Annotated in this window: 87 protein-coding genes, 2 tRNA genes and 5 pseudogenes (1 of these 94 running past the window's edge); 68 read left to right on the top strand and 26 right to left on the bottom strand. The window is 38.4% G+C overall.

The window, feature by feature from the left end; translation table 11 throughout:
• Window positions 1-148: 148 nt before the first annotated feature.
• Window positions 149-238, bottom strand: a tRNA-Ser gene (locus tag ACFIKX_RS04025).
• A 285-nt stretch (window positions 239-523) separates the two neighbouring features.
• Between ACFIKX_RS04025 and rplU the strand changes: the two genes are divergently transcribed.
• The 4 genes from rplU to ACFIKX_RS04045 all read left to right on the top strand — a co-directional run bounded on the left by rplU (window position 524) and on the right by ACFIKX_RS04045 (window position 6,435).
• Window positions 524-1,003, top strand: coding sequence for a 50S ribosomal protein L21 (gene rplU / locus ACFIKX_RS04030; RefSeq protein ID WP_375629522.1), 480 nt, complete (start codon window positions 524-526; stop codon window positions 1,001-1,003).
• Between the two features lie 12 nt (window positions 1,004-1,015).
• On the top strand, window positions 1,016-1,285 hold the full coding sequence (gene rpmA, locus ACFIKX_RS04035) for a 50S ribosomal protein L27 (RefSeq protein ID WP_100130483.1): 270 nt from the start codon (window positions 1,016-1,018) through the stop codon (window positions 1,283-1,285).
• Window positions 1,286-2,696: 1,411 nt separating this feature from the next.
• Entirely contained in the window at window positions 2,697-5,228 is a 2,532-nt protein-coding gene (ptsP, locus tag ACFIKX_RS04040) for a phosphoenolpyruvate--protein phosphotransferase (RefSeq protein ID WP_375629525.1), read from the top strand.
• 1,117 nt (window positions 5,229-6,345) lie between these two features.
• A tRNA-Ser gene (locus tag ACFIKX_RS04045) sits at window positions 6,346-6,435 on the top strand.
• A 249-nt stretch (window positions 6,436-6,684) separates the two neighbouring features.
• Here ACFIKX_RS04045 and ACFIKX_RS04050 read toward each other — a convergent pair.
• From ACFIKX_RS04050 to lexA, 3 genes are read right to left on the bottom strand one after another with little or no spacing between them, the layout of a single operon-like run.
• Entirely contained in the window at window positions 6,685-7,743 is a 1,059-nt protein-coding gene (locus ACFIKX_RS04050) for a hypothetical protein (protein ID WP_375629527.1), read from the bottom strand.
• On the bottom strand, window positions 7,712-8,938 hold the full coding sequence (locus tag ACFIKX_RS04055; RefSeq protein ID WP_375629530.1) for a hypothetical protein: 1,227 nt from the start codon (window positions 8,936-8,938) through the stop codon (window positions 7,712-7,714). The genes ACFIKX_RS04050 and ACFIKX_RS04055 overlap by 32 nt, the downstream gene beginning before the upstream one ends.
• Before the next feature lie 4 nt (window positions 8,939-8,942).
• The gene (gene lexA / locus ACFIKX_RS04060) at window positions 8,943-10,406 is read right to left on the bottom strand and encodes a transcriptional repressor LexA (RefSeq protein WP_375629533.1); all 1,464 of its coding nucleotides are present in this window, start codon (window positions 10,404-10,406) and stop codon (window positions 8,943-8,945) included.
• A gap of 166 nt (window positions 10,407-10,572) precedes the next feature.
• On the opposite strand from lexA, the gene ACFIKX_RS04065 reads away from it, so the two are divergent.
• The 12 genes and pseudogenes from ACFIKX_RS04065 (at window position 10,573) to ACFIKX_RS04120 (ending at window position 15,495) form a co-directional block, all read left to right on the top strand.
• Window positions 10,573-10,785 (top strand): hypothetical protein, encoded by a 213-nt coding sequence (locus tag ACFIKX_RS04065; protein WP_375654156.1) that lies wholly within the window; start codon window positions 10,573-10,575, stop codon window positions 10,783-10,785.
• Window positions 10,775-10,945 carry a hypothetical protein gene (locus tag ACFIKX_RS04070; protein ID WP_375629536.1) on the top strand — a complete coding sequence of 57 codons (171 nt, stop codon included), beginning with the start codon at window positions 10,775-10,777 and terminating at the stop codon, window positions 10,943-10,945. Before ACFIKX_RS04065 ends, ACFIKX_RS04070 begins: the two co-directional genes overlap by 11 nt.
• 52 nt (window positions 10,946-10,997) lie before the next feature.
• Window positions 10,998-11,404 (top strand): annotated as a pseudogene (locus tag ACFIKX_RS04075) (DUF2924 domain-containing protein).
• Entirely contained in the window at window positions 11,401-11,613 is a 213-nt protein-coding gene (locus tag ACFIKX_RS04080; RefSeq protein ID WP_375629539.1) for a hypothetical protein, read from the top strand. The pseudogene ACFIKX_RS04075 and the gene ACFIKX_RS04080 overlap by 4 nt, the downstream one beginning before the upstream one ends.
• A complete protein-coding gene (locus tag ACFIKX_RS04085; protein WP_375629542.1) occupies window positions 11,595-11,942 on the top strand; it encodes a recombinase family protein in 348 nt (115 codons plus the stop codon). The genes ACFIKX_RS04080 and ACFIKX_RS04085 overlap by 19 nt, the downstream gene beginning before the upstream one ends.
• A gap of 81 nt (window positions 11,943-12,023) precedes the next feature.
• Window positions 12,024-12,632 (top strand): recombinase zinc beta ribbon domain-containing protein, encoded by a 609-nt coding sequence (locus ACFIKX_RS04090; RefSeq protein ID WP_375629545.1) that lies wholly within the window; start codon window positions 12,024-12,026, stop codon window positions 12,630-12,632.
• A complete protein-coding gene (locus ACFIKX_RS04095; RefSeq protein ID WP_375612851.1) occupies window positions 12,632-12,787 on the top strand; it encodes a hypothetical protein in 156 nt (51 codons plus the stop codon). The genes ACFIKX_RS04090 and ACFIKX_RS04095 overlap by 1 nt, the downstream gene beginning before the upstream one ends.
• Window positions 12,772-13,182 (top strand): hypothetical protein, encoded by a 411-nt coding sequence (locus ACFIKX_RS04100; protein WP_375629547.1) that lies wholly within the window; start codon window positions 12,772-12,774, stop codon window positions 13,180-13,182. The genes ACFIKX_RS04095 and ACFIKX_RS04100 overlap by 16 nt, the downstream gene beginning before the upstream one ends.
• A 197-nt stretch (window positions 13,183-13,379) precedes the next feature.
• The gene (locus tag ACFIKX_RS04105) at window positions 13,380-13,928 is read left to right on the top strand and encodes an RNA polymerase sigma factor (protein ID WP_375629550.1); all 549 of its coding nucleotides are present in this window, start codon (window positions 13,380-13,382) and stop codon (window positions 13,926-13,928) included.
• A gap of 194 nt (window positions 13,929-14,122) precedes the next feature.
• Complete coding sequence (locus tag ACFIKX_RS04110; protein ID WP_375612854.1) at window positions 14,123-14,680, top strand: hypothetical protein; 558 nt, start codon at window positions 14,123-14,125, stop codon at window positions 14,678-14,680.
• Window positions 14,681-14,767: 87 nt separating this feature from the next.
• Window positions 14,768-14,905 carry a hypothetical protein gene (locus ACFIKX_RS04115; protein WP_375612855.1) on the top strand — a complete coding sequence of 46 codons (138 nt, stop codon included), beginning with the start codon at window positions 14,768-14,770 and terminating at the stop codon, window positions 14,903-14,905.
• 152 nt (window positions 14,906-15,057) lie between these two features.
• Window positions 15,058-15,495 carry a lysozyme gene (locus ACFIKX_RS04120; RefSeq protein WP_375629552.1) on the top strand — a complete coding sequence of 146 codons (438 nt, stop codon included), beginning with the start codon at window positions 15,058-15,060 and terminating at the stop codon, window positions 15,493-15,495.
• Here ACFIKX_RS04120 and ACFIKX_RS04125 read toward each other — a convergent pair.
• Genes ACFIKX_RS04125 through ACFIKX_RS04140 form a run of 4 tightly spaced genes read right to left on the bottom strand, consistent with a single transcriptional unit; the run spans window position 15,492 to window position 21,732 of the window.
• Window positions 15,492-16,865, bottom strand: a complete 1,374-nt coding sequence (locus ACFIKX_RS04125) for a DNA methyltransferase (RefSeq protein WP_375612857.1) — start codon at window positions 16,863-16,865, stop codon at window positions 15,492-15,494. The genes ACFIKX_RS04120 and ACFIKX_RS04125 overlap by 4 nt on opposite strands.
• Window positions 16,849-18,756 carry a DNA methyltransferase gene (locus ACFIKX_RS04130; protein WP_375612858.1) on the bottom strand — a complete coding sequence of 636 codons (1,908 nt, stop codon included), beginning with the start codon at window positions 18,754-18,756 and terminating at the stop codon, window positions 16,849-16,851. The genes ACFIKX_RS04125 and ACFIKX_RS04130 overlap by 17 nt, the downstream gene beginning before the upstream one ends.
• The gene (locus ACFIKX_RS04135; RefSeq protein WP_375629556.1) at window positions 18,744-21,527 is read right to left on the bottom strand and encodes a DEAD/DEAH box helicase family protein; all 2,784 of its coding nucleotides are present in this window, start codon (window positions 21,525-21,527) and stop codon (window positions 18,744-18,746) included. The genes ACFIKX_RS04130 and ACFIKX_RS04135 overlap by 13 nt, the downstream gene beginning before the upstream one ends.
• Entirely contained in the window at window positions 21,520-21,732 is a 213-nt protein-coding gene (locus ACFIKX_RS04140) for a helix-turn-helix domain-containing protein (RefSeq protein ID WP_375612860.1), read from the bottom strand. The genes ACFIKX_RS04135 and ACFIKX_RS04140 overlap by 8 nt, the downstream gene beginning before the upstream one ends.
• 92 nt (window positions 21,733-21,824) lie before the next feature.
• Here ACFIKX_RS04140 and ACFIKX_RS04145 point away from each other — a divergent pair, with 92 nt between their 5' ends.
• From ACFIKX_RS04145 to ACFIKX_RS04165, 5 genes are read left to right on the top strand one after another with little or no spacing between them, the layout of a single operon-like run.
• Window positions 21,825-23,192 carry a TM0106 family RecB-like putative nuclease gene (locus ACFIKX_RS04145; protein ID WP_375629559.1) on the top strand — a complete coding sequence of 456 codons (1,368 nt, stop codon included), beginning with the start codon at window positions 21,825-21,827 and terminating at the stop codon, window positions 23,190-23,192.
• Window positions 23,167-24,336 (top strand): ribonuclease H-like domain-containing protein, encoded by a 1,170-nt coding sequence (locus tag ACFIKX_RS04150; protein ID WP_375629562.1) that lies wholly within the window; start codon window positions 23,167-23,169, stop codon window positions 24,334-24,336. Before ACFIKX_RS04145 ends, ACFIKX_RS04150 begins: the two co-directional genes overlap by 26 nt.
• A gap of 57 nt (window positions 24,337-24,393) precedes the next feature.
• The gene (locus ACFIKX_RS04155) at window positions 24,394-24,849 is read left to right on the top strand and encodes a hypothetical protein (protein WP_375629564.1); all 456 of its coding nucleotides are present in this window, start codon (window positions 24,394-24,396) and stop codon (window positions 24,847-24,849) included.
• Entirely contained in the window at window positions 24,833-25,192 is a 360-nt protein-coding gene (locus ACFIKX_RS04160; RefSeq protein ID WP_375612864.1) for an AAA domain-containing protein, read from the top strand. Before ACFIKX_RS04155 ends, ACFIKX_RS04160 begins: the two co-directional genes overlap by 17 nt.
• A complete protein-coding gene (locus tag ACFIKX_RS04165) occupies window positions 25,185-25,508 on the top strand; it encodes an HNH endonuclease (protein WP_375612865.1) in 324 nt (107 codons plus the stop codon). The genes ACFIKX_RS04160 and ACFIKX_RS04165 overlap by 8 nt, the downstream gene beginning before the upstream one ends.
• 714 nt (window positions 25,509-26,222) lie before the next feature.
• Here ACFIKX_RS04165 and ACFIKX_RS04170 read toward each other — a convergent pair.
• From ACFIKX_RS04170 to ACFIKX_RS04195, 6 genes and pseudogenes are all read right to left on the bottom strand, one after another.
• Entirely contained in the window at window positions 26,223-27,446 is a 1,224-nt protein-coding gene (locus ACFIKX_RS04170; RefSeq protein ID WP_375629568.1) for an MFS transporter, read from the bottom strand.
• A gap of 362 nt (window positions 27,447-27,808) precedes the next feature.
• Window positions 27,809-27,979, bottom strand: a complete 171-nt coding sequence (locus tag ACFIKX_RS04175; RefSeq protein WP_375612867.1) for a hypothetical protein — start codon at window positions 27,977-27,979, stop codon at window positions 27,809-27,811.
• Between the two features lie 919 nt (window positions 27,980-28,898).
• A complete protein-coding gene (locus ACFIKX_RS04180) occupies window positions 28,899-28,988 on the bottom strand; it encodes a YqcI/YcgG family protein (protein ID WP_375612870.1) in 90 nt (29 codons plus the stop codon).
• Window positions 28,989-29,139: 151 nt separating this feature from the next.
• A pseudogene (locus ACFIKX_RS04185) lies at window positions 29,140-29,214 on the bottom strand (YqcI/YcgG family protein); the annotation flags it as partial.
• A gap of 164 nt (window positions 29,215-29,378) precedes the next feature.
• Window positions 29,379-30,584 (bottom strand): ATP-grasp domain-containing protein, encoded by a 1,206-nt coding sequence (locus tag ACFIKX_RS04190; RefSeq protein WP_375629573.1) that lies wholly within the window; start codon window positions 30,582-30,584, stop codon window positions 29,379-29,381.
• A complete protein-coding gene (locus tag ACFIKX_RS04195) occupies window positions 30,581-31,771 on the bottom strand; it encodes a hypothetical protein (RefSeq protein WP_375612887.1) in 1,191 nt (396 codons plus the stop codon). Before ACFIKX_RS04195 ends, ACFIKX_RS04190 begins: the two co-directional genes overlap by 4 nt.
• A 1,097-nt stretch (window positions 31,772-32,868) precedes the next feature.
• On the opposite strand from ACFIKX_RS04195, the gene ACFIKX_RS04200 reads away from it, so the two are divergent.
• The 3 genes from ACFIKX_RS04200 to ACFIKX_RS04210 all read left to right on the top strand — a co-directional run bounded on the left by ACFIKX_RS04200 (window position 32,869) and on the right by ACFIKX_RS04210 (window position 35,319).
• Window positions 32,869-33,168 (top strand): hypothetical protein, encoded by a 300-nt coding sequence (locus ACFIKX_RS04200; protein WP_375629575.1) that lies wholly within the window; start codon window positions 32,869-32,871, stop codon window positions 33,166-33,168.
• Window positions 33,153-33,515, top strand: a complete 363-nt coding sequence (locus tag ACFIKX_RS04205; RefSeq protein ID WP_375629598.1) for a dTMP kinase — start codon at window positions 33,153-33,155, stop codon at window positions 33,513-33,515. Before ACFIKX_RS04200 ends, ACFIKX_RS04205 begins: the two co-directional genes overlap by 16 nt.
• Window positions 33,516-34,107: 592 nt before the next feature.
• Window positions 34,108-35,319: an MFS transporter gene (locus tag ACFIKX_RS04210; RefSeq protein WP_375629578.1), complete on the top strand. Its 1,212-nt coding sequence runs from the start codon at window positions 34,108-34,110 to the stop codon at window positions 35,317-35,319.
• Between the two features lie 324 nt (window positions 35,320-35,643).
• Here ACFIKX_RS04210 and ACFIKX_RS04215 read toward each other — a convergent pair whose 3' ends face one another.
• Window positions 35,644-35,907, bottom strand: coding sequence for a hypothetical protein (locus tag ACFIKX_RS04215; RefSeq protein WP_375629580.1), 264 nt, complete (start codon window positions 35,905-35,907; stop codon window positions 35,644-35,646).
• Window positions 35,908-35,909: 2 nt separating this feature from the next.
• The gene (locus tag ACFIKX_RS04220) at window positions 35,910-36,356 is read right to left on the bottom strand and encodes a hypothetical protein (protein WP_375608751.1); all 447 of its coding nucleotides are present in this window, start codon (window positions 36,354-36,356) and stop codon (window positions 35,910-35,912) included.
• Between the two features lie 494 nt (window positions 36,357-36,850).
• Here ACFIKX_RS04220 and ACFIKX_RS04225 point away from each other — a divergent pair, with 494 nt between their 5' ends.
• The 28 genes and pseudogenes from ACFIKX_RS04225 to ACFIKX_RS04355 all read left to right on the top strand — a co-directional run bounded on the left by ACFIKX_RS04225 (window position 36,851) and on the right by ACFIKX_RS04355 (window position 80,848).
• Complete coding sequence (locus ACFIKX_RS04225; RefSeq protein ID WP_375615750.1) at window positions 36,851-37,357, top strand: helix-turn-helix domain-containing protein; 507 nt, start codon at window positions 36,851-36,853, stop codon at window positions 37,355-37,357.
• A 1,063-nt stretch (window positions 37,358-38,420) separates the two neighbouring features.
• Window positions 38,421-44,738, top strand: coding sequence for a Vomp family autotransporter (locus ACFIKX_RS04230; RefSeq protein WP_375629583.1), 6,318 nt, complete (start codon window positions 38,421-38,423; stop codon window positions 44,736-44,738).
• Window positions 44,739-45,329: 591 nt separating this feature from the next.
• A complete protein-coding gene (locus tag ACFIKX_RS04235) occupies window positions 45,330-50,417 on the top strand; it encodes a YadA-like family protein (protein ID WP_375629586.1) in 5,088 nt (1,695 codons plus the stop codon).
• Between the two features lie 487 nt (window positions 50,418-50,904).
• Window positions 50,905-51,099 carry a hypothetical protein gene (locus tag ACFIKX_RS04240; RefSeq protein ID WP_375629589.1) on the top strand — a complete coding sequence of 65 codons (195 nt, stop codon included), beginning with the start codon at window positions 50,905-50,907 and terminating at the stop codon, window positions 51,097-51,099.
• Window positions 51,054-51,359, top strand: a complete 306-nt coding sequence (locus tag ACFIKX_RS04245; RefSeq protein ID WP_375629592.1) for a hypothetical protein — start codon at window positions 51,054-51,056, stop codon at window positions 51,357-51,359. The genes ACFIKX_RS04240 and ACFIKX_RS04245 overlap by 46 nt, the downstream gene beginning before the upstream one ends.
• Window positions 51,319-51,636 (top strand): hypothetical protein, encoded by a 318-nt coding sequence (locus ACFIKX_RS04250; protein ID WP_375629595.1) that lies wholly within the window; start codon window positions 51,319-51,321, stop codon window positions 51,634-51,636. The genes ACFIKX_RS04245 and ACFIKX_RS04250 overlap by 41 nt, the downstream gene beginning before the upstream one ends.
• 436 nt (window positions 51,637-52,072) lie before the next feature.
• Window positions 52,073-56,935: a Vomp family autotransporter gene (locus ACFIKX_RS04255; protein ID WP_375661212.1), complete on the top strand. Its 4,863-nt coding sequence runs from the start codon at window positions 52,073-52,075 to the stop codon at window positions 56,933-56,935.
• Window positions 56,936-57,761: 826 nt separating this feature from the next.
• A complete protein-coding gene (locus ACFIKX_RS04260; protein ID WP_375661213.1) occupies window positions 57,762-60,887 on the top strand; it encodes a hypothetical protein in 3,126 nt (1,041 codons plus the stop codon).
• A gap of 1 nt (window position 60,888) precedes the next feature.
• Window positions 60,889-60,999 (top strand): annotated as a pseudogene (locus ACFIKX_RS04265) (hypothetical protein); the annotation flags it as partial.
• Window positions 61,000-61,014: 15 nt separating this feature from the next.
• Window positions 61,015-62,979, top strand: coding sequence for a hypothetical protein (locus tag ACFIKX_RS04270; RefSeq protein ID WP_375661214.1), 1,965 nt, complete (start codon window positions 61,015-61,017; stop codon window positions 62,977-62,979).
• Window positions 62,979-63,038, top strand: a pseudogene (locus ACFIKX_RS10455) (hypothetical protein); the annotation flags it as partial. The gene ACFIKX_RS04270 and the pseudogene ACFIKX_RS10455, both read left to right, overlap by 1 nt.
• 6 nt (window positions 63,039-63,044) lie before the next feature.
• Window positions 63,045-63,296: a hypothetical protein gene (locus ACFIKX_RS04275; protein WP_404977330.1), complete on the top strand. Its 252-nt coding sequence runs from the start codon at window positions 63,045-63,047 to the stop codon at window positions 63,294-63,296.
• Window positions 63,280-67,170: a Vomp family autotransporter gene (locus ACFIKX_RS04280; protein WP_375661215.1), complete on the top strand. Its 3,891-nt coding sequence runs from the start codon at window positions 63,280-63,282 to the stop codon at window positions 67,168-67,170. The genes ACFIKX_RS04275 and ACFIKX_RS04280 overlap by 17 nt, the downstream gene beginning before the upstream one ends.
• Window positions 67,167-67,772, top strand: a complete 606-nt coding sequence (locus tag ACFIKX_RS04285; RefSeq protein ID WP_375611868.1) for an invasion associated locus B family protein — start codon at window positions 67,167-67,169, stop codon at window positions 67,770-67,772. The genes ACFIKX_RS04280 and ACFIKX_RS04285 overlap by 4 nt, the downstream gene beginning before the upstream one ends.
• A gap of 904 nt (window positions 67,773-68,676) precedes the next feature.
• Window positions 68,677-69,987 carry a Ppx/GppA phosphatase family protein gene (locus ACFIKX_RS04290; protein ID WP_375627678.1) on the top strand — a complete coding sequence of 437 codons (1,311 nt, stop codon included), beginning with the start codon at window positions 68,677-68,679 and terminating at the stop codon, window positions 69,985-69,987.
• Between the two features lie 29 nt (window positions 69,988-70,016).
• Entirely contained in the window at window positions 70,017-70,745 is a 729-nt protein-coding gene (locus ACFIKX_RS04295) for an RlmE family RNA methyltransferase (RefSeq protein ID WP_375627677.1), read from the top strand.
• A 173-nt stretch (window positions 70,746-70,918) separates the two neighbouring features.
• On the top strand, window positions 70,919-71,944 hold the full coding sequence (obgE, locus tag ACFIKX_RS04300) for a GTPase ObgE (RefSeq protein WP_375627676.1): 1,026 nt from the start codon (window positions 70,919-70,921) through the stop codon (window positions 71,942-71,944).
• A 1-nt stretch (window position 71,945) separates the two neighbouring features.
• On the top strand, window positions 71,946-73,085 hold the full coding sequence (proB, locus tag ACFIKX_RS04305) for a glutamate 5-kinase (protein ID WP_375627675.1): 1,140 nt from the start codon (window positions 71,946-71,948) through the stop codon (window positions 73,083-73,085).
• Window positions 73,086-73,130: 45 nt separating this feature from the next.
• Window positions 73,131-74,387 carry a glutamate-5-semialdehyde dehydrogenase gene (locus tag ACFIKX_RS04310; RefSeq protein ID WP_375627674.1) on the top strand — a complete coding sequence of 419 codons (1,257 nt, stop codon included), beginning with the start codon at window positions 73,131-73,133 and terminating at the stop codon, window positions 74,385-74,387.
• 29 nt (window positions 74,388-74,416) lie between these two features.
• Window positions 74,417-75,010, top strand: a complete 594-nt coding sequence (locus ACFIKX_RS04315) for a nicotinate-nucleotide adenylyltransferase (RefSeq protein ID WP_375611862.1) — start codon at window positions 74,417-74,419, stop codon at window positions 75,008-75,010.
• Between the two features lie 111 nt (window positions 75,011-75,121).
• Window positions 75,122-75,508 (top strand): ribosome silencing factor, encoded by a 387-nt coding sequence (gene rsfS, locus ACFIKX_RS04320; protein ID WP_375610572.1) that lies wholly within the window; start codon window positions 75,122-75,124, stop codon window positions 75,506-75,508.
• A gap of 1 nt (window position 75,509) precedes the next feature.
• Window positions 75,510-75,992 carry a 23S rRNA (pseudouridine(1915)-N(3))-methyltransferase RlmH gene (rlmH, locus tag ACFIKX_RS04325; protein WP_375627673.1) on the top strand — a complete coding sequence of 161 codons (483 nt, stop codon included), beginning with the start codon at window positions 75,510-75,512 and terminating at the stop codon, window positions 75,990-75,992.
• Between the two features lie 133 nt (window positions 75,993-76,125).
• Window positions 76,126-77,370: a murein hydrolase activator EnvC family protein gene (locus tag ACFIKX_RS04330; RefSeq protein WP_375627682.1), complete on the top strand. Its 1,245-nt coding sequence runs from the start codon at window positions 76,126-76,128 to the stop codon at window positions 77,368-77,370.
• The gene (locus tag ACFIKX_RS04335; RefSeq protein ID WP_375627672.1) at window positions 77,360-78,670 is read left to right on the top strand and encodes a S41 family peptidase; all 1,311 of its coding nucleotides are present in this window, start codon (window positions 77,360-77,362) and stop codon (window positions 78,668-78,670) included. Before ACFIKX_RS04330 ends, ACFIKX_RS04335 begins: the two co-directional genes overlap by 11 nt.
• A 39-nt stretch (window positions 78,671-78,709) precedes the next feature.
• Window positions 78,710-79,231 (top strand): RNA pyrophosphohydrolase, encoded by a 522-nt coding sequence (locus tag ACFIKX_RS04340; RefSeq protein ID WP_375627671.1) that lies wholly within the window; start codon window positions 78,710-78,712, stop codon window positions 79,229-79,231.
• 99 nt (window positions 79,232-79,330) lie between these two features.
• Complete coding sequence (locus ACFIKX_RS04345; protein WP_375627670.1) at window positions 79,331-79,891, top strand: invasion associated locus B family protein; 561 nt, start codon at window positions 79,331-79,333, stop codon at window positions 79,889-79,891.
• Between the two features lie 326 nt (window positions 79,892-80,217).
• Entirely contained in the window at window positions 80,218-80,511 is a 294-nt protein-coding gene (locus ACFIKX_RS04350; protein WP_375611859.1) for a YggT family protein, read from the top strand.
• Between the two features lie 22 nt (window positions 80,512-80,533).
• Window positions 80,534-80,848 carry a DUF167 domain-containing protein gene (locus tag ACFIKX_RS04355; RefSeq protein ID WP_375611858.1) on the top strand — a complete coding sequence of 105 codons (315 nt, stop codon included), beginning with the start codon at window positions 80,534-80,536 and terminating at the stop codon, window positions 80,846-80,848.
• A 51-nt stretch (window positions 80,849-80,899) separates the two neighbouring features.
• Here the strand turns inward: ACFIKX_RS04355 and ppa are convergent, their stop codons facing one another.
• From ppa to mgtE, 3 genes are all read right to left on the bottom strand, one after another.
• The gene (ppa, locus tag ACFIKX_RS04360) at window positions 80,900-81,430 is read right to left on the bottom strand and encodes an inorganic diphosphatase (RefSeq protein WP_375613276.1); all 531 of its coding nucleotides are present in this window, start codon (window positions 81,428-81,430) and stop codon (window positions 80,900-80,902) included.
• A 68-nt stretch (window positions 81,431-81,498) separates the two neighbouring features.
• Window positions 81,499-83,325: a translational GTPase TypA gene (gene typA / locus ACFIKX_RS04365; protein WP_375627669.1), complete on the bottom strand. Its 1,827-nt coding sequence runs from the start codon at window positions 83,323-83,325 to the stop codon at window positions 81,499-81,501.
• Window positions 83,326-84,586: 1,261 nt separating this feature from the next.
• Entirely contained in the window at window positions 84,587-85,963 is a 1,377-nt protein-coding gene (gene mgtE / locus ACFIKX_RS04370; RefSeq protein ID WP_375627668.1) for a magnesium transporter, read from the bottom strand.
• A 549-nt stretch (window positions 85,964-86,512) separates the two neighbouring features.
• On the opposite strand from mgtE, the gene ACFIKX_RS04375 reads away from it, so the two are divergent.
• Window positions 86,513-88,537, top strand: coding sequence for a M3 family metallopeptidase (locus ACFIKX_RS04375; protein WP_375627667.1), 2,025 nt, complete (start codon window positions 86,513-86,515; stop codon window positions 88,535-88,537).
• A 162-nt stretch (window positions 88,538-88,699) separates the two neighbouring features.
• On the opposite strand, the gene ACFIKX_RS04380 is transcribed toward ACFIKX_RS04375, so the two are convergent.
• Together ACFIKX_RS04380 and ACFIKX_RS04385 are read right to left on the bottom strand one after the other, a co-directional pair.
• On the bottom strand, window positions 88,700-89,776 hold the full coding sequence (locus ACFIKX_RS04380) for an SGNH family hydrolase (protein ID WP_375627666.1): 1,077 nt from the start codon (window positions 89,774-89,776) through the stop codon (window positions 88,700-88,702).
• 14 nt (window positions 89,777-89,790) lie between these two features.
• Window positions 89,791-91,047 (bottom strand): lytic murein transglycosylase, encoded by a 1,257-nt coding sequence (locus ACFIKX_RS04385; RefSeq protein ID WP_375627665.1) that lies wholly within the window; start codon window positions 91,045-91,047, stop codon window positions 89,791-89,793.
• A 265-nt stretch (window positions 91,048-91,312) separates the two neighbouring features.
• Between ACFIKX_RS04385 and ACFIKX_RS04390 the strand changes: the two genes are divergently transcribed.
• Together ACFIKX_RS04390 and ACFIKX_RS04395 are read left to right on the top strand one after the other, a co-directional pair.
• Window positions 91,313-92,203 carry a UTP--glucose-1-phosphate uridylyltransferase gene (locus tag ACFIKX_RS04390; RefSeq protein ID WP_375613281.1) on the top strand — a complete coding sequence of 297 codons (891 nt, stop codon included), beginning with the start codon at window positions 91,313-91,315 and terminating at the stop codon, window positions 92,201-92,203.
• A 39-nt stretch (window positions 92,204-92,242) separates the two neighbouring features.
• Complete coding sequence (locus ACFIKX_RS04395; protein ID WP_375613282.1) at window positions 92,243-93,235, top strand: SIS domain-containing protein; 993 nt, start codon at window positions 92,243-92,245, stop codon at window positions 93,233-93,235.
• Window positions 93,236-93,512: 277 nt separating this feature from the next.
• On the opposite strand, the gene ACFIKX_RS04400 is transcribed toward ACFIKX_RS04395, so the two are convergent.
• Window positions 93,513-93,872: a hypothetical protein gene (locus ACFIKX_RS04400; RefSeq protein ID WP_375611849.1), complete on the bottom strand. Its 360-nt coding sequence runs from the start codon at window positions 93,870-93,872 to the stop codon at window positions 93,513-93,515.
• A 253-nt stretch (window positions 93,873-94,125) separates the two neighbouring features.
• Here ACFIKX_RS04400 and ACFIKX_RS04405 point away from each other — a divergent pair, with 253 nt between their 5' ends.
• The 3 genes and pseudogenes from ACFIKX_RS04405 to guaB all read left to right on the top strand — a co-directional run bounded on the left by ACFIKX_RS04405 (window position 94,126) and on the right by guaB (window position 99,134).
• The gene (locus tag ACFIKX_RS04405) at window positions 94,126-95,511 is read left to right on the top strand and encodes a sigma-54-dependent transcriptional regulator (RefSeq protein ID WP_375611848.1); all 1,386 of its coding nucleotides are present in this window, start codon (window positions 94,126-94,128) and stop codon (window positions 95,509-95,511) included.
• A 402-nt stretch (window positions 95,512-95,913) separates the two neighbouring features.
• Window positions 95,914-97,484: pseudogene (locus ACFIKX_RS04410) on the top strand (phospholipase D family protein).
• A 150-nt stretch (window positions 97,485-97,634) separates the two neighbouring features.
• Window positions 97,635-99,134 (top strand): IMP dehydrogenase, encoded by a 1,500-nt coding sequence (guaB, locus tag ACFIKX_RS04415; protein ID WP_375613284.1) that lies wholly within the window; start codon window positions 97,635-97,637, stop codon window positions 99,132-99,134.
• Between the two features lie 178 nt (window positions 99,135-99,312).
• On the opposite strand, the gene ACFIKX_RS04420 is transcribed toward guaB, so the two are convergent.
• Complete coding sequence (locus ACFIKX_RS04420) at window positions 99,313-99,459, bottom strand: hypothetical protein (RefSeq protein ID WP_273722522.1); 147 nt, start codon at window positions 99,457-99,459, stop codon at window positions 99,313-99,315.
• Window positions 99,460-99,925: 466 nt separating this feature from the next.
• On the opposite strand from ACFIKX_RS04420, the gene ACFIKX_RS04425 reads away from it, so the two are divergent.
• From ACFIKX_RS04425 to ACFIKX_RS04455, 7 genes are all read left to right on the top strand, one after another.
• Window positions 99,926-101,212, top strand: coding sequence for an RsmB/NOP family class I SAM-dependent RNA methyltransferase (locus ACFIKX_RS04425; protein WP_375627664.1), 1,287 nt, complete (start codon window positions 99,926-99,928; stop codon window positions 101,210-101,212).
• A gap of 132 nt (window positions 101,213-101,344) precedes the next feature.
• On the top strand, window positions 101,345-102,901 hold the full coding sequence (gene guaA, locus ACFIKX_RS04430; protein WP_375627663.1) for a glutamine-hydrolyzing GMP synthase: 1,557 nt from the start codon (window positions 101,345-101,347) through the stop codon (window positions 102,899-102,901).
• 169 nt (window positions 102,902-103,070) lie between these two features.
• Window positions 103,071-103,793 carry a glycerophosphodiester phosphodiesterase gene (locus ACFIKX_RS04435; protein WP_375611843.1) on the top strand — a complete coding sequence of 241 codons (723 nt, stop codon included), beginning with the start codon at window positions 103,071-103,073 and terminating at the stop codon, window positions 103,791-103,793.
• A gap of 965 nt (window positions 103,794-104,758) precedes the next feature.
• Window positions 104,759-106,093 (top strand): sn-glycerol-3-phosphate ABC transporter substrate-binding protein UgpB, encoded by a 1,335-nt coding sequence (ugpB, locus tag ACFIKX_RS04440; protein ID WP_375618067.1) that lies wholly within the window; start codon window positions 104,759-104,761, stop codon window positions 106,091-106,093.
• A 95-nt stretch (window positions 106,094-106,188) separates the two neighbouring features.
• Window positions 106,189-107,073, top strand: coding sequence for a sn-glycerol-3-phosphate ABC transporter permease UgpA (gene ugpA / locus ACFIKX_RS04445; RefSeq protein ID WP_375627662.1), 885 nt, complete (start codon window positions 106,189-106,191; stop codon window positions 107,071-107,073).
• Between the two features lie 10 nt (window positions 107,074-107,083).
• Entirely contained in the window at window positions 107,084-107,935 is an 852-nt protein-coding gene (gene ugpE / locus ACFIKX_RS04450; RefSeq protein WP_375613289.1) for a sn-glycerol-3-phosphate ABC transporter permease UgpE, read from the top strand.
• Between the two features lie 2 nt (window positions 107,936-107,937).
• Window positions 107,938-108,984: a sn-glycerol-3-phosphate import ATP-binding protein UgpC gene (locus ACFIKX_RS04455; protein ID WP_375627661.1), complete on the top strand. Its 1,047-nt coding sequence runs from the start codon at window positions 107,938-107,940 to the stop codon at window positions 108,982-108,984.
• 1,930 nt (window positions 108,985-110,914) lie between these two features.
• On the opposite strand, the gene ACFIKX_RS04460 is transcribed toward ACFIKX_RS04455, so the two are convergent.
• From ACFIKX_RS04460 to ACFIKX_RS04470, 3 genes are read right to left on the bottom strand one after another with little or no spacing between them, the layout of a single operon-like run.
• Window positions 110,915-111,829 (bottom strand): metal ABC transporter solute-binding protein, Zn/Mn family, encoded by a 915-nt coding sequence (locus ACFIKX_RS04460; protein ID WP_375627660.1) that lies wholly within the window; start codon window positions 111,827-111,829, stop codon window positions 110,915-110,917.
• Between the two features lie 10 nt (window positions 111,830-111,839).
• Window positions 111,840-112,709 carry a metal ABC transporter permease gene (locus tag ACFIKX_RS04465; protein WP_375627659.1) on the bottom strand — a complete coding sequence of 290 codons (870 nt, stop codon included), beginning with the start codon at window positions 112,707-112,709 and terminating at the stop codon, window positions 111,840-111,842.
• 3 nt (window positions 112,710-112,712) lie between these two features.
• A complete protein-coding gene (locus tag ACFIKX_RS04470; protein WP_375627658.1) occupies window positions 112,713-113,465 on the bottom strand; it encodes an ABC transporter ATP-binding protein in 753 nt (250 codons plus the stop codon).
• Between the two features lie 680 nt (window positions 113,466-114,145).
• Between ACFIKX_RS04470 and nrdH the strand changes: the two genes are divergently transcribed.
• The 3 genes in view from nrdH to nrdE are tightly spaced (each overlapping or abutting the next) and all read left to right on the top strand, a layout consistent with a single transcriptional unit that may run on beyond the window.
• A complete protein-coding gene (nrdH, locus tag ACFIKX_RS04475; RefSeq protein WP_005774163.1) occupies window positions 114,146-114,370 on the top strand; it encodes a glutaredoxin-like protein NrdH in 225 nt (74 codons plus the stop codon).
• The gene (nrdI, locus tag ACFIKX_RS04480; RefSeq protein WP_375613294.1) at window positions 114,370-114,768 is read left to right on the top strand and encodes a class Ib ribonucleoside-diphosphate reductase assembly flavoprotein NrdI; all 399 of its coding nucleotides are present in this window, start codon (window positions 114,370-114,372) and stop codon (window positions 114,766-114,768) included. The genes nrdH and nrdI overlap by 1 nt, the downstream gene beginning before the upstream one ends.
• Window positions 114,750-115,343 carry the 5' portion of a class 1b ribonucleoside-diphosphate reductase subunit alpha gene (gene nrdE, locus ACFIKX_RS04485; protein ID WP_375627657.1) on the top strand. It continues 1,557 nt past the right edge of the window, so only the first 594 of its 2,151 coding nucleotides appear in the window; the start codon lies at window positions 114,750-114,752; its stop codon lies beyond the right edge, outside the window. The genes nrdI and nrdE overlap by 19 nt, the downstream gene beginning before the upstream one ends.

The raw sequence follows: 115,343 nt of genomic DNA on the forward strand, positions 1-115,343 counted from the left end.
ATCTTTAAAACTCTTTGAGAAAAAATAAATTGGTACAAAACCTAGTGGCAAAATATACAAAACCTGCTGGCAAGCTACAACCTGCTGACAAGCTACAACCGGAAAGCTACGATTAAAGACAGTTTTAATAATATCGCTTTATAAACTGTGGCGGAGAGAGAGGGATTTGAACCCCCGATAGAGTTGCCCCTATGCCGCATTTCGAGTGCGGTGCTTTCAACCACTCAGCCATCTCTCCATAATAAAGTGAAACAAAAATCGGCACTATTTGAGTGTATAAGGGGTAGATAACCTTCAATTGTTTTTGGTACAACCTTTTTTTCTTTTTTATGGGACTTTATTGACAGAGAATAGAAATTCCTTCATATATACAAAATATAAGCGTGGGGAAATCTGCGCATATTTGTGTTGAAGAAGGTTTTATCCTTCTTTGGGATCTATTACGACTGATAAAAAGCAGCCTATTTTCCCTTATTTCAAGGCAGAAATTAAATAAGAGCTGGAGTGAACGGAAGGATAAAAAATGTTCGCAGTCATTAAAACTGGTGGTAAGCAATACCGCATTGTTGCTAATCAAGTGGTAAAAGTTGAAAAAGTTAGTGGAAATGCGGGTGATGTTGTTGAATTCAATGACATATTAATGGTTGGGCAAGAAGGTAATGCGGTTATTGGTACCCCTGTCGTTGCTGATGCATTGGTGACAGCTGAGATTTTAGAACAGGCACGTGGGCGCAAGGTTATCGCATTTAAGAAGCGCCGTCGTCAAAATTCTAAACGCACGCGTGGCCATCGTCAAGAATTTACGAGGCTTCGTGTTTTAGAAATTTTAATGGGTGGTTCAAAACCTAAAAAAGTTGCTGCGAAACCGATAAAAGAAGAAGAAACTACACCACAAGAAACAAAAGCTGCTGCTTCTGTTGAGAAGACGGCTAAAAAAACGGTTGAAAAAAAGACTGCGCCGCAGAAGAAAGCGTCTGTAGCATCAAAGAGTAAGAAAGATTAAAGGAGAGCGTCTATGGCACATAAAAAAGCTGGTGGTTCCTCGCGTAATGGTCGTGATTCAGAATCGAAACGTCTAGGCGTTAAAAAATTTGGTGGTGAAACCGTTATTGCCGGAAATATTATTATTCGCCAGCGTGGTACACGTTGGCATCCTGGTAACAATGTTGGTATTGGAAAAGATCATACGCTTTTTGCATTATCAAATGGAAAGGTTTCTTTTCAACGCAAAGCGGGTAATCGTTCCTATGTTTCAGTCATTCCTATGCTGGAGGCAGCAGAGTAATCTGTAACACTCTCTAGCAATCAACAGGATTTCATTGAATTATAGTTGTGGTTTTATAAGTATTAAAAGGGAAAGATAGAGTCTTATCTTTCCCTTTTTGCGTTGGTACTATAATAAATGTAGAAGATATACGAAAAAGGTACAATTGAGGAAATGGCTTTTCTCAATGAGGGAAAGAGTTTGTGCGATGTTATGTTAGTATTTAGTCCTGAACATATTGATATTATGATAGAATTTGTTGATAAATTTCTGTATAATAATAGTGAGAGAGACTTTCTTTTTATGCATGAAGAAGTGTCTAGTGATTTCTTATAAGAGAAGCAGTTTGTTTTCAGAAAATTATGAGAAATTTAATGAGAGCATTCTTTATGTAATCATTTTGATAAAGATGGGTCTTTTTATCGGCATTGTGGTATTGATGAGTTGTCATACTGTTTTTAGGTGGTAGTGTGGATAGGTGTGGCTATTCATTTAAAAAGACATAGGGATAAAAAATCCATAAGAAGGCAGCCAAAACGACTTTGAAAGTGACGTGCATTAAGGAATTTTCGGTAAATCAAGAGTGAAATTATATTTTTAAGGAGGACGGTGTTTAAAGATATAAAAATAACCAACGTGCAATCAGCGCCCTTCAAGAATATTTTTTCTGATTTCACTATTATTGTGTATTGTTGAAAGTAAATAAGCATAAGAGCTAGGGTTAAGGCAATCATTGCGTTTCATTTTTTACTTTATTTATCTTATTTGTAGAGTTTTTCTTTATTTTAGTAATTGATGATGGTGCTTGGGGGGGGGGGATGTTCGTACTTTGCAAATGTGCGACAGAGGGTATTGTGTATTTGCGATATTGATTGAAGTAAAGGTGTAGCTTAAAATATATAAATATTATATATCGAGGGTTTGATATCATAAGATGGGCAGCACGGAATTTTAAAGATGATAAGTTGCATGGAGCAATTTGTAATTATGTAATGAATTTATAAAGAGGGATAATAGGTTAAATAAACTTTGAGGAATCAATCAAAATATTAGCTGAAGTTACGGATGATTGGGAAGGATGCTTTCTTGTAGGAAAAATAATGAAAAGTTATGTTGAATAACTTAGGATAATGAGAGCGTTTCGAAAACATAGTTTTTCAGGTGATTGGTTCTGTAGAAAATGGGGTTTTGTCTTTGTAAAGTAAAAGAGTAAGAGGTAGATTTGCTTATAATGGTTTTAAGCACTTCGCTAGATAATAATATCCAATTGTTTTATCGGTTATATTGAGGTATTTAAGCACCTCACTTAGCTATATTCCGTAAAATATAAATAAAGCTGTGGTGGTATTTATAGCTTGTATTTTGGGAAATGCAGCTTTGAAAAGGAATGTGTCAGAGATATTGGTGTTCAAATGTGAGGCAATTTGAATTCATGATGAGATATGAGAAAGCAGAAGCAATGAATGTAGATTTTGCTGATGGTGAAATCTTGTCTATAAGATCTGTACAACTTGCAGCTGCTTTTGATCATAAAAATGATGCAATTTATGCTGCTGCTGAATTGCTTGTGCAGGTTGGTGCAGTTGATAAGTGTTATCTGGCAAGCATGCTTGCACGTGAAGAAACAACCAATACTTGGCTTGGAAATGGTATAGCCATTCCTCATGGTATGGCTGAAAATCGTGATTTAATTATCAAGGATGCTGTTGCTGTTATACAGGTTCCTGCTGGTGTTGAGTGGCAGGATGGCAAGAAAGCATATTTGGTTATTGCCATTGCAGCGTGTCCAGATCGCTATAGAGAAATTTGTAAAAAATTGACGTCTCTTTTATTTGATAAAAAACAGCTTGAAGTACTTGCAACAACTATGGACAAACAACAAATTGTTACAACTTTGTTTGACCAAAATATGAAGATAGAAAAAACTTTTATTGGTGACCTTTCTGTGTGTCAGGAATGGACTTTAGATTATCCAAGTGGTCTTCATGCACGACCAGCTTCTCTTTGGGTTGATTTTGCGAAAAAGGCTCAAAGTTCCATCAGAGTTCGCCATGGTCAATATACCGTTGAAATGAAAAATTTGGTTGGTTTATTGCAATTAGGAGCAAAAAACGGTGATGTTCTGATTTTTTCTACAGATGCTGCAGAAGGAGCACAACTTCTCAATGATGCCATTGCTATTGCAAAAAAAGTGAGTATTAGTGAAAAATGTCTGATGAGAGCAATGGAATCTCAAACAAAGGCTTTTCATGGTTGGTATCCACGCTCTATGCAAAAAGGCATTTCTGGTGTTGGAGCGAGTTCAGGATTAGCATTTGGTAAGATTTTTGTTTTAAGGCAAAATGATATTTCCATAATAGATCAGCCAATTGATTTTGCAGCTGGTGCAGCATGTCTTGAAAATGCTCTTACAAAAACAAAACATAAAATGGCATCTGTGATTTCTGATATTACAGTGCGTATGGGAGCAGATTCTGCTGCGATTTTTTCTGCGCAAATGGTTTTGCTTGAAGATGAAAATTTAATAGCTCAAGCTTGTCGTTTTATAGCGGAAGGTCATGGTGTCGCTTGGTCTTGGGATAGAGCGGTTCGTCAATTTTCAGATATGTTTTTTAAGGTAGATAATCCTTTGTTAGCAGCACGTGCTGTTAATTTAGTTGATGTTGGTCGACGTGTTTTAGGTGAAATCAATCCATCCTATAGATCGTTCTTTTTAAATGATATTCCACATGGTGTAATTCTGGTTACAAATGACCTTTCTCCTTCTGATGTAGCACAACTTGATTGTACAAGGGTAAAAGGATTAGCAACAGCATGGGGAGGTCCATTATCTCATACAGCTATTTTGGCGCGTACTCTTGGTATTCCAATGGTTGTTGCTGCAGGTGATGATATTTTAGCAATTCAGTCTGATATTCAGGCTATTATTGATGGCGATAACGGGTTTATTTACCTTAATCCTACGCTTGAAGACGTTGAAGATGCTCAAAGGCATATTGATACTGTTGCGCAAAAACGTGTCAGTGAAATAAGTGCGTGTAGATTACCAGCGCAAACGATAGATGGTCAAAGAATTCGTATTATGGCTAATGTCAACTACGCAAATCAGGTTCCTGTTGCGCTTGATTTAGGGGCTGAAGGTGTTGGACTCATGCGCACGGAATTTTTGTTTTTAGAGAATCCATATATTCCGGATGAAGAGCTACAATTTAATATATATCGGGCGATGATTACAGCTGTAGGAGATAAGCCATTAATTATTCGTGCACTTGATATTGGTGGAGATAAACAGATTACGCATTTACATTTATCTAAAGAGGACAATCCTTTTTTAGGTGTTCGAGGAACGCGGCTTTTGTTACGTCGACGTGATCTTTTGGTGCCTCAATTACGTGCTTTATATCGAGCGGCAAAAGAGGGTGGAGATCTATGGATTGTGTTTCCGATGGTCATGTCTGTTTCAGAGATTGTCGCTATAAAAAAGATTGCAGAGGAAATCCGCAACGATGTTGATGCACCAAAATTAAAACTTGGTATTATGATCGAAGTTCCAGCAGCGGCCATTATGGCAGATGTATTAAGCGCCCATGTTGATTTTTTTTCAATTGGAACCAATGACCTAACACAGTATACAATGGCTGTTGATCGGCAAAATCCGTACCTTGTGTCTGAAGCTGATAGCCTTGATCCAGCAGTTTTGCGTATGATTTATCAGACTATTCAGGGAGCTGCACAACATAAGTGTTGGGTTAGTGTATGTGGTGGTATGGCTGGAGATCCTTTTGGTGCAATGATTTTGACTGGATTGGGAATTAATGAGCTTTCTATGATATCTTGCGATATTTCTCCAGTAAAGGCGTGTTTACAGACTCATAGTTTTGAAGATATGAAAATTTTAGCACAAAAAGCATTACAATGTGAAACTGCACGAGCTGTACGTGCTCTAAGCAAGGATATAAGGTAATAAAGAACATTAAGGGGAAAGAACGAGCTCATTTTGCAGAGTAATCAGATCTTTAGTGCTGTAAAACATTAATACAGTATATGAATTTATAATGGTAATTTATCGTTTTACATAATGAGAACCCTGAATATTGTAGGGTTTTTTCGTTTTAAATTTCTCTATATTTAATTAATAAAAATTACCCTTTTATACATTACAAGGAGGAGTAATGTATGGATAAAAACACTCTAAGAAAGAATAAATTCCTTTTATGCATTCTCTCAAATAGCAATAGATATTGTAACATTAGGCGACAAAAAGAAAATAGTATTTTTAGAGTATTCTGTTTTGTTATGAGACCATATCCCACTTAAAGAATGCGATAATCAAAAGTATGAAGTAATACGTAATTTTTTTTAAATAATGGAGACTACTTTAGATATTTTGAAAACTGTAACGCTGAATTTAAAAATATATGGTAAAAATGAAAACAGGTTTGCATTTTTATGATTTTGTATTTGATCAAAATGAGACTATTTTTTCATTTTAGAAAATAAAATATATTCATACATATTAAATTAAAAATGCAAAGTTTTTTTCTGAATTTTATTTTCTTTAGTATCAACTAAATATAGAAGTGTGAAATTGAATAGAGGATTTAGAATAGGGCTTATTATGTAATCCTATGAAAGAGAAAACTGATACCATCACACTATTTTACAGCTCTCAATGTTGCAAAAATTCGTGCTATTTAAGAAAATGCATAAGAGCCGCTTATCCTCTCTTAAAATGTTCTTCCCCCACATACCATCCCTTCCTATGACGTATAAGTAAGTGATTTTAATTATTTGATTGTGTAAAACTATGGGCTGTATGCTAATTTTAAGAGAAGTATTTTTTTGTGAAGCAGAAAGTGCGTAAATGAGCATGAAAGTTTATAACTGGTGACAATCTTTTTATTCTCATTATTGTATTCTACAAACCTATCCACGAAAAAAGTTTTTTCTTAAAAAGAAGGGATGTGCTTGTTATTCAACAGATAAAAGCTCTTACTTTAATAAATGAATTTGTTTTTTGGGTTTTGAATGTATAGTTTAGACTTGCACGTTATTTCTTTCTGGGTATAGTGCGAACTTCTGGAGAGGTGGCCGAGTGGTTGAAGGCGCACGCCTGGAACGCGTGTATATGGGAAACCATATCGAGGGTTCGAATCCCTCTCTCTCCGCCATTAACCTAAAACGAACTTTCATATGCCTTATATGGCATAGCCTCAAAAGCCCAGCATTTGCGGGCTTTTTCGCTATTTGCAATTGACTTCCTCTCTATAAAAACACCCCGTTTTTCTCTAATTTTTCTCCTATATATGCCCCTTTCCTGAAAAACACCGTACTTGGAAAAACGAAGTACGGAGCTTTTAGTCATGGGAAATCAAGGGTTTGGCAATTGACCAGTTCGCAGCAGTCTATGCCTAGCATTGTCAACCAGTGAGCTGACGCAGGACATTATCATCTGCGCGAATGATGAAGCGGGCTTTATAGCACTTCTCTTTACGCGACCATCGAAGCGGGTTTTCAGAAAGGCCGAAGGTCTGTTTGAGTTTGTTTGCTAATTCCTGCTTCTGCTTTTTTAGCTTATCATCTGCATCGCTATCCTGCCACGAGAGGCTTCCCCCGGTTTTTGCAAGAACCAATAGGAGTGTCCACTGGTTCGTTCTTTTTCCAGATCTCTGATCTTTCATCTTCAGATGCTCAGGTTCCAGACGTTTCTGAGTTTGTCCGCATGTCACTGACAACATCTCTGTTGCGGTAAATTCGAACACAAACTGCTCCCATGTTGCGCCTGCTGGTGTCGGGAATTGGTACTCAGATCCCGGTTTAGCTGATTTCGGCAACACCGTTTCCAACCAATTGGAGATGATGGTTTGAGCGCTGTCTCTCGCCGTGACCTTGCCTGCAGCATCAACGACGAGCACATCATTTATGCCGATGAGCTTGGATTTATGCCTGATGCTTGCGTCAGAGCTGGCAGTGCTGATAAGACTGCTGGTGGAGGCAATTAACAGAAACGTCTGATCAGCCATGCAAAGCTGATTGACAATTTTATCCAACTGCGAGGATGTCTGGCCCAAAAAGCAATAGACAGGAAAGCTATGCTCGGCTTGTGGATTGAGCACACCAAATTTCCAAAGAGCCGTTTGGCCCGTGATCTTTTCATTTTCCTCAGTAAAACCAATGGCCTCAGCAATTTTGGTCGCCAGCTTTTTATGATCTATGCGATACAGCGCCAGTTCTGATTTTTTGAGCGTGCGTCGGTCGCACTGCTTGGTATCTGATGTGCAGATGCCAACAATATCGCTAGACCCATGTTGCACGACATTCATGTAGCACCCAGCTCGGCCATTACAGGGAATGGCAGATGCCTGCTCATTGGTGATGGCAAGCAATTCTTCTGGAAAGTCTAGCCATTCAGCTTTTACACCCTTGCCACCAGAAAGCTCTGTGAGTTTACGCCATGGCGGCGATTGATACGGCGTCATGACTCTCCTGATGTGCTACGGGTTGTTTGCTGTCTTCTTCCTCTTTCTGCTCATTTACAAAGCCACGTTTCCGCAGCCATGTTTCAATCAGGTGAGAATCTTCCTTGCGATCAAAGTTGGCCATATTCGGTGTTCGCACCTTGACCATGCGTGGACGTTTGGCATTTTCAAATTTCACCGAAAAACTGGCTGAGACTAGTCTGCCAAAGTTCGGGAATTCACGATCTCTTGAGGCTAAGGACGCAAACACATCATTTGAGCGTAGCGTCTGCTTGTCATTATACGGTCCAAGAAACTGGTGCTGGATTTCTACCAGCTTTATATCTTCCAGTCCATCAATATCGGCACAAGCCAAAGCATCAACGCCGTTATCGATCAGTGGCTGCAATGTATATTTTTCTGCGCCGGGGAAATATTCAGCCTGACCGAAGAGATGTTGGCTGAACAAATCTAAATACATGGTGCGCTCTTTCTTGGCACCGGACTTATTAAAGACGGCTAGTTCATTATTGGCACGATCATAGACAATCACGTCATGAAACTCTGGGCGGTAAAAAATGGTCTTGGATTGTCCAGATTCAATCTTGCCCTCACGCTTAAACGGCATGCCATGACGGATCAGGAAGTATGTCTTGTCTTCGTCCTCTGCGCTGACAGGCAAAATTCGACAGTCAGTGCCGCGTTTATTTTTCAAAAACCAAGCGTCCATATCAGCTTCCAGCGTTCGCATGGTTTCTGATTTTGGAAGAGTAAACGTATCAGGGGACTTTTGATCAGACTGGAAATACATGAATGATTTTGGCTTGAGGATCATCGCCTCTGCGTGAGGACGCTTTAAAAGCTCGGGATCGTGCAGCCATAATGCTAAGGCCAAATCAGCTGCTGTTGAATCTTCATGCGTGTCAATATTATTGGCTTCAGCCTGTTCACTCAACTCTTCAAAATGTTCACCATCGGACATTTCTTGAATGAAAAACAAGGCTTCAACGAATTCAATGTCCATATCCTCTGATGGATTCATCAGAACTTGGCAGAGCGTTTCAAAATCCAGCTCATTATCTTCATTCAGTTCAAAGCTGAACCCGCGTCCGGTCAGGTAGCTTTCATACCTTTTAAGAAAAGTAATCAGATTATCTTGTTCGATGTGTTTCAAAACATCAGGTTGGGCAAAACGTCGTAAATTATAGGTGCTCATGTAGTTATCCTCCTTGGGGTTCGTCTAGGAGGGCCTCGGTGTCAACACCCGAGCAGACGTGTAAGACCTTCCCAATTATTTTAAGTTCATCCTGTTGTCCTATGATGATGGGTTTTCGTTTCTGATTTTCAGGGCGCAGCTCAATATGCTCCCCTTCAATACTCAGCCGCTTTACAGTGGCCTCTTCGCCAACCATGGCCACCACAATATCGCTGTTTTCAGCAATAGATTGCTGGCGCACAACAACGTAATCTCCCTCGAAAATATCAGCATCGATCATGCTGTCGCCGTGCACTTTGAGCGCAAAGCACTTCCCGCGTAGAACATTATTCGGCACCATGACCTGACCAATCTTGTTTTCAAGAGCAAGAATCGGTTGGCCAGCCGCAATCATCCCCAAAACAGGAACAGCCGTCAAGTTGGTCTTATCCGGTGTTTGTGCATGGAGGATTTCGATGGACCGCGCTTTTCGCGCCTGTCTGCGAATATAGCCTTTATCTTCCAGTCGCTTGAGCCCTTCAAACACACTGGGTGCTTTCACCCCCAATTCCACAGCAAGCTCTTGTACCGTGGGCGACATCTCCATGGCACGTTTCAGGCGCTCAATGGCCTGTAATAAACTCTGTTGTGCTTGTGTTAATCTATCCATCTTACACTCAGTTATGGTTAAGCCCTTGCTCGCCTCTTGTGAGCAAAATGCGTTTCCAGAAGACTTCTCTTTCCAGTATTTTTTCATCGGGGGGGGGGTGCTAAGCCGCTGCTCAAGCAACGCAAAACGGAAATGAGAACGGCAGTAATCAATTCCCGCTTTGTTTATCATATCATGAATGCCTTTGTTTCCCCCATGACCCGTTTCAATGTAACACTTCCATCGTGACCATATGCCTTGATCACCATAAGCAGAGCCGATGTAGCGTTTTCCCGTATGCGTATCGGTAATCGGGTAAATACCCTTAACGCATTCTAGTGCTGTTTTCCAATCTGGCCTGTCATTCTTGATCAAGACTTCGAGCTCTTCAAATGATAAGTCTATTTTATCGTATCCGCAGAATGCTCTACCGGAATATGGCTCACGCAAAATCTCTTGCACTTCAAACTTATGGTAATGTGGCTCCATATTGGTCCTAGTCGTGCGGTTGCGATAAGATGATCGGATTTTCAGACGCCCAATAAACTCTTTGCCCAAATCAGTAAGCTCAACCTCATAGCGGTCTGCATGTTTCTCCAATACTCTGAACACACCACCGAACAGCCAGATGTCGGTTTCGTAGTGAAATTGCATGAGTGAGAAAATAAGCGGCCTGTTAAAATCATTGCGGCCCGGCCAGTATTCCTGCCAGCCTTGCCATTCTTCTTTGCTTCTTCCCCATACTTCTAGCGGCTGCGAGTGCTGGTTGTATCTCGCAAAGTGAATTTTATAGTCGGCCAAATTTTCAATCGGCCATATATCTTTGAGCAAAATTGACATTTTCAAACTTCAACTATATCTTAATTAACAACCTAATATAAATTAGGCTTATGATTTTCACAAGCCTAATTTGATTCAATGCATAGCATTGACTGAACCGACAGTTTTCAAGTCATTTCAGTAAGTAACTCCTTGAACGACGCAATAATTCTCAAGGAGGTTCGCCATGTCTTCACTTTCTCCAAACCTAATAAATGAACGAGATTGCCGCAATGAGGTAGTGCATTTGCTGACACTTGGCATCCTGCGTCGCAAGATACGCCTGAACCGTCAGTTCGAGCCAACACATCCCTCTAATTCATTGGACTTCAGGTTTTTTCCAAGCATTCATGTCCATGACGAAGAACCAAAAAACCAAGGAGTTCCTGATGAGTCATGAAAACAAAGAGCTCACCGAACGGGAGCGATTACAAATCAAGCTGGGCCAACTTCCTGCCGGACTTGTGTCCGATGCAGATCGGCAAAAGGAAGTCGCCCATATTGTCGGCTTGGGCTGGCAACGCCTCCGCTTGAAGCAAAAGAAAAAAGCAGAATCGTAGGAAGTGAAGAATGGATAAAACACTTCTGGCGCGTGTGGCGGCGCTCCCAAATATGCCGTTATCCGACTTAAAGGCTTTATGGCGGGATGTGTATCAGGACGAACCACCCGGTGGCCATAAAAGCCACATTGTCCGCAGACTGGCTTATCGCCTGCAGGAGCTTGCTTACGGCGTTGATCCACAGATTGAGAACCGGATCGAACAGCAGGCCAATGATTTATTCGGCTCTGGCAAAAAAGCCAAGCCGAAACGCAAGACACAATATCAGCGGCCCATCCCCGGTATCAAACTGGTGCGGGAATATAAGGGCATCAGGTCACCATTTTAGAGGAAGGTTATGAATATGCAGGCTGCCTATACAAAAGCCTGTCCAAGGTTGCACTGGCCATTACAGGCAGCAGCTGGTCTGGACCTGCCTTCTTCGGATTAAACAACAAAGCACAAAGAGACAAACATTGAGCACAACCACACCGAAAAAACGCTGCGCGATTTATACGCGCAAATCCACCGAGGAAGGCTTAGACATGGGGTTCAACAGCCTTGATGCTCAGCGAGAAGCTTGTGAATCCTACATCGCCTCACAAAAGCATGAAGGCTCTGGTTCCAGCTTCCCGATAATTACGATGATGGCCGCTTTACAGGCGGCAATATGGATCGCCCAGCTTTAAAACGCCTTATGGACGACATCAAAAGCAGCCTGATTGATACAGTTGTCGTGTACAAGGTTGACCGCTTGTCACGCTCCTTGGCTAATTTTGCCAAACTGATTGATCTGTTTGACGAGCACAAAGTGTCCTTCGTTTCCGTTACTCAGCAATTCAACACCACCACATCAATGGGCCGATTGACGCTGAACATCCTGTTCAGCTTTGCCCAATTTGAACGTGAAGTGATCGGCGAACGTATCCGCGATAAATTGGCAGCCTCCAAACGCAAAGGCATGTGGATGGGGGTGTCACACCTATGGGCTATGTGGTCAAAAACCGTGAGCTTGTGATTGAGCCCGATGAGGCTGAGGGTATCCGCAAAATATTCGATCTATTTTTGATGACCAGAGTCGCCCACGGAAATGGCAAAGATGTTGCCGCGCATGGGGGTATTAAGCAAAAAGCGCACAACCAAAAACGGACGTGTTATCGGTGGTAAAGCACTGGATAAAGACGGCCTTTATAAGATTCTGCAAAACCCCATCTATATCGGAAAAATCAAACATAAAGATAAAATCTACGAAGGCCGCCATCCAGCCATCATCGATATAGACACGTGGAATAAAGTCCGCGCCACCATGAAAGAAAATACCATCAACCGAGGCGCAATCACGCGGAAGAAAACCAAGGCCATTTTGATGGGGCTTTTGAAGTGCGGTGAATGCGAATGTGGATTGGTGGCAAGTCATACCCGTAAAAAAGGTGGCAGGCTTTATCGCTATTACACCTGTGAACATTACCGCAAAGGTATCAACCCGGATTGCAAGGTTCGCAATGTCAGCGCCAATGAAACGGAGGCATTGATATTGAATCAGCTTCAAGCTGTTTTTGCCTCGCCGGAGATGATCATGGAAACGTGGCGCGAAGCACAAAAAGAGGATGAGACCATCACGGAGCATGAGGTTTACAGCAACCTGAATGACATCGTCCCGATCTGGCAAGAACTTTATCCTGCTGAAAACAACGCATCCTTGAGTTGATGATTGAAAAAGTCATCGTCAATTATGAATTTGTCGATATCCGGATCAGGGCTGCAGGCATGGATAGTTTGGCTCGGGAATTGGACGAGCAAGACAAGCGGCTGCAAGGCATTTCAACAAAAAAACTGGAGGAGAAAGCATGGATAAATGCGTAAATATGATGGCGAACAACAGCATTTCAATCCGGGTGCCAATGCGGATCAAGAAATATGGTGGCAAGAAAATGATTATTTTGCCCGAAGGCTACCAAATGACCCCGCCACAAGAAGCACCCAAGCAAGACGAAACATTCGTAACGGCCTTTGCCAAAGCCTATTACTGGCAAAACCTGCTTGATACGGGGCGCTATAAATCCATTGATGACATGTCACGCCAACGCCAGATCAACACCTCTTATATGTCGCGGATACTGCGCCTCAATCAACTTGCTCCCCAGATCAAAAAGGCCATCTTGGATGGCACGCAGCCGCGCCAGTTAAGCCTGCAGGATATACAAACCCCATTTCCCGATATTTGGGATGAGCAATTAAAGCATTTTGGATTTGCCTAATCTCCCTTCGGTGAAATTTCACCGACCACCCTGAAATTTTTTTCAAAAAAATTTACACCCACCAAAGCCCCGGCATGCGGGGCTTTTTTGTTTTTGCGCCTTGAGTAACGCACCGATTTTCAGGGTCTCCAGTGAGTTTTCGCCAGTCCCAGTTGACCCGCCCGCGTGGCGGCTAACCGCAACTGGAGACGAAAACCATGAGCAAAAACAACTATGAGGGCATCTATCCTTATGTCGTAAACCAAGTCCGTTATCACGCACGCAGCCTGATGCGGCACTCCGCCATTCATGGCGTAGAAGTCGAGGACCTCGAGCAAGAGTTGATGCTGGATTATTTATTCCGCAAGCAGGCTTATGTTCCTGAAAAAGCAAAATGGTCGACCTTTGTTGACCGCATCCTCAACCACAAATGTGCCAGCCTCATTGAGGCCGCCCGCGCCCAAAAACGTGGGTTCGGCATCAGTGATTTTTCACTTGATGCGTGGCTTGAGGATAAGGACGGCGACGACAACGCTCTGCCTGACCCTGCAACCGAAGACCTGACCAACCGCGACCTTCAAATTGACCTTGAACAAGCTGTTCAGCAGATGCCGCCGCATCTGGTGTTTCTGCTGGTTGATCTGCGAACGCTCAGCATCAGTGAAATCTCACGCAAAACCAAAACCCTACGCTCAACCCTCTACGGGACGCTGTCCGAACTTCGCGGATCGCTGAAGGAGCGTGGCTTTGCGGAATATCTGCACTGAGCCGCCGACAGTTTTTGAGCCCTCTCGGTAAGTAACTCCTTGAAGGCAAGAAAACATGCCGGGTTCTCGCGGAAATACAAGACCTGAAGCAGGAAATACCGCGACCGCTTTGCTCTTTGGGCGGCGTCAGAACCCGGCAGCCGAAACGACATGACCAAAGAGCAAATTTTAACCTACGAAATCAAGGAGGTTTCATGTTTAAACCATCGTTACAAAAGCTGATTAAAGACAGCCTTTACGCCAAATATGTTTCGGCATTTATTCAAATCCCGGCACTTGGTGTCATAGAAGAAGACACCACCAAACCTATCCATGAGGCCACTCTGGATGATCTGGCCTTTGCCGCACAGGCTTTGGATAAAGAACAAAGCGCCATTTACAAGCACCTGTCTGTCATCCGTGAGCTTTATACGGAAGCGCAACGTCAAGGCCATACGCAGCGTCTTGAAGAAATACAGGTGCAGGCCGATGTGGCAGAAAGCAAAGCGCTCTATGCTCATGCCAGCCAGCCCAGTGGGGTGAAATGGGTTGAGGCTCTGCGTGCATCTGTTCGCCCGATTATCACCTATGCGTTTTTCATTCTGTTCGCCACCGTCAAAACCGCTGCACTGTTCAAGTTATTGGATCAGGGTGTCGGAATTACCGACGGACTGATCGCCCTGTGGGATGCTGAAACACAGGCATTATTTGCCGCTGTCATGTCCTTCTGGTTTGATCAACGTGCCTTAGCCAAGTTCCGCTCAAATCCTTGAAAAACAAGATCTTATTCACTTGATAAGCGCCAGGAATGAAGCGTTACTGTAAGTGTAAAAAGTAATTGAAAATAGGGAGATAACACCATGAGCAAACTATTTTACAAGGCCGTGATTGAAGATGTTCAAAATGAGAAGTGTACCGATGCAGAGCTCGAAGCACTGCTCGATGCTTTTGAATACACGGCCAAGAAAATGGCCACCACACTGGCCCGTAAAGCTTAGTACGCACTGGAAGATTACGCCACGGCCAAGCAATACGGCATTGACCGCTTTACGCTGATGATTGAGCGCAAAGAAGTCCTCGGGCAAGAGCAATGGCATGGCGTTTTTGAATATGGGAGCAAGAACCTTAAAGTTATAGGAACACTGGAAAAATGAGACATATCACACAAAACGAATTGGACCTGATCAAACGGTTCGAGGGCTTCTCTCGAACCGTTTATTTTTGCCCGGCTGGCTATCCCACAATCGGTTATGTCCATGTTGTGAAAAACGACGAGGACTTTTCGGCAGGCATTGATGAAACACAGGCTGAAGAACTCTTGCGCCAAGATGCCCAGATCGCAGAGCGTGCCGTTCTGCGCCTAATCAATGTGCCGCTGACAGATGGCCAATTCGATGCGCTAGTGTCATTCACCTACAATCTTGGCGGCGGAGCACTCCAGCGTTCAACACTGCGCCGTAAAATCAATCGTGAGGAATACGCCGAAGTACCAGAACAGTTCATGCGCTGGGTTTGGGCGGGCAGACGTAAGCTCAAAGGGCTAGTTCGGCGTAGGTATGCCGAATGCTTGCTTTATCAAATACACTAGAGTGGTTTTTCTAGTACAATTATTGTTTCTCTAAGCAGCTCTTTGAGTCTTGGGTTCATTTTCAGCTGCTGGCCAGATGTGCTAGCTCCTCGGCAAACAATCATTTCCCTTACTTTGAAACCTGTATCTTCTGCTATCTTAGCTAGGAGTGTATCTGTGGGTATGGGTATTCCTACATAAGCACTTTGGTCGACAACGATGTGCATAAATCCGCCTTTTAATAAAACATCGTAGCAGTTTTCAATAATTGTTCGCATATCATAAAAATATGATCGAAGCATACCCGGCACGAGACGTGTACGACTGTCACGCTTGCCAGTCATTCTCTCTTTTTCAGGAATCTTTTTTTCGATTTCAACACACAGCGTATCAACTAAATCAATATCAGTTGTTTTTTCAGCAGACTTTTTAATTCTATAGTTTCGTACAAGCCTTTCCCTGTATTTGCCAAGTTTGCTTAGTAGAGAATATTCTCCAAAAACAATTTCCAGCTTATATGATTCAAAATAATCGAATGAATTTGCATAGGGCGGAGAAAATATAATAGAGCCAGCGTGATCGCCAGATATAGCACTTAAACTCAACTTTCTTGCATCAAATTCTACGCCACGTGCTAAACTGTCCTCATTGTGTGGGTTCTCTTCATAATCAATCAGTATTAGTTGCAGCTGGTCCAAGAAACGCTTTTTAACGTCGCCTACAGGTGAAGGTCTTGTTGCCAGCCCATTACCATCACGTTTTCGATTAGAACAGTCCTCCAAAATTGCTAATAAACAAAAATTCAAAATGTTGAATATGCGTTTATTTGATTCTTCGTGAATGCGACGCTTTATTTTAACAAGTTCAGTAAAGTTGCCTTGATCAAAATATTTACTAATTTGAACCTCATACTCGTTGTATTCATATTTTTCATGGTCAGTACATTTATTCCAATTATTTATTATCTTATGAAGTTTCTGCAGTTCACCTGTAGATAAAGCGTAAGATTTGACTTCTGTAGATAATATTGCGAAAGGATTAACGTCTAGGCCGACAGACGAAATGCCTAGCTCTGACGCTGCTACAGAGGTTGAACCTGAGCCGCACATGGGATCAAGAACAATACCGCCAGAAACGTTTGGGTATCTGGATAAAATTTCTTTAACAAGATCTCCTGCATAACCTTCGCGGTATCTAACCCACCTGTGGTATGGCTGTAATTTTGAAACAGAAGTGTTAACTAGTTTTTTAAAGAAAGATTCTTCATTTGAAACATTATATTTTTCTTCTAGATATTCTAAAGATTTACAGAGTTCTGTAGACGAAAATGTATCTTCCAAATCCGACCATATCAAACGTGGTTGATTTTCTGATTTAGCAAGCTGCAACATCCGCTAAGCCCTCCGTTTCTTGATTAGTTCTTAGATCTATCCGCGCATAGGCTTTTTCTAGCGACATCGAACTAAATTCGTTTTCGATATCCTCAATATTTGCTCCATCTTTAATCTGACGTATTAGGCAAAGGGCCGAGTTAGCATAAAGCTCAACTAAAAATTCCCCGAATGACACACTGCAGTCTTTTTCTTGAAGCTTTAACATCGTATCATTGAGACATTCATTGAAACTGCCATTATAGTCTTTCTCATTAGGCAGACTTTTCTTGCTGAATGTATAAATAAAATCACCCTGTGGAGTTCCATCGTGACGGAGGTGCGCCGTATCTCGATAAGCATGAATGGCTTCTTGGTAAAAAATCCCTTCCGGTTCAATATGAAATCCTGCATCCAAGGTTGCTTTGATAACGGCATACCATGCTCTAATATCTTTATTGTTAAAGGTGTAAACCAAGCAACCGTCTGATTTTAATACTCTGTTACATTTTTGAAAAACGCCGAGTAAAAGTTCATAGTAATCGGAAAAATCTTTCTGGTAGGTTTTATCTTTTGTTTTTCTGTGAACAACGGCTTCAGAGGCAAGCTTATGCTCTGGAAATGGAAACTTAGTTCTGCCTTCTAACCAGACCTGCCAAAAAGCACACAATTCACCATATTGGACATTACTTCCATATGGTGGATCAGTTATAATCATGTCGACAGAACCATCTGGGATATCGACCTGTTTTGAATCCACGCATTGCACCATGAAGTCCGCAGAGCCCTTTTCAAGGTCTGAGAAGTTCAGAGTATTTTTCTTTGAATTAAATCTAGAATCTCGATCTTTTAGGCCAGACTTGATCGCCTTTAATCTATTGTCAAAATATTCAAATGGATTGGCTTCAATAAATTGATTTGGTATCCAAAACGCATGCTTTGCCCACGCAACAGGTCTTCCATCCATCCAAGATGAAGTTGAGAAGTTCATGTTGTTGGTGTACCTGATTAATGAACTCAATATAAATATTAAAAAATCATACTCGGGATCACTCATATCTTTTTGAATTTTAAGCTTCTTGGCCATTTCAAAAAAGCTCGCCGAAATCAAAAGGTTTCTTGGGGTGAAAAAATCCGTAAATTTCACAAAGCCTTTTCTATGAAGACAATCTTCCTGTTGTCGGTCCCATTCAGCCGGAATTTCAAAATCAGGAAAATGAAGTCCTAAACTAGTTTTTAATTTCTCTAGGTTTTCGCTATATTGTTTATGTTTCTCAATATCGTCTCTAGACGGTTCCTTTGCATCATGTGCTCCGCATTTCTTGCATCGATATCTTAAGCTAATTATTTCACTGGAAATTCTGGGAGCGTCTGCTGCTTTAATATTTGAGCTGCAATGGTCGCAGACATATATGCCATTCTTTGGTTTTCCAGCATCGTTAAGCGCTTTATTGTCATTACGAAAGGACGTGTTTTTGCTACAATGTGGACACTTTATTAAATATGCATGCTCTATCCAACGAACATGTGCCTTGTCGTTTTTACAGTCTCCGCATTCTGTTGTAAAAGAATCTTCAAAATGACCTTTAACCATTTTCTTAAGGTCAAGTGCATAAGAAAGAATTTTAGCGGCATCAACGTCACAAATTTGGCAATACTGGATGAAAGAGGCTACCGGATTAACATCGGTCGAAACAATTTTTCGATTAAGAGTTAACCCTTCAATTAAGGTGACGCCCCCTCCACCAAATGGATCAAAAATTATTTGACCTTCCTTCGTATAAAAGTCGATGAGTTCACGAAATACATTGTGAGGTCTTCTCGCGAAATATTTATGCATTTTATAAATCGGAGTGTGACCAAGTGACTTTAAATGTTTGCTAAAATATTTTTTTTGATTTATTTCACCCATAGCGTATCTCCATAATCTTTATGTATGTGTTTTTCTGACTCCGCAAGGAGTGACGCTAGGAACACTTCTTTTTCCTTTATTATCAAGAAGATATTTTTATTTGAGGTAAAGCACTCATCAAAGATTTCTAGGTGCCGCATAAGGTACCGATACTGGTTTCCAGCTGTAGTACGATCTGTCCATACATTATTGTACGAAAAAGCCTTTTCATATCTTGAATTTAAGTCTTTAAGTATCTCATTTTTATTTGCTTCGTTTGTAAGCAAAATATTAGGGTATGCAGCTTCTATTTCCTTGGCAACCGATATTGCAAGTTCTAAATCAGGCTTTCCATCATTGAATTGAATTGAAAATAAGCTGTACAAAAACTGGATGTAGTTCAGGCTCTTTATTTCAAGCATGAAGCTAATCGCCTCCCTATATGGAAAGAGAATACCGTCTTTATGTTCTTCCCTGTACAAAAGAAACTGGTTTCTAAGAGCGTCTAAAAAGCTTATATGGCCTTGCTTGTACAAAAGGCCTAGTTTACTTAATTGGTATTTGTTTCTCTCTACTTCATGAAGGAAGCCGACCCTTTTACAGTGAGATACATTGTTATTGTTTATTCTGATCTCTTTTGACGTGTATATTGCATCAGGGTTATCAGTGATAATTTCAAATGTAGGAGTTATTAAGCTTTCTTCTAATTTTATTGGTGTATAGTCACAAAGTGTCTTAAAAATACGTGTGAAGTCGCCTTTTCTTTCATTTTTTCCAAGTTTACTACCGACACCTATGCTACCCGTTGGGTTTTTGTTTACGTTTGCAATTCGTAGCAAAAGCGCATCTTCAAAGTCCGAAGTGTTCAATTCCGTTGGCAGATTTATAACTACTTTTCCCGGAACAGAACTACTACCTTTTATTCGACCTTTTGCAGCAGACAAATTGATTGAATCGATCCATTCTGCAAGAGCTTCATCTTGATCTCGCATAGCTTGAATGAGATTAAATAAAGCTTCAAATCCAGCTCCAGAAAGTACATCTTCACCTTCTTGATCGAGTAACACAGGAACGATTATATACGAAAGCCTGCCTGTTTCTCCAAATTTCTGTCTTACAGCACGACCGACAGCCTGCACAATGTCAATCATTGAACCTTTAGGGTCAGCAAAGAAGACAGCATCAATTAGAGGAATATCTATTCCTTCAGTCAAGCAACGAACATTTGTGATCACGCCCAGTTCTGAGTCTTCAAAATTTTGTATTATCTCAGCACGATCTTGAGCAGTCATGGCTCCGTTGATGTGTGCAATAGCAGTCTTTTTATCACCAAAAGAGCTCTCAGCAGACAAGCGATTTGCAAAATCACGAGATTCAGAAATCTTGGAGTGAAATGATATAACCTTTGTTAATCCAAGATCTTGTATGGATTTCTTTAGCAAAGCTATTTTATAAATATTTTGAACAGTTTCTGTATGACTATCATCATCAGTCACATAAACATTGTTTTTTATAAGTTGATTATATTCAGAACTGCTAATTCCCGTAAATACAATGCGATAATCTGAGATAATATTTTTCTCTATTGCTTCACCAAAAGTAAGCCGGTGAAAAACATCACCATAGATACTTTTATCATTCATAGAAAAAACAGAGAGATTATGTTCTTCGAGTTTTGAGCTTAGTTTTGGTCTAACGAGGCGCTCTGTAGCGGTAAGAAAAAGTTTTTTCTTTGTTTTAATGGCAGCATCGTCAAGAGCAATATTAAACTGAGAGTTTGAAACTCCCGCAGTTCTGTGCGCTTCGTCATAAAAAGCGATATCGAATGAAAAGCTGTTTTCATTCTCGGATAGCGCATTCTTTATTACTTCCGCAGACTGATATGTACTAAAAATAAACTTCTTTTTATTAGAAGGCTGGGCAATAAAATTACGTACAGCTTCTGCTGAGGTAGTCACAGGTATATCAATATCGCCTATATCAATGTTATTGCTATCAACTTCTGCATCAACTGTTTGATCACTGCAAACGCACAAATACTGAAATGGCGATGAAGACTCAGCGGACCACTCCTCGAGTGCTTGCCTAACAAGTTGCAGGCTTGGGGCAAAAAATATTACGTTGTCAGCTTGAAGATGCTCAAGGGTCCACAGTGCGATGAGAGTCTTTCCTATTCCACAAGCCGCAATGAGCTTTCCTCGATCACTTGATGAAAATCCAGAAATAATGTCTTGAAGTATCTCAGATTGATATGGTCGAGGACTCTTCTTATCTCTTTCAATTTGAATATTTTGAGAAATGGCAGACTGATATAAAGAAGAAAAGAAGTCTTCGTCCAAAGAGGTAAATCGGTCAACTAATGCACTTAGATGCCCGGTTTTTTTATGAGCTACATTCGGCAGAATGTGAGTGTTAGAAATAATCAACCTGTAATCAGCGTACTCTGCTTCAGCCCAAAATGTTGAAAGTTCGCGTGATGTAAGTGCTGCTCGCCCAGACCGGAACTTGGCTTGCCAAGCGATATAGTCTCCTGCGTTGTTGATAAAAACTCCATCTACGCCATAGTCTGTTTTCTCCAGACGAAGCTTATCAACAACATGCTTTGGAAACGGACGGTTATCAACAATTGGGCAATATATCTCTTTAATCTGATGTAAGTCAGATAAGAACTTCAAATAAAAATAACAGAAATATTCAAACGCATCGCCTTTAGCTTTGTTGTCACCAATAGCCTCAAGCGTTCTCTCAAGAGAATTCCAATCGCTGTATTTTGTCTTAAAAATATCAATCATCTTTGTTGGTTCTTTTTTCTTTTGATTGTTCGTTAACGCCTTCTTCTATCCACTTTTCGAGCTGCTCTCGTTTGAAACGCCAAGCTCCACCAACTTTGAACGCGGGTATCTTCCTGTCTGACAGGAGTTTATAGACGTGCCGTTCTGTTACTTTTAAGTAACGGGCCACTTCCTCAACTGTCAGAATATCGTGCTCGTCAGACATGCCTTCTCACTTATAATTTGGTCATTAAGATGTAAAATATTCTAAAATGTTCATAAGCACAAGGACAATGATAAAAAATGGCAGGGATGTAAGTGCAGCAATACGGTAACGATCAGATTCTCTACTCACCATCGGACTTGGTCACCTTTTTGGGGTGTCACCATGCGAGCTTCCTTGATGTGAAGGCGCTAAGCGAGAGCATGGATAAGGCCGAAGCCAGCACTACAGCTCAGCTACTGCAGCAAAAAGGCTTGGAACATGAGGCGGTGTATCTCCAGCAGCTTAAAGACGAAGGTAAATCCGTCGTTGAAATCCCTAAAGACTGCAATCTGCAAGATCGTGCCCAGCTAACACTGGAGGCCATGCAGTCCGGTGCGGATGTCATTTATCAGGTCGTTTTCTTTGTGCCGCCTTGGCGGGGTGATGCTGACTTTCTGATTAAGTGCGATACGTCGTCAGACTTAGGGGATTTCAGCTATGAGGTGCTGGATACCAAACTGGCGCGAACGGCTGAGTCCAAGCATATCATGCAGCTTTGCGTCTATTCTGAGCTGCTGACTGACCTGCAAGGATTGCGCCCGGCTGATATGCATCTGTTTCTGGGCGACCATGAAAAACACAGCTTCCGCGTGGCTGACTTTTTCTATTACTACACCCGCGCCAAAGGCCGCTTTGAAAGCTATCTGCAAAACCTGCCTGCGGACTCATATCCTGAGCCTTGTGGCCATTGCAATTTCTGCCCGTGGCGTGATGGCTGCAAAGCGCAGTGGGAGCAAGATGACCATTTAAGCCTTGTAGCCAACATTCAGCGCTCACAGATGGACAAGCTACGGAAGGCTGGTATCCGCACCGTTGCAGAGCTTGCCGCCACTGCACCTGACACCAAAATCCCTGATTTGAGCCGTGATGTATTTTTACGCCTGCGCTCCCAAGCTGTCCTGCAACACCACAAAGCCACCACTGGCGAGAATAAATGCGAGATCATTCCGTTTCCTCCGGGCAAGGGCTTTACTCGTATGCCAGTGCCGGATAATGGTGACCTGTTCTTTGATATGAAAGGCGATCCGCTTTACCCGAATGGCTTGGAGTATTTGTTTGGGGTGTATTATTTCAAAGATGGCAAGGAGCTGTTCCTTCCGTTCTGGGCGCATGACCATGAAGAAGAAAAAGAGACCTTTAAGCGCTTCATGGGCTTTCTGGCTGATCATCTTGCTAAACACCCACATGCCCATATCTATCATTACAACCACTATGAAACCACAGCCCTGAAACGATTGGCCTGCCGTTATGCGGTCTGCGAAGAGCCGCTGGATAATCTGCTTCGCAACCAGAAATTCATTGATCTGTATCTGGTGATGCGTGAAAGCATCCGCACCTCTGAACCCGGCTATTCCATCAAAAACATGGAAACCTTCTATATGGACAAGCGTGCCAATGCTGTGGCGACCCGCCGCCGATAGCATCATCGTCTACAACGAATGGCGTGAAACAGGTGCTGATGAATTGCTGCAAGAGATTTCTGATTATAACGAGGTGGATTGCGTTTCCACGCATTTGCTGCGTGATTGGCTGCTGACACTTAAGCCGGAAGATGCGCCGTGGTTTAAGGGCCTTCCGGAATATGCCGAGGAAGAAAAGCTACAGCGCAAGGACTGGGAAATCGAATATGAGGATTACCAAACCCGCCTTGGCGTGATCGAGGATAACCCACCGCCGATCAATGAGCGGCTATCGCATCTACTGGAGTTTCATAATCGGGAAGCCAAGCCGCAATGGTGGAGCAGCTTTGAACGGCAGAACAAATTTGAAGATGAGCTGGTTGACGATACGGAGTGCCTTGGTGGCCTGCGGCAAGTTGGCAGCCCCGAGCCTGAAAAGCGTTCCCTGATATACAGCTATCGCTTTCCTTCACAGGAATACAAGCTGAAGGTCGGCGCTCAGGCCGTTGATATTGCTGTCATGGAAAATGCAGGCATGATTGTTGAAATCGATGAAGATGCCTGCATTGTCAAAATCAAGCGCGGGGTCAGCAAAGAACCATTGCCGGAAAGCCTATCAATTGGCCCACCGGGACCGATTGACAGCAAGATCATCCGCTCCGCTATTTACCGCTATGCCGACCATGTGCTGGAAGCGCCAGAAGGCACTCATGCCGCGACAGAACTACTGGCGCGAAATGTACCACGCATTCAGGGCAAGCAGTCGGGCGAAGCGGTTATCACCTCTGATGATCTGCAAGGCGATGCGCTGGAAGCCATCGCGGCATTAGATAACAGCTATCTCTTTATCCAAGGTCCACCGGGCGCAGGTAAGACTTATACCAGCAGCCATATCATTGTGGACCTGATCAAACGCGGCAAGAAAATCGGCGTTACCTCCAACTCGCACAAGGCCATTCACAACTTGCTGGAAAAAGTGGAAAGCGTTGCCGCTGAAAAAGGCGGGAACTTCCATGGCATCAAAAAAACCAGCAGCGGTAATGATGAAACCGTTTTTGATGGGCAATTCATCCGCTCAGAAACCAAGATCGAGAATATGAGCCTTGGCACTGATCTGTTTGCGGATACCGCATGGACATTTGCCAGCCCGTACTTTGATGGTTAGCTGGATTACCTGTTTATTGATGAGGCCAGACAAGTTGCGACCGCCAATGTGGTGGCGATGGCCACGGCGACCAAGAATATCATTCTGGTAGGAGATCAAATGCAGCTTGGTCAGCCTATCCAAGGCACTCATCCGGGCGAGGCTGGATTGTCAGTGCTGGAATTCTTGTTGGGCAATTATTCCACTATTCTGGCTGAGCGCGGCATCTTCCTTGGCCAGACACGCCATATGCGTCCAAGCATCTGCCAGTTTATTTCTGATGCCTTTTATGATGGTCGCCTGACTGCTCATGAAAGCACTGCTGAGCGCGGCCTGAATCTGCAAGGCGTTGATCTGCCCAATGCAGGGATTGTCATGATCCTGGCAGAGCATGAAGGCTGCTCACAAAAAAGCGTTGAGGAAGGCGAGATCATCAAAATCAAATATGATGCCTTGCTTGGCCAAGAGTTTACCGACCGTAATGGCATCCGCCCGATCCACCGAGGACGATATTCTTGTGGTCACGCCATATAATGTGCAGGTCAATTATCTGCGCTCCATCCTGCTGGACAATGCTAAGATCGGCACCGTTGATAAGTTCCAAGGCCAAGAAGCGCCGATCGTGCTGATTTCTATGGTGACATCCAGCGCCGAAGATCTGCTGCGCAACATTGAGTTTCTCTACAGCAAGAACCGTTTGAATGTTGCCGTGTCACGCGCACAGTGTTTGGCGGTCGTGATCGCTAATCCAAAATTGCTGGAAATCCCATGCGACTCTGTAGAGCAGATGAAACTGGTCAACACATTCTGCTGGCTGGATGAGTATGCAGCCTCTGGAGATACGCAACAAATTCCGAGGAGAAGTAACCTTGGCTAATAACTGGAACATTCCTGATTGGTTGGAAAAAGAAGTGCGGGATCGTGATAAGATTTGCGTCTATTGCAGGTCAGAATTTACGCCAGTAAACGTTTCCAGAAAAACGGCGGCAAGTTGGGAGCATATCATTAATGACGCATCCATAATCACACGGGAAAATATAGCGCTCTGTTGTTGTGGATGTAATTCAAGCAAGGGACAAAAGCCTTTGCTTGAATGGCTTAATTCTAAATATTGCTCTGACAGAAATATATCTAAAGATTCTGTTGCTCCGATTATTAAGACAGCAATAGCTACAGCACGTTGCGGTGAATAACTGGCTTAATCACCGTATATTTTGCGGCGATTATCCGTTTCCAATGAAGGCAAGGCAGGATTCGAACCCTCGGTATAGTACCGTAGTAATCTGCATTAAAGGGTTCATGCTACCCAGTATTTGAAATGCAAACCCTCAGTACCGTAGCAACAAAAACCTTGATTTTGTTATCTTTCAGGACGATTATTGTTGCAACTCAATGGTAGGTGTAGAGGATTCGAACCCAAAGGGGGTCAATACCCCGCCATTAATTTAAAACGAACTTTCATATGCTTGATATGACATAGTTTAAAAAGCTCAGCATTTGCAGGATTTTTTGCTGTTGCAATTGACCAGTTCGCGCCAATCTATACCTGTCATTATGTACAACTAGAAATTGTTGTTGAATTTCCATGAATTTTACACTTTTTAAGCTCCTCTCCTCTCGATCTTGAGATAACCTGATCTAGCATAAACGATCTCTTCAAATATCATTAAAGGATTTTTGCCATTATCACTAACTTCTGGTAGAGCTTTTAGAATTAATGGTGATCATAGTGCTATTTGCAATTTCGTTGCTTAACGGGCTAAATGCGTTTTATCCACATGAGAGGTAACGAACACCTCAGCTTTTCTCACGCAATGTGCTTATTTAAAATTAATGTCATGAATATTTGTACAAAATTTTATCTATACGATAATCAAAAAAAGGCTGACGTAATAATTGAATATCATTCATGTGGCGCTTTCTTTTATCTTTAAGCTTTGTATGTAAATAGATAGTCCGTGCAAAATAAATAAAGGGGCGCAAAAGCCTATAAATACACATAGGATGTATAATATAGAAAATGAAAAAAAATTTCCTGCATATAAAAGCACAATAGAAAATAAAGCTGTTATGATGCGTACACTGGCATCGCCTGCCAAAATCACCTCGGCTAAATTTTCACTAGGTGTGATAGCTTGTCCAATTGTTATTCCCGATATCCTAAAATAAAATTGCCCAATACCTAATAAAAAACCCATAATATAAAGGGAATATTGAGTAAAATTTAAATATAAAACAAAAGAGATTGCGATCACGGCAAAAGCCGGTGCCCCCCATACAAAAAAACGAATTAAAGATGGAAATTTCCGTAAATAATAAGATGAGATAAGACCATTGATCACAAAACCCAGTGCTGACAAAGCAAAAATAGAATTTTGAATAGCTGTAAATTTTATATTATCTGATGTTATAGAAGCAAGAACAAGTGGCAATAAAACAATAGGCCCCGTATAGAGAGAATTATTCAAAATACGATTAATCGTTAAAAAACGCAACGCAGAAATCCGCCAAAGGCACCTGAACCCAACTCCATAAGCTTTTTGAGATGGCTTTTTTAATAGCTCTTTTGCTCTGTTTAGTTGTTGTATAGACTTTATACGAAACCATAAGCAGGCATTCAAAAGATAGATAAATACAATAAAGGCTATGGCTATTTTGTGCCCCAAATGCGCAATTATAAAATATATAAGCAATGGGGATATAATAACAAAAAACTGACAGCAACTAGTGTAAAATGCAAAAATTCCAGCTTTTTGTTTGGGAGCTGGAACCAGCTGATTCAAGGCACTATTGTTATTTGGGTTATCAGCCCCCATCAAGAGAGCGAGTAAGAAAAACACAAATAAAATAAGCATTGAGTTGTTTATGAATAATAAGAAAGACAATAAACAAGCGCAAATAATTTGGCTATAAAACCCAATTATAAAGCCTTGATAGTGCACCAACACATTTCCCAAACATAAGCCAGCAATTCCAATTGCGATTAAATTAACGACATTTAAAGCAGCAGATGCTTCTCCAGTTGTATCTTGGAATTGTAATAAAGAAAGGCCGATAGATAATACACCACTCGTACAGAAACTTGTCAAACTTCCAATCAAAATCATAAGAAAGACGGAATTACGCAACATTTTTTATGATCCCAGACAGAGCACTAAACCATTTTGTGATTTCCTCTGTTGTCAAATGTAGCTCGGTACTTAATCCGAATTTTTCATAAAAGTTTAGTTCAAATGCGTTATAGGCACTTATTTTTTGAAAGTCATCTGTCAGCATGAATTCTATACTTGGTAACGTTGTACCTATAGATTGAGATAAATAATAGGAAATTACTTTCCAATACATATAGGTACGCTCTCTTGCCAAATAATTTTCCAAGGCATATTTCAAGTGACAACCACTTAAAATATATTTCGGACAATGGTGCAACGGATAATAAATACAAATAGCACCGGCTTCATGTCCGAGACAAGAAGAGATATTAATATTTTTATCATTTCATAATATTATAAAAACGCTCAGTGAGCAGATCTTCCAAATTTAGTCTAGTCACAACAAGATTGGTTGCTAATTTTTGAGCAACATGAGACCAAGCCAATCTTACTACTAAAGTTCCAATAACCTTTAAGTCAGATTCTGGATAAGCTTTTTTTAAATTTTCCACCCATATGTCTCTGTGACATATAATAATTGGCTCATCTCGTCTGAATGAACAAGATGTAATTCTAAACCAATATTATCACAAAGTTTTGAGCTCTTGAATTCTCCATATCCTAATCTGGTATTCTTAAATCATCATAGGAACTAAGAATTTTTAAGTATTCCAACTTTTATTAAACTTTGTAACAATCTATTGGAATCTCCCCTTCACTGACTTCGACAATTATTTTCTCACCACTACAAGAACAAAAAATTATCTTTGAATTTGCTTACTTTTAGAAAAAAAATGAGCAACACTCTTTCTTAACTAAAAGAAACACGCTCTCTACCTTTTTCTTTATGATTATCAAAAACCTATCCCGTTATAATTTAACCATCCATTATTAGGAGAATATTCTGCGTTTAGCCTAATAAACTGTTATAATCAATGTTTCTCTCTGTTCTAAAAATCAGCGTTTTTTCTCCTAGAGATACTCATAATTTCTGTACAATCTTTCCCAAAAAGGCCCCCCTAAACATTGCTATTAACACGATCATCCTGAGAAGTTTTATACATACACACTGCATTATACGGAGTGCTATGTATTTTTTGGAAAATCCCTTTGAATCTCTATCGAGCCTTGTTTTGGCAGTATCATTTTAATATATCATAAATATTTTTATTTAATTTAATTTTAGAAAACTTAGTCATTATCGTGTTTCATTAGATGATATGAGCAAGGTAGGGATTCAATAGTGTTGCCTTGCAGAAAATATTGCGTCCATTCTCTATTTTGGAGTTTGCTATATTTTCTTAAAAAAGGAGATTTTGTGATAATATCAAAAGGTTCAGGCCTTTTTCCTACAACGAGAATACATTTTGTTCTGTAGAGAGAAGACTTAGAAAAAACACTTAAGCTGGAAAGTTAACATAAATATAGAACTTACTTAATTCTGTTTATATGAGACGGGATATTGCAAACTATAAACATAGGTTCGCCATGAAAGCAGAACTCCCATAGACGATTGTACATATTTTTTGTATATACTTAGGTCATTCTCGGTTGTCAAAATCTCGCAAATTTTTAAGTGTAGACCAGAATTTTTCTCTATAAACTTCGATACTTTGTATGGGGTCGGCTTCTCGAATGCAACAAAAGATGTGTTCTTTCCAAAACTTTTATAATTATCGCAATAAGTTATCATGTCTTCCATTATATTTTTTGAGGTCAGCTTGTTGTAGAACCCAAATCTAAGCATATTTTTTGAGTATCCATTTACACCGAATAGGCAGAAAAGGCCTAATTGTGTTATTCATGGTTGCATTGAATTCTTTAAAAATGACTTGCTTCCATTTTTAATATTTGTCTATATTTTCAATTGATTGCGCTTCTGAATCCATGTTTTTCTCCCCTTGCTGTATTTTATAGGAAATTGCTACGAATGATCCTCTCCAAAGCTGATAATTCATCATCATTGTGTCCCCAAATTGCTATAATAGCTGGGCAGGTATTTAAATCGATGGTTAGGGGGAGGGGCTCGTTTTCTTTAAAAAAAAGCGTAAAATGAACCACATTTTCCCAAGAATGAAGCTTTTGCCGCCATACGTTAACATCTTTTATAATATGACCGTCGATCTCGTTGATAAGGAAGATAATACGCCCTTTTTTCTTAAAGCGACTTGGGGTTTGCGAAAACACGCCTGCAATAAGGTTAACGGAGCTTTCAAGTAAACCATCTTCATAGCAATGCGCGAACAAGGTGGGTGCAATTCCTCCGTGGAGGCGGGCTCCTACTTCGATCATCACTGGACCACGAGCTGTTTGCATGATTTCCATATGCGCAGGTCCATATTCAATCCCCAGCGCGCGAATGCATTGTTTTGCATAAGAGATAAGAGGGGCATAAGAGGGATCTTGAGAATCAAGTACATCAAGCGTTTCATAAACAAAAGTACTTCCATTATGAATACCTTTTTTATATCGTGACAAACTACATATTTTTATAGCCTCTCCCTTTACAACGGCATCGACGATGTATTCCTCTCCCTCCAATCTTTCTTGAAGCAAATAGGCCTCGTTAGGTGCGCCAAAAATATTTTTTTTCTTCCAGTCGATTTCAGAGGCCCACGTTACTACTTCCTCAAGATTAGAGAAAAACAAAACACCATCACTCCCTGCAGAATCATTTGGCTTTACCACATAGCCGCTGTGGCTTTCAAAACCATCGAGAGTACAATCGTTTTTTGTAAGAATCTTTGATCGGATGTAAGATAAACCATTTTCACAAAGACGTTTTTGCATCGCTGCTTTTTTCCGTCGCCAATCGGTAGTCAAGGGGTTATTCCCAAGACAACCATAATAAGCCGCCAATTGCTCTGCACAATAGATACCTCTTTCGGCACCCGCTATTACAGCCTCTATCGTGCCGATAGGAAAGCGTTTCTTTATCTCATCTACACTATGAAGCTTCGCTTCTGCCATGCCCTTTCCCTGATAAGAAAGCATAAAGTGTGAAAAAGGAGCTTGTTGAGAGACAACACCATAACAAGCATAGCCTAATTTTTGCAAAGCAGGGCCATAGAGGGCACCCGTGGAGAAAGGGTCGACAATAAGAATAGGTTTTCTCATACTTTGTTCCGCTGTGATAAAAGGAAAAGAACATAAATAAAGATTATTAGCCCTATAAGGGGCAGAAGATAAACAGCTGCTTGAGGACCCATAAGGGCAGAGCTTGTAAGAAGACCAAGAATGACATAACCTGCCGACTGGGAGAGAGTATAAAGCATGCCGCTATAGCTTCCCACCAGCTCTGCTTGAGCCTCTGTTTTGGTCGCTTCAATCGTATGTTTGCGGGCATTAATTCGCATGGTATTCATTGAAAAGCCAATAAAAAAGCAAAAGACCACAGCCAAATAGGGCGATTGTGTGGTGCTAAAAATAAGATCAGCTACGCTCAACATAAGGGCTGGGAGAATAAATTCAAAACGAGGGATTTTGATAAAAGCAGCCAAAAAAGCGCCCATGCCCGCAACCGCACTGCAAAGCCCATAGTATTCAGAGCCAAAATTTTTCACACTCTGAAAAAGAATGGTTGCCAGCGTATTATAAGCGCAAATATGAAAGCCAATAAGTCCTATGCAGACGCATAAAAGTTTAAGCTCACGGGAGAGTCCATCCGCTTGCGGTGTAGGTGCTGGCTTCTTACCAGTTGCAAGTGCTGTGGTATCTGTAGCGTTGTATTCATCGCAAAATATAATATATCCGGCTATAAGGCTTATAATGATGTCAAACACACAAAGTGTCACAATCAAACCATTATAACCGATTTCAGCCGCTGCCCCTCGAGGGCTGGTCGCTTCTAAGAGATAACCACTTAGTGCTGCTCCCAAAAATGCGCCAATTTGCACCACTGTTTGCATAATGCGGGAAGCCTTTTGGGCGCTAATATAACCACTAAGTGCTAGTTTAGTATTATAAGTCTCGAGTGTGCTTAAGGTAATCAAAGAGAGATAGCCGATAGAGATAGAGACAGCGATAAAACCAAAGGGGGAATCAGCGTAATGGAAAAGAGCAATCAATAAAAGAAGGCTATAGATAATGATCCGCCTTTTGTATAAATCGACCAACCGCAATGAGGCTTTAATGCGCACAAGACCGCTTTTTTTCAAAAGATAGGGCATAAGGGTGCCCAAAGCCATGGTTACGCCCAGGAAAACCGATGAGGATGTTATGCGATAAGCATTCCAAAGATTACTTAAAAATAAAACCATATCAGAAAGATACAGCAGGACAACAAGCCCATAAAACCGAAACATCAGTTGTTTGTGCACATTATCCCCCCATGTTAAATACACATGCTATAAATTATACATTTTTACAAAAAGCTAATATATATGTTGTTAGGCATGTCAAGTTTTTTCGATAGAAGCATGATACAGATTTGAACGATAACGTTTCTCATAGCGATAGCTAATTTTGGAGAAACTGAGAGCGGAGGCGGTTGGTATTTTTACTGTATCTCTTGTGAGTTGCTTTTCCAATGAGGAGTTTCTTCGCTAAATGACCAGTATAGCTATGTTCTTGGGAGGGCTGTGTTTGCACTCTTAAGATTTCCTCCATTTATACTCAAGGTTTAGGTTTTTCTATTGACCGTTGTTAGATGTTGTTGTGACAATAAACTTCGTTATCTATCAGAAACATTTATGGCATTAGCGCTAAGGTATTGTATTAAAGCCTTTACATAGTAGTCTTTTTATAGGGAGAAGGTATTATTGGTTCAGTTTTAGGAGGCTTTATTACGGCTGATTTGGGCGTCGTCGTTGTTTGAGGTCTTATTATAATATTCTTAGTTTCAGTTTATGAATATACCGAAAAATATAGTGAAACATTTGATTCAAACGCTTTTGCTAGGCATATTTCAATATCTCAGCGATGTTTTCCAAGAATTGCTCTGCTGCTTTTTGACGGGATCGGATATCAAATGCTTATAGCGAGGGCAGTGGTTTGAGAAAAGATAGAGTTGATTTCATTATCTTCCTATGGAGCGCAATCTAGTAGCAGCTCTTAAGGGACAATAATATACTGAGATCGAACTCATTTCTATACACTTACACGACGCTATAGGAGTAATCCTCAGAAACTCTACTAGAATTCGTCAAAAAATGACAGGTTATGGAGTGTGAACAAAAAAATATATTTTTTACAAATACTTAATCTCATTTTAAGTTGTCTAAAATATAACATTATCTTAAAACTAAGTCTATATACCGCCATTTATCATAAAGTTAATAAGTTATACAAAATGCGGGAGTATTGTGTTTTTCTGTTTAGAGACGAGTTAAAAAACACCTTATTAAACATTAAGAGATTTCAGATATAAAACAATTTAACTTATGGAAAGTATATAGACAAAATGTATCTTGATAAAAAAGTTTATAACTCCATGTGGTCTTCAAAGAAATTTTCTGGTTCTTTTATTGTCTTATGCGGGTTTGATGGGAGTGGTAAGACAACACAAACAAAAGAAATTGCACGCCATTACTCAACAGAAAAACATATAATACAAACTTTTCAACCCAGTTATTGGTATAGAAATAATCCAGAAATTAGAGATTACTTAGATAATGGAAAAGCAATTGATCCGTTGCTTTTAGCACTCTTAGCAAGGCAGATAGACGCAAACATACGCTTGAAATTATTGAACCTTCCTTAACGTCATCGCAAAATTTATTAATTAGCGATCGATATGTTTATTCTAGTCTTGCTTATTTTTATGCTCGAGAGCTTTCTGTTGAAAGTGTCGTTAAATTAAATCAATCTATTCCAAGACCTCATATTACATTTTATCTTCATTTACCGCCCATTACTATACTGGAACGGTTGCAGAAAAGGGATGGTTTAAACTTAAAATACGAAGAAAAACTCTCTTTTATTGAAAAAATTTACAAAGTATACAAAGTTTTATCGGAAATAGATGAGCGGTTTATAACAATTGATGGAACTACTCCTGTTTCTTTAATTCATCATCAAATACGACATCATATAGATAAGTTTTTTTGATTATGAATAAAATCATTTATTAATCAATTTATCCACGATAAATCCTCCTTTATGTATTCTTACTCTAAATCTGAAACTTTAGAGATGTGATTGCAACTGCTCAGGAAAAATATCACGTTATATATTTTAATTAGAAAACTAACTGTAATGGGCTTGTTTTAAAAGATTTAGAGAAGGGGAGTAGAAAAGTTAGCAATATTTATTGTGAGGATAATAGTATGTTTATTCTTTTAGAGACGAAGTGTGGTGATAGAAGAACGACATGGAGGAATATACTCGAGCATATTTTAGTGCACAGAATAATAAGGACAATAATGTGAGTGAAGCTTCCATACCGTAAAATTGTTTCACAGATGTATAAAGGTGTAGCTTCTGAATAAAACGCACATAAAATATTAATTTTGTTTTTGTCCATAAATGTTCCGTTTTCATAGAAGAATTAATCATAAAACAGCACAAAGATTGTAAAAGCCTCAAAAAAGAAATTTTGCTTTCTTAAATTTAATGATCTAAAATAAAAATTGTAAGAATGCCTGTTTTTAAACAGGATGTATCATGCATATCGACTGGTATTCATTTTAGAGGATAATTTATGTTCACTTCAAATTTGAAGGAACGCATTGCTTTATTTGAAAATAGAACTTTTCTCTATTTTACTTTGAGCGGCTTATTTGCTACATTTGGAAGTGGACTAAATTATATTACATTGTCATGGCTCGCTTACAATCAGACGGGCTCAATCCGTGGTGTAGCGTTGATGATGCTTTTTCTTTGGACGCCTGGCATTATTTTTGCGCCTATTTTTGGCATATTGGCAGATAAATATAATCGTAAAACGCAGATTATTATTTCAAATCTTGTGAGAGGTTTGGTAATTGTAAGCTGGGTAATGCTTTGGCATTTTGGTATAGAAATTGAATTGATGGTCTTATCTGCTCTTTTGGGTATTTTTATCCCTTTTTATATGCCATCAGCTATTTCTTTAATTCAAAGTATTGTGCTGAAGGAACAGCTCATCAATGCAAATGCAACCATCGATATGGTTTATGAACTTGGCACTATCGTAGGTATGGGCTTAAGTGGATTTATACTGTCCTATGCAGGAACAAAAGGAACTCTTCTAATAGGTGGTATATTCTTTATCATTGCTGGTTTATTTAATTTTGCAATGAAGGTACCTAAAAACCGAAGATCTAAAAAACAAAACCAGCAAAATTGGTGGGAAAATTATACAGCATCCCTTCATTATTTTAAACAGAATCCAGCTCTTGTTGTACCTTATATAAGCCAGATGATTATTATGACTCTTTTGATGACCATTCCTGTTATTCTCGTTCCTTATATACAAGAGGTTTTACATGCGGATAACAGGACCTTTGCAATATTTGAGGTGCTTTATTCTATGGGTGTATTGACAGGTGCGTTTTTTTCACCACTTCTTTGTAAAGTTTTATCCATAAGGAAAACATTAGCCATTTTATTAGCTTTTATGGCTATTGGCCTTGCTATTCTATCTGTTAATACACACAATTTTGTTGTTTTTCCTGTTTACTTTATGATTGGATTTGGACTTTCGAGTTGGGCTCTTTCGATTTCTTTATCACAACTCTCTTGTGATCCTGAATACCAAGGAAGATTGCAGGCAAGTTTTAATGGTATCTCTGGATGCTTGATCCTCGGAGTCTATCTCATTATGGCAAGCGATAACAGTAGCATATCACCTCAATCGATATATTTTTTTCAAAGCATTGTTGCGTTTGTTGGAATACTCATAGTGCTGTTTTATAAACATGAAAAACAATAAATTACATTTAAGTGTGGTCAACATACGCTATTTTATAAATATTTACGCTGCAGTACATTTCACATTTTGCTTTTAAAGGAGAGTTGAGAAAATGAAAAGTTGGTGCTTAATGAATAAAGCATAAATTGATGTATGCTAGAGAATACCCTTTACTTTTTGATAATGATCTAAAAGAATTGATGCGTTTCTTTAATTCACCTCACTGCTGTTAAGAAGACGAAAACGTAACACTTTAAATCTTCTTGAAAGTTTTTTGTCTAAGCGTAGTAGAAAGTAAAGCAATGAGGTAATATCGTATCATATGGGGAGAGTATTGTATTATTTTTATTTTTCAAAATCCATATGAAAAATTGTATCAATTTCATCTTCATTGGAATGAGTATTTCTACGACGATGCAAGGTTTGCACAATCTCTTTTTTTAAAACAGCATCTGTTTCACTTAAACGGTGAATACTGAGTTCCAATTCAAGAGATAACGCCAAATCCACGCACAGTTTAAGCTCTTCTCCAATGTCGAAACCGCGTTGATAGTCGTCATAAAGACCAACCAGTGTATCAGATAATTCTTTATCGCATAAAGAGGTCATGCTTAATTCCTCAACGTTGCGGGTTTCCATGCAGCTTTTTTAAGTATCACTCCACTATCATCACTTAAAATTGCCATGTATACGAACCTCATGGTTTTGTCAATTTTCTGCAAAATACGCGCTTTTAAATCAAAGCCTATTAAAGATTTTATTACTCCAAGATTTTGAAGCGCCCAATTGTAAATATGGATGGCAATGTGTTTACTATAGAATTTATAGCATTTAAAATACATTGCCAAAAGGCTTTTAATATGCGTAGAGGAAGAGTATTCTGACGATAAACCAAACACCCTGAAATCTCTATTGCCAGTTACAGCTAAATCAGTGCCATTAATATATAAAATAAGCAAACAGGGTTTGTAAACGTCTAACTTTTTAATAACGAGTGATAATCTCATTTTTTGTAGAATACCAATTATTTTGCCTATTTTATATTGATTTTTAGACATTGATAAACTTTTTACCTTATAAAAACCTATGGGAAATGCATTAGCATATTTTTGTAATAAGATTTCAGTGGTATATTACACAGCATGAAATGAAGAGAATCGTATTAGGCTTTTTGCTTTTGAAAGAATATGACTGCAACTTTTGAGAAAGCAGTTGGCAAGAATTGGCTTGGCATGCAAACTGATAGAGTTGGCAGTGGCGCATTTAGTTTTTTCATTGGCCTGTGTCCAAATGTTTTTGACTCTGGAAAATAGCCTCTGATAGGCTTGAGTTTTTCCAAGGTTATATTACAGGGGCGCAGCTCAGAAAAATACCACGGCGATTGCATTTTTTGTAATTGTCATAATTTTCGCTCCTGCTTGAATGGATGCTGTAACATCCGTTTTTGTGGGGTTATGTATGTGATAACTGCTCTTCTTAAGGGGCAGTAACAATAGATGTAAATCAATATAATTATTTAGTCAACAATTATATTGATTTTGGAGTGTTTTTTTTGGCTCGTCCGGAAGCAAAACCTAAAACTGAGTTGGCAAAACGTTTTCGTGAAGTGCGTCACGCTCTTGGTTTTACAGAGCGTAAGCAGTTTGCTGAACATCTTGGTATCACTGCTGGCTCTATAGGAACTTATGAAACTGGTATAAGTGAGCCTACAGCCTCTGCGCTCTCCAAATATCAAGAAATTTGTGGTGTTTCATTAGATTGGCTTGTAACGGGTGATGGTGAGATGTTTTCAGATGTGGCAAAGGCGAAAGCAGCTGGTTTTAAACCGCAGGCGATTCCTACTGGGCTGATGAAAAAGCTGGGACATTTAGTTTATACGACCTATCATGATGCAAAAATAACACTTTCTCCTGAAGATGTTGCGGAATTAGCAGCAGAGCTTTATGGAAGATTGCAAGAGCTTATTCAAAACCTCAATGATATAGAAGAAGTCGAAGCCACTTTGCCACTTTTAAAATTACATTTAAAGCGTAAAATCGAAACTGAAAAGCACATCTAAAATTTCATAAGATACGAATGAACAGCCTTTAAAAAAATAAAACTTTTTTGATTTTCTGCTGTATAACCAAGTTTGGAATGTGAAAATCTCACGATCTTCGAGTCTCTTATTCGATCTGAAAAACGAGAAACTATCATTATAAATCAATATATTTCTCTGATTAAAGATAAAATGGTTCATAAAAAGAATGACGAGTAGTGATACAAACAAAATTTCTTCAAAAAGAAGCTAATATAGTGCCATTCCTGAAATATTTGTTGGTTGAAGAAAAGATACGGACAACAGTGAAAATACAGTGGGTTCTGTGAGAGGAAAGAGTTTAGAAAACAGCTTCTTTTCGGTTTGTGATATTAAAAAATTTATACAACAGTGAAAATACAATGACGATGTTTTGTTCCTATAGAAGGGTAACAGATATATAAGAGAGAAGAACGAAAGACTATTAGGCGCGCTTTTGTCTTTTTATGAAGATGATAAGATGAGCACGTTAAAACTTTTTACAGATCGTGCATCATTATATTTAAGACAGATTTCTTTCAAAGAGATATATAATATATTGAAACAGTTTACCTCGCAACAAAAAGTGAGATTATCATGATAATCGTCATTATTACATTATGCTATAAGTTAAAAAATCATAAATTTGTGCTTATAAGAACAGCTAATTTATTGAGAAGTATTTTTATAAATTTATAAAAAATAATTTTTACACTCTTGCCATTCTTCTGATGCGCTTTATTTGAAAAGTAGAATTGCTCTTTAGTGAAACTATTTTTGTTAAGAGATAAATCGCAGTATTTTTGAATGGAGATAACAGTATATTTTCAAAGTTTTGTGTTTTTATTTATTTTTTAGCTTGAATCCCTCTAGCTAAAAGGGTTGGGGACTTTTCTAGATTCGATGTTGTTGCAAAGATTTTAGGGCGATGCCGTAAAAAATAGCGGTATCGTAGGGGGAGGGTTTTGTCTTGATTTATTGGTTTTTGAAATGCGCAAACTAAGGGTTTTGCCATGTGTGTTTTCGCGCGTTGTGATGATGTTGAACTCTGTAGGAGGAGATTCTTATGAAAAAAAAATATTCCACACCAAATTTAATTAAAGTTGTCTCTCTTAGTACGGTAATGGCCACACTCTTATCGAGTGTTTCTCCTGTTTTTGCGGCGAATCTTGCGATAGTAGGAGGGACGAGTCAAAGTACACCTGGTACTGGTGTTGTATATGCACACGGTAGTCATGGGAGTGTTGTTTTTGCTGGTGATGATGACTACTGTGGTGCAGACAATGTTATTGGTCGTGGCGGCAAACAACAGCAGGGAATTTCCGATAATCAACGAATAACCGCACAAGAACAATATGAGCGATTTATTGGTGAGAAAGTTTTTAATGGTCGTAAACCTTATGGCACGACCACTGAAAAGGTTACTTGGCAAGGCGCTGGGATTCTAACCAACAATGCTACTTATATGGGAACAAACACTAGTGGTATCATTAATGCTATGCCTGAGGCTTACGGTGTTTATTCTTTTGCAACGGGTTGTGGATCTGCAGCGACGGGTAATTATTCAACCGTATTTGGTGCAGGTGCGACAGCAAAGGCAGGGGGTGCACAAGCTTTTGGTGTTTCCGCACTTGCAAGTGGTATAGCAAGTGTTGCTATGGGTGTAGGCTCAGAAGCATCGGGCAAATCTTCAGTTTCTATTGGAGGGCTTGCAACTGCATTAGGTACAAATAGCATTGCTTTAGGTACAAAGGTAAAGGCAGAAAAGAGTTATACGATTGCTATAGGTACAGATGCTGAAGCTAAAGCTTCAGGTGCTATTGCAATAGGGGGCAGGCGCTCTGACAGAACCGAAGAAAATGATCCTAACAGAAAAGTAATCGCGAATGCTGAAAATGCGATTGCTATAGGTACGCAAGCTTATGCTGAAAAGGAAGATTCGGTTGCCATTGGTGTAAATTCGCAAGTGCTTGTTAGAGATGGTGTTGCTGTAGGTGGTGGGGCTATCTCTGATAGAGAGAAGGGGGTTGCTGGTTATGATCCTGCAACAGGTAAAGGGACAACAAAAACCAGTATAGCATGGAAGAGCACCACAGGCGCTTTTAGCGTTGGTGAAGTTGGCGGTCGTGGTAATGGTACGTTAACACGACAAATTACAGGGGTTGCAGCTGGAAGTGAAGATACTGATGCGGTAAACGTGGCGCAACTAAAAGCTATGAAAGATATCATAGCAGGGGGAGGGGGGTGGAAACTTTCTGCTAACGATACCGATCCGACAGATGTGAATTCAGGCAATACTGTAGATTTTTCAGTGAAAAGTGAAAAAGAAGCGGGAAAAGACAACTTAAAGATTGCAAAAAACACTGCAGATAATAAGCATAAAATTGAATTTACTTTAAATGATCATCTTAAATTGACGCAAGTCACCACAGGCCAAAGCACGATGAGTGATGATGGCTTTTTTGTTAACGGTGAAAGCGGTTCACGCATGACTGTAGACGGCTTTTTTATTAATGGTAATGATGGTCCAAGCATGACTATTGATGGTATTGATGCAGCCAAGCAAAAGATCACAAACGTAGCAGATGGGTCTGAACCTAACGATGCAGTGAATTATAAACAGTTGCAAGAGGTGAAAAACGCGAACAAAACGAGTTGGCAGCTTGCTGTTAACGGTGGAAATGCTACGGCTATTGGTCCAAATGGTACAGTAAATTTTCAGTCAGTTGACAATAAAGGTACAAAAAATATCAAGATCGAAAAAGATAATGATCACAATGTCACATTTGATCTAGCTGATGATATTCAGGTAATGACTGTCACAGCAGGAGACAGCATTATGGATGCTGCTGGCTTTAGATTTGACGGTGATGAGGGGCCGAGCATAACTGTTAATGGCATTCATGCTGGTAATAAAACGATTAAAGGGGTAGCGGCAGGGGAAGAAGATACTGATGCTGTAAATTATAAGCAGTTGACGGAGGTAAGAACACTTGCTGAAGCAGGCTGGAAACTTTCTGTTGATGGGAACAATGCTACAGATGTTAAAGCTGGGAGTACAGTAGATCTTGTTGCGGATGCGGGTGAGGACGGAAGCAAAAATATAAAGATTGCAAAAGACAGTAATAAAGTTACATTTTCTTTGAATGATAACCTTAAGCTTACGAGTGTCACGACAGGCAACAGCATTATGAGTGATGAGGGCTTTAAGTTTATTGATGGTAATGGACCAAGCATAACTTTGAATGGTATTAATGCTGGTGATAAAAAAATTACAGGAGTAGCTAAGGCAGAAGGCAATACTGATGCTGTAAATTATGAACAGCTGAAAGAGGTAAGGACACTTGCAGAAAATGGCTGGAAACTTTCTGTTGATGGTAACAATGCTACAGATGTTAAAGCTGGGAGTACAGTAGATTTTGTTGCTGGTGAAAATGAAGATGGTAGCAAAAATATAAAAATTGCAAAAGACAGTAATAAAGTTACATTTTCTTTGAATGATACTCTTAAGCTCACGAGTGTCACGACAGGCAACAGCATTATGAGCAACGATGGCTTTAAGTTTGTTGATGGTGGTCCAAGCATAACTATGAAAGGTATTGATGCTGGTGGCAAAAAGATTACAAAAGTGAAAGCTGGTACTGATGATACTGATGCAGTAAATTATAAACAGCTGAAAGACTTTACAGCGGGGATGGAAACGGGCTGGAAACTTGCTGTTGAAGATGAAGAAGCTACAGATGTTGAAGCAGGAAGTACAGTAAAGTTTGTTGCAGTTAAGCATAAAGACGATGATAATAATGAGAGTGAGAACACAAATATAAAAATTACCAAAGGTGATAACAATGAAGTAAAGTTTGATTTAAGCGAATATATTAAAGTTGGTCGTGTAGAAACAGGGGACAGCAGAATGAGTAATGCCGGTTTCATGATCAAAGATGGCCCAAGAATGACCAAGGGTGGTATTCATGCCGCCAATACAAAAATTACAGGAGTCGCAGATGGTAGCAATGAGCATGATGCTGTTAATCTTTCACAATTATATAAAATGAAGTTTGAGATAGAAGACAATAGTCTTGTTAAATGGAGTAAAAGTAAAAAAAATATTACCATTGGTGCTGAAAAAGAAGGTATCGAAATCAATATTGCGAACTCTGAAGGCAAGGATCGAATTATTTCTGGCGTTGCAGTTGGAAAAGTCAGTTCCGATTCAACAGAAGCAATAAATGGCCATCAACTGTTTAATTATATTACTAATATAGTGGATTTTTTTGGTGGTGAGGAGACAGATATACTTAATGGTATCAAACCAACTTTTATGGTTCAGAATACAAAACACGACAATGTAACGGATGCTTTCGCTGCTGTTGATACTTCTATCACAGATATTTATAGTCAGATTAATAATGTAACAGAAAATAGTCTTGTTAAATGGAAAGAAGATCAGAAGCTTATCACTATTGGTGCTGAAAAAGGCGGTACGAAAATTGATATTACAGGTACTGAGGGAGAGCGAACCATTGCAGGTGTAAAAAATGGTGAAATTTCCAAAGACTCCATGGAAGCTGTAAATGGTAGTCAAATTAATACAATCTCTGGAGATATTGCAAAATTCTTTGGTGGTGGTACTTCATTTGAAAATGGTGTGTTTGTTGGACCACAGTATAATTTATCTACCGTTTCTGCAGATGGTAAGGTAGAACAGAAAACCTTTGAAAATGTTGGTGATGCTTTGACTGGGCTTGATGCGAATGTCAAAAATGTGAATAGTCGTTTAACACATGTAGTCAATAATTTTACTGAGGAAATTCAGGGTCTCTCTAAAGATGCTTTATTGTGGAGCAGTTCTGAGAGTGCATTTGTTGCACTTCATGAAAAAGATGGACAGAAGACAGATAGTAAGATTAAGTTCCTTGCGGATGGCGATATTTCAGGAGATTCAACAGATGCAATAAATGGTTCTCAACTTTATAAGATGGGCGATAAGATTGCGAATTATTTTGGCGGTGGTGCTAAATATGAGAATGGAGAATGGACGGGGCCTGTATTCAAAGTTTCTCGTAACGATCCTGATGGTAATATTGTTGAGAATAGGTATACGAATGTTGCTGATGCTTTTGAAGGTGTTGATAGTTCTATTACGGATATCTATAATCAGATTAACAATGTAACAGAAAATAGCCTTGTAAAGCAGGAGGGAGAAGATGGTCTTATTACTGTGGGTAAAGCAACCGGTGGTACTGAAATCAGCCTTGTAAATAAAGATAAGCAAGAAAGAACACTTTCCGGTGTAAAAGATGGAGAACTTTCTCGAACATCTACTGAAGCAGTAAATGGTTCACAACTTTTTGCTACGAATGAGAAGGTTACAACTGTTACTGATAATCTTAAAACAGTCGCTCAAAATACATCGAAATATTTTGGGGGTAGTACAGATGTACTGAATGGTGTAGAACCAGCTTTCCTTATTCAGGGGAAGACCTATCATAATGTTACGGAAGCGTTTACAGGTGTTAATACTTCTATCACAAATATTGATAATAAGATTTCCGATGTGGTAAAAAATAGTCTTGTTAAGCAAGATGGAGGTGCATCAGGTATTATTACTATTGGTAAGGATACCGCTGGTACTGAGATCAATATTGCAGGTGTTGGTGGTTCAGGACGTAAAATTTCTGGCGTGCGGGAGGCAGAAAATGGTGATGAAGCTGTTAACAAAGACCAACTTGATAAAAGCATAAATAAGATTTCTAAAGATATTGAGACAGTAACTGCTGCTGCGGTTCTCTATGATAAGAATGACGATAATAGTGTTAATTATGGTAGTGTAACTTTGGGCGGCGATAAGAACAACGGACCAGTTGCTCTTCATAACGTAAAAGATGGTAGCATTTCTGAAAATTCCAACGATGCAATCAATGGTAGTCAGATTAATAAAATATCAGCAGATATTGCAAAGTTTTTTGGTGGTGGTGCAAAGTTCATTAACGGTGCTTTTGAAGGGCTGAAATATACTTTATCCGCTATTGTAGGTGGTGAAGTAGGGAAGGCTAATTTTTACAATGTTGGTGATGCTTTAACAGGTCTTGATAAAAATGTTCAAGATGTGAATCAACGTTTAACGAATGTATCCAATGAGTTTAACCAGAAAATTGAAGATTTCTCTAAAGATGCTTTACTGTGGGATGATGAGGAAGAAGCATTTGTGGCACGTCATGAAAAAGATGGTAAGAAAACAAACAGCAAATTGAAGTATCTTTTAGATGGTGAGATTGCTCAAGGTTCAACAGATGCCATTACGGGCAACCAACTTTATTCCATGAATAACCAACTTGCGAATTATTTCGGTGGCGGTGCCAAATATGAGAATGGCAAATGGACAGATCCTACTTTTAAGATTGTTCAAGTCAATGCTGATGGTACGACTGTTGAGAAAGAGCACCATAATGTCGCTGATGCTTTTGGTGGTGTTAATGGCGGTATGGTAAACATAAATAACCGTATTAATGATGTCATCAACAAGGTTGATTCAGATGTTCTACACTGGAATAAGGAGAAAGGAGCCTATGACGCTAACCATGATGGTCAACCAAGTAAGATTATCAATGTAGCCGATGGTAAAGTTGAAAAAGGCTCGAAAGATGCCGTCAATGGTGGGCAACTTTGGGAAACCAATGAACGTGTCACTGGTGTCGAAAAAGATGTGAAACATCTTACCAACAGAGTTGATACCATTTCCAATACGATTGCTGATATTGGTGATACAGTTATCAATATTGATGCCAAAGTTGATAACATCAATAATAGAGTTGACGGCATTGAAGAGGATGCTGTTCGTTATGATAGAGATGAAAACGGCAAAAAAACCAATAAAATCACATTAGCGGGGGGGGATGCCAGTGAACCTGTTCTGATTGATAATGTAGCTGATGGTAAAATTGAAAAAGGCTCGAAAGAGGCTGTAAATGGTGGTCAACTTCATGATTATACTAAAGAACAGATGAAGATTATTCTTGATGAATCCAAGCAGTATACAGATCAACGGGTTAATAATATTGTGATTGATGCGATTGATGATGCTGTTGATCGGGCTAAGCAATATACAGATATGAAGTTTGATATTTTAAACTATAGTATTGAGAGTGTGAAAAAAGAGGCCAGACAAGCAGCGGCTATTGGTCTTGCGGTGTCTAACTTACGCTACAATGATACACCTGGAAAATTAAGCGTTGGATTTGGTACTGGTTTATGGCGTAGTCAGTCTGCATTTGCCTTTGGTGCAGGTTACACCTCAGAAAATGGAAAATACCGCTCTAACATATCCGCAACAACTTCTGGAGGTCACTGGGGTGTAGGTGCGGGATTCAATATGACATTGAATTGATAATAAACAAAATACATAAAAATTCCTTTTCACCCCTGTCTCATGAGACAGGGGTGAATTGTTGTTACGTATGTAAAAATACATATATATAAATTGATAAGCGCTAACGATAAATACAGGTTTAAAAAACAGAAAGACCGGACGCTTTCAACAAAATGAACTTCTTATTTCAAAATAAGATAATAAGTCTTTTCATAAATTATAAGTTCATTATTTTCTGCGTTAACTTTTAAATCTAAAAAATCTTTCACTCTCTAAAAATCTATTAAAAAAATTTCTAGTAAGACAAATATATATATTTAAACGTATTTCAATTTTACTGGAGGAAGTTATAAAAACAATATACTAAACCAATTCTACCCCTTGCAAAAAACAACCAACAGGTTTAAAGATTAAAAAAACCAACCACCAAAAAACTTACCTTTTTAGGAAAGGTAAGAGAAAGAAGCGCGTTAACTATAAACTTCTCTATCTTTTCAATCAGTCCTTAGGCTTTTGAATATATTTAGAAAAACCAATTTCAAAGAACTTTATAGCGTTTAAATGTGTTTTTTTTGTGGTTATAGTTATTTTTTCATTGGGGAGTTCATTATGAAAAAATTATATACAAAATTAGCAGGGAGCGATTTAAAATTTTCTCGTTTTTCTTTTGTTAAAGTTCTTTCATTGGCTACAGCGGCTACATTTTTATCGAATGTTACACCTGTTTTTTCAGCAAATCCTGATTTTAGAAACACCTTTCTCGAAGGTGTTAACAGTGCTGGTGTCTCTTATCCGCAAAGCATTATCTCTGTTGCTGGTTTGAATACTTCTTCTGTTTCAAAAGACAATTATTTAACAGCACTCAATCAAGCGGGATTAGAAAAGATTAATGCTGTCGATGACTATGCAAATTTTTTAACTAAAACCCTCTCTGGTGTAAGTGATTATAGTCCTGTCGTGAATGTTTTGATGGCGGATAGCAAAAATGTATTGGCAAGAACCCTAGATGCAGGAGGGCAATATAAAAAGTCTCTCGTCAGTCCACGGTCATTTGTGGTTGATAGCTCTTTAAACCAACAGCTTGCACAGGATGATGAAAATACAGATATTATTAATGTGTCTAATATCTTACGGAGTGGTTCAACAGAGGGAATGCAACGTGATGTATCGGGAAGTAATGTCATCTTTGGTGAAGATGTTGATGCGAAAACCGTGGACAGTGTTGTTATTGGTTATAAAGCGAAGGCGGTATTAGCTGAAGGAGATAAAGAGCTAGCGGCATCTGTTATCATAGGTTCTAAATCTGAGATCCATAGAGGTGGATCCGTTGCTGTTGGTGCAGATATAGTGGCACTAAAGAATGACGCGGTTGCTGTTGGTCGTTTTGTACGGGTGGAGGTGGACAGCGGTACAGCTTTAGGCTTTAAATCGCAAGTGAAGGTAGCAGGGGGTGTTGCTATAGGAAGCAATTCTGTAGCCAATAGGGCTGCTGGTGTTCCGGGTTATACTTCTGTGCTGCAGGGACCTGCAAAAAATGAGGTATCTTATTGGAAATCTACATTAGGTGCTGTTAGTGTTGGTGATGTTGATGCTGGCAAAACACGACAAATTACAGGTGTAGCGGCTGGTAGTGAAGATGCAGACGCAGTGAATCTAAGACAATTGCAAGACTTAGAAGATGTCGTAAGAAAAAATGGTTGGAAACTATCTGTTGACGGTAAAAATGCTAAAACAGTCATTATGAATAGCGGAGTAGATTTTTCCACTGGAAGTACAAATCTTAACATTACAAAAGGTGATAAAGACAATAATGTAAAATTTGATTTAGCTCAAGATGTTACATTAACGAGCTTAAAGGCAGGCACAAATACCTTCGATGCCACGGGCTTAGTAATTACTAATGGTCCGAAAATAACCACCGGTGGTATTGATGCTGGAAATAAAAAGGTAACGGGTGTTACATCTGGTGATCTTAGTGCAGATTCACAAGAGGCGGTAAATGGCAGTCAGTTGAATGTTGTAGCTACCCATATAGCTGGATATTTAGGTGGTGGTGTTAAATTTACGAATGGTCAATGGGATAATCCAGAGTTCAAAATTAAAACTTTAAATCCTGAGACGAATGAGATTGAAGAAGAAAGTTTTCCAAATGTAGCCAAAGCCTTTGAAGGTGTGGGTAAGTCTTATGTAAATCTTCACAATGAGATTAAAAAAGCTACCGATGGTAGTGTCTTTAAATGGCATGCCGAAACGGAGAGCATTACAATTGCTGCCAGTGAGGGAAAAGGTGGGCAAGAAAGTATTGCTATAGGTAAGCTTTCAAGTGCAACTGCTAACAATGGTATTGCATTAGGTGGTTCTGCAAATGTATCTGGTGAAAATAGTATTGCATTAGGTGGTTTTGCAAATGCATCTGGTGAAAATAGTATTGCATTAGGTGGACTTTCAGCTGCAACAGCCAAAAATAGTATGGCATTAGGTTCAAATGTACAAGTACTTCCTGAGGGTGGTGTTGCTGTGGGTTATAAATCTGTTTCTCGTAACTCAGTGTCCGCAGTTGGCTATGATCCTTCCATAGGGAGCCAGTCAACGGATGATGGTGTGATATGGAAGAGCACTCAAGGAGCTTTTAGTGTTGGTGATGCTCCGAATAAGATAACACGACAGCTTACAGGTGTGGCAGCGGGTTATGCAGACACTGATGCCGTCAACATTGCACAGCTGAAAAAATTAAGAGAATTTGTAGCACAAGGGTGGACACTTTCTCTTAATGATAAGGTTGTTTCAAACTTTCAGCCGGGTGATATATTAAATTTGGTTTCTGGAAGCAAAAACTTTGAGATTAAAAATAGTGATACAACAGACAATAAAGACAAAAAAATAACATTTGATTTGGCACAAGATGTCACATTGAACAGTGTAAAATTAAAAGACATCACTTTAGATAAAACGGGCTTAACTATTGAAAATGGTCCCAAAGTAATAGCGGATGGTATTGATGCTGCAGGTAAAAAAATAACAGGTCTTGCGGGTGGAGATCTTAGCACAAACTCGACAGATGCCGTTAATGGTGGCCAGCTTTATACAATCACTGGGGATTTATCAAAAATTTTAGGTGGAGATGTATCCTTTGATGGAAAAAACTTTAAAGTACCAGAGTATAAATTATCGAATATTGATGAAAAAGGTGAAGTAACAGATAAACCGCATACTGATGTTGGTTCTGCCTTTAAAGGACTTGATGATAATATCAAGAATGTAAATGCTCGTATAAAGGAAGTCTCAGAAGGGGTTGCACAAGATTCTTTATCTTGGAGCGATGGTGACAAAGCTTTTGTCGCCCTGCATGGGGAAGGTGATGACCGAAAAGCCAGTAAAATTACATCGCTTGCTGTAGGAGATATTACGAAGGAATCGACGGATGCAGTAAATGGTTCTCAACTTTATTCACTGGGCGATAAGGTTGCAAAATATTTTTCTAATGACGCTGAATATAAGGATGGGGAATTGAATGTTCCTGATTTTAAGCTCAAAACTATCAATGACGATGGTACTGAAGCTGAATCAAGCTATAATAATGTATCAGATGCATTTTCAGGCGTGGGTAAACTTTTCACAAAGGTTCAAAATGCGATCAGCGATGTAATCAGTAATCTGCTTGTTACGAAAAATGAAGATGTTATCAACATTGGTAAAGGAGTAGAAGGTAGTGAAATCAATATCGCAAACAAGAGTGATAAGGATCGAACCCTTTCTGGTGTGAAGGCGGCAGAAAAAGACAATGAAGCGGTTAACAAGGGACAGCTTGATAAAGGTTTAAAAGATCTTTCTGATACCCTTTTGTCTGATAGTTCTTCTGTTGTTCTTTATGATAAAACAACAGATGATCAAACTGATTATACAAATGTAACTTTTGGGAAAGGGAAGGATGCTACACCTGTTGCGCTCCATAATGTAGCCGCCGGATCGATTGCGGAAAACTCAACGGATGTTATCAATGGAGGACAGGTTCACATTCTTTCAATGGATATAGCAAAATTGTTGGGTGGAGATGCTGAATTTAAGGATGGTGCTTTTAAAGGGCCAACTTATAATTTATCCAGTATTGATAAAGGTGGTGAAGTAACAGATAAACCGCATACCGATGTTGGTTCTGCCTTTAAAGGGCTTGATGACAATATCAAGAATGTGAACGCTCGCATTAAGGAGGTCTCAGAGGGAGTTGCACAAGATTCTTTATCTTGGAGCGATGGTGACAAAGCTTTTGTCGCTCTGCATGGGGAAGGTGAAGACAGAAAAGCAAGCAAGATCACATCGCTTGCGGCTGGTTCTATAGCGTCAGGCTCGAGTGATGCGGTTAATGGCGGACAGATTTATGATCTGAATCAGTCACTAGCGAAGTATTTTGGTGGAGATGCTAAGTATGATGGTGATGGCTGGGATCTTCCAGGTTTCAAGATAATGAGTTTCCAAGAAGATGGGAGCTTTGAAGAGGAAGATTATGATAGTATTGCAGCCGCGTTTGCCGGTGTAAATAAAGTTTTCAAGAATCTTCATAATGAGATTTCAGAAAACATTGAGCAAAATGCGTTGTTGTGGAGTGATGATGCAGGTGCGTTTATAGCACAGCATGAGAAAGAAGGTAAAAAGGAAAACAGCAAGATCACGTTCCTTGCCAAAGGAAAGATATCAGAAGATTCTACGGATGCGATTAATGGTGGTCAGATTTATACTCTTCAACAGACATTTGCTTCATATTTTGGTGGAGGAGCTGGTTATGATAAGGAAGGAAACTGGCAAGGACCAAAATTCACCGTTCAGGTCTTTAATAAGGATGGTACGAAAGGTGATAAAGAGGAGCGTAATAGTGTCTCTGAAGCATTTGATGTTGTTAATGACAGCATGAGCACTATCAACGATCGTATAAAAGAAGTTGAAAAGGATACCTCTTCGAATAGTCTGAATTGGAATGAAGAAAAAGGAAGCTATGATGCATCTCATGTTGATGCTCAGGGTGTTAAGAGTCCAAGTAAGATTATCAATGTAGCGGATGGCAAGGTAGACAGAGATTCAAAAGAAGCTGTGAATGGAGGACAGCTTTGGGAAACTCAGCAGATGATTACAGATCAGGTCAAGGATATTGAAAATAAAGTTACGGAGGGATCTGTACAATACGATAAAGATAAAAAAACGGGCAAAAAGACCAATAAAGTTACATTAGTTGGTGGAGATGACAGTTCTCCAGTATTAATAGCCAATGTAGCCGATGGAAAGATTGAAAAGGATTCGAAAGAAGCGGTTAATGGCGGTCAATTAAAAGATAAGATGGATTTTGTGCTTGAAAGTGCCAATAAGTATACGGATGAGCAAGTTTCTCATCTTGTAAAAGATGGAGTTAGTGAGGCTAATTCGTATACGGATATGAAGTTTTCGACATTAAGTTATGCTGTTGAGGATGTTCGAAAAGAGGCAAGACAAGCAGCAGCTGTTGGTTTAGCGGTAGCTGGTTTACGCTATAGTGATATCCCTGGAAAATTAACAATCGCATTTGGTAGTGGTTTATGGCGTAGTCAATCTGCTTTTGCTTTTGGTGCAGGTTATACTTCAGAGAACGGTGATATTGGTTCCAACTTGTCAATTACCACTTCTGGAGGTCACTGGGGTATAAGTACAGGGATTAATGTGATACTCAACTAATAAACGACTAAATCCATAAAATTGATTTGCCTTTTTCTTATTTAAGAAAAGGGCAAATTTTTTACTTTCTTCCAGAGCTCTCTAAAGCTATTCTAAATGTATAAAACTCCCGTAATTATATAAAATCCGAATATAAAAAGCCTCTGACAACTTTGTTGAGAATAAAAGACCTTAGTGGTAAAGATTCAAAAAATTGATTGCTATTATTTTGATTTGTTAAAATGCTTCACGCAATATCAATACGAATATACCCTTTATTAAAAGAAGACAGTTTTAGCTTTTATTTTCGTATAGTTTTAAACGTATGCTTTATAATGCAACGATCTACAGATATGCAACGTACTCCAAACACAAGTATTGCTTTAGGGTAGTGGAGCGCAAACGGAAAAAGAATGGAGCGTTGCTGTAGGCAATATGGCTTACGCTTTAGAGAAAAGCAGTATCGCAATAGGTGGTGAATATAATAAGAAGAGCGAACACGGGGAAAATGATTATACAACTTGCGAAGAGTGATTATTCAACAGTAATAGGAGCTGTTTCTATGGGCTTCTATTCAAAAGCAAATGGGGTTGGAAGTATCGCTTTAGGTTCTTATTCTAAAGTGACGGTTGATGGGGGGCTATTGAGAACAACTCTGTGTCCGGTAGGGCTGATGGCGTTTTTGGGTATACGTCTCTTCTGAAAGGACCGGCTAAAAACACTGAATCTCAATGGAAAAGTACGAAATTTGCAGTAAGTATTGGTGTTCCTAGTAAAAACATAACGCGACAAATTATAGGTGTAGCAGCTGGTAGCAAACCTGCCGATGCAGTGAACCTTAGACAGTTGCAGGATTTAGAAGAAGTCGTAAGAAAAAAAGGTTGGAAACTGTCTATTTCTGGTGAGGCAGCTAAAGATATGGGTGCTAGATGGTACAATAAATTTTTCATCTGGAGGAAGTGACTTCAGGGTTAAAAGAGATAAGGACGATGAAAATAAGCTCATATTTGGTTTGGCTAATGATATAGCATTGAAAAGCATAACATTAGGAGAGAAAACAAAAGTCGATGCAACAGGCTTAGTAATTACTGATGTCCCGCAAATAACCACCGGTAATATTAATGCGGCAAGTAAAAAAGTAACAAATGTTGCAGAAGGAACTAGCAATACTGATGCAGTGAATTTTTCACAACTGAAGGGAATAAAAGAACAAGTAGCAGTGAGTATTTTTGTAAAATAGGATACAGCAACGAGACACATTACCATTAGTAAGGATATAGATGGGGCATTTTAGTAAAAAGCTTTCATAAATCCTCTAATGAAATAAAAAATCTTATTCACGAAAAATAAACTGATGCCTAGGCGGATGATCAATAGGCACAAAAATTATACCTCTTTCAAAGAGATCAAAGCTAAAAACGACACACAACCCTTGATAGAAAAACGAAATCCATTCTAATATTAAGTATTTTTTTACCTTCCTCAAATTGACTTTCACGAACCTACCCCTAATTATCCTTTAAAGGCGTTGCAGAAACAACAGCTTACGTCTTAATTTTATTTATGTCCTAAAACACGCTGTAAAAGCAGGAACACGCAAGGGAAATAGGAAAGCTTTAGAGCTCTAGATCATACCTTTTTTGTGTTTTGAATCTATTATTATGAAGGGGGGTATTATGAAAAAATTATATACTACACAAAATCTGCGTGATTTGAGTTTTTCTCGCTCACATCGTCGATTATCGTTGTTTAAAGTAGCTTCGTTGGGAACTGCGGTTGCCTTGTTTTTATCGAATGCTGCTCCTGTTTTTTCAGCAAATCTCGATTTAACAAAAGCATCTCTTGAAAATGTGAAGAATGCTGCCGTGGTTTATCCGCAAAGCATTATCTCTGCGTATGATTACTATGATGGTGATAAGGAAAATTATTTAACAGCATTGAATGTAGCAATGATGCCAAAAGTTAACGCTTCTGATAACTATGTAAATTTTTTAACCAAAACCCTTTCTGGTATAAGTAATGATAATCTTATTGTGAATGTTTTGAGGGCAGATGGCAAAAACTCATCGGAAAGAACATTAGATGCAGGCTGGCAATATAAAAAATCGATCATCAGTGTACAGAATGGTGAGAATACAGCGATTATTGATGCATTGAATCCTTTGCGCAATGACTCTATGACTAGAATGCAGCGCGATACCGGACAGCAACGTGACGTAGAGGGTACTAATGTCATATTTGGTAATGATATAACAAAGGCTGAAAAACTCCATGGAAATAGTGATATTACTGCTCTTGGTGCCAAGATAATAGTAAATGCTCCAGATTCGGTTGCTGTTGGTTACGGTGCGCAGGTGGATAATAGCTTTACAGTTGCTGTAGGTCATTTGGCGTACGCTGTAGGTAAAAAAAGTATCGCAATAGGTGGTGAAGGTAGAAGTGGTAGTAAGCCGATTCCTATTGAGGGCCGTACAATAGCGACGGGCGAAGAATCAATTGCCATTGGACATCGTGCTAAGGCGGACAGTGAGGAATCTATAGCTTTTGGTGCTTATTCAAAAACGACGGTAAATTTAGGTGTTGCTCTTGGGAGCGAGTCTGTGGCTGATGTTGCTGCTGGCGCTATCGGGTATAATTCTTTAACTAAAGGCCCTTCAGATTCTGACGACATGATATGGGCGAGTACGCTAGGTGCAGTGAGTGTTGGTGATGCTAAATCAAAAAAAACGCGCCAGATTGTAGGAGTGGCAGCTGGTAGTGGCGACACTGATGCCGTTAATGTTGCACAGTTAAAATCATTACAAAAATACGTAGACCAAGGTTGGAGACTATCTGTTGGAGGTAAAAATGCTAAAGCTGTTGGTGTACAAGATACTGTAGATTTGTCGGCTGCAAGTGACAACCTTAAGATTACAAAAGGTGAGGAAAACAATAATGTAACATTTGATCTAGCTAATAATATTACAGTGGAACGAGTTACCGCTGGGAGAAGCTCTATCAGTGATGATGGCATTTTGTTTGCTGATGGGGCTAAAATAACTGTGGATGGTATTGATGCTGGCAATAAGCAGATTACAGGAGTGGCAGCTGGGGAAGAACCTGATGATGCAGTGAATTTTGCGCAGTTGGAGCAGGTTAATCGGGACGTTGCAAGTGTAAGTCAAAATACATCACAATATTTTGGTGGTGGTGCAGATGTATCTAATGGTAAAGCACCAACTTACACAATTCAGGGTAATTCTCATAATGATGTTGGTTCTGCTTTTAATGCTGTTGATACTTCTATCACGAATATCCAAAATCAGATTACGAATGCGACAAAAAATAGCCTTGTTAAGCAGGAAGGAGATGCAGGTACTATTACCATTGGTGTGACAACGGGGGGGACAGAAATTAATGTTGCAAACAAATCTGGTGAAGCTCGTACAATTTCTGGTGTAAAAGCTGCAGAGCGAAATGATGAAGCTGTTAACAAAGCCCAGCTTGATAAAAGTATAGAGAAGATTTCTAATGATATTAATCGTACAAGTGCTGCTGCAGTTCTCTATGATAAAGAAAACGATACCGTTGATTATAATAGCATAACTTTGGGTGGTGATAAGACTACAGCACCAGTTTCCCTCCATAATGTTAAAGATGGCATAATTGCGCAAGGATCGCATGATGCGATCAATGGGAACCAAATTAATAAAATATCTGGAGATATAGCAAATTATTTTGGTGGTGGTGCCTCGTTCGAAAATGGTGCTTTTAAAGGACCAAACTATAATTTATCTGTTATTGTTGAAGATGGTCAGGTGGCAAAAGCCAATTATCATGATGTTGGCTCAGCTTTGAGTGGTCTCGATGCAAATGTGAAGAGTGTGAATAGTCATCTCACGAATGTGGTCAATAATTTTACACAACAAATCAATGATATTACACAAGAAGTCAAAGGGGATGCTTTGTTGTGGAGCAATGATGAGCAGGCATTTGTAGCACAGCATGGAGAGGAAAAAACCAATAGCAAAATTAAGTTTCTTGCCAATGGAGATATTTCTGCTAATTCAACCGATGCAGTAAATGGTTCGCAGCTCTTTGCTATTAATCAGAATGTTATCACTGTTACGAATAATCTCTCAACAATTTCTCAAAATACATCACAATATTTTGGTGGTGGTGCAGATGTATCTAATGGTAAAGCACCAACTTACACAATTCAGGGTAATTCTCATAATGATGTTGGTTCTGCTTTTAATGCTGTTGATACTTCTATCACGAATATCCAAAATCAGATTACGAATGCGACAAAAAATAGCCTTGTTAAGCAGGAAGGAGATGCAGGTACTATTACCATTGGTGTGACAACGGGGGGGACAGAAATTAATGTTGCAAACAAATCTGGTGAAGCTCGTACAATTTCTGGTGTAAAAGCTGCAGAGCGAAATGATGAAGCTGTTAACAAAGCCCAGCTTGATAAAAGTATAGAGAAGATTTCTAATGATATTAATCGTACAAGTGCTGCTGCAGTTCTCTATGATAAAGAAAACGATACCGTTGATTATAATAGCATAACTTTGGGTGGTGATAAGACTACAGCACCAGTTTCCCTCCATAATGTTAAAGATGGGAAAATTGCTGAAGATTCGCATGATGCGATCAATGGTAGGCAGATTGAAAAAATATCTGGAGATGTAGCAAACATTTTGGGTGGGAATGCGGAATTTAGCGACGGTATTTTGTTCGGTCCGCTCTATCATTTATCGCGCATTTCTGAAGATGGCGTAGCAGTATCTAAAGACCATAATAATGTTGGTGACGCTTTGACAGGGCTTGATGACAATATCAACAATGTGAATAGCCGCTTAACACATGTAGCAAATGAATTTACTCAGAAAATTGAGGGTGTTTCTAAAGATTCTCTATTGTGGAGTAATGATGAGCAGGCATTTGTAGCACAGCATGGAGACGGAAAAACCAATAGCAAAATTAAGTTTCTTGCTAATGGAGATATTTCTGCTAATTCAACCGATGCAGTAAATGGTTCGCAGCTCTTTGCTACTAATCAGAATGTTATCACTGTTACGAATAATCTCTCAACAATTTCTCAAAATACATCACAATATTTTGGTGGTGGTGCCTCGTTCGAAAATGGTGCTTTTAAAGGACCAAACTATAGTTTATCTGTTATTGTTGAAGATGGTCAGGTGGCAAAAGCCAATTATCATGATGTTGGCTCAGCTTTGAGTGGTCTCGATGCAAATGTGAAGAGTGTGAATAGTCATCTCACGAATGTGGTCAATAATTTTACACAACAAATCAATGATATTACACAAGAAGTCAAAGGGGATGCTTTGTTGTGGAGCAATGATGAGCAGGCATTTGTAGCACAGCATGGAGCAGACAAAGAAAATAGCAAAATTAAGTTTCTTGCTAATGGAGATATTTCTGCTAACTCAACCGATGCTATAAATGGTTCGCAACTTTATTTGATGAGTAATCAGCTTGCTGCATATTTTGGTGGTGGCGCTGGCTATAATAATGGAGAATGGACTGCTCCTACTTTCAAGATAGCACAATTCAAAGCTGACGGGAGCTCTGGTGAAAAGAAGGATTATCATAACGTTGCCAGTGCTTTTGACGGCGTAAGTGAGAGTATGTCTAAGATAAACGACCGTATTCAAAGTGTTGAAAACAATGTCTCGTCCAATGGTTTAAATTGGAATGAGCAGAAAAAAGCTTATGACGCTAGCCATGATGGTCAACCAAGTAAGATTATCAATGTAGCAGATGGTAAAATTGCAGAAGGTTCAAAAGATGCAGTCAATGGTGGACAGCTTTGGGAAACCAACGAACGTATCACTGGCGTTGAAAAAGATATTAAGCATATTGAAAACAGAGTCGACAATATTTCCACTACGGTTACGAATATTGGTGAAACGGTTTTCAATATTGAAGACAGAGTTGATAATATTGAGAACACGGTTAATAATCTTTCTGATGGTGCAGTTAACTATGATAAAGATGCTGATGGTAAAAAAACCAATAAGATCACTCTAAAAGGTGGCAACGAAAGTGAACCTGTTATGATTGATAATGTTGCCAATGGTCGCATTGAACAAGGTTCGAAAGAAGCTGTGAATGGTGGTCAACTGCATGATTACACTCAGCAACAGATGAAAATTGTTCTCGATGATGCAAAAAAATATACGGATAGTCGGGTGGATAATATTGTTATTAATGCCATTGATGATGCTGTTGATCGGTCTGACCGATATACAGATATGAAGTTTAATATTTTAAGTTATGACATTAAGAGCGTACGGAAAGAGGCAAGGCAAGCAGCCGCCGTTGGTCTAGCAGTATCCAACCTACGTTATTTTGACGAGCCGGGATCTTTGAGTGTCTCATTTGGTAGCGGCGCATGGCGTGGACAATCCGCATTTGCTCTTGGTGCTGGTTATACATCTGAAAACGGAAAAATCCGCTCTAATCTCTCTGCCACGAGTGCTGGTGGTCATTGGGGAATAGGTGGTGCAATCACTCTGAAAATAAAATAATACGAACAACGAAAAGAAAACAAAACATCCACCCTTATTTATTGAAATAAGGGTGGATGTTTTTTTATAGATGCACAGTATTTATCTAAAGATAAGCATAATATTTGATGACGCTATAAACTGTGAGGTTTTATAGAAGATTTTTCTATATTTTGTTGAAAAAAGATCACAGTAGAATCCATATTGCTAAAAAGTTATATTTTTATGTTGCTATTTTCTTGAACAGCCTATAGCTGTATGAAAATGTATATTAGTAAGACTCATTTTGATAAAATAACTTTCAAAGGGGGGATAAGTAGTGCGTAAAGATAAAAGGTACATCACGGGACCACGCATATATCATTATATGATATATTAAAAAGAAAAAATCTAACTAAAAAGCCAATTATCCAAGGAAAACTATATTCCGTAAATATTACAATTTCTTTTTACTTTACTTATTATTAACAAAACCATGTTTTCTAATAAAAATAAAGTCTATAATTAGGAAAACACACACTAAAACCTAGTTCAAAAGATTTTATAATAACCACTACCAAGTAAAAAGTAATATAAAATACAAGGACTCTTTTTTAGTTAGGAAAAAACAGTATATAAAACCCTTAGACTCTAAATGTGTTATCTTTATGTCCAAAAAACATAATCAAAAAGATAAACATTCAGGTCTCAATACAGAGAGCACAAACAGAACAAGACTAAAGACTCAAAACGTTCACACCCTAAGCAATGATCATCTACTCTAAATTCCAAAGAGATCAATAATGCTAAAATGTGTCTTTTTTATGTTTTGGAGGTGTTTCTAAGTTTTTTCATTGGAGAGTTTGTTATGAAAAAATTATATGCCACACAAGCAGCGAGTGAATTAAAACGTTCTCGTTTTCCTTTTGTTAAAGTTCTTTCGTTGGCTACAGCGGCTACATTTTTATCGAATGTTACACCTGTTTTTTCAGCAAATCCTGATTTTAGAAACACATTTCTTGAAGGTGTAAAAAGTGCCGGGGTGTCTTATCCACAAAGCATTGTCTCTGTTGCTGGTTTGAATGCTTCTTCTGTCTCAAAAGACAATTATTTAACAGCACTCAATAAAGCGGGATTAGAAAAGATTAATGCTGCTGATGATTATGCAAATTTTTTAACCAAAACCCTTTCTGGTAAGAGCGATAAGAGTTCTATCGTAAATGTTTTTGCGGACGATAGCAAAAATTTATTGGTAAGAACTCTAGATACAGACGAGCAATATAAAAAGTCTCTCATTAGTCCACGGTCGCTTGTTCGTGATAGCTCTACAGCCCAACAGTTTTCAGGGAATAATGAGAATGCAGCCCCTGTTAATGTTTCTGACCTTTTGCGGAGTGGTGCAACTGAAGGAATGCAACGAGATACGCGAGCGAGTGACACTGTTGTTATAGGTGATGATGCATCTGTAAAGGGAAAGAAAGGTGTTGCTATAGGCTATAAAGCTCATGTACCAGATAAGGATAATGCTATTGCTATAGGTTACATGTCTCACGCTATGGGAACAAGCAGTGTCGCAATAGGTTCCGAATATAATGCAGGCAATGGTTTGGACGATTATACAACTGCGGGGAGTGATTATTCAACGGCTGTGGGTGCTGTTTCTAAGGCTTTGGGGTATGGTTCAACTGCTGTTGGTCATCGTGCAAAGGTAAATGATAAGCATGGCATTGCTTTTGGATTTTATTCAGAAGCACAGAAAGAGGGAGCTATCGCTATAGGTGCCGATTCTGTAGCTTCGGTGAAAGATGGCGTTGCTATAGGGAGAGATTCTGGTGCTAATAGGGCTGCAGGTGTTTCAGGATATACTTCTATGCTGCAGGGACCTGCAAAAAATACCGAATCACAATGGAAAAGTACGCGGGGTGTAGTGAGTGTTGGTGATTATAGTAAGGGTATAACCAGACAAATTACAGGCGTAGCAGCTGGCTCTGAGCCTGCTGATGCAGTTAATGTTAGGCAGTTAAGAGACTTAGAAGATGTTGTAAGAAAAAATGGTTGGAAACTCTCTGTTGGCGGTAAAAACGGTACGACTGTTCTTATGGATAGCGGAGTAGATTTTTCCACTGGAAGTAGTAACCTAAATATTACGAAGGGCGAAAAAGACAATAAGCTAAAATTTGATTTAGCTCAAGATGTTACATTAACGAGCTTAAAGGCAGGCACAACTGCCCTAGATGCAACAGGCTTAGTGATTTCTGGAGGCCCCAAAATAACGACCGATGGTATTGATGCTGGAGGTAAAGAGATAAAGAAAGTTAAGGCTGCAGCACTCACTGAGACTTCACAACAAGCGGTGAATGGTTCACAGTTATTTGCAACAAATAATGAAATTGCTGATGTAAGAGATAGTATCCTTGTTAAGCAAGAACAAGAAGAAGAAAATAGATTAGCGCGTAGTCTTCGTGCAGGGGGAACAGGTGTTATCACCATTGGGAAAGGAACTGGTGGCACTGAAGTTAGCATTCTGAATAAAGATAGTGAGAAACGGAAAATTTCCGGTTTATTAGGTGGCGATCTCAGTGCAAATTCAGATGAAGCGGTTAATGGCTCACAGCTGTTTACTACAAATCAAAATGTTACAATTGTAGCCACGAATATAGCTAAGTATTTAGGTGGTGGCGCTAAATATGAAAATGGTGCATGGACAGGTCCAAAATTCACGCTTAAAACTTTCGATGCTGATGGTAAAGAAGGTGCTTCAAAAGACTATCCCGATGTCGCACAAGCTTTTTCAGGAATTGATACGAACTTCATAAATGTAAACAAACATCTGAATACTGTTGTAAATAATTTTAATGACAAATTAGACAATATTAATAAAGAAGTTCGAGGCGATGCCTTATTGTGGAGTGAAACTGATAAAGCCTTTAATGCTATGCGCGGAGAGGGGCAAGACAGTAGAGTAGGTAAAATTAAAAATCTTGCAGGAGGGGATTTAACGCAGGGCTCAACCGAAGCCGTGAATGGTCATCAACTGTATACGCTGGGTATCAATCTAGCTAATTATCTTGGTGGTGGTGCTGACTTTGGAAATGGAAACTCAGGAGGTCCTACTTTTAAGATTAAAACTTTCGATACTGATGGAGAGGAAAAAAGAGAGAGTTATCAGAATGTAGCGGATGCGTTTGAGGGTGTTAATACGGCTCTCACGAATGTTCAGAATAAATTGACTGAACAGGTTAATAATGTGATTACCAAAGTGGAAAGCGAGAGCTTTGTTCAGCAAGATAAGACAACGAGTCGTCTCACTATTGGTGCAAAAGTAGGTGGCGCAGAAATCAATATTGCAAATGAAAGCGGTGGGGATCGGATAATTTCTGGTGTTGGGGAAGCAAAGAAAAATAATGAAGCTGTTAACAAAGGTCAGCTTGATAAAGGTTTGAAGGATCTTTCTACCAGCCTTCAGTCAGATGACTCGGCTGTTGTTCATTACGATAAAAAAGAGGGTGAGAATGGCGGCATTGATTACACGAGTGTGACTTTAGGCAAAGGTAAGGATAAGGCAGCTGTTGGTCTTCATAATGTTGCCGATGGTCAGATTGCCAAGGGTTCACGTGATGCAATTACGGGTGGTCAGATTAATAAAATCGGTGAGGATGTAGCTAAGTTTTTAGGTGGAGAAGCATCCTTTAAAGATGGAGCTCTTACACAGCCAACGTATAAATTATCTTACATTGCTAAAGATGGAAGTGTAACAGAGAGTGCCTTTCAAGGTGTTGGAACCGCTTTTGCAGGTCTTGATACAAATATCAAGAATGTGAATGCACGTATTAAAGAGGTTTCTGAAGGAGTAGCACAGGATTCTTTGTTATGGAATGATGAAGTCAATGCCTTTGTAGCGCGTCATGAGAAGAAGCAAGAAGAAAAAGGCAAAGCTGTAAGAACACAAGAAAACAGTAGAATTANGAGCTGTCAGGACACAAGAAAACAGTAGAATTACGTTCCTTGCAAATGGTGAGATTAGCGCTAAATCAACAGATGCTGTAACGGGTAGTCAGCTTTTTGAAACGAATGATAAGGTTGTTACTTATTTAGGAGGCAATGCAGCTTTTAATAATGGTGTGTTTACTGGGCCNAGTGTAACAGAGAGTGCCTTTCAAGGTGTTGGAACCGCTTTTGCAGGTCTTGATACAAATATCAAGAATGTGAATGCACGTATTAAAGAGGTTTCTGAAGGAGTAGCACAGGATTCTTTGTTATGGAATGATGAAGTCAATGCCTTTGTAGCGCGTCATGAGAAGAAGCAAGAAGAAAAAGGCAAAGCTGTAAGAACACAAGAAAACAGTAGAATTACGTTCCTTGCAAATGGTGAGATTACCCAAAACTCAACAGATGCAGTAAATGGTGGTCAGCTCTATACAATGGGTAACACGCTTGCAACCTATTTTGGTGGAGGTGCTGGATATGATGAAGTGGGCATATGGAGAGAACCGGATTTCAAGATCAAGCAGTTTAGTGAGGATGGTACTTCTTTTGACAAGAATTATCAGAATGTAGCAGATGCACTTGCCGGTGTTGGAAGTTCTATCACGAATGTTCAGAATAAATTGACTGAACAGGTTAATAATGTGATTACCAAAGTGGAAAGCGAGAGCTTTGTTCAGCAAGATAAGACAACGAGTCGTCTCACTATTGGTGCAAAAGTAGGTGGCACAGAAATCAATATTGCAAATGAAAGCGGTACGGATCGGATAATTTCTGGTGTTGGGGAAGCAAAGAACAATAATGACGCTGTTAACAAAGGTCAATTAGATAAAGGTTTGAAGGATCTTTCTACCAGCCTTCAGTCAGATGACTCGGCTGTTGTTCATTACGATAAAAAAGAGGGTGAGAATGGCGGCATTGATTACACGAGTGTGACTTTAGGCAAAGGTAAGGATAAGGCAGCTGTTGGTCTTCATAATGTTGCCGATGGTCAGATTGCCAAGGGTTCACGTGATGCAATCACGGGTGGTCAGATTAATAAAATCGGTGAGGATGTAGCTAAGTTTTTAGGTGGAGAAGCATCCTTTAAAGATGGAGCTCTTACACAGCCAACGTATAAATTATCTTACATTGCTAAAGATGGAGTTGTAACAGAGAGTGACTTTCAAGGTGTTGGAACCGCTTTTGCAGGTCTTGATGAGAATATCAAGAATGTGAATGCAAGGATTAAAGAGGTTTCTGAAGGAGTAGCACAGGATTCTTTGTTATGGAGCAAGGAAGCCGATGCCTTTGTAGCGCGTCATGAAAAGAGTAAAGAAGAAAAAGGCAGAGCTGTCAGGACACAAGAAAACAGTAGAATTACGTTCCTTGCAAATGGTGAGATTAGCGCTAAATCAACAGATGCTGTAACGGGTAGTCAGCTTTTTGAAACGAATGATAAGGTTGTTACTTATTTAGGAGGCAATGCAGCTTTTAATAATGGTGTGTTTACTGGGCCGACCTATAGTTTATCGGAGATTGATAAAGATGGTAAGATAACAGCCAAACCTTTTACCAATGTTGGTTCAGCTTTTGAAGGACTTGATACAAATATCAAGAATGTCAATCAGAGGATTAAGGAAGTTTCTGAAGGAGTCGCACAGGATTCTTTGAATTGGAATAATGAAGCCAATGCATTTGTAGCTAAGCATGGAACGGAAGGAAACAATAGCAAATTGAAGTTTCTATTAGATGGAGAAATTTCTAAAGGTTCGACAGAAGCGATCACGGGCAATCAGCTTTATTCAATCAATCAAACAGTTGCGACGTATTTTGGTGGAGGTGCTGGCTATGAAAATGGAAAATGGGTTGCACCCACATTCAAACTTAAAACTGTCAATGATGATGGTAGCACTGGTGAGGAAAAGGTTTACAATAGTGTAGCGGAAGCACTTGCAGGTGTTGCAAGTTCTATCACGAATGTTCACAATGATGTGACCAATGTGAAAGGTGATAGCCTTGTTAAGAAAGATCAAGCAACCAATCTTATCACTATTGGTAAAGAAGTAGAAGGCAGTGNACAGAAATCAATATTGCAAATGAAAGCGGTACGGATCGGATAATTTCTGGTGTTGGGGAAGCAAAGAACAATAATGACGCTGTTAACAAAGGTCAATTAGATAAAGGTTTGAAGGATCTTTCTACCAGCCTTCAGTCAGATGACTCGGCTGTTGTTCATTACGATAAAAAAGAGGGTGAGAATGGCGGCATTGATTACACGAGTGTGACTTTAGGCAAAGGTAAGGATAAGGCAGCTGTTGGTCTTCATAATGTTGCCGATGGTCAGATTGCCAAGGGTTCACATGATGCAATCACGGGTGGTCAGATTAATAAAATAGGTGAGGATGTAGCTAAGTTTTTAGGTGGAGAAGCGTNATGATGCAATCACGGGTGGACAGATTAATAAAATAGGTGAGGATGTAGCTAAGTTTTTAGGTGGAGAAGCGTCCTTTAAAGATGGAGCTCTTACACAGCCAACGTATAAATTATCTTACATTGCTAAAGATGGAGTTGTAACAGAGAGTGACTTTCAAGGTGTTGGAACCGCTTTTTCAGGTCTTGATACAAATATCAAGAATGTGAATGCAAGGATTAAAGAGGTTTCTGAAGGAGTAGCACAGGATTCTTTGTTATGGAGCAAGGAAGCCGATGCCTTTGTAGCGCGTCATGAAAAGAGTAAAGAAGAAAAAGGCAAAGCTGTCAGGACACAAGAAAACAGTAGAATTACGTTTCTAGCAAATGGTGAGATTAGCGCTAAATCAACGGATGCTATCACGGGTGGTCAGCTTTTTGAAACGAATGATAAGGTTGTTACTTATTTAGGAGGCAATGCAGCTTTTAATAATGGTGTGTTTACTGGGCCGACCTATAGTTTATCGGAGATTGATAAAGATGGTAAGATAACAGCCAAACCTTTTACCAATGTTGGTTCAGCTTTTGAAGGACTTGATACAAATATCAAGAATGTCAATCAGAGGATTAAGGAAGTTTCTGAAGGAGTCGCACAGGATTCTTTGAATTGGAATAATGAAGCCAATGCATTTGTAGCTAAGCATGGAACGGAAGGAAACAATAGCAAATTGAAGTTTCTTTTAGATGGAGAAATTTCTAAAGGTTCGACAGAAGCGATCACGGGCAACCAACTTTATTCAATGAATCAAACATTTGCGACCTATTTTGGTGGAGGTGCAGGTTATAATGAAAAGGGAGAATGGGTTGCACCCACCTTCAAACTTAAAACTGTCAATGATGATGGTAGCACTGGTGAGGAAAAGGTTTACAATAGTGTAGCGGAAGCACTTGCAGGTGTTGCAAGTTCTATTACGAATGTTCACAATGATGTGACCAATGTAGTCAGTGATAGTCTTGCCAAGCAGGATGAAAAGACAAAAGTTATCAATATTGGTACAGAAGTAGAAGGCAATGAAATCAATATCGCAAATAAAGACAAAGGGGATAGAATTCTTTCCGGTGTGAAAGAAGCCGTGAGAGGTAATGAAGCTGTTAATAAAGACCAGCTTGATAAAAGTCTGAAGGAGCTTTCTAACAATCTTCAGTCTGATGAATCGGCTGTTGTTCATTACGATAAAACAGGTGATGATAATAGCAGCACTAATTATGCGAGTGTGACTTTGGGTAAAGGTAAGGGTTCTGCACCTGTTGGTTTGCATAATGTTGCCGAAGGTCAGATTAGTGAGAATTCGCATGATGCGGTTAATGGCGGTCAGATTTCTAAGGTTTCTCAGGATATTGCGAAATACTTAGGTGGAGGTACAAGCTTTAAAGATGGTACTTTCACGGGTCCAACCTATAAATTATCCAGTGTTGATGCAAAAGGCGAGGTAGTAGAAAAATCCTATGGTGATGTTGGTTTAGCCATTGAAGGTATTGATACGAATTTCAAGAATGTGAATAACAACCTAACGAATAAGTTTAATGAACTTACTGAAAACATCACGAATATTACTCAGGAAGTTCAAGGCGATGCGCTGTTGTGGGATAAGGACGCAGAGGCGTTTGTAGCGATGCATGGGGACAATAAAGAGAACAGCAAGCTTACATCACTTGCAGCTGGCTCTATAGTATCAGGCTCGAGTGATGCGATTACGGGTGGACAGATTTATGATCTGCAAAAACAGTTTGCTGGCTATTTTGGTGGTGGTGCTGGTTATAATGAGAAAGGCGAATGGCAAGATCCGGATTTCCAAATTCAGACTTTCAGCAATGATGGTACGAAAGGTGATAAGAAGAGCAGTAATAATGTTGCAGGTGCTTTTAATGACATTAATGACAGCATGAGCACTATCAACGCTCGTATTAAGGAAGTTTCAGAAGGAGTTGCACAAGATTCTTTATCATGGAGCAAGGCTGAAGGTGCTTTTGTCGCCTTGCATGGAGAAAAAGATGGTGAGAAGACACACAGCAAAATCACATCACTTGCAAATGGTGATATTACTGCTAGCTCAAGCGATGCTGTAGCAGGAAATCAGCTATATGCTCTAGGTAACAGTGTTGCGCAGTCTTTAGGTGGTGACGCTAGTTATGCAGGTGGCGCTTGGACGGCTCCAAGTTTCAAAGTTAAGATCGTTAATGAGGATGGTACTAAAGTTGAAGAGAAGAAGTATGATACTGTATCGGAAGCATTTGCTGGTGTAGGAACATCTTTTGAGAATCTTCAAAAAGAGTTTACTCAAAACAACACGGAGGTTACTGAAAATATTAAGCAGAATGCGTTGTTGTGGAGTGATTCTGAAAAGGCGTTTGTAGCAACACATGGAGAGGGTGATGAGAAAGGCAACAGTAAAATTAAGTTTCTTTCCAATGGAGAGGTTTCTGCAAGCTCAAGTGAAGCGGTCAATGGTTCTCAGCTTTTTGAGACGAATAAGACTGTTGCAACTTATTTAGGTGGTGGCGCTGAATATAAGGAAGGTCAATGGAGTACTCCAAGCTTCAAAGTTAAGATCGTCAAAGAAGATGGCAGTGCCGTTGAAGAGCAGAGCTATGATGATGTTGCGTCTGCCTTTGCTGGTGTTGGTGATTCATTCATGAATATTCATAAAGAGCTTCAGAATGAGATTAATAAAGTTGTAGGAGATAGTCTTGTTAAGCAGGATGATGCTACGAAGGTAATCAAGATAGGTGGTGAAAAAGAGGGTAGTGCAATCACAATTGCAAACATGAATGGTGATACACGTAGTCTCTCTGGCGTGAAAGCTGGAACACTTTCTGAAGGCTCGACGGAAGCCGTGAATGGTTCACAGCTTTATTCCTTGCATCAGACGCTAGCGATGTATTTAGGAGGAGGAGCTAGCTATGAAGGTGGCGAATGGAGGGCTCCGGAATTCAAGGTTTCACAATTCAATTCTGATGGTAGTTCGTCAGAAAAGAAGATCTATCATGATGTAGCAGGAGCTTTTGATGGTGTCAGTGATGGTATGACGAGTATCAACGAGCGTATTCATGATGTTGAGAAGAATGTGGCGAGCAATGGTTTGAATTGGAATGAAGAAGAAGGTGCGTATGATGCGAAGCATGATGGTAAGTCGAGTAAGATTACGAATGTATTGGATGGTAAGATAGAAGAAGGCTCGCAAGAAGTTGTTAATGGTGGTCAGCTTTGGAGCACGAATGAGAGGGTAAAAGAGGTTGAAGACAAAGTAGATACGATAGATCAACATGTGAAAGATATTGAAGTAGCCGTAACAGATGGCGTTGTTAACTATGATAAAGATAGTGATGGGAAAAAGACCAATAGCATTACGTTAGTAGGAGGCAATGACAGCGAACCTGTTATGATAGACAATGTAGCGGCAGGCAAGATTGAAACAGGTTCTCAGCAAGCTGTTAATGGCGGTCAGTTGCATGATTATACTGAAGAGCAGATGAAGATAGTTCTTGAAGATGCCAATAAGTATACGGATGAGAAAGTTAGTGGTCTTGTCAATGATGGTGTTAACGAGTCGAAATCCTATACGGATATGAAGTTTGAGACATTGAATTATGCTATTCAGGATGTTCGGAAAGAAGCAAGACAAGCTGCTGCTATTGGTCTAGCGGTGTCCAACTTACGTTACTATGATATACCAGGATCTTTAAGTGTTTCATTTGGGAGTGGTTTATGGCGCAGTCAATCTGCACTTGCTATTGGTGCTGGTTATACATCTGAAGATGGAAATATTCGCTCGAATGTATCTGTGACAAGTGCTGGAGGTCATTGGGGAATAGGTGCTGGAATTACTCTGAGGTTGAGATGATAATAGAAAAAATGGCTGTTATTGTAAAAACGAGAAGTATGTTAGTAAAGGTTCTGCTGTTTGCTCTTGCCTTAATAGGCAAGAGCGAAAGCTTTGCCAACGAGAACAATAATATTTATACAGTGCATCCACCGCACTTATCGATACCTAAGGGAGAACCTGGCGAAACACGTCGAATTATTATGCAGTTTTATGATTGGACTTTGATTTGTGACGAAAAACAAAAGCTTAAACATAAGCAAGGTATATGTAATGTGACACAGACGGTTCATGATCAAGAAGGAAATACCATTTTTAGTTGGTCTCTTGTTTCTACGACAAGTGGTCAAGCAGTGATGCTTTTTCGAACATTGCCAAATTCTGATATAAATGTTCCGATTCAAATGTTTGTAAAAGGTGTTAAAAAACCTGTTCTTATTAATTATACGCAATGTAATGAAACGGTTTGTTTGGCACAATCACCTGTAGGGCCGGTTTTGACTAAACAAATAGAGCAGAACAATAAGGTACGTATTTCCTATAAAACTAAAGAAGGTAAGGTATTTTCTTTTACTGTACCATTTAAAGGGTTAAATGCAGCACTTAATTCTTTCCGTCCTTAGAATTCATCGAGTATTTTTAACAAGAGTCATTTTTCCATAAATTGTTGTATTATATTTCTGAGTGTAAATTATAAGGTCAAATAAGTAAGAAGTTTTATATAATATGATATCGAGGTGATTTATTGGAAAGAGTGAGAGTTTTATGAATATAAAGTCACAGTAAGTTATTTATATGTAATAGAAAATAAAGTTAGTGTTTCCCGTAATGCTTAAAGAATGATTTCGTTAGTTATTAAAAGTAAAAAAGATTAGAAATACTCGATTTATTCCTTACAATAATGAGTAGACTAAATTCTTTTTTTAAGCTTAAAATGGATTTTTAAAGCGGTCTGATTAAGCATTAATATTTTTCAGATAAATTTATAATTCTAGAGTTTTTTTTGAACGATAGTTTTTATTGGTATTCACGAAATAACAGCTATTGTAATTGCATTTTGTAGTACTACGGAACTTTTATTCCAGCATAATCAAAGCCATTTCATTGCATATAACAAACGAGGTTTGTGTGTGGATAACAAAAAAAATTTTTTTCTTATAAACCGTACTAATGTATAGGTTGTTGTAACCTTAAGAGTCAGCAAATAGTATGATAGTGTAGGTTTGTTACAATAGAGGTGTGCTCCGTGTGAATGGTATCAAGAAAAGAGCATAATTTATAAAAATTGATGTGAACGTAAACGATTAATTTATAGTTTTAAGTTCATAAAGAGATGCATGATTTCACGGAAACAACCGAAAGATTATACAAAAAACTGAATGATGTTAGTGTAGAAAATTTTAATGATAGAAAAAGAAAGAATGATTTCTTGTATATATCATTTGATGCTGCATTATTGCTTTATTTAGGAATGAGCAGAAGAGTTTTCGCGTTTATTTATTGGGGGACGCTCAAGGGATAAGGGACATGACCCCGTTAAATTATGGTTCAAAAGAGTTAAAGCAAGGAGAAATATACGATACCAAAGCAGATCAATTGTATGATCAGTGCGGTAGTAATACAAATAATCTTTCTGCATTGTCACGAACAGAGGCATACTCTGTCCTTGTTGATATAAAGAGACAACAGAGAAAAAAACATTATGAACAGAAACAGGTTTTTGTTCAATCTGAGGCAGCTTTTGAGTTTCATAATCAGATAATGATAGGTGCTCAAAAAACAAAAAAACTCAAAGCACCTTTTCTTCGACGGTTCCATCCAGTAAAATCTCCACCTCTTTATGCGGCTCTTGATCTCGGAACAAATAATTGTCGTCTTCTTATCGCATCTCCCAGTAAACCTGGATATTTTCGTGTTGTTGATGCTTTTTCTCGTATTGTACGATTGGGAGAAGGTTTAATAAATAACGGTTTTCTTAATACACAAGCTATGGATCGTGCGATTGAAGCATTAAAGATTTGTCATTTAAAGCTAAAACAAAGGCATATTAAGCGTTATCGCTTGATTGCAACGGAAGCTTGTCGTTCTGCAGAAAATGGTAGACATTTTATTCAGCGTGTTTTGGAGGAGACAGGTCTTGAATTGGAAATTGTTGATCGGCAAACAGAAGCGCGTTTTGCTGTTACAGGGTGTAGTACACTTGTTGAACCAAATACTGACGCAATTGTGCTTTTTGATATTGGAGGAGGATCATCAGAAATTGTGCTACTTGATGTTTCTCAAAAGCGTTCTTTTCGTTTAGCTCGACAAATTATCGCTTGGACTTCTCTTCCTGTTGGTGTTGTTACGCTTGCTGAACGTTTTGGAGGGAATGATATTAGCTTAGACGATTTTGAAAAAATGAAAAGTTATGTGCGAGGGTTATTAAATAATTTTTCAGATCGTCATAAATTAGGAGAGTTAGCACAAGGTTCAAAGTTTCATCTTTTGGGAACCTCCGGTACGGTTACGACTTTAGCAGGAATGTATCTTAATTTAGAGCGTTATGATAGGAAAAAAGTGGATGGCATTTGGATGAAGGATGCAGACATTACACTTATGACACAACGTCTATTATCATGGGATATAGAAAAACGTGTCATAAGTCCTTTTATTGGGCGCGAGAGAGCAGATTTAGTTTTAGCTGGTTGTGCAATTTTAGATGTTATTCGGGAAGTTTGGCCAAGTCAGCGTTTAAGAGTTGCTGATCGTGGATTAAGGGAAGGAATTTTGATAGAGCTAATGTTACGCGATGGGGTATGGTGTCGTCGTAGAAAGAGCAGAGATTTCAAGCGTTAGAGAATTAAATATGGAGACAATGAATAACGATGAAAAAAACAACAAAAACACCGAGAGGTGGCTATGGAGGTTCAGGGTCACATGAATTATATCAGCGCGTAAAAAAGAAAGCAGGAACCATTAAAGCTTCATCACGACGATGGTTAGAGAGGCATCTGAATGATCCTTATGTCCATCAATCAAAAGTAGATGGGTATCGTTCGCGTGCGGCTTATAAACTCATTGAAATTAATGAGCGCTATAGGTTTTTGAAAAAAGGTCAAAAGGTTATTGATCTAGGAGCAGCACCTGGGGGCTGGTGTCAGGTGGCTGAGCGTATAGTAGGGTCAAGTGATGAGGATCCTAGCGTTGTTGGTATTGATTATTTACATGTTGATCCATTGCCTAGAGTTGCCATGTTGGAAATGGATTTTTTGCATACAGATGCACCGCAGAAATTAATTGAAACTTTAGGGACAAAACCGGATGTGGTTCTTTCTGATATGGCAGCGCCAACAACAGGTCATCGTCAGACGGATCATTTAAGAACGATTTATTTATGTGAAGTTGCGGCTGATTTTGCTCTTTCGGTTCTCAAGCCTGGGGGATATTTTTTAGCAAAGGCTTTTCAAGGGGGAGCAGAAAACACTCTTCTTGCAAGATTAAAACAGCATTTTAAAAAAGTCTACCATGTTAAACCACCCGCAAGCCGATCAGAATCAGTAGAGCTTTATCTTCTAGCACTTGAATTTAAGGGAAAAACAAAAGTACAAGAATAGCACCTTCTTTTAAGAAGACTTAATTTTACTTAACCTATTTAAATGCGATGATTTTTTTCTCAAAGAGTTATCAGCGATAGTGACAGTTTTTCTGTTATCAATGATGAAAAACTGGTAAAATTAATGTATTGCCTATAGAGGTAGAGAGATTGATTCCTCAGTGAGTGTTTCCAATGAAATTTCTTGATCAAGCTAAAGTTTATATTCGTTCTGGTAATGGAGGTTCTGGAGCAGTATCATTTCGCCGTGAAAAATTCATAGAATTTGGGGGGCCTGATGGAGGGAATGGAGGACGGGGTGGTGATGTCTGGGCTCTTGTTGTTGATGGACTTAACACGCTGATTGATTATCGATACCAGCAGCATTTTAAAGCAAAAACAGGGGGACATGGCAAGGGGCGTAATATGACGGGTGAGAAGGGTGATGATGTCATCCTTAAAGTTCCGGTTGGGACGCAAATTTTTGAAGAAGATAATACAACGTTAATATGTGATTTAACGGAAGTGGGACAGCGCTATCGCCTTGCAAAAGGAGGGAATGGCGGTTTTGGCAATCTTCACTTTACAACATCGACAAATCGGGCACCGCGTCGTGCAAATCCAGGTTTGTCTGGAGAAGAGCGTGCAATATGGCTTCGTTTGAAGTTAATTGCTGATGCGGGGCTTGTTGGTTTACCAAATGCTGGAAAATCAACTTTTTTAGCTTCTGTAACGGCTGCAAAACCAAAAGTTGCAGATTATCCTTTTACCACTCTACATCCTCATCTTGGTGTTGTACGTATTGATGGTCGTGAATTTGTTTTGGCTGATATTCCGGGATTGATTGAAGGAGCGCATGAAGGTGTAGGAATTGGAGACCGTTTTTTAGGACATGTAGAACGTTGTCGTGTCCTCCTTCATTTGATTTCTGCTCAAGAAGAAGATGTTGCAAAAGCATATCAAATTGTGCGTCATGAACTTGAGGCATATGGAAATAATCTAAGTGATAAAACTGAAATTGTTGCTTTAAGCCAGATAGATACTCTGACAATTGAAGAGCGTGAAGCTAAACGGGAAGCTTTGCAAAGAGCAGCGGATCAACCAGTTATGATGTTTTCTGCGGTTAGCCGCGAAGGTTTAGAAAATGTGCTGCGTGCTGGTGCACATATTATTGAAATGTCACGCAAAGAGGAGATCAGTGGGGATAGCAAGGTTGATTGAGATGGCTGTTGGATCGCAAAAACTTACACACTATAAACGTATTGTGGTCAAGATTGGATCTGCCCTTTTGGTTGATCCTCAGGCAGGTTTACGGGTTGAATGGCTTAAAAGCTTGATCAATGATGTTGTTGAATTACACAAAGGAGGCGTAGAGATATTATTGGTGTCTTCAGGTGCTATTGCTTTAGGAAGGACATTGCTACAGCTTCCTAAGGGGGCTTTGAAATTGGAAGAAAGCCAGGCATGTGCTGCTTTGGGGCAAATTGAGTTAGCAAAAACCTATGGTGATGCGCTTGCTCAACATGGGCTCAAAACAGGCCAAATTTTGCTCACTTTATTTGATACGGAGGAGCGAAGGCGTTATCTCAATGCACGTGCAACGATTGAGACGCTTTTATATTTGGGAGCTGTGCCTGTTATTAATGAGAATGATACTGTTGCAACAACTGAAATTCGTTATGGTGATAATGATCGTTTAGCTGCACGTGTGGCAACAATGGTGAGGGCAGATCTTTTAATACTTTTATCCGATATTGATGGTCTTTATACAAAGTCTCCCCATAGTGATCCTACGGCTGAATTTATACCTTTTGTTGCATCCATTACGCATGATATCGAAAAAATGGCAGATGTTGCTGCTTCAGAGTTTTCACGGGGAGGAATGAAGACTAAGCTTGAAGCCGGAAAAATAGCTAATGCTGCTGGAACGGCGATGATTATCACCTCAGGCAAGCGTATGAATCCTCTTGCTGCAATTGACAAAGGTGAACGCAAGAGTTTTTTTGCGGCAAGTAAGAAATCTGTCAATGCTTGGAAAACATGGATTTCTGGTCATTTAGATCCATCTGGTGTTTTGACGATTGATCAAGGAGCCATTAGGGCTCTTGAATCAGGAAAATCATTATTAGCTGCAGGGGTTATTGCCGTTGAGGGAAATTTCCAGCGTGGGGATACGGTTGCAATTGTTGGTACAGATGGAGTTGAGATTGCGCGTGGACTTGTAAGCTATGACAAAGATGAGGCTGTACGCATTATAGGACATAAAAGTGAAGAAATCGAAGCTATTCTTGGGTATGAGGCGCGCTCTGCTATGGTGCATCGTAATGATATGATTGTACGTTTCTTGATCAATTCTGTTTAAAAAAGTTACTTTTGTTTTTATTGTTTTGGCAGAGTGGATGTTACGATGACTTTAGAAGAAAAAATGAAAGATATGGGACAAAAAGCACGCTATGCCGCTGCAGCATTGGCTGTTGCTTCTTCTGAGCAAAAGAACAATGCATTAGAAATGATCGCTTTAAGTTTAGAGGCTCAGTCAGATGAAATTTTACGGGCGAATTGTCAAGATTTAGAGAATGCTGCTCAGAATAATTTGAAAGCTGCAATGATTGATCGGCTAAAATTAGATGATTTGCGTTTACGTGCAATGATAGACAGTGTTCGCCAAGTTGCTCGTTTATCTGATCCTGTTGGACAAGTGATGGATGAATGGACGCGTCCAAATGGGCTTCATATAAGTCGTGTACGAACACCTCTTGGTGTGATTGGCATTATTTATGAAAGTCGTCCCAATGTTACAGTTGATGCGAGTTCTTTGTGCTTAAAAGCAGGTAATGCTGCGATTTTGCGCGGTGGTTCGGATAGCTTTCATTCTTCTCATGCTCTTCATTTAGCTTTGGTACAAGGTTTAGAGCGCTCTGGTTTACCCAAAGATGCTATCCAAATGGTTGGAACGACAGATCGTGCTGCCGTTGGGGAAATGCTCAAAGGGTTGGATGGAGCGATTGATGTGATCGTACCACGTGGTGGAAAGAGCCTTGTTGCTCGTGTTCAGTCTGATGCACGTGTTCCAATTTTTGCTCATTTGGAGGGACTTTGTCATATTTATATTGATAAATCGGCAGATTTAGATATGGCACGCAATATTGTTTTAAATGCAAAGCTGCGGCGAACAGGGATATGCGGTGCTGTTGAGACAGTTCTCATTGACAGCCAAGCATTAAAAAAATTTCTTCCTGTTTTAACTGCTTTACAGGAAAAGGGGTGTGAAATTCGTGCCACAGAAGATATTGTTTTTCTTATGCCAGATGTCAAATTAGCTTCTGAAGAAGATTGGTCGCATGAATATCTTGATGCTATTCTTTCTGTTAAAACGGTTGAGGGTGTTGAGGGAGCCATTGCTCATATCAAGCGTTATTCATCAGGACATACGGAATCGATTATTGCTGAGGATTTGGAAGTGGTGAAGAATTTTTTTAATCATTTAGATTCAGCTATTTTATTGCACAATGCATCTACACAATTTGCTGATGGAGGTGAATTTGGTTTTGGAATGGAAATTGGTATCGCAACAGGAAAAATGCATGCACGTGGTCCCATAGGTGTTGAACAGCTAACATCATTTCAATATCACGTTAAAGGAAATGGTCAGGTTAGAGCTTGAGAACACCATTTTTTCCATGGAAAAATTGTATGCCACATGTTGAAAGATCTAATGTTGTGGGTCTTTTTGGTGGTTCCTTTAATCCACCGCATGCGGGGCATCTTCTTGTTGCAAAAATTGCCATTCGGCGTTTGCATCTTGATCAGTTATGGTGGATGATCACTCCAGGAAATCCTTTAAAGGATTGTACACAGTTGCTCCCTTTAGAGGAGAGAATGCGATTAAGTTTTAAACTTATTGACCATCCGAAAATTCGCTTGACAGGTTTTGAAAAAGCTATAGGGAGCAAAGTATCGGTAGATACGATTTTTCATATTCTTACTCATTACAGTGGCGTAAATTTTGTATGGATTATGGGGGCAGATAGTTTTGCGACGATACATCATTGGTATCGATGGCATGATATCGTCTCTATGCTTCCTATTGCGATTATTGATCGTCCTTTAGGCAATCGGTCAGCACTTTCCTCTCCTATGGCACATATTTATCGCCGTTTTCGTTTGGATGAGAGAGAAAGTAAGCGATTACCTTTTATCAAGCCACCAGTTTGGACTTATTTGCATGGACCTTTATCTTTTCAATCTTCAACAAACCTTCGTTTGAAGAAGAATGATTTTTCTTGAACATTTCATAAGATTCTGTTTCTCTTTAGAGAAGTCTCTTTTTTAGATTCCACAACGATAAGAAAGGATATTGATCTGAAAAACATTGCACACAAACACTCTTACGATACTATGCCTTCAAAAGAAAAAAAAGTTTTTTCTGTTAGTGAGAGTCTTGAAGTTATTCTCAAGAGTTTAGAAGATACAAAAGCAGAAGATATTGTTGCTATTGATATTCGAGGGAAGTCATCTTTGGCTGATTATATGGTCATAGCTTCAGCAAATTCGCAGCGTCATGTATCGTCTGTTGCTGATCATTTATTACATACTTGGAAAGATAGTGGGCAGGGGCTTGCGCGTGTAGAAGGGCTTGCTGGAGGTGACTGGGTATTGATTGATACAGGTGATATTATCATTCATCTTTTTCGTCCAGAAATTCGTCTTTTTTATAATTTAGAAAAAATATGGATGACGCCGGATTTAAACGATACGGCTTTGCTTCTCTTCGGAGATCATTAAAATGCAAATTTCTATTTTTGCGGTTGGTCGTATGAAAAGTGGGGCGGAGCAAAAATTAGTTCAGCATTATTTGGATCGTTTTTCTAAAATTTCTGGAGATGTAGGCTTTCATTTAAAAAAGTTACAAGAGATACCAGAAAGTCGTGCTCAAACAGTTTATCAACGTATGGAGGAAGAGGGGAGAAAACTTATTGAATTTTTACCTGAAAAATGTCGATTAATTGTGTTAGATGAGCGTGGAGAATCGATTTCGTCAATTTCTTTTTCTGAAAAATTGAGGTGTTATCGTGATGAGGGCATTCGAGATGTCGTCATTGCTTTGGGAGGACCTGATGGGCATAATGAACAAATAAGGAAGCGTGCTGATTTTCTTTTATCTTTTGGTTTGATGACGTGGCCACATCAAATTGCACGTATTCTTCTTACAGAACAACTTTACCGCGCTGTAACAATTGAAAATAATCATCCGTATCATCGTTTTTAATATTTTTGTTCAATTTTTAGCACTTATTTATATGTTTATTAATATTGTTTTAGCTGACACCATTTAAAGCATCTCTAATGTATACGATGAGGTGTCATGGTTTTTGCAAATGAAAAAGCTTCTTCATAGAAAGATGCTATATTTATATGAGGAGTGCGTCATATTTGTCATTCTGCTCTTGAGTATATTTTTTTGCTTTTCTGTATCGCATGCGGAAGATACAATGAGGAGTACGGACGTCCATAAAGAATTAGGAGAAATTCGCCAAAATATTTCACTTTCGCGTGAGCGTGTTGCTTTTCTTATGCATCAAGTTGAGCATTTAAAAAAAGATCAACGTGTTTTGAGTGATGCACTCATAAAGGCGGCTAAAGAAGAACGTATAGTAGCAGATGATATTGCTAAAAGGGAAGAAAAGCTTAAAAAAATGATAGAAAAGCGGGTACAAGTCTATCAAAGTTTAAAAAATCGTCGTGCTGAATTTGCGGAAGTTCTTGCAATTTTGGAGCGTATGGGATTGAATCCGCCTCCTGCTCTTATGATACAGCCAGAGGACGCGTTGGCTTCTATACGTAGTTCTGTTTTATTAGGTACCGTTATTCCTCAGATGCAAGAGAAAACACGAGATTTAACAGAAAAACTCAAGGAGTTGACCAATTTGAGTAATTCCATTACTACGGAATATAAGGCATTAAAGACAAAGCTGCAAAATCAAGCAGAGCAGCGAAAACGTCTAGAGCTTTTATTAGACCAAAAAAACAAACTACAAAAAAAATCAGAAAAAGAACTTACAGAACAGCAACAAAAAAATATTGCTCTTGCTAAAAAAGCGCAGTCTTTAGAAGAATTGATTTTAGAGCTCGACCGTCAGTCAAAACTTAGCTCTGATGCATCAGTACAGGTACGGAAAAGTTTGCAATTGTTAGAACAGTCCAATTTTGAAAGCCGAAAAGGTTCTTTACTTTTTCCTGTTTCAGGAAAAAGAATACATCACTCTAACAAAAGTTCGCAGATTACGCGCTTTGGTGAAACGATAGAAACAGAGTCAGGAGCTGTTGTTATATCACCTGTGGATGCTTTTGTTGCTTTTGCTGGGCCATTTCGTTCTTACGGACATTTAATCATTCTCAATGTTGGAAATGGTTATCATATCATTCTTACTGGAATGTCGAGAATTAATGTAAAACAGGGGCAGTTTGTTCTTTCAGGTGAGCCTCTGGGTATAATGGAAATGCAATTTATTTCAAACAGTGTTGCATTGGATATAGGAAAAACTTCTCCAATGCTTTACATTGAGTTTAGAAAGCAGGGAAAACCTGTAAATCCAACTCCTTGGTGGCAGACTGAAAAAATAAGAAGGAGCCAAAATGATTCGTAAAGTTATTCTTTTGGTCGCTGGGGTATTGCTCGGCGCCTGTTCAATGATTATGGTGCAGTCTGTTGCTGCGAATAATGAAGATAATGCATATAAAAAGCTAGCTATATTTGGCGATGTTTTTGAGCGTGTGCGTATGCAATACGTTACAGTTCCAGATGATAAAAAGCTTATTGAAAATGCTATCAATGGCATGCTCACATCACTGGACCCTCATTCATCTTATTTGAATGCTGAAGAAGCCAAGGATATGCGGGATTCTACGAAAGGAGAGTTCGGAGGTCTTGGTATTGAGGTCACTATGGAAAAAAACTTAATTAAAGTTGTTTCACCAATGGATGATACTCCCGCTTCAAAAGCAGGTATTCTAGCAGGAGACCTTATTTCAAAAATTGATGATGTACAAACGAATGGTCAAACATTGAATGAAGCTGTTAATAAGATGCGAGGTGCTCCTGGAACACCAATTACCTTAACAATTATTCGTTCTGGCGTTGATAAGCCATTTGAAGTGAAGATTGTTCGTGATATTATCAAAGTAAAAGCGGTGAAATATCGGGTTGAAGGTGATATTGGATATTTAAGAGTTATCCAGTTTTCTGAACAGACATTAAATAATCTTCTAGCGGCAATTAAAGATATCCAATCTAAAATTCCTGAAGATAAGCTAAAAGGTTATGTCCTTGATTTGCGGCTTAATCCGGGTGGGCTTTTAGATCAAGCTGTTAATGTTTCGAGTGCTTTTCTCAATAAAGGTGAAATTGTGTCGACTCGTGGGCGCAAAAAGAGTGATGTGACAAGATTTGATGCGAAGCCAGGTGATGTCATTAATGGAAAACCGCTCATTGTTCTTATTAATGGTGGTTCAGCAAGTGCTTCTGAAATTGTTGCGGGTGCATTGCAAGATCATCGTCGTGCAACAATTTTAGGGACGCAGTCTTTTGGTAAAGGATCTGTTCAAACAATTATTCCTTTGGGTGAAAATGGGGCTTTACGCTTAACAACAGCACTTTATTACACGCCATCAGGCACTTCTATTCAAGGAACAGGGATCACACCTGATATTATTGTAGAGCAACCACTCCCTGAAAAATATAAAGGTTATGATGTAAAAGTTGGTGAGTCTACATTAAAAGGACATATCAAAGGAAAACGAGAGAGTAATAAAGGATCTGGTTCAGCTGCTTTTGTTCCCAAAGACCCTAAAGATGATATTCAATTGAATGAGGCCTATAAACTGTTACGAGGTGAAATGGCAAATGCAGCATTTCCACCAGATCCCAATAAGGATGTGTTAAAGTGAGAATTGATATCTATAGCTTGCGATTTTGAGGAATATTAAATGGATGCAGATATTAATTTGAAGATTCTTCCATATCGCAAATGTGTTGGGATTGTTGTCTTTAATCATGAGGGGAAAGTGTGGGTTGGGCGTCGTTTAATGATGCCCATTCATGCAGATATTGACATATCTCATCGTTGGCAGCTTCCTCAAGGAGGGATTGATGAAGATGAAAAACCATTAGATGCAGCATATCGTGAACTTTATGAAGAAACGGGTATTCGATCTGTAAAGTTGATTAAAGAAGCACAAAATTGGTTCCATTATGATTTTCCACAAGAACTTATTGGCTGCACATTAACAAATAAATATCGTGGGCAAATACAAAAATGGTTTGCTTTCCAGTTTACAGGAAAGCTTTCTGAAATTGCGATTAATCCGCCACCAGATGGCAATAAAGCGGAATTCGATCAATGGAAATGGATTGATCTAGAAACCCTTCCGTTGATTGCTGTTTCTTTTAAAAAGCACGTTTATACGAAAGTTGTCAGCGAATTTCGAGGTAGCCTTAGACCATTATAAAAGCTATATGATTATGAGAAAGCTTTTTTTATTAAGATGCTTTATATTATAATAAATAATAAACATGTTTATCTTTTATGTAAAGAACAGGAATATAAAATGAAAAAGTTATTTAATTTACTTATAGTTTTTACTCTCTTGAGTATTTCATCTGTTGCATTTGCAACAAGTTCAAAGCCTCCTGCATCAAAAGATGCGGCAGCGACATTGCCAAATGGAGCTTCTTCTTTGACTGAAACCTACGGTTTGTGGACTATTAACTGTGGTATACAAGAAGGGAAAAGAATTTGTTTTATACACCGTCAAGAAGTAAATGAGCAGGGGCGTGTTGTTGTGGCTATGGGCCTTACTCTCGATGCTGAGGGTGTTGTATCTGGTAATTTAACAGTTCCTTTTGGCATTTTGGTTTCTAAACCTGTTCGTTTACAAGTTGATGAGGGAAAAGCTGTTATCGAAACCGGTATCCGGACTTGTGTACCAGCAGGTTGTGTGGTTCCTGTCGTTTTTGACAAAAATCACGTAGCAGCTTTACGTTCTGGAAAACAGTTAAAGTTGGCGATGACAATTGCTGCTGCAGGTGAACCAGCTTTGAATGATTTATTTGTTCAGCTAGATGGTTTTAGCAGTGCTCTTAATCGTTTGACTGCTTTGCAGAAATAATTTTAAAACTAAAAGCGGCCTTTAAAAGGCCGTTTTTAGTTTGTTTGTTTTTTATAATTAATAATTAAAACGATGAGATTTAAGATTAATCCTATAAGGGATATTCAGATTTTTTGCCGTTTCTTCTATTTTATGTGCTATTTTTAATTTTGATATTTGTTTTCTAACTGCATCGTCATTAAATAGAGAGATGAAGAATTTAGATGTTTGGTTTTTATTCAAGAAAAAAGAGTATTGAAATATAAAACCATTTTTTGATACACAGACCTGCTTTAATGAAGGTTTTCTATACGCTCTTCTGTTTCCTTGATTGAAAGGGATGACGCATGATTTATGCATTGCTTCGAACGATTGATTTGATTTTTGAGATTTATATCGATATTTTAATCGCTAGTGTCATTTTTTCTTGGCTTTATGTCTTTAATATCATAAATTCGCGCAATCGCTTTGTTGTTTTGATAGGAAGCTTTCTATATCGTCTTACAAATCCCGTTCTAAGCCGTATCCGGCAAATTTTACCAAATTTTGGAACGATTGATATTTCACCTATTGTAGTGTTCATTATTATTTATTTTATTCGTACTTTTATGTGGCGCGTTTACGCAAACATGTATGTATAGAAATATTACTTGAGGCGAATACATGTTTTATCAAGTTGATAAAAATAACTTGATTTTGTTTGTATATCTCATTCCAAAATCATCTGTTGACAAAATAATAGGGGTTGAATGTAGGGATGGTGAAAAACAATATCTGGTTATACGCCTTCGTGCTGTTCCTGAAGATGGAAAAGCGAATAAAGCTCTCATTAAATTTCTTGCGAAGCAGTGGAGAATCCCATCTTCTTCTATTTCTCTGAAAAACGGTGCAATATCTCGCTACAAACAACTTTACTTTTCAACACATTTAGAAGAGCTAAAACAGATATGGCAATCCTTTAGAGATTACATCTCGTAGAAAAAATAAATAACAAAGCCTATTTTTTATAGGCTTTATTTTATTAAATCGTTATATTTTGTTATTGCGCTCAACAGCTTGCTTAATTAATTCATGAGCAAAGTTTTTATCACGCCATCCTTCAATTTTAGCCCATTTTCCAGGTTCCAGATCTTTGTAATGCTTGAAGAAATGTTCAATTTGTTTGAGTGTAATCTCGGGCAGGTCTGTATAGTCATGAATATTGATATAGCGTTTTGTTAATTTTGTAGTGGGAATGGCAATAATTTTTTCATCTTTACCACCATCATCTTCCATCATTAGAGCTCCGATGGGGCGAACATTGATAACACAACCAGGCATAAGTGGACGGGTATTACAGATAAGGACATCAATAGGATCACCATCATCTGAAAGCGTATGAGGGACAAAACCGTAATTTCCAGGATAAACCATTGATGTATGAAGAAAACGGTCAACAAATAATGCACCCGACTTTTTATCCATCTCATATTTTATTGGTTGCCCACCAAGGGAGACTTCCACAATAACGTTAATATCTTCTGGTGGATTTTTGCCTACGGGTATTTCCTTAATATTCATAGAGACATCCTTTCTGGAATATAGTGAGGCTCAATACAATTAAATATTTTACCAAAGAGATTATGAAATTAACTTGAAATTGATGTACGTGTTTTTTCAAAACGTTTACGTTCATTAGGATCAAGATAGAGTTTGCGGAGACGAATATTTTTAGGGGTTACTTCCACAAGTTCATCATCTTGTATCCACGATAAGGCGCGTTCTAATGTCATTTTAATGGGAGGCGTTAACTTTACGGCCTCATCTTTTCCAGAAGCGCGCATATTGGTGAGTTTTTTCCCTTTTAAGACATTGACTTCTAAGTCATTATCTCGTGAGTGGATGCCAATAATCATACCTTGATAGACTTTCACACCCGCATCGATGATCATAGGACCACGATCTTCAAGATTAAAAAGAGCATAAGCGACAGATTCACCGTTGTCATTTGAAATCATAACACCATTAACACGACCAGCAATGTCTCCTTTATAAGGTTCATAAGCATGGAAAAGGCGATTCATAATTGCTGTACCACGTGTGTCCGTTAAAAGTTCAGATTGATAACCAATGAGTCCTCGGGTTGGTGCATAAAAGACAAGGCGGACACGATTACCTCCAGAAGGACGTAATTCCACCATTTCGCCTTTACGTTCAGACATTTTTTGTACAACAGTACCGGAATATTCTTCATCAACATCGATAACAACTTCTTCGATTGGCTCAAGAGTTATTCCATTTTCATCTTTTTGCATAACAACACGTGGGCGTGAAACACTAAGTTCAAATCCTTCACGGCGCATATTTTCAATGAGAACTGCAAGCTGTAATTCTCCTCGTCCTGAAACGTAGAAAGAATCTTTATCGGCTGATTCTTCAATTTTAAGAGCGACATTGCCTTCTGCTTCTTTTAACAATCGGTCACGAATGACACGACTTGTTACTTTATCGCCTTCAGTTCCAGCAAGGGGACTATCGTTGACGAGAAAACTCATAGTAACAGTAGGAGGATCAATTGGTTGGGCAGTAAGGGGTTCATTGACAGTAGGGTCACAGAAAGTATCAGCAACGGTACCTTTTTGTAGACCTGCAATCGCAACAATATCACCAGCACTTCCTTCTTCAATAGGTTGCCGTTCTAAGCCACGAAATGCTAAAATTTTTGAAATACGCCCAGTTTCTAAAAGTTTTCCATCTTGTCCAAGAACCTTGACATTTTGATTGGGTTTTAGAGAGCCAGAATGAATCCGTCCTGTAATAATTCGTCCCAAAAACGGATCCGCTTCAAGAATAGTTCCAATCATGCGAAACGGTCCTTCTGCTACACTAGGAGAAGGGACATGCTGCGTCACAAGATCAAATAAAGGACCTAATCCCTGATCTTTTGGTCCTTCAGGGGCTTCAGCCATCCATCCATCGCGTCCAGATCCATAAAGAATAGGAAAATCAAGCTGTTCATCGGTTGCGTCAAGAGTAGCGAAAAGGTCAAAAACCTCATTAATGACTTCATCAACGCGTGCATCCGGTCGGTCAATTTTATTAATAGCAACAATAGGGCGCAATCCTACTTTCAATGCTTTGCCAACGACAAATTTTGTTTGTGGCATCGGTCCTTCAGCAGCATCAACAAGTACAATGGCTCCATCAACCATATTGAGGATGCGTTCAACTTCTCCACCAAAGTCGGCGTGTCCTGGTGTATCAACAATATTAATTCGAGTATCTTTCCAAACAACAGATGTCACTTTCGCTAGGATTGTAATTCCGCGTTCTTTCTCAATATCGTTTGAATCCATCATACGTTCGCTTGTACGCTGATTATCACGGAAGTTTCCTGATTGCTTGAGAAGCCCGTCTACAAGCGTTGTTTTCCCATGGTCAACGTGGGCAATGATGGCAATGTTACGCAATTGCATAAATTTTCTTCTTTTCGTTTAATGAAATTTCATTTGAGGTAAAGTCTTTACATTCTTTGCCTGACTATTAGAAAACCTTTTACATGTTTTTTTATAATTTTGGAAGATGGAGGCAATATTTTTATGGCAAAACTATTTATCCAAGTCTTTAAGGCTCTATTGAGCTTCAATTTCTGAAGCTTCGTAAAAGTTTTTTATAGTACGTATGTTCTATTCTCAAGCTAAGAATTATCCAAAAAATCACCGTCAACTTGATTTCTATCAATATGACACAAGGAATTTATATGAGCTCTTGTAAGAGTAAGTATAAAGCTAGCCGTATTATTGTTGTTGTTTTGCAAAGAGATTGATAAAAATCCGGAATATCTCTCAATCCATAGCCAATTTATTGACAACTGTACAATATTCTTATTCTAAATAAAGCTTTTTCTTATTCTATAACTTGTCAATCAAAATCCAGATTTAATGCAATCGTGTATTTGAGGTAAATATTGAGACGATTAAGAATTTTATAAGAAGTTCTAGCTTTTGTATGCCAGATTAGGGCAAGAGTTATATCTGTTTGATTTATTTATGAACTCGGCATACAGTCTTATTTAGAAAGAATATGAAGGCATCCAAAGAAAATTCCCATCTTTGCTGTTAATCCAATTTATAATTTCAAAAGCATCTAAAGTAATATCTTTTAAACCATGGAGATGGTGCATTGCCTTACTTTTGTTAATTGCACTCTCTAATAGGAGTATGCTTTTCATGCCAAACAGAACACTTTAAACAGCATATACTTTTTGTTGCATATTCATGTACTTAAGAGAGATTACTTAACGTACACTACATCCATTCCATGATAGGGCTCATAAATGATATAACATACGCGAATAGTATACTATTAACGCCTTTGTGAAGAAATATAAAGCCTGTTGAGTATCATCATTATTATTCTTTCTCAGCTGTCAATATTGCGCCAGTTTTTGATACGAGAGAGAGAGGATATAAGAAGTATTTTATTTTTTCTTGAATAGTTTTTAGCCATACACCGATCTCGTTTGTGACTGGCAAGAAGATGACTTTAATCGATTTAATATGAGAAGCTTTATGATGAGGTAAAATTACGTTATTCGGAGCTGTTATTCAAAAAAATAATAAATTATCTATAGAGCGGTGCGCTAGAAAATAAATAATAAAGCTTATTCTCTTATGGAAAGAATCTTAGGTTACATGACAAGATTTTTCCATAAGTAAGAGTTTTTACTTTACATGTTTAAAGAAGAGTTCCTGACAAAATGAGAGAAGCTACAGAAAAATAGATTATAATGCCCATGACATCTACTAAAGTTGCCACAAAAGGAGCAGAAGCACTTGCTGGATCAAATTTTAAACCTTTAAGAATAAAAGGCAACATAGATCCAGAAAGAGAACCAAAGGTAACGATTCCAACTAAAGCTGTACCCACTGTTGTCGAAATAGCAATCCAATGTTGGCCATAGTCGTAGATACCTAGTTTTTGCCAAAGAGCAATGCGCGTAACACCAATAATTCCTAGTAAGAGACCAAGGGATAGTCCTGTTGGAATTTCACGAATGATCACTTTCCACCAGTCTTTCAACGTGAGTTCACGTAAAGCCAATGCACGGATAATAAGGGATGTAGCCTGTGAGCCGGAATTTCCTCCTGAGCTCATAATGAGAGGTATGAACAGTGTAAGAATAATCGCTTTTTCGAGTTCTGTTTCGAAATGTTGCATAGCGCTTGCTGTCAGCATTTCACCGATAAAGAGTAAAGCGAGCCAGCCTCCGCGTTTTTTCATCATTTCAGGAAACTTAATTTGCATATAGGGCTTATTAAGTGCTTCCATACCCCCAAATTTATAGGCATCTTCATTCATTTCATCGACCATAGTATCAAGCACGTCATCAACGGTTACAATGCCAATGACATGGTTACTTTCATCAACTACAGGCACAGAGAGAAGATCATGGCGCTGGAAAAGGCGTGCGATATCTTCATGATGTGTGAAAGGTGATATTGTAATGGGCGAGTCATGGGTAGGGACATTAAGAATTTGTTCATCAGGTGAGGCAAGAATAAGGTTACGCAGGGAAACAGCTTTGAGAAGAGTACCTGTTTTGGGGTCAATTACATAGCTGGTATAAACTGTTTCACGTGTTCGCTCGACCTCACGAATGTGATCCAAAGTTTTTTGTATGGTCCAGTTTGAAGGAACGGCTATAAACTCTGTTGTCATCAGTGCTCCTGCTGTATGATCAGGATAACTGGTGAGTTTTTTAAGTTCAGCGCGCGTTAAGGGGTTAAGCAAGGCATAAAGTCGTGTACGGGTTTCCTTATCCATTTCTTGAAAGACGTCTGCAGCAGCATCGGCAGACATGCCATCAAGAATTTCAACAGCACGATTTATAGGGAGAAGTTCTAGGATGGCAGCAGGTTGCTCAAGCTCTGGTTTATCAAAAAGTTCGATAACATAATCAAGAGGCAGAAGGCTAAGAATAGTTACACGTTCCATGATATCGAGCTCATTGATGATATCAATAGAGTCTGCAAAATGCTGGTTCTTTAACTTTTCAGCGAGAGCTTCAGGAGAAAATTTTTTGAAGTCGAAGGCCGTTTTGATTTCAGTCATGATAAAGTACCTCCTGAAGAGTTGGAGAGTTGTAAATCTAGATAATAGATGAGATAAAAACAAAAGTTTATGGAAGATTTAAAAAAACTCCCCAGCTATATTCCCAATTGTTAATATTTGAAGTAAAGTCAAGGATAAATTATAAGTTATAAACAAGTTTCTGAATCACTAAAACGAGAATACAGCTTAATTTGAGGATAATATAAAAACGTAAATGTAAAAATCAGTTCTGATTTTACCATCATTTCTTTAATGTAGTTTGCGATTTTCAAAAGAATCTAAAGCAATATTTTATAAAGAGTGGAGATTATGCTTTTCTCCAAGTGTTTTTGTTAATATGCAATTCTATTGTGATGTGCGAGCGAATAATCTTTATTGCTTCAATATAATATGGTTTGAATGAAAGAACTTTACGATTTTCAGGTTTTTTTATTCAATAGGGTTTTGAAAGGTAGTTTTGAAACTCACGAAATAGTTTTAGTATGTTATCAATTTGTGTCGTAAAGATAATTGTTACAGTTTAAATTTATAATGGAGACATAAAGTATTATGACAAAAGCAGCAGTGCTGGACTGGAAGGGATTTTCAGGTCTTCCTGATTTTTCTTCTATAAGTGACGAAGATTTTAAACCCGCTTTTGAACAGGCACTTCAAGAAGCAGAAGAAGAACTAGAGGCAATTGCGATGGTGCAAGAACCACCAACGCTTGAGAATTTTTTGCAGCCTTTTGAGCTTTGCGGCAAAGCGCTTGATCGTGTCTGTTCAATATTTTTCTTACGCACCAGTGCTCATACGAATGTATTAATTCAACAGCTAGAGCAAGAGTTCGTTGTAAAACTTTCTCGTTATTCTTCAAAAATGATGATGGATGCGCGGATATTTGCGAAAATAGATGTACTTTATAAACAGTCGCAGCTGGGCACATTTGAGAGTGAAACAACACGTGTTCTTGAATTATGGTGGAAAAAGTTTGTTTGTCATGGGGCAAAACTCGATGAAAAAGCTAAGAAACGGCTTTTGGAAATTAATGAAAGACTTGCTTTTTTAAATGCTACTTTTGGACAAAATGTCTTAAATGATGAAGCTGAATGGATTCTGTTTTTAAAACAAACAGACTTATCTGGTTTACCGCAAGATCTCATTGCTTCAATGAAGGAAATTGCGTGTGAAAGAGGCAATGAAAAAGCGTATGCATTAACACTAGCACGTTCGATTGTTGAACCTTTTTTAAAATTCTCTGATCGTCGTGATTTGCGTGAGGTTGCATTCCAAGCTTGGGCTAAACGTGGTGAAAATAATAACAAGAATGATAATAAAACAATTATTGTAGAGATTGTTGCGCTTCGAGATGAGCAGGCTAAATTATTGGGATATAAATCTTTCGCAGATTTGAAGCTCGATAATACTATGGCTAAAAGTGTTGATTCCGTTATGGATTTGCTTATGCCTGTATGGAAGCGCGCAAGAGCGAAAGCTTCTACTGAGCAAATTGACTTACAAAATTTTGCCAACAATCAGGGCAGCAATGAATCTTTAGCTGCTTGGGATTGGCGTTATTATGCTGAAAAGCTTCGCACTGAAAAACTTTCTTTCGATAGCGCTGAGATTAAATATTATTTTCAGCTTGATCTTATGATTAAAGCGGCTTTTGGGGTAGCCGAAAAACTCTTTAGCATTACATTTGAAGAAAAAAACGCTGTTACACTTTGGCATCCTGATGCACGTTTGTGGGAAGTAAAAAAGTCTGATGGAAGTCTACTTGGGCATTTTATTGGTGATTATTTTGCACGTTCTTCAAAACGCTCCGGTGCGTGGATGAGTAGTTTGCAATCACAACATAAATTGGATGGCGGACAAAAGCCTATTATCTACAATGTTTGTAATTTTGCTAAACCACCTAAAGGGGAAGTTGCTCTTTTATCACTTGATGATGCACGTACGCTTTTCCACGAATTTGGACATGCATTGCATGGTTTGCTTTCTGATGTCACATGGCCATCTGTGTCGGGAACATCTGTTTCACGTGATTTTGTTGAGCTACCTTCTCAACTTTACGAACATTGGTTAACAGTACCAGAGATATTAAAATCTTATGCTATACATACAAAAACAGGCCATCCTATGCCACAAGAGTTGATAGATAAAGTCTTAGTAGCACAGACATTTAATGCAGGATTTTCTGCCGTTGAATTTATCTCATCAGCTTTAGTGGATATGGCTTTTCATCAAGGCGAAACAGTCACTGATCCAACAGTGTTTGAACGCCAAGAATTAGAAAAGCTGCAAATGCCTGATACAATTATTATGCGTCATCGTCCGCCACATTTTATGCACGTGTTTGCGGGAGATGGTTATGCATCTGGTTACTATTCTTATATGTGGTCGGAAGTCCTTGATGCTGATGCTTTTCAAGCTTTTGAAGAAACGGGAGATGCTTTTAATTCAGAGCTTGCTGATAAGTTGAAACGTTTTATTTACTCCGCTGGAGGAAGTCGTGATCCAGAGGAGCTTTATAAAGCTTTTCGGGGACGAATGCCTTTACCAGAGGCAATGATTAACAAACGTGGACTATAAGATATAACGGTATGGTTAACACCATGCCGTTTTCATATTATTCGAAAGGTACAGTTGCGATTTATGCAAATTTTCTCTTCATTATAGCTCTGTAAACAGAGTTTTTTATCTTATTCGCTTTTTGTTTATAGAGGAAAATAGATTTTGTATTTTAAATAGACATTATGGGAAAGAAAAATTATCAGCTCGATCTTTTTGATGCCCATTTGGTGGAAACCATGATTTTTTTATAAAACTTGACTTTCTTTTGCCTAAAAGGTGAGTGTTTTTTTGTGCCATATCATCGAGGCTCATTGGAGGCTGACGCATAATTTTACTCCGCTCTTGATTCTCTGATTCTTGTATAAGTTTTTGAATAACTTGATCGGTTGAGTAAGAATTTTCATGAGAAAAGGCATAAAAATTTGAAATATTTTTCAATGGTTTTTCTAAATAAGAGGCAAGTTTTTTCTTTCCTTCAGGGGTGAAATGCATGCCATTATTGGTGCGTAATTTGGTTATTTTTCCATTAATATCATAGCCTGAAAAAGAAAAATTTCCTGTCTCATCACTAAAGCCGCTCCAGATATCGAGAAAATACCCTCCTGCTGTTTCTGTTTCTTGTTTATAGAGCGCATTAAAAATTTTCATTTTTTGTGTCAAAAGGTCATTTCCAAAAGAAGGTTGACCTATCCATATCCATGATTTTCCAGAGGCGTGAAGACTTTCAGTAATTTCGATAATTCTTTGTTTGTAGATGCGTATCCATTCTGACTGATCTGTGTTAATCATGTTATGAGAGTCTGTGATGGGTTGATTATCATTTGCACCGATCATCATGATAATAACATCGGGGCTATTTTGATCAATGAGTTTAGAAATATTGCTTTGCCAAGAATAATAATCCGTTCGAACTAAGCCGGAAGCTGGCATTGTGTTGTTCATGATAACGATATCGCTATTATTTATAAAAAATTTCTTAAGTGCATCAGCAACAGCAGAAGCTGCAAAATCCCCTATGACAAGAATGCGCTTTGCATTCTCATTTTTTAGCTTTTGTATGTTTTTTTGTGTTACGATCTTTTTTTGCGGCTTGTCTATTTTTTGTTCTATAATTTGCGGTGGCTGCTGTGTCTGTTTGTTTTGTTGTGACAACCATTTGAAGAAGTTCGTTGCTTTACTTGGGGATGGCTGTAAGATCCCCACAATAGAAAGTGAAAACAGCAATAATGTCAAGTATATCAGGCGAGAAAGAGACAAAACCTTATTCTCCATTATTGTTTGCGAAGGAGAAAAAGCACTTGAGATGATGGATATCCATTTGCTTTTAGTCCGTGACGGAGTTGAAAAGCTTTAATTGCTTTGCGAGAAGCTGTTCCAATTTTTCCATCGACATTCCCTTTATAATAGCCCAGTGCACTTAAGCGAGATTGTAGTTCTTTACATTCTTGGAAAGTAAGAGGTTGAAAAGGTCTTTGCCAATCATTTACCAATCCAGGATGTCCAGCAATGCGATCAGCAAGAAGGCCAACAGCAAACGCATAACGATCTGCATTATTATAATGTTTCAGAACAAGGAAATTTTTTGTGACTAAAAATATAGGTCCTTTTGCTCCATCTGGATATTTTAATATTGCTTGTTCAGCTGATGTAGGAAGAGGGTGCCCATTTGCGTGTTTTACACCTAATTTTTTCCATTGTTCAAAGGAATACCAGCCTTCAGGAAGGTTTTTCCCCTGCGGCACTTTTACCTCTACTCCCCAAATAAGATTAGGTTGCCAGCCATTTTTGTGGAGAAGGTTAGCAGCAGTAGCCAGAGCATCTGGAACAGAGTTCCAGATATCACGCCGTCCATCTTGGTCCATATCAACTGCATAGGCGAGATAACTGCTTGGAATAAATTGTGTATGCCCCAATGCACCGGCCCAAGATCCAGTGAGTTGAGAGCGTTTAATTTCGCCACTTTGTAGAATTTTCATAGCAGCAATCAGCTGTGTATATGCATATTTTGCACGTTTTTTATCAGCATAGGCTAAAGTTGCAAGAGAGCGAATGGTATCACGTATTACACTTTTATTAGCTAAAACCTTCCCATAGTTGCTTTCCATTGACCAAATAGCAAGCAGAATATTGCGATCAACACCAAAACGTTTTTCAATTTGAAGAAGCCATTTGTTCCATTTTTGAGTTTGGCGTCGTCCTTCCTCAATTGCAATATCATGGACACGATTATCGAAATAGTTCCATGAAGGAGCAACAAATTCCGGTTGGTATGCGGCGCTTTTTAGAACTTCTGGATCAATGGCATTAACACCTTTAAACGCCATATGAAACGTAGAGGGGGTAATATTGTGAGCAATAGCTATTTTTTTAAATTCTTTAATCCAGTGTTTAAATCCGCTATCAGCATATGAAAGGGGTGCAAAAAACATTAAAAAAGCAGAAAAAATAACGGCAGAGACAGTGAGAAGAGTTCTCCAAGCGATTGACTTCTCTAAAAAAGAGAAAGTCTTCAATTCTGTTTTTTGCATTTTGAAATCCCCATTAATATTCAATTCATTAGATGTGCAATAACTTTATTTTGTATTTAGTTTAATCGATAATATGATCAAGAAGAGGAAAAAACTGAAATAAATAATACGTTTTAATCCCTTCAATAAATTCTCAGACTCTTTTTACATTTTTATTGCTCATTATAATGATAATCAAAACAATAAGATATCTTTTTTACCATTTCGTAAAAACATATGATAAATAAAACAAAAAAGTTATATGAATTCATTGAGGAGGGTGAGTGTGCGTAAAATCCGGAAAGCAGTATTCCCAGTAGCAGGTCTTGGTACGCGTTTTCTTCCTGCGACAAAAACGATTCCTAAAGAAATGCTAACAGTTGTTGATAAACCTGTTATTCAATATGTTATGGATGAGGCGAGGGAAGCTGGTATTGAGCATTTTATTTTTGTAACTGGACGTAACAAAGCCGTTATTGAGGATTATTTTGATGAGCAAGTTGAATTATATACGACACTTGCTGAATGTGGAAAGAAAGAAGATCTTGCACATTTATACCGTTTACAGCCATTACCAGGGTCAACTTCTTTCACTCGGCAACAACAACCTTTGGGATTAGGGCATGCTCTTTGGTGTGCACGTGAATTAGTTGCAGGGGAACCTTTTGCTTTGTTATTACCGGATATGTTGATACAAGCGAAAAAGGGCTGTCTTTCTGAAATGATGAGCCTTTATGAAAAGGTGGGTGGGGGAAATATTATAGCAGTTCAGGAATGCGATCCTAGAGAAACACATAAATATGGTATTGTTGGGAAAGGCAAACAGATTGCAAATGGTTTTGAAATCACAAAAATGGTAGAGAAACCAGCACAAGGTACGGCACCATCAAATTTGTACATCAATGGACGTTATATTTTGCAGCCAGAAATTTTTAATATTCTTTCCACTCAAGAACGGGGAACAGGAAATGAAATTCAATTAACAGATGCTATGATACGGCTTTCAAATGAGCAAGATTTTTGGGGTTTGCAAGTAAAAGGGCGCACTTTTGATTGCGGTTCTAAAGCTGGTTTTATTGAAGCCAACGTTGCATTTTCTTTGGCACGCGCTGATATGCACAGCCACGTTTCTGCTTCATTGAAAAATTTACTAGAAACCATTAATGTCGAAAAGTGATATAGATCTCTCACTTAATTTTATTGGTCGAATTTGATTATGACAATATCGTCTCCTCATATGGCTTTGCAAGGTGCAGTAGCATCAGCGCTTAAAACACTTGCTAGTGAAAAGCAGGGGCTTGAAGCTCTTGAAAAAGCTCTTCTGGAAAGTCTTTCTTCTTCTTTTGAAGCGGCTGTTCAAACTATTAGAAATGCTCGTGGACATGTGGTTATTACTGGTCTTGGAAAAAGTGGTCATATAGGGACAAAAATTGCAGCAACCTTAGCCTCAACTGGAACACCTGCCTTTTTTGTTCACGCTGCAGAAGCCAATCATGGTGATCTTGGTATGATTGGCTCTGATGACGTTATTCTTGCTTTATCATGGTCTGGTGAAACTCAAGAGTTAAGTGGTATTATAAGTTATGCGGCGCGTTTTCGTATCCCCCTTATTGCGATGACATCAAGTAAGCACTCTGTGTTAGGACGACAAGCTGATATTGTACTATTATTACCAAAGATAGAAGAGGCTTGCCCCCATGGTTTAGCCCCTACAACTTCAACAATTATGCAATTGGCAATGGGAGATGCATTAGCGGTTTCTCTTTTAGAAATGCGTGGTTTTACCGCAACGGATTTCAAAATATATCATCCTGGTGGTTCTCTTGGTGCAAGCCTTAAATACGTGTGTGATATTATGCATGAGGGTGATAATATTCCTTTGGTTATGCAGGGAACAGCTATGACTGAAGCGATGAATGTTTTGGTGGAAAAACATTTTGGTTGTGTTGGTGTTGTGAATCAAGAAGGTGAACTAATCGGAATTGTAACTGATGGCGATCTTGCACGTAACATTCATTTTAATTTATCAAAATTTAATGTTGACGAGGTGATGACCAAAGCTCCTAAAGTTGTAAAGCCAAATACACTTGTTGGTGCAGCAACAGCTTTTATTAATGATCATCAGATTGGTGCATTTTTTGTGGTTGAAGATAAAAAACCGATAGGAATTGTTCATTTTCATGATCTTTTGCGCATTGGCGCTGCTTAGATTAAAGTTCCCTATCAAATAAAATGTTATTTTAGGTTGAAATAGATTGAATGATACAAAGTTACAATTTTATTGTGAGGTGGCTTTACTGATATTTTGTGGAAGAAAATGATTATTTTACGCATTTCATAATGTTTAGAAAATTTTCAGGGTAAAGATTATACCAGCCTCTTTGCGTATTTTAGAGAGGATTTTCTATCAGGAGGAGAAAGGATATCGCCTCCTGCTTAATGTGTGTGCTCCCTCTGTTCTTAAGAGAGGTTTCCCTTGTACTTTGTTAAGATTTCCGCTTAAGGAAAAACTGTGCTCCTGTATGTGAGGTGCAGAGAAGTTGTGTGGCGTCATATGACATTGTACAATTGACTCTAGAAATTGTTCCACGGAGAATAGAGCGTATTTCAATTTCTATATTTTGGGCATTGAGATAATTATATGCTCCTTCTGATAGTTTTTCTTCTGTATCTGCTGCATGCGTTTCAAAAACACCATTGTGGAAAGAAGAAATAATACCATTCTCATCAACCCATTTTCCATCAATTCCAGTTGGCATATTTGAGTTATAATATCGCGAAAAGTTACAGGCACTTAACAGCAAGGCGGTAATTGTAAGACATAAAATATGATAGGTATGTTTCATTTATTGCACTCTATTTAGATTATTTTGCTCTCTAGTTTCTATAACATTATTAAATTACCCCATGAGTCAATATGAAAAATTTGATAAAAATCAATGAAAAAGCAAAAAAATGGAAAAAAATGCCTTAATGTTGTATTTAATTGACAGCTTGATGAATTTCGTAAGTGAAACACAAGAGGTAAAATATTTCTTATGGTTTACAACAATTTTTATATTAAGCTGCTAAGTAGTCTCAAAGGAGATTATTGACATTATGGTTGGTCCCATTCTTGTTGCGAGTGAAGATTATGGAAGACGTATAGAACTTTCTTCTATGCTGCGAGGTTTTGGTTATCGTGTCATTGAAGCAGAAAATGGTCTCCGTACGATTGATCTTTTACACAGGCGTAAAAACATTGTGCTTGCACTCCTTGATGTCGTTATGAGTGATTTGAGTGTGAGCGATTTGATTAAAATGATTAGAGTTGCTGGTGTTTCTGTTCCTATTGTCGTTATAGCACAACAAGAGAATCAGCATTTACTCCAGAAAGCTTTAACAGCTGGAGCTATTGATTATTGGATCCATCCAGTAACATTATTACGTGTAAGAGTTACTTTGGATATCCTTGCTCTTATTTCTGCCTTGGAGCATGAGGTTCGAGATATTCGGCGAAAAAAAGAGAATCATTTACGGTTTTCTGATCTTTGCGTAAAAAGTAGAGCTATGCAGATAGTATTAGAACAATCGAGACAAGCAGCAACTTCTTTACAGAATCTTTTGATAGAGGGAGAAGCTGGAACAGGACGTGAGACATTAGCTCGGATTATTCATCATGAGGGATTATTTTCGGAGGGTGTTTTTGTTCGCTTTCAATGTTCAGCCATCGTTGATCCAGAAGAAGAAAATCAGCAGTGGTTTAAAGAATTCCTACCATTGGTTTCTTCTCTTGAAAAAGGGACACTTTGCCTTTGTGATATTGATCGACTTGAGCCCATACAGCAAAAACGGTTTGCTCATTACCTTAAAGAAAGGGAAAGGGATACAAAAGGAGATTTTTTTCCTTTTCGGATCATCGCTATTTCAACATCGCGTTTAAAGGACTTGGTTAATGAGAACTTTTTTTTGCATAGTTTGTTTGAACAATTTTCTCACTTGTCTATTAGCGTTCCTGCTTTACGAGAATTAAGGGATGATTTTCCAGAGATCACACAACGTTTGATTGATCGCATTATCACAGAAACAGGGCGATCACATGTCCATGGTTTAGCAGGCTCTGCTCTTTCCTTGCTTATGCAGTATGATTGGCCTGGCAATAGAAATGAGCTTGAAACCTTTTTATTTCGTGCGATTTTACTCAGTGAAGGACCGTTATTAACTGTTCGAGATTTTCCGCAATTAATGGGAAATTCATTAATGAATGTTCCCAATATCATTGAGGGTAATATGCAAGAAGATAATGAGCAAGAATCGATAAAATTTTTGAATACTGATGGGCATGTACGTACTTTTGCAGAAATGGAGCATGATATTATAGAGAAAGCGATTAAACATTATAAAGGACATATGAGTGAGATTGCGCGTCGCCTTCATATTGGTCGCTCTACACTTTATAGAAAAATGGAAGAATTGAGAGCAATAAGAAATCAAGAACGAAAGTAAATTCATAACAAATTTCTCTTCATGACAAGCAAGCGTTTCAAAAAATAGAGTGAATTTTGATAAAGTCCGTGGGGGAAAGCTGAAGAAAACAATCATTTATTGTAAAATTTATCTATAGTGGATGATTTTGTTGATTTAAATCAAATATAAATTTTATGTGACTATTTTAATCGTTTGTTTCAATTTATACAATTTTAGTTAAGTTTACATTTATTAAAACAGAGAAGCATTTTTAAAAACTTTTAAATACTACCGCTAAAATTTTTGTATCATCAATATTAAATTTATACTCTCTTAAGCAAGAAGTGGCATTTTATCTGCTATACGATTAAGATAAAGTGATTAGTGTTATCGTTTGCATTACTGATGATGTGATAGTTTAAAATAGAAAGTTTGCCCTCTTTGACTCTTTTACAGATTGTTATTGGTTTTGTCCTCTTTTTTTTATTGCATCTATGTTGGCAATCTACACCTATGGGCGTTTTGTGAAAAATGCTAGGGGAAAATGTTCTTATGCGTTACCTCTTCAGAAAGATGAAACTAAGCTTGATCGTATCGTCAGTCAATTAGCTGAGAAAGAAAATGGATTGGGGATTGATAAAGATGCCCTTTCCCTCATTATCAGCAATTTGGATGCGTTTTGTGTTCGGGCAATAGGAGCTGCAGAGGCTGGGCGTAGCCTTGATCTGATGTATTATATTTGGGATGATGATTTAACGGGGCGCCTATTATTAAGTGAAATAGTTGAGGCAGCTGATCGAGGGGTTCGGGTACGGCTTCTTTTGGATGATATTAATGCTCAGGCACGTGATCCAGCTTATATTGCGCTAGATAAACATCCTCACATTGAGGTGAGAATGTTTAATCCAGGGCGATCGCGTAAAGGTGGTTTACGCCGTGGTTTAGAAATTATATTACGGGCAATTACTGTAACACGTAGAATGCATAATAAAGCTTTTATTGTTGATGGCAGGGTCGCTTTTGTAGGAGGACGTAATCTTGCAGATTCTTATTTTGATGCTGGTAAAGAATCCCATTTTCGAGATTTAGATTTGATGTTAATCGGTCCTTCTGTTAAAAAGGTAGAAAGTATCTTTGATGATTTTTGGAATAGTGCTGTTGTTTTGCCAATTCATACTTTGGTTGTTCCTAAAAGCGCAAGTGATCTTAGCTATTGGAAAGATAAATTACGAAAATTTCGTGATTCCAAAGTTGCAAAAGTTTATTTAGATTATGTCAAAGAGCACATTAACTTTAATTGTTTTATCCAAACAGGAAAGCGGTTATTTTTAGCAGACAAAGTTGTTGTTCTTTCTGACCCTCCAGAAAAAGCATTGCGTAAAAAAGCAAGTAATTGGCTTATGAAGGCACTTTCAAAGGTTATTGGAAATGCCCAAAAAACGGTTCAGATTACGTCACCTTATTTTGTTCCTGGTAAGGTTGGCACGCAGAATTTTAGTAATTTGGTTTCAAAAGGTGTTGATGTCAAAATTCTGACAAATTCTTTAGCAGCTACTGATGTAGCATTAGTGCATGGTGGTTATGTACCTTATCGTAAGGCATTGTTGAAAAGTGGTGTTAATCTTTATGAATTAAAAGCGGAAGGCAATACTCATGGGTTACGATTGTTTCGATCGAGTAAGGCAAGTCTACATGCCAAAGCTTTTTTAATTGATCGTAAAACAGCTTTTATTGGATCTTTAAATTTTGATCCAAGATCAGCATCATTAAATACAGAAATGGGCATTCTTTTTGAATGTGCTCCCATTACAGCAAGATTAGATTTGTTGTTTTCTGAAGAAACCACAGGGGAAATGAGCTATCATCTGCGTCTTGGTGATAATAATCGTATTTATTGGGATTTTATTGAAAATGAAAAAAAATATAGCATTGACTATGAGCCAGAAAGCAATTTTTGGCGTCGCGCATTTGCAAAAATAATAAGTTGGTTACCTATTGAATCACAATTGTAAATTTTTATAAACCACACTTAAAAAAAATATTTATTTTTCTTTTCATTTTGTTTGTAGCATGGCATAATTTTTTGCCAATCTACCATGTATGAGAACCGCAGTTGTATTTTAAAGCTTCTTGCGGTGTTTTATTATAAAAGGAATTTTGATATGGCAAAGATTGTTGAAACGGGGACAGGTGCATTGGCACTGACTTTTGATGATGTACTTTTACAACCCGGTCATTCTCTTGTTATGCCTAGTCAAGTGGATCTCAGTACGCGCATTGCAGCGGATATTAAGCTCAATTTGCCATTGCTTTCTGCGGCAATGGATACGGTAACAGAATCGCGTTTGGCAATTGCTATGGCTCAAGCTGGTGGTCTTGGGGTTATTCATCGTAATATGTCTCCTGCAGAGCAGGCAGAAGAAGTTCGCCAAGTAAAAAAGTTTGAATCTGGTATGGTTGTTAATCCAGTCACCATTGGACCAGATGCAACACTTGAAGAAGCAAAATCTTTGATGCGCTCTCATGGTATTTCCGGTATTCCGGTTGTTGAAAATGGTGCTAAAGGTGAAACTGCTGGACGGCTTGTTGGCATTTTGACAAATAGGGATGTGCGTTTTGCATCGGATCCTAAACAAAAAATTTATGAATTAATGACGCATGAAAATTTAATCACAGTGCGTGAAAATGTTCAACTCAATGAAGCGAAGTATCTTTTACATCATCATCGTATTGAAAAATTATTAGTTGTGGATGAACAGAATCGTTGTGTCGGACTGATAACAGTTAAGGATATTGAAAAAGCAAAATTAAATCCAAACGCTGCCAAAGATTCACAAGGTCGCTTGCGTGTTGCAGCTGCAAGTAGTGTAGGGAACGATGGGTTTGAGCGGGCTGAACGATTAATTGATGCAGGCGTTGATATTCTAGTAATTGATACTGCACATGGACATTCTCAGCGTGTATTAGACACTGTTGAGCGTATTAAAAAAATGACGTTTTCTCCAGCTATTATTGCTGGTAATGTGGCGACTGCTCAAGCAACACAGGCTTTGATTGACAGTGGTGCGGATGCTATAAAAGTTGGGATTGGTCCTGGTTCTATTTGCACAACGCGAATTGTTGCAGGTGTTGGTGTTCCTCAGCTTGCAGCCATTATGAATGCTGCAGAAGTTGCTGAAAAAGCGGGCATTCCCGTTATTGCTGATGGGGGGATAAAAGCTTCGGGTGATTTTGCTAAAGCCTTAGCAGGTGGGGCTTGTGCTGCTATGATTGGCTCTCTTTTAGCGGGTACAGAAGAAAGTCCTGGCGAAGTTTATCTTTATCAAGGACGATCCTTTAAAGCTTATCGCGGCATGGGATCTGTTGGTGCTATGGCACGAGGATCGGCAGATCGCTATTTTCAAGATGATGTTCGTGATGAACTTAAGTTGGTTCCTGAGGGTGTGGAGGGGCAGGTGGCTTATAAAGGTCCTATAGCATCAGTTCTACATCAGCTTGCTGGTGGACTTCGTGCTTCGATGGGGTATGTTGGAGCAAAAGATCTCGTAGAGTTTCGTGAAAAAGCAACGTTTGTACGTATTACGAATGCGGGACTCCATGAAAGTCATACGCATGATGTTTCTATCACACGAGAGAGTCCAAATTATCGTGGGCCAGTTTAAAGATACAAGAGCCTAATATCATATTGCATAAATATAAAATTTGCCGAGAACAAGAAAGAGAGACTGCGCTTTTTCTGTTTGTAATTTGGTGTAATAATCCCAAAAAGGAAAGAATTAGAGGTTAAAACTCTAATTCTTTCTGTTAAGACTATATGAAATAAGTTATATAAAATTAGAATTAACTTTTTGTTGTCTTCCGTCCAGTCTTTGACGCACGTTGGCGAGTGTTTGTCTGATCACTTTGAACGGATTTCTTTCCGTTGTTTGAGGGCATTGTATTATGACGGCTTTTAGACGAAGTTGTTTTTCCATTATTATAAGTCATTATTTTCTCCTTTAAAATTGTCTGGCAGTTGCCATTAGAGTAAAAACGGTCATGCCAAATAGTGGTTCCAAGCATTTTCTAAAAAGTTAATTTTTTGTTGAACGTAAGATGAGCTTGTTTAATTTTATGAGAAGATTTTTTCTATTGTTCAGACAATCCTCGTAAACTTTATTTTACGCCAATAAATTAAAGAGTTTGTTTTTTTCGTAATGCATGGCGGAAATAAGTTTTTTATGGATGGCTACGTATCTTTTAGTATAAGAGGTAGAAGGATAAAAAACGAATGGGCAGAAGATGAAAGGAAAAATTTAGATACTCTAAATTGGATCTTATAAAAAAGTATGATCAGATCGTTTTAAGATTGAATGTAAATTTTTTATGGCGTTGAGAAGGTTTCATTGGCAAGAAGGCGATAATATTATTTTTTAGATGATTTAAAATTTTATTATTTTAATGGGAGAAATGAATGCGATTAGGTGGGCGTTTGCAAGCAGCAATAGATGTTCTCACAGAGATAGAAATGAAGCATCGCCCAGTAGGAGAAGCTTTAAAGGATTGGGGTCTTTCTCATCGCTTTGCTGGAGCAGGTGATCGTGCAGCTATTGGTACAATCGTTTATGATGTTTTAAGACGACGTTATTCTTTACAATGGCGTATGGAGAGTGATGATATCCGAGATATCGTTTTTGGTGCCTTATTAGATTCTGGAAAAATGACGCTGGAGCAAATTGACGGTGAGTTGACAGAAGATCGGTTTGCACCGCAGTTATTAGGGGCTAAACAGCGTAAATCGTGGCAAGGTCAGCAATTAGTGGATGCTCCAGACTATATTCGTGGTGATATTCCGCAATGGTGTCAAGCGCATCTGCGTCCTTTATTTGGTGATAATTGGATCACTGAAGCGGCTGCGTTAGCAACGCGTCCTTCTTTAGACCTACGGGTAAATAACCTAAAGGCAACACCAGAAAAGGTGCTGAAAGAATTAGCAAAAACCAAACTTAAATCTTTTCCATGGTTTGGGCAAGCTTTAAGAATTGCACCGATTGAAAAGTTTAATCGTCATCCCAATGTTCAAGTGGAACCAGCTTTTCAAAAAGGACACTTTGAAATACAGGATTTAGGATCTCAAATTGTTGCTCACCTTGTGGAAGCGCAAGAGAGCATGCAGGTATTAGATTATTGTGCAGGTGCTGGTGGCAAAACATTAGCTTTAGCTTCCGATATGAACAATCGTGGGCAAATTTATGCTTATGATTCCGATAAAGCGCGCTTAGCTCCTATTTTTGATCGTCTTCGACGCGCTGGTGTTCGTAATGTACAAACACGAGCACAAAAAGAAGAATTGAAGCCATTAATAGGCCAGATGGATAGAGTTCTACTAGATGCACCATGTAGTGGGACAGGAACATGGCGTCGTCGTCCAGATGCGAAATGGCGTTTAACATTAGAACAAGTGAAACAACGCCAAACAGAACAGAGGGATATTTTGAATGAAGCGATAGCTTATCTTAAGCCAAATGGGCGCTTAATCTATATTACCTGTTCTCTTTTTACAGATGAAAATGAGGAACAAATTTCCCATTTCCTTCAACAACATTCTCATTTTTCTCCAATAGATATGCCAGCGCTTTGGCAGAAACATTTTAGTTTTTCTCCTGTGCAACCAGTTTTTTCAAATTATGGACTTACTTTGTCGCCAGCCACAACACAAACAGATGGGTTCTTTTTATCTGTGTTGCAAAAAAAACATTGATCCATATTTTTGCACTTTTTATCATAAACTTTACGAGAATAATCTTTTTCGTAAGAAAATAGGCTTGTGAAAAGAGAAAGATTAAATCATAACTCTCATGAGTTTTCTTTTACAATTGTTGATTGGTTTTCTATGAGCATATCACATCCAGACACTGTTCTTATTATTGACTTTGGTTCACAAGTTACACAACTTATTGCACGACGGGTACGAGCAATGGGGGTATATTGTGAAATTGCTCCTTTTCAATTGGCTTTAGAAGCTGTGCGCCGCATAAATCCTAAAGCTATTATTTTATCAGGGAGTCCTTATTCCGTTATTGATGAGGGCTCTCCGCGTGCTCCAATGGAAATTTTTGAGGCGGGTGTTCCGATTCTGGGTATTTGCTATGGTGAACAAGTCATGTGTATTCAGCTTGGAGGAAAGGTTGAAGCTGGACATGAGCGTGAATTTGGGCGTGCTTTTTTGGAAGTTCAAGAAGAGAGTGCCCTTTTTGATGGAGTGTGGGAAAAAGGTTCTCGTTATCAAGTATGGATGAGCCATGGTGACCGTGTGGCAGCTTTACCAGAAGGTTTTCGTGTCATAGGAACCTCAAAAGGAGCTCCCTATGCGGCTATTGCGGATGAAAAAAGACATTTTTATGCGGTACAGTTTCATCCTGAAGTTATCCATACACCGGATGGTACAAAACTTTTGCAAAATTTTGTTCATAAAATCTCTGCTATTAAAGGTAGTTGGTCAATGGCTTCTTATCGTGAGCAGGCAATTGCTACGATACGACAAAAAGTTGGGAAAAGTCGTGTGATTTGTGGTCTTTCAGGGGGAGTGGATTCATCTGTTGTAGCGGTACTCCTTCACGAAGCCATAGGAGATCAACTGACATGCATTTTGGTAGACCATGGGCTGATGCGCAAGAATGAAGCTAAAGAAGTTCTCACGCTCTTTCGTGATCATTATAATATAGAGCTTATTCACGTTAATGCTGCCGATATATTTCTTAATGCTTTAGAAGGTGAGACAGATCCAGAAAAAAAGCGCAAAACAATTGGTCGCCTTTTTATTGAAGTTTTTGAAGAAGAAACGAAAAAAATAGGAGGTGCAGAGTTTTTAGCACAAGGAACACTTTATCCAGATGTTATTGAGAGTGTGTCTGCTATTGGTGAAACGGTAACCATTAAAAGCCATCATAATGTGGGTGGGCTACCAGAACAGATGAAGATGAAACTTGTAGAACCGTTACGTGAGCTCTTTAAGGATGAGGTTCGCTCGCTAGGACGAGAGTTAGGGCTACCGGAGCAGTTTATTGGTCGCCATCCTTTTCCAGGTCCCGGCCTTGCAATTCGGTGTCCAGGTGCTGTAACACGTGAAAAATTAGAAATTTTACGCGAAGCAGATGCTATTTATCTTGAGGAAATCCGTAAGGCCGGTCTTTATGATGAAATTTGGCAAGCTTTTGCTGTTCTTCTTCCAGTTCAAACTGTTGGTGTTATGGGGGATGGTCGCACTTATGAATTTGTTTGTGCTCTTCGCGCCGTCACATCTGTAGATGGAATGACTGCTGATTTTTATCCTTATGATATGGCGTTTTTAAGTAAGACAGCAGCACGTATTATTAACGAAGTTAGAGGGATTAATCGTGTTGTATATGATGTAACCTCAAAGCCTCCTAGTACTATTGAATGGGAATAATTAAAATGAAGGATAAGTCTTTTAAGAATAAAATATGACTGAGGGTTTGATATTCGAAAAGTGTAGAAAAAATCATTTAAAAATGATTGTGTATTTTCATATGATATAAGCTTTTATCTGGCAATCTGTACGTCAATATCGTTTAAAATTGAGAAGTGTGGGATTTTGCATGTCTGAGAAAAAAATTGTTGCACACCGTGGAGGAGCTCATCTTTATCCTGAAAATACCCTTTCGGCATTTAATAATGCTATAGCGTTAGGTGTTGATGAAGTTGAATGCGACGTTCATTTGCTAAAAAGCGGTGAAGTGGTTGTCTTTCACGACTTCCGTCTAGACCAATTGGTTGGAAAAAAGGGGTATATTCACGACATTGATAATGAAACACGCAAACAACTCTGCGTAAAAGGAAGCCAAGAAGCACCTCCCTTATTAGAAGAAGTGCTTGATCTTTTAGCACCAACGAATGTTGCATTGCATCTTGAAATCAAGACATGCGGTGAAGTGGAGCGCGAAACAATATTATCCCAAAAAGCGCTTGCGCTAATAAAAAGCCGAAATTTATCAGAACGGGTTTCTGCTATTAGTTTTGATCCTTTTATCCTTCGTCCTTTTATTGAAGCAGGAATACCATCTGGTCCATGTGTTGATAATTTCGAAGGTGATATGTACCGTCATTTTTCTGAATGGAAGCAATTAGGTTATTCTGATCTAAGTTTAGATGGCTCTATTGTTTCACAGAACTTTATTGAATCAGCTCTTGAGGCTGGTTTTACTGTAGGGGTATGGACAATTAATGGAAAAGCTCGGTTATCATATTGGCTTGATATGCCTGTACATTATATTACGACAGATCAACCTGATCTCGCATTGCAATTGTGTGCACAAAGGTAAAAATACATCAACACAAAAGGAACTATATATCTTCATAAAGTTAGCGTAATGAAAGAAGAAAAATTATCTAATATACGACAATAATACATTGATTTATAATCATAATTAATATTTTATTCATGTGAGTAAGAGACCTTAATACGTAAGATTCTCTTATTTCAAATATTTTTACAATGAATCAATCAAAATCATTCGTTTGCACATTACAAGCAGGGTTGGTGTGTGGATAAAAAATGATTGAGAAAAGAATAAAAATATTCATTTAACGTATTTTAAATGCAAGATTTGTTGAAGCATTAGGATCGCACATGATGATGTCGTTTTGCACTTTTATGAAGTGTAAAAATGATGGCATACAAAAAGTCTTATATACTTTAATGGAGAGGCTTTAGGGCTTATTTTATAGGTGCTATCATGAAATGTAGATGTATTGAAAGATTTTTTAACAGCATGGAAATTGGTTATACAGTGTCATTTTGTTTTGCGTGAGGGGTGTGATCTTGTTACAGGGAAAGAGACTATTAAGCGCTTCAAAATGATTTTCTTAATTTTAAAAAAATTCTATTTGTCTCTTCTTTAAATTCAGTAGCAACATCGTGTTAAAGTTATAAGCCGAAAGTTATAAGACAAATAATAAAAGAATAAACAATTCTTTTTAAAAAAGTAAATCCAGATATTAAAATAGTCATTGAAATGATATTTACGATCTATATCTTTTTACCAAGTGACTTTTCTTATTTAAGCCATCTCACTTTTTTCAGATAGTTACAAACGCGTATTTCGTGAATACATAAGAAAGCTTATAAAAGAAAATAAATAAATTTAAACAAATTCATTTGACCTTTAGGTGGTTCCTGTTTAAATGAGAGAATATGTTTCTGAAATAAAACTGTCATAGCATGTTCATGTGTAATACTATAAATTTAGGGGTAGTTTGTATTCCATCACTTCAGAAAGGGTGAAGCATGAGTCGTTTTTATCTTTCCATAGCGGCCACGGTTGCTATCATAATGTCCACAGCGGGGATGACAGAAAGTTTTGCACAGACAAAAATCAGCTTTTGGCATTCTATGAGTGGTGAATTAGGAAAGCAAACTGAAAGTCTCATTAACGATTTTAATGCAAGTCAATCTGAGTATAAAGTTGTTTCTTCATTTCGCGGTGAATATGAAGAGGGATTGATTTCACTCATTGCAGCATTTCGTGGAAAGAAACAGCCAGTACTTGCTCAAATTTATGACGTTGGTACTGGAACTATGATGGCTGCAAAAGGTGCAATCTACCCATTTTATCAACTTATGGCTGATACAAAACAAGAATTTGATCCTACAGATTATTTCCCTGCTATTAGTGGTTATTACTCCGATGAACAGGGACGTATCGTCTCTATGCCATTTAATATTTCAACACCCATCCTTTATTATAACAAAGATATCTTTAAAAAAGCAGGGCTTGATCCAGAACAGCCTCCTAGAACGTGGCAAGATATAGAAAACTTTTCCAAGAAAATTCTTGAGACTAAAGCGGCAACTTGTGGTTTTACAATGGCTTATGCCGCTCAATGGATTGGTATAGAAAATTTTTCAGCGTTGCATAATGTTCCTTTTGGAACGAAGGAAAATGGCTTTAAAGGACTTGATTCAGAACTTACATTTAATGGACCTTTACAAGTGCGTATGTGGACTGACCTGAAAAAGTGGTCTGATCAAGGTATTTTCCGTTATGGTGGTCCAGCAGGTGCATTAGATTCAACACCAATGTTTATGGCACAAAATTGTGCAATTTTTATGCAATCTTCAGGATCACATGCTGGAATTGTTTCTGAAGCTCAGTTTAATGTGGGGGTTGGTATGCTACCGTACTATAAGGATACAGAAGGAGCACCACAAAATTCAGTTATTGGGGGAGCTTCTATTTGGGCGTTTAAGGGCCATACTCCAAAGGAATATGCAGGGGCAGCCGCTTTTCTTAAATTTCTTTCAAAAACAGAAAATCAAGCAAAATGGCATCAGGAAACAGGTTATCTCCCAACCACAAAAGCGACTTATGAATTGAGCAAAAAACAACATTTCTATGAAAAAACGCCAGGTGCGGATATAGCTATCAAACAGATTAATCTTAATCCACCAACAGTTAACTCAAAAGGGATAAGATTTGGTAATTTACCACAAATTCGTGCCATTCTTGATCAAGAGTTGGAAGCTGTTCTTAGTGGTTCAAAAACGCCGAAAGATGGTTTAGATGAGACCGTTGAACGTGGAAATAAACTCTTGCGTGAATTTGAAAGATCTAATCATTAATTTCGTTTTATTGTTAAACATTAAAGACTCAACAAAAACGGTTGAGTCCTTTTTGTTTACTTTTTTAAAGTCTCTACATTTAAAGAGCCCTATGAATGCAAGAAAAACATGCATATTTTAAAAATAGTCTACTTTCTTACGGACTGCTTTTTCCTCAGCTTCTTGTGACTTTTTTGTTTTTCTTTTGGCCTGCTGCTCAAGCAATAAAATCATCTTTTGAGCGTGAAGACCCTTTTGGCTTTACAACAACCTTTATTGGTTTTGAGAATTATCTAACCGTTCTTTCTGATCCTACTTATCGGCAATCGCTTTTTACAACCGCAGTATTTTCCATCTCAGTTACTGTCGCTTCAATGACAATATCACTTCTCTTAGCTGTCTGTGTTGATCGTGTCATCCGTGCAAAAAAGGCTTATACAATGCTTTTGCTCTGGCCCTATGCTGTTGCTCCAGTATTGGCAGGTATATTGTGGCTGTTTATCTTTCATCCCACCATCGGAATTATCCCTTTTTTTCTCGAGAAAATAGGAGTGCTATGGAATTATCGTATTAATGGCACTCAAGCAATGATTCTTATTGTCATTGCGGCTAGTTGGAAACAAATTTCTTACAATTTTCTCTTTTTTCTTACAGGTCTTCAATCTGTTCCGCGTTCTCAAATAGAAGCAGCCGCCATTGATGGTGCTGGTCCCTTTAAACGATTTTGGACAGTGGTTTTCCCGCAAATTTCACCAACGACGTTTTTCCTTCTTATTGTCAATGTCAATTATGTTATGTTTGATACTTTTGGTATTATTGATAATACAACTTCTGGAGGTCCTGCGCGTGCAACGAGCATCCTCGTCTATAAAGTATATGACGATGGCTTTAGAAATCAAATAATCGGTGCATCAGCAGCACAATCAACAATATTGATGTTGATGGTTATTGTCTTAACGTTTATCCAGTTTCGCTGGATTGAGCGCCGTGTACAATATTAGGAAACAAATTATGGTTGAAAATCGCCCTGTTTTGAAATTTCTAACCCATATTATTCTCATTGTTGGTATTATCATTATTTGCTTTCCAGTTTATGTTGCTATCATTGCATCAACTCATAGTTCAGCAGCATTTAACTCAGGAACACTTCCTCTTTTGCCTGGGAAATATGCTCTGGAAAATTATAAAACAATCTTTGGTGATGGCCTTGCACAGCTGGGTTTGCCCAACCTCTGGCCACTCTTAATGAATTCATTCATTATGGCTCTTGGGATTAGCGTTGGAAAAATTATTATTTCACTTTTGTCTGCTTATGCAATTATTTACATGCGCTTTCCCTTCCGAAAAACTGCTTTTGTTCTTATTTTTGTTACATTGATGCTCCCTGTCGAAGTTCGTATTCTTCCAACCTATGAGATTGTTGCAAAATTGGGGATGGTCAACACCTATAGTGGAATGATTATTCCACTTATTGCATCTGCGACCGCTACATTTTTATTTCGCCAGTTTTTTTTGACTGTTCCAGATGAACTCTTAGAGGCGGCACGTGTTGATGGTGCAGGTCCAGTTAAATTTTTTAAGGATATTCTTCTTCCTCTTAGTAAAAGCAATATTGCTGCTTTATTTATCATTATGTTCATTTATGGATGGATACAATATCTCTGGCCTCTTATCATCACAACGGATCAAAATCATCAAACGATCCTTATTATTTTAAAACAGCTTATTGTCGAATCACTTCAACATGATCCTCAATGGAATATACTCATGGCAGTATCGGTTGTTGCCATGGTTCCCCCTGTTCTTGTTGTTATCTTCATGCAGCGGCTTTTTATCAAAGGCCTTATTGAAACGGAGAAGTAATTGTGGCCATAATCCAGTTATCAAATATAAAAAAACAGTATGACAACGGCATTCTGGTCATTGATGATTTAAACTTAACTGTTGCCGATAAAGAACTTCTTGTTCTTGTCGGTCCTTCAGGGTGCGGAAAATCGACCTTATTACGTATTATAGCAGGACTTGAACAAGTTACCTCAGGTGAATTATGCATTGATAACGAATGTATCAATGATCGTGAACCAGCTGATCGTGATATCGCTATGGTTTTTCAAAATTATGCCCTTTATCCCCATATGACAGTTCGTGGAAATTTAGAATATGGTCTTAAAAATCGTAAAACTCCTAAAGAAGAAATTAAAAAACGTATCGCACATGCTGCAAAGCTTTTGGAGATAGAACCATTTCTTGATCGTAAACCACGACAATTATCAGGAGGACAACGTCAGCGTGTTGCAATGGGGCGTGTGATTGTACGTCAACCCCGTGTTTTTCTCTTTGATGAACCTCTTTCAAATCTTGATGCAAAATTACGGGCGCAAATGTGTATTGAAATAAAAACACTACAGCGTTCATTAGGAACAACGAGCCTCTATGTTACCCATGATCAACTAGAAGCTATGATATTAGCTGATAGAATAGTCGTTTTGAATAAAGGAGCTATCGAGCAAATTGGAACACCAATGGAAATTTACGATACTCCAGCAACAACATTTGTTGCTGATTTTATTGGTTCTCCTCCTATGAATTTTCTTGATCGCTATGTCTTAGAACAACATTTAGGGCATTCATTTTCTTATGGTGAAGAAACTGATCTTTTAGCATTCAGACCTGAAATAATCTTATTGGGCGAACATCCAGATAAAGGGCCTGTCTTTCACACAAAAATTGAGCTTATCAAGCTTATTGGAACAGGTTGCCATGTTTTAACGCGTTGGAATGGTATCATCTTTACGATTGAAATAAAAGAACGCTTGACACACGACTATGGTCAAAAACTAAGTTTCACTGTTGCTCATCAGAATTTTCATACTTTTAATAAAAACACAGGAAAGCGCACAAATAATAAGTAAGCATTAATTGATGTGATACGACTCTCTTTTATGCTGCGTCATGATAATGGTGTGTTTTGACTTGCTCAATTACATTTACAAACTCAGGTTGTAACCGATGGGATTAAAAACAAAATTTTAACAGTTTTGGTAATGATCTATTGTCCCATAGCGCTGAGAATGTCAAAACATTTATATGAAGAAATTTTGCATTTTCACGGTCTGTAAGAAGAATATAATTTTCAAACATCATTTTCATTATAAAAAAATATCAATATAGAATAAATCTTTATTAACCATATTTTTACTCATTTATAATTTTGTTATAAAAAACAACATATTATAATATGTTTCTTGATGTAATAATTTATGTGTATTATAAAAGCAAATGAGAGAAATAGAGAGAAAAAATGAGTTACAGATAAGGAAGGATGCGCCCCATATCTGAGCTTTGATCCCTAACATAAGAAGTCTATTTGATGCACAAAATACGACGCTGTTCTAAATAATCTCTACGAGAATAGGCGCATTCTATCTTACCGCTGGCCATATGATCTAAAATAGTTTCAGAGCTCCTATAAGAAGCATTTGTTTTTTTTTACCAATCACATAAATTAGAGAGAAACCTATGCGCGCATGCTGCAAGTTTATTTTTTCTCATGTAAATCACTATGCAATTCTCAGCAAGGGTATCTGATAAGTTGCAAAAAATCACTGAGAGATAGAAGGCGTGCTTGTTTTAGAATTTTCATTACTTTTAGCGATAAAAGCAGATGAAACACATCTGTAACATCTCATCGATCTTTTCTATATTCTTGAGTTAAAAATTGCCTGTAGATCATCCTCAAACAGATCTTTATGAATATAACATAAGGGATCGATGCGAATACCTATAAGAATCAGCAGGGACAAAGGCAGTTATGTTATTGTTTTACAAAGCATTCTATAAAAGCTGGTATATTTTTTCAATATATTGCCAGTTTATTAATGGTTTTATGATATTACTTTCTTATAAAGCGCGTGCTTTTTGTTGCTTATAAATCAACCTAAACTTTATACAGCAGTATGTTTGAGACAAATATGAAGACGGTTCAGTGCTGTATTCAGTTTTGTATGCCAAAGTAGAATAAGCTTATCTGCTTGTGTAATTTCTAAAATGAGGAGACAGCTTAATTTAGGGAGAATATGAAAGCATCAAATAAAAAATAGATTCTGTCTTTAGCATCATCTTTTAATTTAGTATTGCAATTTTCAAAAACATCTGAGCCAGTGTCTCTTACATAATGGCGATTAAGCATTGCCGAACACATTTTTTTACGTTCTTTGAATAGAATTGCATCTCTCATACAAAACAGAATACCTAAACAGAAGGCTATTGGGTTGCCAATTTACGCACTTTTTTTAAAAAATATCATGCAAGGTTGTTCCAACTATTTTTTCACGCAGTCGTTTATAAGTAGTATAACATAAAATCCATTGTGTATCGCCATCTTTATGCTTATAAAAATGCAAGCTGGGGCCATTATCATACTCTCTTTCAGTCTCCAACATTGCAACAATTATTGTGTTGAGACTCTTCATAAGAGGTATTTTTTCTTCAAGTGGTTTTTATTCATACACTAATTCTACTTGCATGTTATAAATGAAGTTGGATAGATAAAAATACTTTAAGAAAGAGACACCAAATTCTTCTTATGAATCGTTTCAAGTGTCGAGAGTTATTGTAAAAAAAGCATTGAAAAATAGAATGCTACTGCTGACAGTTTGGGCACCATGAGGCAATAAATCCACTTACTTTATCTATCTTAGAATCTATAGAGTATAAATTTCTCTGTAAAAGTAACTTTATTTCATATCAATGTTATCAATTATAGCTGTTGGGGCATCATTAGTAACATAATCATAGACTTACGATTTTATGAACTCTTTTTTATCTCTTTTATAGAAGATCTTAATGTTTTGTGATAGCATCAATGATGGTATTCACATTATGTTCCATCATATCGAGATAAGTTGCTGCAGGGCCATTTTTGTTTGACAATGCATCAGAATAAAGTGTTCCACCAATTGTTAAGCCTGTTTCTTTTGCAATCTGTTTTATGAGACGGGGATTAGAGATATTTTCAACGAATAGGGCAGTTGCTTTATTCGCTTTAATTTGTTTTATAAGTTTAGCAACATCGGCTGCGGTTGCTTCAGTTTCTGTTGAAGCACTTTGAGGGGCAAGGATAGTAAAACCATATTCCTTGGCAAAATAGCCAAAGGCATCATGAGATGTGATAATGATACGTTTATCTTTAGGAATGGTAGCAATTTTTGTTTTCAGGGTATCTTGTGCTATTTTAAGTTTTTGGATGTAGGTTTCGGCATTTTTTTTGTAGCTGGTGCAGGATTGTGGATTAATTTTACAAAAAGCAGCAGCAATATTCTTCACATAGATTTTGACATTGGGAATTGTTTGCCAAGCGTGTGGGTCAATAACGCTGTGATGATGGGCATTATGTTCTTGTTTTTTCATTTCGAGAGGGGGTATATTATCACTAACTTTGACAAGAAGTGCTTTTGTACCGCTTGCTGTGATAAGGCGGTCAATGAACCCCTCTAAATGAAGTCCGTTGATGAAAATAATTTGAGCATTTCTAAGAGCTTGAGCATCATGAGGGGTAGGTTCATAAGTGTGGGTATTCGCATTGGGACCTACAAAAGTGGTCATAGAGATATGGTTGTCTCCTACATTTTTTATGAGATCTGCAAGAATGGAAAAGCTCGCAACAACTTTGATTTTATTGTGTGCAGAAGCAGAAAATGGAGAAAGGGCAAGCAATAAAGCTCCAAGAAGAACAAATTTTTGAGCAAATTTAGGCACGTTTTTTTCCTTAAAGTGAGGAGGTATAAAAGAGGTGGGGAAACCATGCTACAATAAAGCCACGTGGACTTATCAAACAGGAAACAAGATAAATAAATCCTGCGGTAATGATGATAGCAGGGCCGGAGGGAAGTGAAAGATGAAAAGAAAGCAGGAGACCACCTACGCTAGAAATGATTCCAAAAAGAGTGGAAAGCGCGCAAATAGGGCCTAGCCGTGAAAACCAAAAACGGGCTGTAATGGCTGGAATCATCATAATGCCAACGGAAAGTAATGTTCCTAGTGATTGAAAGCCTCCAACCAGATTCAGCACCACAAGTCCAAGCAATGAAATATGAATATATTTACTCAATGGAGAGAGTGATTTAAAAAAGAGGGGGTCAAAGCTTTCTAAAACGAGTGCACGCCAAAAAATACAAAGGCTGCAGAGTGTAATCAGCATTATAGTAGTGATTAACCAAAGGGCTTGTGCATCAAGTGCAAGAACCGATCCGAATAAGAGATGAAGCAGCTCAATTGTTGAGTCTTTCAGTGAGATAATAATAACACCTGCTGCGAGTGCAATAAGATAAAAGACGGTCATGGATGCATCTTCTTTCTGAAAGCTGTTTCGTGAAATCAAAATGGTTGCTAAAGCAACAATAAGACCAGCGAAGATACCACCAAGTGTCATAGATATGAGGGAAAAACCACAAATCAGAAAAGCAATTGCAACACCAGGAAGAATGGCATGAGAGATAGCATCTCCTGTCAAGCTCATTCCACGGAGCATCAAAAACACACCAACAGGACAAGCGCTAATAGACAGAAAAATAGAACCGATAAGGGCGTTTTGCATAAATTGGAAATCAACAAAGGGGGCAAGAAAAAATGCATACACGTCTTATAACCTAAGAAAGAGAGGATCATTGATGAGAAGATTTTGTTTTTGTGCGCTAATAGGGAAAGAATTGGATGTGAGAGGTGGCATAACGTGATGAAGGGTGTTGTTTAAAAACTGTGTTGTTTCTCCATAAAAGGCGTTTTGTTGATCAATTTGAATCATTTGGGGGAAAAATTCTTGCACGATGAGAGGGTTATGGAGTGCTGTGAGAATTGTGCGTCCTTGCTGTTGCCAGTATGTGATCAGAGCAAGAAGGTCTTTTTGGGTATTATGATCTACACCATTGAAAGGTTCATCAAGTAAAATAATATTGGCATCTTGTACAATAATACGTGCAAAAAGAGCGCGTTGTAATTGCCCGCCTGATAATGTTTCAAGCGAACGGGGTGCGAGTTCTGTAAGCCCAACCATTTTAAGAGCATTCTGAATCTTAGAATCATAAGGGCGCTGATTCTTCCATAATCCACAAAAAGACCACAGTCCTGTTTTTACAAGCGTTTTCACATCAATTGGAAATGTTTGATCTATATTACATTGCTGAGCAAGATAAGCAATGCGGCTTTTTTTTGGTTTTGTAATTTTTCCTTTAAGAGGTTTAATCAATCCGGCGATGGCTTTTAGCAGTGTCGATTTTCCAGCGCCATTATCACCTGTTATTGCAACCAATGAACCAGCTTTTAACTTTGCTGAAAAGTTCTTTATTGCTATTCTATTCTTATAGCCTAATGTTGTCTTATTGAAGTGCAGATCCATATTTTTTACCATCGTTGCTTATTATTTTGGAAACTATGTAATAATATAACGTTTGTCAACAAAATGTTATATTATTACATAGTTTTGAGTACTGAAAATTTTAGTGGGAAGATCGTGGAAAATTAAAAATAATAATTGAATTCACCTTGACGAAAGAGAGAGAGTATATACTATATATAGTATCAAAATGATTGGTGATTCTAAATAAGCACAAGAGAGGGTGTTAGTGTGTTTCGTTTGGTATCTAAGTTATTTCCATTATTGTAAAGAGTTTATTGGCCAAAGGTATAGCAGTATTTTTACTGAAGGGTCTCTTTTGGAAGGATTTCCTTTCGTTTTTGTAATTGATTTTTGCCGTAAAAGAGCAAACAGAGCTCTTGAAAAACGGTAGTTTAGAACATTAGTTTTTTAGACAGCAGGAGGGAATTGTAATGCAAGCAAAAGATTGTTTTATAACTAGGGGGCTTTGCCATTTAAGTTGTAGAATAATCGCTTATTCTCATCATAGTTTTTGAAGTTATTTGATGAGGAATTCTGTTATGTTCAGGAAGCTGTGTATTATTTGAAAATAACCACATGTTTTGCGTACAATTTCTATTTTTTGTTATTCTTGAGTACCTATAAAATTATTAGATTGACCTTTCAGGGTTGATTGTTTGGAATTGTGAAAGTTGAAGAAAATGTCGATCACTATTTATAGCAAACCATCTTGTGTCCAATGTGATGCTACACGCCGCGCTTTTGATGCAAAAGGCATTCATTATCGTGTTGTTGATATTTCCTGTGATGAACAAGCATACAGTTTTGTTCAATCTCTGGGGTATCGTCAGGTTCCTGTCGTTGTTTGTGGTGAAAATCATTGGTCTGGTTTTAGACCAGATATGATTAGTGGTCTTTGTGCTTAATGGGGCTTATTGTTTATTATTCGAGTGCAACGGGTAATACAGAACATTTTGTCTCGCAGCTTGGGCAACGACTCTTCAAAATTGATAAAAGAAAGCCTTCTGCATTGGTTGGTGAACCTTATGTATTGGTTGTTCCTACATATGCAGATGGTGAAGGAAGAGGGGCCGTGCCGAAAGCCGTTGTCCAGTTTCTTAATGAAGCTGAGAACCGAAAATTAATTTGTGGTGTTATTGGCGGTGGGAATCGTAATTTTGGTCGCTATTATAATCTAGCAAGTAAAATTATTGCTGAAAAATGTTGTGTACCTTGCCTTTATCGTTTTGAGCTGCGTGGAACTGATGAAGACGTTATTTATGTAAAAAAGGGATTGGAAAGATTTTGGAAACAATTGGTATAGGACAATCGCAGAAATCGGATCAGATTACTGATTATCATGCGTTGAATGCAATGCTTAATCTTTATGATGAAAATGGTCATATTCAATTTGATATGGATCGGCTTGCTGCGCGGCAATATTTTCTTCAGCATGTTAATCAAAATACAGTTTTTTTTCATAACCTGAAGGAAAAAATAGATTACTTAATAGAGGAAGGTTATTATGAAAAAGCTTTATTTGAGCTTTATGATTTTTCTTTTATTAAAAAGCTTTTTAAACGTGCTTATGCATTTAAATTTCGTTTTCCTACCTTTTTAGGCGCATTTAAGTATTATACCAGCTATACACTGAAGACTTTTGATGGGAAACGTTATCTTGAACGTTATGAAGATCGCGTTTGTCTTGTAGCTTTATATTTGGCACAAGGGAATAAAGCTCTTGCTGAAAGTTTTGTGGATGAAATTATTACAGGACGTTTTCAACCGGCAACACCAACATTTTTAAATGCTGGGAAAAAACAACGAGGTGAATTGGTTTCGTGTTTTTTGCTACGTGTTGAAGATAATATGGAATCGATAGGTCGTTCGGTTAATTCG

This window comes from Bartonella sp. CM86QHHN (assembly GCF_042194695.1).
Lineage (GTDB): Bacteria > Pseudomonadota > Alphaproteobacteria > Rhizobiales > Rhizobiaceae > Bartonella.

Excerpts from the sequence above, each read along its gene's own strand:
- rplU (WP_375629522.1), top strand. The coding sequence starts at position 524 with ATGTTCGCAGTCATTAAAACTGGTGGTAAGCAATACCGCATTGTTGCT.
- rpmA (WP_100130483.1), top strand. The coding sequence starts at position 1,016 with ATGGCACATAAAAAAGCTGGTGGTTCCTCGCGTAATGGTCGTGATTCA.
- ptsP (WP_375629525.1), top strand. The coding sequence starts at position 2,697 with ATGATGAGATATGAGAAAGCAGAAGCAATGAATGTAGATTTTGCTGAT.
- ACFIKX_RS04050 (WP_375629527.1), bottom strand. The coding sequence starts at position 7,743 with ATGACGCCGTATCAATCGCCGCCATGGCGTAAACTCACAGAGCTTTCT.
- ACFIKX_RS04055 (WP_375629530.1), bottom strand. The coding sequence starts at position 8,938 with ATGAGCACCTATAATTTACGACGTTTTGCCCAACCTGATGTTTTGAAA.
- lexA (WP_375629533.1), bottom strand. The coding sequence starts at position 10,406 with ATGTCAATTTTGCTCAAAGATATATGGCCGATTGAAAATTTGGCCGAC.
- ACFIKX_RS04065 (WP_375654156.1), top strand. The coding sequence starts at position 10,573 with ATGTCTTCACTTTCTCCAAACCTAATAAATGAACGAGATTGCCGCAAT.
- ACFIKX_RS04070 (WP_375629536.1), top strand. The coding sequence starts at position 10,775 with ATGAGTCATGAAAACAAAGAGCTCACCGAACGGGAGCGATTACAAATC.
- ACFIKX_RS04085 (WP_375629542.1), top strand. The coding sequence starts at position 11,595 with ATGGATCGCCCAGCTTTAAAACGCCTTATGGACGACATCAAAAGCAGC.
- ACFIKX_RS04090 (WP_375629545.1), top strand. The coding sequence starts at position 12,024 with ATGTTGCCGCGCATGGGGGTATTAAGCAAAAAGCGCACAACCAAAAAC.
- ACFIKX_RS04095 (WP_375612851.1), top strand. The coding sequence starts at position 12,632 with ATGATTGAAAAAGTCATCGTCAATTATGAATTTGTCGATATCCGGATC.
- ACFIKX_RS04100 (WP_375629547.1), top strand. The coding sequence starts at position 12,772 with ATGGATAAATGCGTAAATATGATGGCGAACAACAGCATTTCAATCCGG.
- ACFIKX_RS04105 (WP_375629550.1), top strand. The coding sequence starts at position 13,380 with ATGAGCAAAAACAACTATGAGGGCATCTATCCTTATGTCGTAAACCAA.
- ACFIKX_RS04110 (WP_375612854.1), top strand. The coding sequence starts at position 14,123 with ATGTTTAAACCATCGTTACAAAAGCTGATTAAAGACAGCCTTTACGCC.
- ACFIKX_RS04115 (WP_375612855.1), top strand. The coding sequence starts at position 14,768 with ATGAGCAAACTATTTTACAAGGCCGTGATTGAAGATGTTCAAAATGAG.
- ACFIKX_RS04120 (WP_375629552.1), top strand. The coding sequence starts at position 15,058 with ATGAGACATATCACACAAAACGAATTGGACCTGATCAAACGGTTCGAG.
- ACFIKX_RS04125 (WP_375612857.1), bottom strand. The coding sequence starts at position 16,865 with ATGTTGCAGCTTGCTAAATCAGAAAATCAACCACGTTTGATATGGTCG.
- ACFIKX_RS04130 (WP_375612858.1), bottom strand. The coding sequence starts at position 18,756 with ATGGGTGAAATAAATCAAAAAAAATATTTTAGCAAACATTTAAAGTCA.
- ACFIKX_RS04135 (WP_375629556.1), bottom strand. The coding sequence starts at position 21,527 with ATGATTGATATTTTTAAGACAAAATACAGCGATTGGAATTCTCTTGAG.
- ACFIKX_RS04140 (WP_375612860.1), bottom strand. The coding sequence starts at position 21,732 with ATGTCTGACGAGCACGATATTCTGACAGTTGAGGAAGTGGCCCGTTAC.
- ACFIKX_RS04150 (WP_375629562.1), top strand. The coding sequence starts at position 23,167 with ATGCTGTGGCGACCCGCCGCCGATAGCATCATCGTCTACAACGAATGG.
- ACFIKX_RS04155 (WP_375629564.1), top strand. The coding sequence starts at position 24,394 with ATGGCCACGGCGACCAAGAATATCATTCTGGTAGGAGATCAAATGCAG.
- ACFIKX_RS04170 (WP_375629568.1), bottom strand. The coding sequence starts at position 27,446 with ATGTTGCGTAATTCCGTCTTTCTTATGATTTTGATTGGAAGTTTGACA.
- ACFIKX_RS04180 (WP_375612870.1), bottom strand. The coding sequence starts at position 28,988 with ATGTACAATCGTCTATGGGAGTTCTGCTTTCATGGCGAACCTATGTTT.
- ACFIKX_RS04190 (WP_375629573.1), bottom strand. The coding sequence starts at position 30,584 with ATGAGAAAACCTATTCTTATTGTCGACCCTTTCTCCACGGGTGCCCTC.
- ACFIKX_RS04195 (WP_375612887.1), bottom strand. The coding sequence starts at position 31,771 with ATGTTTCGGTTTTATGGGCTTGTTGTCCTGCTGTATCTTTCTGATATG.
- ACFIKX_RS04200 (WP_375629575.1), top strand. The coding sequence starts at position 32,869 with ATGTATCTTGATAAAAAAGTTTATAACTCCATGTGGTCTTCAAAGAAA.
- ACFIKX_RS04210 (WP_375629578.1), top strand. The coding sequence starts at position 34,108 with ATGTTCACTTCAAATTTGAAGGAACGCATTGCTTTATTTGAAAATAGA.
- ACFIKX_RS04215 (WP_375629580.1), bottom strand. The coding sequence starts at position 35,907 with ATGACCTCTTTATGCGATAAAGAATTATCTGATACACTGGTTGGTCTT.
- ACFIKX_RS04220 (WP_375608751.1), bottom strand. The coding sequence starts at position 36,356 with ATGTCTAAAAATCAATATAAAATAGGCAAAATAATTGGTATTCTACAA.
- ACFIKX_RS04230 (WP_375629583.1), top strand. The coding sequence starts at position 38,421 with ATGAAAAAAAAATATTCCACACCAAATTTAATTAAAGTTGTCTCTCTT.
- ACFIKX_RS04235 (WP_375629586.1), top strand. The coding sequence starts at position 45,330 with ATGAAAAAATTATATACAAAATTAGCAGGGAGCGATTTAAAATTTTCT.
- ACFIKX_RS04240 (WP_375629589.1), top strand. The coding sequence starts at position 50,905 with ATGATTATACAACTTGCGAAGAGTGATTATTCAACAGTAATAGGAGCT.
- ACFIKX_RS04255 (WP_375661212.1), top strand. The coding sequence starts at position 52,073 with ATGAAAAAATTATATACTACACAAAATCTGCGTGATTTGAGTTTTTCT.
- ACFIKX_RS04285 (WP_375611868.1), top strand. The coding sequence starts at position 67,167 with ATGATAATAGAAAAAATGGCTGTTATTGTAAAAACGAGAAGTATGTTA.
- ACFIKX_RS04290 (WP_375627678.1), top strand. The coding sequence starts at position 68,677 with ATGACCCCGTTAAATTATGGTTCAAAAGAGTTAAAGCAAGGAGAAATA.
- ACFIKX_RS04295 (WP_375627677.1), top strand. The coding sequence starts at position 70,017 with ATGAAAAAAACAACAAAAACACCGAGAGGTGGCTATGGAGGTTCAGGG.
- obgE (WP_375627676.1), top strand. The coding sequence starts at position 70,919 with ATGAAATTTCTTGATCAAGCTAAAGTTTATATTCGTTCTGGTAATGGA.
- proB (WP_375627675.1), top strand. The coding sequence starts at position 71,946 with ATGGCTGTTGGATCGCAAAAACTTACACACTATAAACGTATTGTGGTC.
- ACFIKX_RS04310 (WP_375627674.1), top strand. The coding sequence starts at position 73,131 with ATGACTTTAGAAGAAAAAATGAAAGATATGGGACAAAAAGCACGCTAT.
- ACFIKX_RS04315 (WP_375611862.1), top strand. The coding sequence starts at position 74,417 with ATGCCACATGTTGAAAGATCTAATGTTGTGGGTCTTTTTGGTGGTTCC.
- rsfS (WP_375610572.1), top strand. The coding sequence starts at position 75,122 with ATGCCTTCAAAAGAAAAAAAAGTTTTTTCTGTTAGTGAGAGTCTTGAA.
- rlmH (WP_375627673.1), top strand. The coding sequence starts at position 75,510 with ATGCAAATTTCTATTTTTGCGGTTGGTCGTATGAAAAGTGGGGCGGAG.
- ACFIKX_RS04330 (WP_375627682.1), top strand. The coding sequence starts at position 76,126 with ATGCTATATTTATATGAGGAGTGCGTCATATTTGTCATTCTGCTCTTG.
- ACFIKX_RS04335 (WP_375627672.1), top strand. The coding sequence starts at position 77,360 with ATGATTCGTAAAGTTATTCTTTTGGTCGCTGGGGTATTGCTCGGCGCC.
- ACFIKX_RS04340 (WP_375627671.1), top strand. The coding sequence starts at position 78,710 with ATGGATGCAGATATTAATTTGAAGATTCTTCCATATCGCAAATGTGTT.
- ACFIKX_RS04345 (WP_375627670.1), top strand. The coding sequence starts at position 79,331 with ATGAAAAAGTTATTTAATTTACTTATAGTTTTTACTCTCTTGAGTATT.
- ACFIKX_RS04350 (WP_375611859.1), top strand. The coding sequence starts at position 80,218 with ATGATTTATGCATTGCTTCGAACGATTGATTTGATTTTTGAGATTTAT.
- ACFIKX_RS04355 (WP_375611858.1), top strand. The coding sequence starts at position 80,534 with ATGTTTTATCAAGTTGATAAAAATAACTTGATTTTGTTTGTATATCTC.
- ppa (WP_375613276.1), bottom strand. The coding sequence starts at position 81,430 with ATGAATATTAAGGAAATACCCGTAGGCAAAAATCCACCAGAAGATATT.
- typA (WP_375627669.1), bottom strand. The coding sequence starts at position 83,325 with ATGCAATTGCGTAACATTGCCATCATTGCCCACGTTGACCATGGGAAA.
- mgtE (WP_375627668.1), bottom strand. The coding sequence starts at position 85,963 with ATGACTGAAATCAAAACGGCCTTCGACTTCAAAAAATTTTCTCCTGAA.
- ACFIKX_RS04375 (WP_375627667.1), top strand. The coding sequence starts at position 86,513 with ATGACAAAAGCAGCAGTGCTGGACTGGAAGGGATTTTCAGGTCTTCCT.
- ACFIKX_RS04385 (WP_375627665.1), bottom strand. The coding sequence starts at position 91,047 with ATGCAAAAAACAGAATTGAAGACTTTCTCTTTTTTAGAGAAGTCAATC.
- ACFIKX_RS04395 (WP_375613282.1), top strand. The coding sequence starts at position 92,243 with ATGACAATATCGTCTCCTCATATGGCTTTGCAAGGTGCAGTAGCATCA.
- ACFIKX_RS04400 (WP_375611849.1), bottom strand. The coding sequence starts at position 93,872 with ATGAAACATACCTATCATATTTTATGTCTTACAATTACCGCCTTGCTG.
- ACFIKX_RS04405 (WP_375611848.1), top strand. The coding sequence starts at position 94,126 with ATGGTTGGTCCCATTCTTGTTGCGAGTGAAGATTATGGAAGACGTATA.
- guaB (WP_375613284.1), top strand. The coding sequence starts at position 97,635 with ATGGCAAAGATTGTTGAAACGGGGACAGGTGCATTGGCACTGACTTTT.
- ACFIKX_RS04420 (WP_273722522.1), bottom strand. The coding sequence starts at position 99,459 with ATGACTTATAATAATGGAAAAACAACTTCGTCTAAAAGCCGTCATAAT.
- ACFIKX_RS04425 (WP_375627664.1), top strand. The coding sequence starts at position 99,926 with ATGCGATTAGGTGGGCGTTTGCAAGCAGCAATAGATGTTCTCACAGAG.
- guaA (WP_375627663.1), top strand. The coding sequence starts at position 101,345 with ATGAGCATATCACATCCAGACACTGTTCTTATTATTGACTTTGGTTCA.
- ACFIKX_RS04435 (WP_375611843.1), top strand. The coding sequence starts at position 103,071 with ATGTCTGAGAAAAAAATTGTTGCACACCGTGGAGGAGCTCATCTTTAT.
- ugpB (WP_375618067.1), top strand. The coding sequence starts at position 104,759 with ATGAGTCGTTTTTATCTTTCCATAGCGGCCACGGTTGCTATCATAATG.
- ugpA (WP_375627662.1), top strand. The coding sequence starts at position 106,189 with ATGCAAGAAAAACATGCATATTTTAAAAATAGTCTACTTTCTTACGGA.
- ugpE (WP_375613289.1), top strand. The coding sequence starts at position 107,084 with ATGGTTGAAAATCGCCCTGTTTTGAAATTTCTAACCCATATTATTCTC.
- ACFIKX_RS04470 (WP_375627658.1), bottom strand. The coding sequence starts at position 113,465 with ATGGATCTGCACTTCAATAAGACAACATTAGGCTATAAGAATAGAATA.
- nrdH (WP_005774163.1), top strand. The coding sequence starts at position 114,146 with ATGTCGATCACTATTTATAGCAAACCATCTTGTGTCCAATGTGATGCT.
- nrdI (WP_375613294.1), top strand. The coding sequence starts at position 114,370 with ATGGGGCTTATTGTTTATTATTCGAGTGCAACGGGTAATACAGAACAT.